Origin of the sequence: Coraliomargarita sinensis, assembly GCF_003185655.1 — a bacterium.
In the GTDB taxonomy this organism is placed as follows: Bacteria; Verrucomicrobiota; Verrucomicrobiia; order Opitutales; family Coraliomargaritaceae; genus Coraliomargarita_B; species Coraliomargarita_B sinensis.
On sequence record NZ_QHJQ01000013.1, the window covers coordinates 1 to 85005 of the forward strand.

The 85005-nt window shown below is 55.7% G+C and carries 74 protein-coding genes, 1 tRNA gene and 2 other RNA genes; 32 read left to right on the top strand and 45 right to left on the bottom strand.

What is annotated here, in order from left to right:
- Positions 1-216: 216 nt before the first annotated feature.
- From DDZ13_RS13845 to DDZ13_RS13885, 9 genes are all read right to left on the bottom strand, one after another.
- Positions 217-302: transfer RNA gene (locus DDZ13_RS13845), tRNA-Leu, on the bottom strand.
- A gap of 207 nt (positions 303-509) precedes the next feature.
- Positions 510-869: a 50S ribosomal protein L20 gene (gene rplT, locus DDZ13_RS13850; protein ID WP_110132059.1), complete on the bottom strand. Its 360-nt coding sequence runs from the start codon at positions 867-869 to the stop codon at positions 510-512.
- A 96-nt stretch (positions 870-965) separates the two neighbouring features.
- Positions 966-1157 (bottom strand): 50S ribosomal protein L35, encoded by a 192-nt coding sequence (rpmI, locus tag DDZ13_RS13855; protein WP_110132060.1) that lies wholly within the window; start codon positions 1155-1157, stop codon positions 966-968.
- A gap of 115 nt (positions 1158-1272) precedes the next feature.
- Entirely contained in the window at positions 1273-2190 is a 918-nt protein-coding gene (locus tag DDZ13_RS13860; RefSeq protein WP_110132061.1) for a cation diffusion facilitator family transporter, read from the bottom strand.
- A 6-nt stretch (positions 2191-2196) separates the two neighbouring features.
- Positions 2197-5361 carry an efflux RND transporter permease subunit gene (locus tag DDZ13_RS13865; RefSeq protein ID WP_110132062.1) on the bottom strand — a complete coding sequence of 1055 codons (3165 nt, stop codon included), beginning with the start codon at positions 5359-5361 and terminating at the stop codon, positions 2197-2199.
- Positions 5362-5378: 17 nt separating this feature from the next.
- On the bottom strand, positions 5379-6560 hold the full coding sequence (locus tag DDZ13_RS13870; protein ID WP_110132063.1) for an efflux RND transporter periplasmic adaptor subunit: 1182 nt from the start codon (positions 6558-6560) through the stop codon (positions 5379-5381).
- A 24-nt stretch (positions 6561-6584) separates the two neighbouring features.
- Positions 6585-7850: a TolC family protein gene (locus DDZ13_RS13875; protein ID WP_233246171.1), complete on the bottom strand. Its 1266-nt coding sequence runs from the start codon at positions 7848-7850 to the stop codon at positions 6585-6587.
- A 106-nt stretch (positions 7851-7956) separates the two neighbouring features.
- Complete coding sequence (locus DDZ13_RS13880) at positions 7957-8376, bottom strand: hypothetical protein (protein ID WP_110132065.1); 420 nt, start codon at positions 8374-8376, stop codon at positions 7957-7959.
- A gap of 107 nt (positions 8377-8483) precedes the next feature.
- The gene (locus DDZ13_RS13885) at positions 8484-10553 is read right to left on the bottom strand and encodes a heavy metal translocating P-type ATPase (RefSeq protein WP_110132066.1); all 2070 of its coding nucleotides are present in this window, start codon (positions 10551-10553) and stop codon (positions 8484-8486) included.
- A 220-nt stretch (positions 10554-10773) separates the two neighbouring features.
- On the opposite strand from DDZ13_RS13885, the gene DDZ13_RS13890 reads away from it, so the two are divergent.
- From DDZ13_RS13890 to DDZ13_RS13940, 10 genes are all read left to right on the top strand, one after another.
- Entirely contained in the window at positions 10774-11475 is a 702-nt protein-coding gene (locus DDZ13_RS13890) for a hypothetical protein (protein WP_146209379.1), read from the top strand.
- Between the two features lie 584 nt (positions 11476-12059).
- Positions 12060-13409 carry a TolC family protein gene (locus DDZ13_RS13900; protein ID WP_110132069.1) on the top strand — a complete coding sequence of 450 codons (1350 nt, stop codon included), beginning with the start codon at positions 12060-12062 and terminating at the stop codon, positions 13407-13409.
- A gap of 26 nt (positions 13410-13435) precedes the next feature.
- A complete protein-coding gene (locus tag DDZ13_RS13905) occupies positions 13436-15301 on the top strand; it encodes a heavy metal-binding domain-containing protein (RefSeq protein WP_110132070.1) in 1866 nt (621 codons plus the stop codon).
- A 136-nt stretch (positions 15302-15437) separates the two neighbouring features.
- Positions 15438-16181, top strand: coding sequence for a MauE/DoxX family redox-associated membrane protein (locus DDZ13_RS13910; RefSeq protein ID WP_199221137.1), 744 nt, complete (start codon positions 15438-15440; stop codon positions 16179-16181).
- Between the two features lie 181 nt (positions 16182-16362).
- Entirely contained in the window at positions 16363-16728 is a 366-nt protein-coding gene (locus tag DDZ13_RS13915; RefSeq protein ID WP_110132071.1) for a GxxExxY protein, read from the top strand.
- Between the two features lie 28 nt (positions 16729-16756).
- Entirely contained in the window at positions 16757-20407 is a 3651-nt protein-coding gene (locus tag DDZ13_RS13920; RefSeq protein WP_110132072.1) for an efflux RND transporter permease subunit, read from the top strand.
- A gap of 129 nt (positions 20408-20536) precedes the next feature.
- Positions 20537-21493: an aspartate carbamoyltransferase catalytic subunit gene (locus DDZ13_RS13925; RefSeq protein ID WP_110132073.1), complete on the top strand. Its 957-nt coding sequence runs from the start codon at positions 20537-20539 to the stop codon at positions 21491-21493.
- A gap of 58 nt (positions 21494-21551) precedes the next feature.
- A complete protein-coding gene (locus DDZ13_RS13930; protein WP_199221138.1) occupies positions 21552-22847 on the top strand; it encodes a dihydroorotase in 1296 nt (431 codons plus the stop codon).
- Between the two features lie 8 nt (positions 22848-22855).
- Positions 22856-23737 carry a CPBP family intramembrane glutamic endopeptidase gene (locus DDZ13_RS13935; protein ID WP_110132074.1) on the top strand — a complete coding sequence of 294 codons (882 nt, stop codon included), beginning with the start codon at positions 22856-22858 and terminating at the stop codon, positions 23735-23737.
- Between the two features lie 120 nt (positions 23738-23857).
- Positions 23858-24919: a 3-deoxy-7-phosphoheptulonate synthase gene (locus tag DDZ13_RS13940; RefSeq protein ID WP_110132075.1), complete on the top strand. Its 1062-nt coding sequence runs from the start codon at positions 23858-23860 to the stop codon at positions 24917-24919.
- Between the two features lie 31 nt (positions 24920-24950).
- On the opposite strand, the gene rlmN is transcribed toward DDZ13_RS13940, so the two are convergent.
- Positions 24951-26042 carry a dual-specificity RNA methyltransferase RlmN gene (gene rlmN / locus DDZ13_RS13945; protein WP_110132076.1) on the bottom strand — a complete coding sequence of 364 codons (1092 nt, stop codon included), beginning with the start codon at positions 26040-26042 and terminating at the stop codon, positions 24951-24953.
- 142 nt (positions 26043-26184) lie between these two features.
- On the opposite strand from rlmN, the gene DDZ13_RS15645 reads away from it, so the two are divergent.
- Complete coding sequence (locus DDZ13_RS15645) at positions 26185-26349, top strand: hypothetical protein (protein WP_199221139.1); 165 nt, start codon at positions 26185-26187, stop codon at positions 26347-26349.
- A gap of 168 nt (positions 26350-26517) precedes the next feature.
- On the opposite strand, the gene DDZ13_RS13950 is transcribed toward DDZ13_RS15645, so the two are convergent.
- Together DDZ13_RS13950 and DDZ13_RS13955 are read right to left on the bottom strand one after the other, a co-directional pair.
- Positions 26518-28188: a sensor histidine kinase gene (locus DDZ13_RS13950; RefSeq protein ID WP_110132077.1), complete on the bottom strand. Its 1671-nt coding sequence runs from the start codon at positions 28186-28188 to the stop codon at positions 26518-26520.
- An 11-nt stretch (positions 28189-28199) separates the two neighbouring features.
- Positions 28200-28751, bottom strand: coding sequence for a glycine zipper 2TM domain-containing protein (locus DDZ13_RS13955; RefSeq protein ID WP_110132078.1), 552 nt, complete (start codon positions 28749-28751; stop codon positions 28200-28202).
- An 87-nt stretch (positions 28752-28838) separates the two neighbouring features.
- Here DDZ13_RS13955 and DDZ13_RS13960 point away from each other — a divergent pair, with 87 nt between their 5' ends.
- From DDZ13_RS13960 to DDZ13_RS13975, 4 genes are all read left to right on the top strand, one after another.
- Positions 28839-29774 (top strand): MotA/TolQ/ExbB proton channel family protein, encoded by a 936-nt coding sequence (locus DDZ13_RS13960; protein ID WP_199221140.1) that lies wholly within the window; start codon positions 28839-28841, stop codon positions 29772-29774.
- Entirely contained in the window at positions 29771-30784 is a 1014-nt protein-coding gene (locus DDZ13_RS13965) for a vWA domain-containing protein (RefSeq protein WP_110132079.1), read from the top strand. The genes DDZ13_RS13960 and DDZ13_RS13965 overlap by 4 nt, the downstream gene beginning before the upstream one ends.
- A 38-nt stretch (positions 30785-30822) precedes the next feature.
- Entirely contained in the window at positions 30823-31815 is a 993-nt protein-coding gene (locus DDZ13_RS13970; protein WP_110132080.1) for a vWA domain-containing protein, read from the top strand.
- 141 nt (positions 31816-31956) lie between these two features.
- Positions 31957-32928 carry a M28 family peptidase gene (locus DDZ13_RS13975; protein WP_110132081.1) on the top strand — a complete coding sequence of 324 codons (972 nt, stop codon included), beginning with the start codon at positions 31957-31959 and terminating at the stop codon, positions 32926-32928.
- 46 nt (positions 32929-32974) lie between these two features.
- Here DDZ13_RS13975 and DDZ13_RS13980 read toward each other — a convergent pair whose 3' ends face one another.
- Positions 32975-33817, bottom strand: coding sequence for a ParB N-terminal domain-containing protein (locus tag DDZ13_RS13980; protein ID WP_110132082.1), 843 nt, complete (start codon positions 33815-33817; stop codon positions 32975-32977).
- Positions 33818-33963: 146 nt separating this feature from the next.
- Between DDZ13_RS13980 and DDZ13_RS13985 the strand changes: the two genes are divergently transcribed.
- Together DDZ13_RS13985 and DDZ13_RS13990 are read left to right on the top strand one after the other, a co-directional pair.
- The gene (locus tag DDZ13_RS13985; RefSeq protein WP_110132083.1) at positions 33964-36435 is read left to right on the top strand and encodes a DEAD/DEAH box helicase; all 2472 of its coding nucleotides are present in this window, start codon (positions 33964-33966) and stop codon (positions 36433-36435) included.
- 128 nt (positions 36436-36563) lie between these two features.
- Complete coding sequence (locus tag DDZ13_RS13990; RefSeq protein WP_110132084.1) at positions 36564-37523, top strand: type II secretion system F family protein; 960 nt, start codon at positions 36564-36566, stop codon at positions 37521-37523.
- 20 nt (positions 37524-37543) lie between these two features.
- Here DDZ13_RS13990 and DDZ13_RS13995 read toward each other — a convergent pair whose 3' ends face one another.
- Positions 37544-38134 carry a methyltransferase domain-containing protein gene (locus DDZ13_RS13995; RefSeq protein WP_110132085.1) on the bottom strand — a complete coding sequence of 197 codons (591 nt, stop codon included), beginning with the start codon at positions 38132-38134 and terminating at the stop codon, positions 37544-37546.
- Between the two features lie 21 nt (positions 38135-38155).
- An RNA gene (ffs, locus tag DDZ13_RS14000) (signal recognition particle sRNA small type) lies at positions 38156-38253 on the bottom strand.
- 256 nt (positions 38254-38509) lie between these two features.
- Here ffs and DDZ13_RS14005 point away from each other — a divergent pair.
- On the top strand, positions 38510-39571 hold the full coding sequence (locus DDZ13_RS14005) for a hypothetical protein (protein WP_110132086.1): 1062 nt from the start codon (positions 38510-38512) through the stop codon (positions 39569-39571).
- 18 nt (positions 39572-39589) lie between these two features.
- Here DDZ13_RS14005 and DDZ13_RS14010 read toward each other — a convergent pair whose 3' ends face one another.
- Complete coding sequence (locus DDZ13_RS14010) at positions 39590-40348, bottom strand: hypothetical protein (RefSeq protein ID WP_110132087.1); 759 nt, start codon at positions 40346-40348, stop codon at positions 39590-39592.
- 95 nt (positions 40349-40443) lie between these two features.
- A complete protein-coding gene (locus tag DDZ13_RS14015) occupies positions 40444-41691 on the bottom strand; it encodes a valine--pyruvate transaminase (RefSeq protein ID WP_110132127.1) in 1248 nt (415 codons plus the stop codon).
- A 112-nt stretch (positions 41692-41803) separates the two neighbouring features.
- On the opposite strand from DDZ13_RS14015, the gene DDZ13_RS14020 reads away from it, so the two are divergent.
- The 4 genes from DDZ13_RS14020 to DDZ13_RS14035 all read left to right on the top strand — a co-directional run bounded on the left by DDZ13_RS14020 (position 41804) and on the right by DDZ13_RS14035 (position 46732).
- Positions 41804-42541 carry a 3-keto-disaccharide hydrolase gene (locus DDZ13_RS14020; RefSeq protein ID WP_110132088.1) on the top strand — a complete coding sequence of 246 codons (738 nt, stop codon included), beginning with the start codon at positions 41804-41806 and terminating at the stop codon, positions 42539-42541.
- Between the two features lie 100 nt (positions 42542-42641).
- Positions 42642-44093 carry a sialate O-acetylesterase gene (locus DDZ13_RS14025; RefSeq protein WP_158279931.1) on the top strand — a complete coding sequence of 484 codons (1452 nt, stop codon included), beginning with the start codon at positions 42642-42644 and terminating at the stop codon, positions 44091-44093.
- A 45-nt stretch (positions 44094-44138) separates the two neighbouring features.
- Positions 44139-45143 carry a DUF6807 domain-containing protein gene (locus tag DDZ13_RS14030; RefSeq protein ID WP_199221141.1) on the top strand — a complete coding sequence of 335 codons (1005 nt, stop codon included), beginning with the start codon at positions 44139-44141 and terminating at the stop codon, positions 45141-45143.
- 173 nt (positions 45144-45316) lie between these two features.
- Complete coding sequence (locus DDZ13_RS14035) at positions 45317-46732, top strand: Gfo/Idh/MocA family oxidoreductase (RefSeq protein WP_110132129.1); 1416 nt, start codon at positions 45317-45319, stop codon at positions 46730-46732.
- A gap of 131 nt (positions 46733-46863) precedes the next feature.
- Here the strand turns inward: DDZ13_RS14035 and DDZ13_RS14040 are convergent, their stop codons facing one another.
- The 3 genes from DDZ13_RS14040 to DDZ13_RS14050 all read right to left on the bottom strand — a co-directional run bounded on the left by DDZ13_RS14040 (position 46864) and on the right by DDZ13_RS14050 (position 57368).
- A complete protein-coding gene (locus tag DDZ13_RS14040) occupies positions 46864-54840 on the bottom strand; it encodes an InlB B-repeat-containing protein (RefSeq protein WP_146209380.1) in 7977 nt (2658 codons plus the stop codon).
- 347 nt (positions 54841-55187) lie between these two features.
- Complete coding sequence (locus DDZ13_RS14045) at positions 55188-56378, bottom strand: pyridoxal phosphate-dependent aminotransferase (protein WP_110132091.1); 1191 nt, start codon at positions 56376-56378, stop codon at positions 55188-55190.
- Between the two features lie 33 nt (positions 56379-56411).
- Positions 56412-57368 (bottom strand): D-2-hydroxyacid dehydrogenase, encoded by a 957-nt coding sequence (locus tag DDZ13_RS14050; protein WP_110132130.1) that lies wholly within the window; start codon positions 57366-57368, stop codon positions 56412-56414.
- Positions 57369-57609: 241 nt separating this feature from the next.
- Here DDZ13_RS14050 and DDZ13_RS14055 point away from each other — a divergent pair, with 241 nt between their 5' ends.
- From DDZ13_RS14055 to DDZ13_RS14070, 4 genes are read left to right on the top strand one after another with little or no spacing between them, the layout of a single operon-like run.
- Entirely contained in the window at positions 57610-58713 is a 1104-nt protein-coding gene (locus DDZ13_RS14055; protein ID WP_146209381.1) for a hypothetical protein, read from the top strand.
- A gap of 56 nt (positions 58714-58769) precedes the next feature.
- Positions 58770-59891 carry an aldose epimerase family protein gene (locus DDZ13_RS14060; protein ID WP_110132093.1) on the top strand — a complete coding sequence of 374 codons (1122 nt, stop codon included), beginning with the start codon at positions 58770-58772 and terminating at the stop codon, positions 59889-59891.
- A 26-nt stretch (positions 59892-59917) separates the two neighbouring features.
- Positions 59918-61456, top strand: a complete 1539-nt coding sequence (locus tag DDZ13_RS14065; RefSeq protein ID WP_158279933.1) for a sialate O-acetylesterase — start codon at positions 59918-59920, stop codon at positions 61454-61456.
- Positions 61457-61490: 34 nt separating this feature from the next.
- On the top strand, positions 61491-62246 hold the full coding sequence (locus tag DDZ13_RS14070; protein WP_110132095.1) for a sialate O-acetylesterase: 756 nt from the start codon (positions 61491-61493) through the stop codon (positions 62244-62246).
- Between the two features lie 315 nt (positions 62247-62561).
- Here DDZ13_RS14070 and sufU read toward each other — a convergent pair whose 3' ends face one another.
- On the bottom strand, positions 62562-62993 hold the full coding sequence (gene sufU, locus DDZ13_RS14075) for a Fe-S cluster assembly sulfur transfer protein SufU (protein WP_110132096.1): 432 nt from the start codon (positions 62991-62993) through the stop codon (positions 62562-62564).
- Between the two features lie 23 nt (positions 62994-63016).
- Positions 63017-65038: a thioredoxin domain-containing protein gene (locus tag DDZ13_RS14080; protein ID WP_146209382.1), complete on the bottom strand. Its 2022-nt coding sequence runs from the start codon at positions 65036-65038 to the stop codon at positions 63017-63019.
- 101 nt (positions 65039-65139) lie between these two features.
- Here DDZ13_RS14080 and DDZ13_RS14085 point away from each other — a divergent pair, with 101 nt between their 5' ends.
- From DDZ13_RS14085 to DDZ13_RS14095, 3 genes are all read left to right on the top strand, one after another.
- Positions 65140-65601, top strand: coding sequence for a type II secretion system protein (locus DDZ13_RS14085; RefSeq protein WP_233246172.1), 462 nt, complete (start codon positions 65140-65142; stop codon positions 65599-65601).
- Between the two features lie 85 nt (positions 65602-65686).
- Positions 65687-67465 (top strand): DNA mismatch repair endonuclease MutL, encoded by a 1779-nt coding sequence (mutL, locus tag DDZ13_RS14090; protein WP_110132099.1) that lies wholly within the window; start codon positions 65687-65689, stop codon positions 67463-67465.
- A gap of 8 nt (positions 67466-67473) precedes the next feature.
- The gene (locus DDZ13_RS14095; protein ID WP_110132100.1) at positions 67474-68775 is read left to right on the top strand and encodes an amidase family protein; all 1302 of its coding nucleotides are present in this window, start codon (positions 67474-67476) and stop codon (positions 68773-68775) included.
- Here the strand turns inward: DDZ13_RS14095 and upp are convergent.
- Genes upp through DDZ13_RS14110 form a run of 3 tightly spaced genes read right to left on the bottom strand, consistent with a single transcriptional unit; the run spans position 68765 to position 71492 of the window.
- Positions 68765-69385 carry a uracil phosphoribosyltransferase gene (gene upp / locus DDZ13_RS14100; RefSeq protein ID WP_110132101.1) on the bottom strand — a complete coding sequence of 207 codons (621 nt, stop codon included), beginning with the start codon at positions 69383-69385 and terminating at the stop codon, positions 68765-68767. The two genes, DDZ13_RS14095 and upp, sit on opposite strands and share 11 nt — an antisense overlap.
- A 5-nt stretch (positions 69386-69390) precedes the next feature.
- On the bottom strand, positions 69391-70179 hold the full coding sequence (locus tag DDZ13_RS14105) for a purine-nucleoside phosphorylase (RefSeq protein WP_110132102.1): 789 nt from the start codon (positions 70177-70179) through the stop codon (positions 69391-69393).
- Positions 70176-71492 (bottom strand): thymidine phosphorylase, encoded by a 1317-nt coding sequence (locus tag DDZ13_RS14110; protein ID WP_110132103.1) that lies wholly within the window; start codon positions 71490-71492, stop codon positions 70176-70178. Before DDZ13_RS14110 ends, DDZ13_RS14105 begins: the two co-directional genes overlap by 4 nt.
- A gap of 232 nt (positions 71493-71724) precedes the next feature.
- Between DDZ13_RS14110 and DDZ13_RS14115 the strand changes: the two genes are divergently transcribed.
- A complete protein-coding gene (locus tag DDZ13_RS14115) occupies positions 71725-73659 on the top strand; it encodes a hypothetical protein (protein ID WP_110132104.1) in 1935 nt (644 codons plus the stop codon).
- 80 nt (positions 73660-73739) lie between these two features.
- Positions 73740-75167 carry an MFS transporter gene (locus tag DDZ13_RS14120; RefSeq protein ID WP_110132105.1) on the top strand — a complete coding sequence of 476 codons (1428 nt, stop codon included), beginning with the start codon at positions 73740-73742 and terminating at the stop codon, positions 75165-75167.
- A 269-nt stretch (positions 75168-75436) separates the two neighbouring features.
- On the opposite strand, the gene ssrS is transcribed toward DDZ13_RS14120, so the two are convergent.
- The 20 genes from ssrS to DDZ13_RS15650 form a co-directional block, all read right to left on the bottom strand.
- A non-coding RNA gene (gene ssrS / locus DDZ13_RS14125) (6S RNA) lies at positions 75437-75615 on the bottom strand.
- An 87-nt stretch (positions 75616-75702) separates the two neighbouring features.
- Positions 75703-76164 (bottom strand): c-type cytochrome, encoded by a 462-nt coding sequence (locus tag DDZ13_RS14130; protein WP_146209383.1) that lies wholly within the window; start codon positions 76162-76164, stop codon positions 75703-75705.
- Positions 76161-76529 carry a cupin domain-containing protein gene (locus DDZ13_RS14135; protein ID WP_110132107.1) on the bottom strand — a complete coding sequence of 123 codons (369 nt, stop codon included), beginning with the start codon at positions 76527-76529 and terminating at the stop codon, positions 76161-76163. The genes DDZ13_RS14130 and DDZ13_RS14135 overlap by 4 nt, the downstream gene beginning before the upstream one ends.
- Positions 76530-76579: 50 nt before the next feature.
- Positions 76580-76822 (bottom strand): PLD nuclease N-terminal domain-containing protein, encoded by a 243-nt coding sequence (locus DDZ13_RS16040; RefSeq protein ID WP_110132108.1) that lies wholly within the window; start codon positions 76820-76822, stop codon positions 76580-76582.
- 46 nt (positions 76823-76868) lie between these two features.
- Entirely contained in the window at positions 76869-77204 is a 336-nt protein-coding gene (locus DDZ13_RS14145; protein ID WP_110132109.1) for an SHOCT domain-containing protein, read from the bottom strand.
- Positions 77205-77510: 306 nt separating this feature from the next.
- Complete coding sequence (locus DDZ13_RS14150) at positions 77511-78311, bottom strand: carboxylesterase family protein (protein ID WP_110132110.1); 801 nt, start codon at positions 78309-78311, stop codon at positions 77511-77513.
- Positions 78312-78628: 317 nt separating this feature from the next.
- Positions 78629-78892: a hypothetical protein gene (locus tag DDZ13_RS14155; protein WP_146209384.1), complete on the bottom strand. Its 264-nt coding sequence runs from the start codon at positions 78890-78892 to the stop codon at positions 78629-78631.
- A gap of 58 nt (positions 78893-78950) precedes the next feature.
- Complete coding sequence (locus DDZ13_RS15870) at positions 78951-79073, bottom strand: hypothetical protein (RefSeq protein WP_269845186.1); 123 nt, start codon at positions 79071-79073, stop codon at positions 78951-78953.
- A 192-nt stretch (positions 79074-79265) separates the two neighbouring features.
- Positions 79266-79532, bottom strand: a complete 267-nt coding sequence (locus DDZ13_RS14160; protein ID WP_110132131.1) for a Txe/YoeB family addiction module toxin — start codon at positions 79530-79532, stop codon at positions 79266-79268.
- The gene (locus DDZ13_RS14165) at positions 79529-79771 is read right to left on the bottom strand and encodes a type II toxin-antitoxin system Phd/YefM family antitoxin (RefSeq protein WP_110132112.1); all 243 of its coding nucleotides are present in this window, start codon (positions 79769-79771) and stop codon (positions 79529-79531) included. Before DDZ13_RS14165 ends, DDZ13_RS14160 begins: the two co-directional genes overlap by 4 nt.
- A 117-nt stretch (positions 79772-79888) precedes the next feature.
- Entirely contained in the window at positions 79889-80194 is a 306-nt protein-coding gene (locus DDZ13_RS14170; protein ID WP_110132113.1) for a Txe/YoeB family addiction module toxin, read from the bottom strand.
- 243 nt (positions 80195-80437) lie between these two features.
- Entirely contained in the window at positions 80438-81271 is an 834-nt protein-coding gene (gene blaOXA, locus DDZ13_RS14180; protein ID WP_425486564.1) for a class D beta-lactamase, read from the bottom strand.
- Positions 81272-81293: 22 nt separating this feature from the next.
- Entirely contained in the window at positions 81294-81827 is a 534-nt protein-coding gene (locus tag DDZ13_RS14185; RefSeq protein ID WP_110132116.1) for a GNAT family N-acetyltransferase, read from the bottom strand.
- Between the two features lie 57 nt (positions 81828-81884).
- Positions 81885-82250, bottom strand: coding sequence for a type II toxin-antitoxin system PemK/MazF family toxin (locus DDZ13_RS16045; protein WP_110132117.1), 366 nt, complete (start codon positions 82248-82250; stop codon positions 81885-81887).
- The gene (locus DDZ13_RS14195) at positions 82247-82459 is read right to left on the bottom strand and encodes a DUF2281 domain-containing protein (protein WP_110132118.1); all 213 of its coding nucleotides are present in this window, start codon (positions 82457-82459) and stop codon (positions 82247-82249) included. The genes DDZ13_RS16045 and DDZ13_RS14195 overlap by 4 nt, the downstream gene beginning before the upstream one ends.
- A 145-nt stretch (positions 82460-82604) precedes the next feature.
- Entirely contained in the window at positions 82605-82934 is a 330-nt protein-coding gene (locus DDZ13_RS14200; protein WP_146209385.1) for a hypothetical protein, read from the bottom strand.
- 82 nt (positions 82935-83016) lie between these two features.
- Entirely contained in the window at positions 83017-83433 is a 417-nt protein-coding gene (locus DDZ13_RS14205) for a hypothetical protein (protein ID WP_110132120.1), read from the bottom strand.
- An 83-nt stretch (positions 83434-83516) separates the two neighbouring features.
- A complete protein-coding gene (locus tag DDZ13_RS14210) occupies positions 83517-83807 on the bottom strand; it encodes a hypothetical protein (RefSeq protein ID WP_146209386.1) in 291 nt (96 codons plus the stop codon).
- Positions 83808-83860: 53 nt separating this feature from the next.
- Complete coding sequence (locus tag DDZ13_RS14215) at positions 83861-84418, bottom strand: DUF2059 domain-containing protein (protein WP_110132122.1); 558 nt, start codon at positions 84416-84418, stop codon at positions 83861-83863.
- A gap of 70 nt (positions 84419-84488) precedes the next feature.
- Positions 84489-84884 (bottom strand): hypothetical protein, encoded by a 396-nt coding sequence (locus DDZ13_RS15650; RefSeq protein WP_199221142.1) that lies wholly within the window; start codon positions 84882-84884, stop codon positions 84489-84491.
- On the opposite strand from DDZ13_RS15650, the gene DDZ13_RS16050 reads away from it, so the two are divergent.
- A partial coding sequence (locus tag DDZ13_RS16050; protein WP_199221143.1) for a transposase occupies positions 84873-85005 on the top strand: 133 nt, incomplete at its 3' end. The genes DDZ13_RS15650 and DDZ13_RS16050 overlap by 12 nt on opposite strands.

Sequence of the window (85005 nt, forward strand, 5' to 3'; positions counted from 1 at the left end):
AAAGACGCGCATACGGCTTCAAAAACTTTGATAACTACCGACTCAGAGTCATCGCCCAGTGCGGTTAAATATGAACCAAGAAAATAGAAAGGAAATGCTCCGGTCCCCAAACTTTGGTGTAGACCCCCCAAACTTTGGTGTAGACCCTAGACCCCACGCTTCGCTGAACTTCAATCTTCACGTGGCCGTGCCACGCGTAGCTCGAAGAGCGAAGCGTGGTGCTCAGGGAGGGATTTGAACCCTCACGCCCGTAAGGGCACCACGACCTGAACGTGGCGTGTCTGCCGTTCCACCACCTGAGCAAAATCGAAGCCGAGAGAAAAAGTCGCGGAGGCCTCTCTGTCAAGTGCAGGCCCGAATAATAATCAACTTCGTCGAGGAGGTCCTGACTACTTGACAGTAATACGACCGAATTGTCCTGACTCCATTTTGGCTCAGTCGTGCGCATGGGACGTAAAAAAAGCCGACTCTTTCGAGCCGGCTTTTTGAAAATTCGAATACGCGTCCGTTTAAGCTGCGTTAGCTTCCTTGGCTTTTTCCACGAGGGCGCTGAAAGCGGCTTCGTCGTGAATCGCCAACTCGGAGAGCTGTTTGCGGTCCATTTCGATACCGGCTGCTTTCATGCCCCGCATGAAACGACTGTAGTTGATGCCTTGTTGGCGGCATGCGGCGTTGATACGTACGATCCAGAGTTGACGGAACTCGGACTTCTTTTTGCGGCGGTCGCGGTAAGCGTAAACTTCAGCGCGATCGACGGCGTCTTTCGCGTAGCGGAAGAGGCGGGATTTATTTCCGAAATAGCCTCTGGCTTTTTTCAGAACTTTTTTGCGACGTGCGAGGGTCGCGGGACCATTGGTGGCTCTAGGCATGTTGTGTGTCTCTCTCGTTTAGGTCGCTGCCGGGTCGCCCATTTTCATGTTACCCGACGAGCGTGAGTTAATGTGATCAAACGTTCGATGTAGTCGTTATGCGTAAGGCATAGCGCGCTTGAGGTCGGCGGCCTGCCCGTCAGCGACGAGCTTGCTACTACCGGCACGGCGGCGCTGCTTCACGCTTTTGTTGCGAAGGAGGTGGCGGTGGCCCGGCGTACGGCGCAGGAGCTTCCCGGTACCTGTCTTCTTGAAACGTTTGGCGATGGATTTGCGTGTTTTCTGCATGAGAAATGTGGAAAAGAGGAGGAAAACATAGCGAACGGCCCTGCTTGTAAAGGGGAAAAGCGAGAAATTTGAGCATGACTGGTGGCAAAAATCCCAAATAAAAAGCCCCAAGAATTTAATGAGAATGAAGCAAGCCCTGGTTGGAACAATGCTGGTTGCTGTCCGGCCCCTCGATTTCGAGCGTACTGTGCCCGATATCAAAGCGTTCCTTCAAGACCTTTTTTATTCGCTGCCGCAAGTCCGATTGGTCCGTAACCGCAACCGTCATGACAACATGCGCTTCCAACGCACGATGATGCTCGTCGAGTTCCCAGACATGCAGGTGATGCGCGTTCCCGACGCCTTCGATGGCTTCGATCGCGTCGGCGACTTCGCGCAGGGACAGCTCGGGCGGCGTGCCCTGCATCAGAATCCTGGAGGTTTTCCGAAGCATACCGAAAGACATATACAGGATGTAGCCGGCAATGATGAGCGTGAGAACGGGGTCCACCCAGCTCCAGCCCAGCCAGTAAATCGTGGCCCCGCCCACCAGCACGGCCAGCGAAGCCGCGGCATCGGTCAGGTTGTGGAGGAAGGCGGCTTTCACGTTCAGGCTTCCCTTCGACATGGCCCAGAGCAGCCAGGCTGTCACCATGTCGACCAACAGCGCGATCCCGGCCGCAGCCATAATCCACAAGCCCAGCAACGGTTCGGGGGAAACAAAACGGCCCGCCGCCTCATAAATCAAATACAGCCCCACCAGGATGAGCGCGGTGAGTTGGATCATGGCACCGATCAACTCCGCCCGCCGGTAACCGAAAGTGAAGGCCTCATCCGCTCCTTTTCGAGAAATTTTTCGGGCCACGTAAGCAATCAGCAAGGCCGCTGCGTCATTTGTATTGTGCAGGGCGTCTGCCATCAGGGCAACGCTGCCCGATACCGCACCGGCTATGAATTCGAATATGGATAATCCAAAGTTGATGATCACGCTCCACAGAAGCACCCCATCACTGACGTCTTCAGTGCCGTGCGAATGATGGTGATCGTGAGCCATGGTTAACTAGACATGTTCCAGTCGCTGAGGATTGATGGCAAACCACTTATAGAGGGCGGGCAGCACCAACAGGGTCAGGATGGTCGAGGAAACCAGCCCGCCGACCACCACCACAGCGAGGGGACGTTGCACTTCACTGCCGGTTCCGGTCGCCAGCAGCAGCGGCAAGAGACCGAGCAGGGTCGTGCCAGCCGTCATCAGAACCGGTCGCACGCGTAAACAGGCGCCTTCAACACTGGTTTCATTGATCGTTTTACCGCCGAGGTAGAGCTGGTTCAGGTAGGTGATCAGCACCATGCCGTTCCCCAAGGCGATCCCGAAGAGCGCGATAAACCCAATACTGGAGGGCACGGAAAGGTTTTCGCCCGCGAGCCAGAGGCCGACGACCCCACCCACCAGAGCCAGCGGAATGTTCAGGAGGATAAGGACGGTGTTTTTAATTGATCCGAAGCTCATATAGATCAGCAGCGCAATCAGCGCTAAAGTCACCGGTACAACGATGGCAAGACGGGCGTTGGCTTCCTGCTGAAGTTCGTATTGCCCACCCCATGAGATCAGGTAGCCGGGCGGCAGCGTAAGTTCCGCATCGATTGCGGCCTGGGCTTCTTCGACAAAGCCGCCGATGTCGCGCCCGACCACGTTGGCCTGGATCTCCAGATAACGCTGATTGTTTTCCCGGATGATCTGGCGCGGCCCGACGATCTCCTTGATTGTAGCCACTTCATCCAGGGGCAGGTACGCCCCCTCTTCGGTCTGGACAATCAGGTGGCGCAGATCGTCCACCGTATCACGGGCTTCTTCACGATAGCGGACATAAATATCATAGCGCTGCACGCCTTCGTAGATTTGACCGGCCCCAACGCCGCCGACAGCCGCCTCAATCAGTTCCTGCACTTCAGCCAAATTTAAGCCGTGCCGGGCGATTGCTTCGCGGTTTGGACGCACCACAATCTGGGGCGAACCGATGACCTGCCCGGTCTGCACGTCGGCCGCGCCTTCGATCTCACCGACGACGGCGGCGATGGCATCGCCCTGCGCTTTCAGCACATCAAGGTCATCGCCAAAGAGCTTGATCGCGAGTTGCGCTTTGGAGCCACCGATCAGTTCGTCGACACTGAGTTGAATGGGCTGAGTAATATTCACCTGCACGCCAGGCATGCCGGCCAGTGCCTCCCGCATCGCGTTTTCGATATCGACTTGGGTAAAATCCTTGCGCCATTCATTCTTCGGCTTGAGAACGACCATCATATGGACGCTGTTAATCGGGTCGGCATGGGCCCCGACTTCCCCACGACCGATGCGGGAGATGGCCTGCTCGATCTCCGGGATTTCCAAAAGGCGCTTTTCCGCGATCATGGAGTTGCGCTTGGTTTCCTCCAGCGAGACCGACGGTGCCATCGAGAGATTGGCGATGACATCACCCTCCATCAGGCGCGGGGTGAATTCCGAGCCGAGCTTGGGAAAAACCCAGGCACCGACAGCCAGCATAGCCACTGCAAGCACGATAGCCAGGAAACGGAAGCGGACAAAGAGAGAAACGAGCGGTCGATAGATCGCTACGAGACAACGAACGATCCAGATTTCACGATTCTTCTCCGTAGCGTGCCCGCTTGCGGGCGCATCGACCGCTGAGTCCGACGCAGATTGGACATTCAATGAGCGAACCGCCTTCGGTTTCCGCATAAAGAGCGCCGTATAAACCGGCGCGCCGATCAAGGCGTAGATCAACGACCCAAACATCGCCAAGGAAACCGTGAAGGCCAATGGTCGAAACATATTGCCCTCGACCCCTCGTAAGGTGAAGAGCGGAATAAAAACCAGCACCACAATCAGGATGGCAAAGGTGATCGGCTTGGCCACCTCCTCGCAGGCCCTCAGAATCACGTGGAGTTTCGACTCCCCCGGATCCGAGTTCCACAAGAGGCGGTCGGAGTTTTCCACCATTACGATGGTGCCGTCCACCATCATGCCGATGGCGATAGCCAAACCGCCCAGCGACATTAAGTTGGCCGAGATGCCGAAGTAGTACATGGCAGTAGTGGCAAAGAGCACGGAAAAGGGAATCGCCAGCGAAACCACCAGACTCGGCCGGAAGCCGCCGATGAAGATCAAAAGGATCAACACGACGAGTCCGATCCCCTGGAGCAGTGCCGTGGTCACGGTATTGACCGAAGATTCGACCAGTCGCTTTTGCTGATAGTAAGGGTCGATCACCACACCTTCGGGCAGCGCCTTCTCGATCTCAGCCAGCTTGGCTTCCACCGCCTCGATTACCGTCGAGGAATTGGTGCCGTAGAGTTTGATCACCATGCCCGAGACGACTTCTTCCTCTCCGTTCCGGGTCTGCAGCCCCTGACGTATTTCCCCGCCGATTTCCACCTGGGCGACATCCTCGAGGTAAACCGGAGTGCCGTCCTCGTGAGTGATGACGATGCGCTGGAGGTCGCGTATATCGCGGGCCAGTCCTTCCGAGCGAACGATATACATCTCACCGTTGCGTTCGATAAACTGACCACCGACATTCTGGTTATTGGCTTCAATGCGCTCGATCACTTCATGCAGCGGAATATTATAGCGCAACAAAGCATCCGGATCGATGTTGACCTGGAACTGTTTCACAAAGCCGCCGATTCCCAGCACCTCGGTCACACCGGGCACGGTCTGCAGGTTGTATTTCACAATCCAGTCCTGAAAGGTCCGCAGCTCCTCGAGGCTGTATTCGCCTGTCGTATCAATCAGGTTGTAGTAGAGGACCAAGCCCTGACCGGTGGAGATCGGCCCCATCTCGGGCTCGCCAAAGCCTTCGGGAATCGCCTCGCGGGCCTCGGACAGTCGCTCACCCACCACCTGCCGCGCAAAATAGATGTCGGTGCCTTCTTCGAAATAAACACTGACCACGGAGAGACCAAAATTGGAAACCGAACGAATCTCTTCGACCTTGGGCAGACCGCTCATGGCCGCCTCGACCGGAAAGGTGACGAACTTTTCCACCTCCTCCGGGCCGAGACCCGAGGTCACGGTAAACACCTGAACGAGTGCCGGCGAAACGTCGGGAAAGGCATCGACCGGAAGTTTTTTATAACTCCAGTAACCGCCCGCGATCACGGCGGCCGTCAAGAGCACGACCACCAGCTTGTTGCGCAGCGCAAGATCAATTATTTTTTCAAACATCGTTATCTCCTTTACGCTTAGTGGACGTGTCCGGCGTGCCCACCGAAGGAACCCTTATTCATTTCCGCCTTCAGTGAAATCGCGTTGCGTGAAACATAGGTCTGCCCCGGCTCTAGCCCGCTCAAGACTTCGTAGGACGTGGCATCACTTTTACCGAGCGCGACGGGGCGCGGCTCAAAGCCCTCCTCCGTGAGCACAAAAACGACGGTGCTGCCCTCATGCGTCAGCACGGCAGTTCGCGGGATGACGACCGGCGCGCGGTGCTCGTCTATGGAGATACTGCCCTTGACGAATTGCCCGGGCCGCCATTCCCCGCCCTCGTTGTCGACGACGATGCGGGCCAGGCCCGTCCGCGTATGCTTATCAATAGTCGGGGCAATGTAAGTGATCGTTCCGGTAAACCGGGGCCCCTCATGTCCGTTGACGATGACCACGCGCTGACCTTTCCGGACTTTCGACAGATCGCGCTGGTAAATACGAAGATCAGCCCAGACCGATGAGAGGTCGGCCAGCGCGAATAATGCGCTCCCCGCTTCCACGGTTTCACCGGGCGTGATGTCGTAAGCGACGATCGTCCCGTCAAAGGGTGCTTTCAATTCGAAGGGGCGAAGGGTTTCCGTACTTTCCAGAGTGGCAAGGACCTCTCCTTTCTTCACCTTATCTGCGAGACGTGCTTTAATTCCAGTCACCGTTCCGGCATAGCGCGGAGTGACATGAGCCAGTTGCTCGCGGTTGAACTCTATTTCACCCGGGAGGATGACTTCCTCGTGAAGAACACCCGACGCAGCTGCGGCGAGTATTATATTAAATTCCCGCAGAACATCAGCGCTTATCGAAACCACTCCTTCCTCATGCTCGTCATGCCCGTGGCCCTCGTGATCGTCGTGCCCTTCATGGTCCTCTTCTTCGTGCTCAGCGTGCTCGTCATGTTCGTCATGCTCCGCCTCTTGGGCATGATCATGCCCGTTCTGTTCAGAATGCTCTGCTGAGGTATGTGCCTCTCCCTCATGGTGGCCTTCGTGGTCTGCATGCGCACCGTCCTGTTCCGCTGCTTCAACATGGTTGCCGTGATCGGAATGATCATGCGCATCGTGGTCGTCCTGCCCGTAGGTAGCAGTCATCAAAGTGACTGCGACAAGTGCGACCAGCCATGGGCGGGGCCGCGTCAGCGTTTGAATTGAATGGGATGAATCGTTCATTTTATAAAGTTTTGTTTGGTTAAGTTAAAGTTTTGCCGGTCGGGTCAGTGCTTCGATTTCAGCCTGCGCTGCTGCATAACGACGCAAGGCTTCCAGATAAGCCTCGCGCACTTCGAAGAGTGCACTCCGACTGTCCAGAACGGCGAGTTGTTGAAATTGACCGCGCTCGTAGCCTTCTTCGGTATCACGGAGCGTGGCCTCAGCTGCCGCCAGCAGTTCGGACTGAATGGCGTCGGCTTCCGCCTGAGCACTGATCCGTTGTTGGTAGGCTCGATTGAGCGCCATCATCAGCTCGCGGTGGGTAGCCTGACGCTCGAGACCGACGGCGCGAAGTTTTGCGCGGGCCGTGTGGATGTTCCCCTGGTTTTTATCAAAGACCGGCCAGGGCACTTCCACCCCCACAAGGAAGGCGGCCTCCCCTTCTTCCTCGTTGAAATAACGTCCGCCGGCAAAGATTTCGACATCCGGAGTGGCACGCGCCCGCTCCAGGTCGAGCGCAGCCTTCCGGCTTTCCTCGACGGCAGAATAGCGGGCCACGGCAGCCGTGTTACTGAGCTTCGCAGCCAGTTGGGAAAATTCCGGCGTTGCTGAATCGAGCGCCACTTCGCCTGCGACTACAAAATCGCGGGGTGCCGAATCGGTCCAAAAGCTGGCCAACACGGACTTCGCAGCGGCATATTCGCGCTCGGCCTGTTGCTTGGCAAACGCTTGTCGGCGAACCGAAAGCTCCGCCCGGGTTTGCTCGACTTTGGGTGAGCGGGCCGCATCCACAAGCCGAGCGGTTTCGGCCGCGCTTCGTTTGGCCAGATCGAGTTGTTCCTCCCGGAGCCCTAGCATCTGCTGAGCGAGGAGCACGTCGATAAAAGCGGAGCGAACGGAAGTCTCGATACGAGCGACGAGCATTTCCCGCTCCCAGTCGACTAGTGACCTTTCGGCTGCAGCCAACTCGGTCCGCCGTCGGCGTTTTTCTGCCGTTTCGATCACCTGGCTGACGCCAAGGGTGACTTCCAGCCCCTGCACACCACGCAAAGGCCCGGTACCGAGAAAGTTTTCCACCTCGGTGCCAATGACCGGATTCGGTCGAAGCTTGGCCTGTTCGACTTGGCCGTCCGAGGCCTCGGCTAAGATCGTATTTAATTCGAGCCGCGGGTCGGCAGTCATCGCCCGCTGCAGCGCCTGGGTAAACGTAAGCGCATCATCACCGGTTTCGTTTGCGGCTTTGGCAGGGAGGCTTCCCAAAGGAAGTAATAGAATGAATAATACCTGTATGGATTTCTGAAAGTAATACATAAAAAGATCCTGAATAAGTGCGTCGATGGTCACCGGGCACATGCCCAGTGCATCCCAACAGCGCGTTTAGTATGAAAGCGCTGTTACGATTTACTTATCAGGATCTTCAAAGCCGCAGCACAACGACGCGGCGGATCAATTCAGAGGCAGGTTCCACATCCGGCGGTCCTCTGGTCGGATGTGCCAGTGCGTGACCCAAGCAGTCACGCAGCTTGGGCTCGGCACAGATATCCGATTCTGAGAACAGAGCCGAGATCTCAACAGGGATAGATTCAAACTCATTGGGACGAATCGATTCCAGATCAACCGATTCCAGGGTCAAATCCGTGCATGGCGGACAATCGATCGGGACAATTGAGATTTCTGAATGATCACAACACGTCTCATGCTCAGGCGCTTCCTTACCTGCAATCTCAACATGTGTCTCCCCGTCAGTATGCAGGCAGAGCACAAGCTCGCCCATGGCACCCAGAAGCGAATTCCAGACGAAAAGCAGAGCCAAAATGACTGCGAGAGATGCGCGCATGAACGGTTAGCGGTACTCAATAAGACAGTCGAAGCAAAGAAAAATTCCAATTTACTGATTCATAACTGTGCGGTGACGCTTACCCTCCCAACATGACCGCCCGGCACTTAGTTCGTCTTGAATCCAAGGAGACGCAGGCCATTCAGACAGACCAGGACAGTTGACCCCTCGTGCCCCACCACCCCAAGCGGCAGCGGCATATGCCCGAACAGTGCGACGCTGGCCAGCACCAGAATTACTCCGAGCGCGAAACTCAGATTCTGCGTCACCACTACGCGGCTTTTGCGCGCAAGCGCGAAAGCGTGCACCAGGTGCGACAAACGACTGCTCATCAGCACGACATCGGCGGTCTCCATCGCCACATCAGTGCCCGCCGCCCCCATGGCGATCCCGACATGGGCCCTGGCCAGGGCGGGTACATCGTTCACTCCGTCACCGACCATGGCAACAACACCCTGCTCTGACAACTCCTTGATCTTTTCAAGCTTTGCTTCGGGAAGCAACTCGGCCGCCACTTCGTCAATTCCGGCTTGCCGGGCCACCTGCTGGGCCACGCGCGTATTGTCACCGGTCAACATAACGATCCGGCGAATGCCGAGACGTCGCAATTGCCCGACCATCGCGGTCGCATCTTCCCTGATCTGGTCGGCGACAGCGATCCAACCGAGCAGGCGATGCAGCGGACCGTCCGGTGCGATTTCAGCCACAAGCACCACCGTCTTCCCCTCGGAAAGCAGTTCATCAATCGCCGCTCTCTGTTTGTCATTCAGCACACCACCCCGGTCCCGAAACAGGCTCGGGCTGCCGACCAGAATCCGCGCCCCTGCGACCGAGGCCTCCGCTCCTTTACCGGGATGGGATTGAAAGCCTTCGATAGGCTGCAAGTCACAGCCTTCATCCATAGCCGATTTTTCGATGGCACGGGCAATGGGGTGCTCGGAGTGCGCCTCAACCGATGCTGCCATTTGCAGGAGCTTCCAATTGGTCTGTTGCCGGCCTCTATCAGGACTTATGGATGTAGAGTTTAAAAAAACATTCGTCACCACGGGCTGACCCGTCGTCAGCGTGCCGGTTTTATCCAGAGCCACCGTATCGACCGAAGCAAGTTGCTCGAGGTGCACCCCACCCTTGAAAAGTACACCGCGCCGCGCCGCACCCGCGATCGCCGCCCAAAAGGCTGCCGGCGTACTGATGACCAGCGCACAGGGCGAGGCTACGACGAGAATCGTCATGGCGCGATAGAAACTGGACGAAAACTCAGCAGCCCAAAAAAGCGGCGGCACGAGAATCAGCCCGAGCGTGAATAAGATCACAAAGCCCGCATAGTAACCTTCGGCCCTTTCCAGAAAACGCTGGGTTTGTGCCTTCTCCTCCTGTGCCTCTTCCACCAGAGTAATGATCCGGTCGAGTGTGGACTGCCCGGCAGGTTTGGTCACACGGTAGCTCAAACTGCCATGTTGGTTGATGGTACCGGCAAAAATATCGTTACCTTCGGTCTTGAAAACGGGCATGGATTCCCCGCTAAGCGAAGATTCGTCAATAGAGCTCTCACCCTCCAGCACTTCACCATCCAGGGCCACCCGATCGCCGGGCCGGAGACGAACCACCGTGCCGACCGTGACGTCGTCCAGACCGATCATCCGCGTCTCGCCGTCCACTTCGCAACGTACTTCCGTCGGACGCAGCTTCATGAGTGAGCGAATCGCCGAACGCGAGCGACTCAATGCGTGGTTTTGCAAAACGTTGGAAAGGGAAAAGAGAAAGAGTAACATGCCCCCCTCAAAGGGCGCACCCACTACCGCCGCACCCAGGGCGGCCAAGACCATCAGCAAATCCACATCGAGCTTTCGCTCACGCAGGGACTGTAAGCCGTTGAGCGCACCATACCAGCCCCCCGAAAGATAGGTCAGTGTGTAAGCGACGATGGCAACGCCGTTCCACCCCAGCGAGTTCGCCAGTCCACCAGCAGCAAGTGTCACTGCAGCAACGACCATGAGAATCAATTCCTTCCGCTCGCTGCTCAGCGTCGACCATTGTAATACCCGCCGAACGCGCCCACTGGTCACCTCAATGGGACAGTTACGACAGCCACGCGCCTTGCGGCGGGGGCATTCTTCGTAGCGGGGACAATCTTCCTGTAAACAGAAAGGAGCATCCCTGTTCGTGATCTCACTCATGGTCTATTCCCGCCATCTTAAGACATTGTTTGCATCTTAGGGGCTCAGGGAAGCTAAATCCATTCTTAAAGCACGCATAGTTCTCAACTAAATGGCCATTTAAAGCCTCACTAATCTGAGCTTATAAACAGATTCGAAGATCTCCGGACTCACACTTTTCCCGGCATTGGCTCTTTTCATCATCGACGCTGCAACGGGGAGTTTTCTATTTATTCACTCGATGGCGCCCTCCCCTCAACATTCCGCTTCGACACCGAGCAGCCGCATTTCCGGATGCGTGGTGGGGCGCATTCGGAAACTCAAGGGTTTTCAGAAGCACCACACCGTGCCGGACAGCGTAAATGACGCAACCCGCTCGTTCGTGCGCCGCGCCGGACAGGAGGATGTCAAAACCCTGGCCGATGACCTATATCGCGACATCCGATCCACCTTTGGCTATAAACGGCGGGAGTTTGATTACACCTGCGAGGACGGCGAAGCCTGGATTAAGACCCCGGACTTTGATGCGCAGATTCGAATCGATCAGGATGAGAGCGAGGCGAAATATTACCAGCTTACCACTGAACTGTTAAAACTGCATAACGAGGCCATTGCCATGGACACCGGCTTGCATGCCTGCTTCAACGCGCATTGCGATTATCTGGTGGTGAACTTCCCTGCTCCCATCCAAGTCGAGGACAAGATTGATGCGATTGAGGCCAACGACGACCTGACCGACTGCCTGAGCTACGAACCCGATGCCAGCGCCTTTGAACTGAAGCTCAGGGACCTCGATCTCCAGATTGAGGTCGATGCCTGGTCGGTACGTTTTTCCCTTCTGACCCTGCGCAACCTCGGCAAGCTGATCGACCACAGCCAGCGGGCTTTTGAAATACTCACGGATTACAATTTCGACCTGCGCCTAAGTGCTCCATCAACCTGAGCGGTCGCTTTCCTCAAATCGGCAACCTCGTTTAAAAGTTGATTTTGCCAGTTCGTTTCGCTAGCTTTCTATTTGTGCTTCTTAAGCCCCTACAGTTGTTATTGATCGTTTCGATCATGAATCCCTTTTGCTGCTGTATCTCGGGCACTCTAAATATGTTCTCCGGGGACACGGGACATTTGACCCAAAATTGCTGTGAGTCCCCGAAGAATGAACCATCCGCTCCGGCACACAACTCGGACAAAGAGGATTGTCCGCACCAGTCCTACAAATCGCATCAGCAGGTGACTCAGAAGGACATTAATGCTGAGCAAACCAGCACTAATTACGCTCCAGTCCTTGTCGCGCTTATCCATCAATTCGGCTTCAAAACGGATCGCCCGACCAACAATTTGTCACCATTCGGTTCGCCTGAAGTGGCCCTTCTTACCAGCCCGCCCGGGCGGATGGAGTTATATTGCGTCTACCGGATCTGATTCATCAAGAGCCACCTTCTCCCGGCGAGTCCAGGGGAAGAATCGAAGTGCGGCTGTTCCGCACCTTTCAGGGAGGTTTCCCTCTTTGCACTCTTGAACTCATGATCCATGACACATTTTACCTTCACAAAGTTCCGATCCTCGTTTGCCGTGCTGGCGGTGGTCTTATTCCTATTGGTCGCCCCTACCACGACACACTCAAGTGAACCTGCGAAGCTTAAAAGCCTCGAAGATTTTCTCGAGCGGGCATTCGCGGAAAATCCGCAGCTGACCGCATTTGAACAGCGCTACCAGGCTGCGATGCAGCGCATCCCGCAGGCCGCCTCCTTACCTGATCCGAAGCTGCAAATCACCCATTTTGTTGAGTCGGTACAAACCCGTACCGGCCCGCAGGAAAACGTCATTACCCTCAGCCAGACGCTGCCCTGGTTCGGCAAGTTGAGCCGTCGAAAAGAAGCGGCCTCTCTGGAAGCGGAAGCGCTGTGGTTTGCCTACCAGGACCAGCAGCTCAAACTGGCCCGCGCGGTCTCGGTCGCCTATTACGAATACGGCTATCTTGAACAGGCCATCCGGCTGAGCCGGGAGAACCGCGATCTGTTGCAAAAGCTCGAGCCCATCGTCGAGGCCAAGGTTAAGGGCGGCGCGGATCTGAACGCACTGCTGCGGCTGAAAGTAGAGATTGGCAAAGTTGACGACCGCTTACAGACCTTGAAACAAAAGAAGGTCGCTCAATCCGCCAAACTCGGCGAACTGCTGGCGATGCCCGAAGCGGATTCTCTCCCCAGTCCGGATTGGGAGGCGCCCGACGGAAGCTTGCCGGACCGGGACTCCCTGGTCACCGACATCCGGACCAACAATCCGGAACTGCAAATGATCGAACGTCAGGTTGCCAGTGCTCAGGCCCGCCACGAAATCGCGCGCCTCGAAGCGTATCCCGATGTCACACTTGGCCTGAACTACATCCAGATCGATGATCCGTCTGTCAACCCGATGACACCCGATGCCGGACAGGACCCCTGGGGTGTCAGCATCGCAATCAATATCCCGATTTGGTATCCGAAATACAATGCCGCCAAGGCGGAAGCGCTTGCCGACAAACGGGCCGTTGAAAGTAAACTGGACCATCGCTGGAACGAACTGCGGGCGTTACTGAGCGCCAGCCTTGCTCGAATGCAGGACGCAACCCGCCGACTTGAACTTTACGGCAACGAACTGCTCGGACTGGCGGAACAAGCGGTCAAAAACAGTCGCACCAGCTATGAGGGCGGCCGTACCGGCATCCTTGAAGTCATCGACAGCGAGCGCTCCCTACTCGATCTGCAACTCCTCTACTGGCGCGCCGCGGCCGACGCCTGGCAACAGCGCATCACCATCCGGACCTTGGCGGGGCAAGGAGCCAGGGGCACGGGGCTTAGGGTAATTGGACGCGCAACAGAAGCAGTTCCACCCAAAGAATAAATTTACTTCCAATCAGAATTCAGACGATGAAAACGAAACTCATTTTATCCGCAGTCGGTATCGCCGCGCTCGCCTTCTTGGTCGGACGCATGACCACCTCCAGTCCCGCGCCCGGGGGCTCCGACTCCAGGCCCCAGGCGCCTAGCTCTTCGCCCCAGACCTGGACCTGCTCCATGCACCCGCAAATCCAACAGCCCGAACCCGGCGACTGTCCGATTTGCGGGATGGACCTGATCCCCCTCGAGGAAGAAGGCGACGAGTCGAGCGGCCCGAGAGAAATGAGCATGAGCGAAGCCTCGCGCGCTTTGGCCGACATTCAGACCACCGAAATCGTGCAGTCTTATCCCGAGGCGGAAATACGACTCGTCGGCAAGCTTGACTACGATGAGACCAAGGTAAAATCACTCTCTGCACGATTCCCTGCCCGGATCGACGAGCTTTTCGTTAACTTCACCGGCATACGTGTGAACAAAGGCGAACACCTCGCGAAAGTCTACAGCCCTGAGCTGCTCACTGCACAACGGGAACTCCTCAGCGCTCACCGCGCCGACCCCAACGGCTCAATCACTCGGGCCGCACGCGAGAAGCTTCGGCTTTGGGACCTTCTTCCCTCGCAAATCGAAGCGATCATCGAAAGCGGCGAAGCCAAGGATCACTTCGTACTAAAAGCCCCGATCGGGGGAGTCGTGGTAGAGAAGCACGTCAAAGAGGGCGACTACGTCAAAACGGGCGAACCGCTCTTTCGAATCGTCGACCTGAGCGTGCTCTGGGCCGAACTGGATGCCTACGAATCCGACCTGCCCTGGTTACGTTTCGGACAGGATGTGAGCTTTAACGTCGAATCCTTCCCGGGGGAGACCTTTCACGGGCAAATCGTCTTTATCGAACCCGAAGTCGACCGGAAGACCCGCACCGTTCCGATACGAGTGAATGTCCCGAACGGGGACCAGCGGCTCAAACCGGGCATGTTTGTCCGCGCCGTGGTGGCCTCGCGACTGGCCGAAGACGGCAAAGTTTATGCCCCCGAATTTGCCGGCAAGTGGATCAGCCCCATGCACCCGGAAGTGGTCAAGGATCATCCCGGCCAATGTGATGTCTGCGGGATGGATTTGGTCCCGGCCGAAGAATTGGGCTACGTTGACAACGAAAGTGAACCCGCCCCCTTGGTAGTGCCTGCATCCGCTGTTTTGCGCACCGGGAAGCGTGCGGTAGTCTATGTGCAAAAGCCCGATACGCAACGGCCTACCTATGAGGGTCGGGAAATCACGCTGGGACCACGGGCCGGAGATGTCTATCTCGTCGCTTCGGGCTTGGAGGCCGGAGAGCGCGTCGTCACCCAGGGAGCCTTCAAGATCGACAGCGCCCTGCAGATCCAGGCCAAACCGAGCATGATGAACCCGGAGGAAGCGGCGAACGGTCAATCGGATGCGGAGTCGGAAGATGCTCCCCCGCCCGCGGTCACTGTATCCAAGGAGGAACTACAGAAGCTATTGCCCGATTATCTAAAACTGCAAAAAGCCCTGGCAGCCGACGAGCTCGACACCTCAAAGCAGGCGCTGAAAGCAATGATGAAAGTCACCGGACATGAGGGTCCGGCGGCGGAACTCATTCATAAGATGATGAACGCCGGGGATCTGGAGAGCATTCGGCGCCCGCATTTCGAAAGCCTTTCCGATGCAATCATCGCCGTCTCACGCGAGAACCCCTCGCTGGTGCCCGAGAATCTCATGATCATGCATTGCCCGATGGTCTACGATGATCGCGGCGCCGATTGGCTCCAAACATCCGAGCCTCTCAACAATCCTTACTTCGGTGCATCCATGCTTAGGTGCGGAGAGATCAAGGAGCGCATCCACGAAAAGCCTGAAACCCACCAAGAGCACAATCACTGATCGACTTAAAAGGAAATCCCATGGCCACAAAACAGCACGAGAAGACACAAAAAGAAAAGCAAACCAGAACTCCGCTTCAGTCTTCTTTGGACCCCTTTGTGGCTGAATTAAAACAGGATAACGAAAGAGAAATGTTATGAAAAAAAAGAAAGCAACCATCTACCGCATGGTCACGCCCGACCACCTCTGCCCCTGGGGCATCAAGGGTAAGGACCTGCTGAAGCGTCACGGCTATGAGGTTGAGGACCATCACCTCAGCACCATGGACGAGGACAAGGCCTTCAAAGAGAAGCACAATGTCGATGAAACCCCGCAAATCTGGATCGAAGACGAACACATCGGCGGGATCGATGAACTGCGCGAGCATCTCGGCCTCGGGCCGGACCCCAAGGAAGGGGAAACCTACCAGCCCGTAATCGCGATCTTCGCCGTAACCTTGGGCATGGCGCTAACCACCACCTGGGCCAGCCTAGGCGCGCTCGAGCCGGTGCGGATCATCGAGCTCTTCATCGCCTTCACCATGTGCGCGCTCGGCATCCAAAAACTGCGCGACATCCAGTCCTATGAAAACGGTTTTGTGCAATACGACCTGCTGGCGCAGCGCTACGTGCCCTATGCAGCCGTCTATGCCTATATCGAAACGGTCGGCGGGATACTCATGATCGCCGGACTCCTGACCTGGGTCATCGCCCCCATCATACTGATCGCCACCACCATCGGCGCGGTCTCCATCATCAAAGCCGTTTATATTGAAAAGCGCGACTTGAAATGTGCCTGCGTGGGCGGCGGGAGCGATGTCCCGCTCGGCTTCATTTCCCTCTCCGAGAACCTCGGCATGATGGCCATGGCGATCTGGATGATGATCAAGGCAGCTACATGACTAATATGAATCTAACCACAGAAGGCACAAAAGGCCAGGCAACCGACTATAAGACAAAGTGCCGAATCAGTTTTTGTGCTTTTTGTGACTTCTGTGGTTAAAACAAATCTACATCCAACTTTCGGCACTGCCCATTTCATCAGCCCAAATACATAAAGCACCACATACGCATAAAACAAAAATGAATACCCAAAAACTCATCGATACCATCCGACAAACCGGATACGAAACTCATGTTTACTTTAAAAATGGTTACCTCGAAAAGGTATACGAGAATTCGTTGGCCAATCGCTTGAGAAAGAAGGGGCTAAAAGTTCGTCAGCAACACCCTCTCAACGTCATCGACGAAGACGGTAATGTAGTTGGAGAATATTTCGCAGATCTTTTTGTCGAGAACTCAGTCATCGTGGAACTGAAGGCACTCAAGAATTTGAATGAGAATCACTCGGCGCAGGTCCTCTCCTATTTGAAAACATCTCAAATCAAGCATGGCATGCTCATGAATTTTGGAGCAGCTAAGTTCGAAGTAAAAAAATATATTCTGTGACTTTTGTGCGTTCTGTGGTTCTCCACCCATGATCAATTCCCTCATACGCTTCTGCCTCGAGAACAAACTGGTCGTGATTTTATTCACGGTCGGGCTCATCATTTGGGGCTCCGCCGTCGCGCCCTTCGATTGGGAGTCCAGATGGCTTCCGCGCGATCCTGTTCCGGTCGATGCGATCCCGGACATCGGCGAAAATCAGCAGATTGTTTTCACCGAATGGACCGGACGCTCCCCCCAAGACATCGAGGACCAGATCACCTACCCCCTGACGACGGCCCTGCTCGGTTTGCCGCAAGTAAAGACGGTACGAAGCTACTCCATGTTCGGCTTCTCCTCGATTTATATTATTTTCAGGGAGGATGCCGAGTTCTATTGGACGCGCAGCCGCATCCTGGAGAAACTGAACAGCCTGCCCTCGGGCACCCTCCCCCAGGGCGTTTCCCCGCAACTCGGCCCAGACGCCACCGCGCTCGGGCAGGTTTTCTGGTATACGCTGGAAGGGATGGATTCCCGGGGAGAGCCCACCGGCGGTTGGGACCTCGACGAGCTGCGCAGCAGTCAAGACTGGTATGTGCGCTACGCCCTGCAGGGCGTCGAAGGCGTGGCTGAAGTCGCGTCAATCGGCGGATTTGTTAAGGAATACCAGGTCGACGTCGAACCGGATGCACTCCGCACGTACGACATCGCGCTGCACGAGGTCTTTGACGCGGTACGGGGTAGCAACCTTGATGTGGGCGCACGCACCATCGAGATCAACTCGGTGGAATATGTTATCCGCGGCCTTGGTTTCATCGAGGATCTCGATGATCTGCGAAAGAGCGTCATCACCCAGCGCGACAATGTGCCGATCACCCTCGAACAGGTCGCCTCCATCAATTTCGGTCCGGCGCTACGACGCGGCGCCCTGGACAAGGCCGGAGCTGAGGCAGTCGGAGGCGTAGTCGTTACCCGCTACGGGGAGAACCCCCTGGCCGTGATCCAGCGGGTGAAAGAAAAAATCAAGGAGATCTCCCCCGGCCTGCCCAAAAAGAAGCTGGAAGACGGTACGGTGAGCCAGGTTGAAATCGTGCCCTTTTACGACCGAACCGGTTTGATCTACGAAACTCTGGGCACGCTGGAAGATGCCGTCAGTCAGCAGATCCTCGTCTCGATCATCGTTGTGGTCCTCATGGTGCTGCACCTCCGCAGCGCGGCCCTGATCTCGGGAGTACTCCCGCTGGCCGTGCTCTTCTCCTTCATCGGAATGAAGCTCTTCGGCGTAGACGCCAATGTCGTCGCCCTCTCCGGCATCGCGATCGCCATCGGCACGATTGTGGATATGGGCGTGGTTCTGGTTGAAAATATCCTTAAACATTTGGATGAGGCACCGCCGGAGGAAAACCGGCTCGAGGTCGTCTATCGGGCCTGCTCGGAAGTGGGCGGTGCCGTGGTTACAGCCGTGCTGACCACGGTAATCAGCTTCCTGCCCGTCTTCACCATGCAGGGCGCCGAAGGAAAACTATTTACCCCGCTGGCCTACACCAAGACCTTCGCCCTGATCGGCTCCATCGTGGTAGCGCTGACCGTAATCCCGCCACTGGCGCACTGGCTTTTGGCCACAGAACGGCGCAAAAAAAGGCAAAACAAAACGAGTCCTGACAATAAATGGTGGCGCTTTTTTAGAAAATATTTTCGTGTCTTTTTGTGCCTCTTTGTGGCCCTCCTCACCGCCGTTTTCCTGGCCAAGGACTGGCGGCCCCTCGGTCCGGAATTCATCCTTAAAAACATCCTCTTTGTTGTTTTGACGATCGGTGGATTACTCGGCTTATTCTATCTCTTCATCCATTTCTACGCACGGATCCTCGGCTGGCTCTTGCGCTTCAAAACCATCTTTCTCGGCTTTTCCGCGATGATCCTGCTCTTCGGTTTTACCGTGTGGCTGGGCTGGAACACTCTCTTTGGCTGGCTGCCTGAATCGATCAAAAAGTCCGACACCTACAGCACGATGGCCCACACGGTGCCGGGGCTTGGCAAGGAATTCATGCCTGACCTCGACGAGGGTTCCTACCTGCTCATGCCCACCACCATGCCACACGCCTCGATTGGTGAAGCGATGGACGTCCTGAGCAAACAGGACATGGCGATCAATGCCATCCCCGAAATCGAAAGTGCTGTCGGGAAAATCGGCCGCGTCGAAAGTCCGCTGGATCCCGCGCCGATCTCGATGATTGAAACCATCATCACCTATAAGTCCGAATATAAGACGGACGAGGACGGCCACATTCTTACTTTCGCTTACAATAGCGCTACCGAACAATTCAAACGGGACGAGGCAGGCGAGCTTATTCCGGACGACGACGGCCGCCCCTACCGTCAGTGGCGCGACGAAATCGAAACCCCGGACGACATCTGGGAGGCCATCGTCGACGCGGCGACCATTCCGGGGACAACATCGGCGCCCAAGCTGCAGCCTATCGCCGCACGTATTGTCATGTTGCAGAGTGGCATGCGTGCGCCCATGGGCCTCAAGGTCTTCGGACCGGACTTGGAAACCCTGGAACAAGTCGCATTGGATATCGAAGCCTACCTCAAGCAAGTGCCCTCGATCAAAAGTGATGCAGTCCTGGCTGACCGGATCGTCGGTAAACCTTACCTGGAAATTGATATCGATCGGGATGCCATCGCCCGTTACGGGATCAAGATCAGGACGGTACAAGACGTGATCGAGGTGGCCGTCGGGGGCAAACCGATCACTCAAACCGTGGAGGGCCGCGAGCGCTACCCCGTCCGCGTACGGTACATGCGTGAGCTGCGCGATTCCATCGAATCAATTGAGAACATCCTTGTCGCCGCGCCCGACGGCACCCAGATCCCGATTCGTGAGCTTGCCACGATTCAATACGAGCGCGGCCCGCAGGTGATCAAAAGTGAGAACACCTTCCTCGTCGGCTACGTCATCTTCGACAAACGCGACGGCTTTGCCGAAGTCGAAGTGGTCGAGCAGGCCCAGAAATTCCTGCAGGAAAAAATCGACCGCGGCGAACTCGATATCCCGGGCGGCGTCAGCTATCAGTTTACCGGTAGCTACGAGAACCAGGTCCGCGCCGAAAAGCGCCTCCGCGTCGTCCTGCCTCTCGCACTCTTCCTGATCTGGCTGATTCTTTACTTCCAGTTCAAACGGGTCAGCGAGACCCTGATGGTCTTTTCCGGCATCGCCTTTGCCTGGTCCGGAGGCTTTATCCTGATCTGGCTTTACGCCCAGCCCTGGTTCATGGACGTCAGCCTGTCCGGCCACAACCTGCGGGAGCTCTTTCAAATGGGCACGATCAATCTCAGCGTTGCGGTTTGGGTTGGCTTCCTCGCTCTCTTCGGGATCGCCACCGACAACGGCGTGATCGTCTGCACCTACCTGCAACAGGTCTTTCGCGATCGTGAGCCCGAATCGATCGAGTCGATCCGGGCCGCAACGGTGGCCGCCGGCGAACGGCGCGTCAGACCGGCCATGATGACCAGCGCCACAACCATTCTCGCACTGCTGCCGGTTCTCACCTCCGCCGGGCGCGGCGCTGATATTATGGTTCCCATGGCCATCCCCTCATTCGGCGGGATGCTTCTGGCCGTTCTGACGGTTCTCGTGGTTCCCGTACTCTATTGTGGCTGGGCCGAAATCGTGCATCATCTAAGATCCCGGAAAAGCTAGCAATGGTACCGGAGACGGGACAGGCAGTTTTACCGCGAGCCCCAGCTTGCACAGAATTTCCCGCAAAATCTCGTTGCCCTTTCAGAGACACGCTTCAACTTCCGTCATCGGAGCACGTATTATTCCCTGATGAGCCAAAGCCTAGCCTGGAACCGGAAAGATCTGATCGACGTCGAGCACCTGTCGCGCGACGAGATTGAAACGATTTTCACTGCCGCCACCGCGTTTAAGCGCGCGATGGAGGCCGATGACAAGAAGCAGCCCTACCTCGAGGGGCGTACCGTCGTGAACCTTTTCCTCGAGCCCAGTACACGTACCCGCCTCGCCTTCGAAGTGGCGGCCAGCCGGCTCAGCGCCGATACGATCACGGTCACAGGCGGAGCCAGCAGCCTGACCAAGGGCGAAACCCTGCGCGATACGGCCCGCAACATGGAAGCGCTTAAGGCCGATATGATCATTATGCGCCACTCCGCTTCCGGCGCGCCCAATTATTTAAGTAAGGTCGTCGACATTCCGGTCATCAACGGCGGCGACGGCTCCCACGCCCATCCCACGCAGGCACTGCTGGACTCCTTTACGCTTCTGGAAAAGTTCGGCAGCCTGGAGGGTAAGAGAATCACCATACTCGGGGACATCCTTTTCAGCCGGGTGGCCCGCTCCAATATCTGGTGCCTGCAAAAACTCGGCGCCGAAGTCACGATCGCCGGTCCCAGCACCCTCGTGCCCAAAGAATTTGAAGCGCTCGGAGTCCACGTCTGCCACGATTTACAGGAAGCGCTGGAAGATGCCGACGCCGTCATGCTGCTGCGCATTCAGCACGAACGCCAGACTGCGACCCACTTCCCTTCCATCGGAGAATACACCAGCACCTTCGGGTTGAATAAACAACGTGCCAAGTGGCTGAAACTGGGTGCGATTATCATGCACCCCGGCCCGATCAACCGTGGCGTGGAGATCGACTCCGAACTGGCTGACTCCGAGCAGTCCGTGGTGCTCCAACAAGTCACAAACGGCATCGTCGTCCGCATGGCGGTGCTGCATCTCTGCTATTGCGCTCACAACGGGAAATCCATTGAGCTGCCGTAAGGACAGAGGGGTGATAACTGAATACTGAAGGACTGAAAAACCGGATTTACTATTTCTTATGAACGAAATTCTTTGGATTACAGGCGGCCGAATTATTGATCCCGCCAACAAACGCGACGAAACCGGGGACCTCTACTCCGTGGATGGCGTGCTGGTGGAGCAGCTCGATGACACCCAGAAAAAGGCCGCAACCAAAATCGATGCCAATGGACTGGTGGTCGCTCCCGGACTTGTCGATATCCATGTGCACTTCCGTGACCCCGGCCAGACGCACAAAGAGGATATCGCCAGTGGTTCACGATCCGCGGCCGCAGGCGGCTTCACCACCGTGGTCTGCATGCCGAACACCAGCCCCGTCTGTGACAATGCCGGCACCATCCAGCGAATCATGGACAAGGTCGCACGCGAATCGATCATCAATATCTACCCGACCGGTTGCCTGACGATTGGGATGGATGGCGAACAACTCGCCCCCACCGGACAGTTGAAAAAAGCGGGTGTTGTCGCGGTGACGGACGATGGCAAATGCGTGCAAAGCAATGAGATTATGCGCCGGGCAGTCGAATATGCCAAAATGCTGGATCTGCCGATCATGGACCACTGCCAGGATGCCAGCCTCACGCAGGGTGCGGTCATGAATGAGGGCGAGTGGTCTCTGCGACTAGGGCTGCGCGGATGGCCCAAAGCTGCTGAAGATATCATCGTCGCCCGAAATGTGATTCTGGCAGAACTCACGGGTGCCCATATCCACATGCAACACGTGAGCTCGGCCAACTCGGTCGATATCCTGCGACGCGCGATTGCGCGCGGGATCTCCGTGAGCGGCGAAGCAAGCCCACACCATATCGAGTTTACGGATGCCGATCTGAAAGACTACAACACGGTTTACAAGATGAACCCGCCCCTGCGGACCGATGCGGACAAGGAGGCCCTGATCGAAGGCCTTTGCGACGGTACCCTGGCCTGCATTGCCACGGATCACGCGCCCCATAGCCCCGACGAAAAGGACCGCGAATTCGATACCGCTCCGTTTGGCATCATCGGGTTGGAGAACTCCCTCGCGAGCAGCTTGGGCACGCTTTATCATAGCGGCCGGCTTTCCCTGAGCGAAGTGATTGCCCTGATGACGCACAAGGGCGCCGAACTCTGTAAGCTGGATGCCGGCACGCTCAGCGCCGGTGCGGATGCCGACATCTGCCTGTTCGATCCCGACGAGGAATGGACGGTCGATCCGAAGCAATTTTTCAGCAAGTCCCGCAATTGCCCCTGGGAAGGACAAACGCTCAAAGGAAAAGTGAAGTCGACCTTTGTCGCCGGCACACAGGTCTATGACGGGACTTCTATCTCGGCATAAGGAAAGACATGGACTCCCCGACACTCGATGCGCCCATCGTTATCGCATCACTTCTAATTCTCGCAGTACTCATCAGTAGTGCGGTGCTCTGGATTCGTCAGGTTCAACGGCCGCGGGATTTGGTTCGTCCGGACATAGGTGTCGCCTCCTGGTCGATTGGCTGGGTGAATTTCGGTATTTTCCTCATCGCAATGGTGTTTGCGGTCGTTCTCGCTCAAAATATCGGACTGGCCCTTTTACTGGAACCGGGCATGGGCGTGCCGGAATTGACCCCCTGGCTGGCCGTCGTATCAGTTTTTTTACTACAGGGGCCGATGTTTGCCGTCTTCTACCTCGCCAGGCGCTTTTACCCGGGGCGATACGCAGACCGCATCAGCAATGTGGAATACCCTCTGGTAGAATCTTTCAAGAAAGCACTGCCATTGTTTGTCATGTTCCTGCCGGTCATCTGGATCGCCACATTGATCTGGTCCAGTATTTTGGGCGCACTGGAACGAGCAGGGATGATCGATGAATTCGAGCCGCAGGAATTGGTCACACTTTTCCAGAGCGGTGGTGACTTGCTCGCCGTAGTCTTGCTCGTTTTCATGGCGGTTGTCGTCGCTCCGGTGGTCGAAGAAGTCATCTTCCGTGGTTGTATTTACCGCTTCCTGAAAAGTAAGACCACCATGCTCGGTGCTCAGGTGATGTCGGGGGCTATTTTTGCTCTGATGCATGGCAATCTGCTCTCGTTCGTCCCCCTGGTTATCGTCGGCGTTCTGCTTGCCCGGGTTTATGAAAAAACCGGAAGCTTGGCTGTCGCCATATGGTTCCACGCTTTTTTCAATGCATTCAGCCTGTGCATGCTCTTTATTACCGGAATGTCTGACAACATACCTCAAAGTTACTAGAAGATGTTTGAACTGTTTTGTTTCTGAAAACAGAGGGTTCAACCTGTGCGAACATGAGCTACATCTGTTAACCGGATTCCGGAAATGACCCACTCAGCGATAAATTAAAAACACTGCCGAATGACTGACTCACACGACAACCTCCGCATTGGCGACAGCCGCCCGCTGCTGCCCCCGGCCATCCTGATTGAAGAGCTCCCGCTCAGCGAAAAAGCCCGCGAGGTAACGGACCGTGGACGGGCTGAGAGCGCTGCCATTCTTTCAGGTAAGGATGATCGCCTCTGCGTCATCGTCGGCCCCTGCTCGATCCACGACCCCGGCGCCGCACAGGAATATGCCAGCCGGCTGCAGCCGCTGCATGAAAAATACAAAAACGATCTCCAAATCATCATGCGGGTCTACTTCGAAAAGCCACGCACGGTGGTCGGCTGGAAAGGACTGATCAACGACCCCTACCTGGACGGAAGTTTCGAGATCAACACGGGACTCCGCTACGGACGAAAACTGTTGCTGGATATTTGTGAGCTGGGCTTGCCCACGGGCGCCGAATTTCTCGACACCATCATCCCCCAATTCATTGCTGACGCCATTTCCTGGTCGGCCATTGGTGCCCGCACCACCGAGAGCCAGGTACACCGCGAACTGGCCTCCGGACTTTCCATGCCGGTCGGATTTAAAAACGGCACCGGCGGCAATGTGCAGATGGCGATCGATGCCGTGCGCTCGGCGCGCCAGCCTCACTGGTTCCCCTCGGTAACAAAACAAGGCGTGACCGCGATTTTTCAAACCACCGGAAATACGGACGCGCACGTCATCCTGCGCGGAGGCAGCCGGACCGGCCCGAACTATGAAGCCAAAGACATCGGACAGGTGATTGAACTGCTTCAAAACCACGACCTTCCGCCGCACCTGATCGTCGACTGCAGCCATGGCAACAGCAACAAAGACTACACCCGGCAAGGCGAAGTCGCCCGAAACCTGGCCGGACAAATTGCATCCGGCCAGCGCGGTATTGCCGGATTAATGCTGGAGAGTCACCTCGTGGCCGGCCGGCAGGACTACGACCCGAAGGGCAATAATACCTACGGGCAAAGCATCACCGACGGCTGTATCGATTTTGAAGCGACCGAGGTAATTCTCGGGGAGCTGGCGGAGGCCGTCCAGCAGCGGCGAAATGCCTAGTCCGACACGAACCGCCTAAACCAACTTCGCTCTACGAGCTACGATGCTTGGAGAGGCGGGACTCCAACACCGCACGCGGCTTTCGTACTGCTTTCAACTGACCGCAACCGGCGGCCACATCGATACCGCGTCGCTGACGCACGGTGCTGGGTAAGCCGGATTCCTGAATAATTTGTTGAAATGCACGAACGTCTGTTTCGTTGGGGGCCTGGCCTTCGAAGCCGTCCGTCGGATTAAGTGGGATCAAATTGACGTGCGCATCCATACCCTTGAGAAGACCGGCCAGCTTGTGCGCATGTTCGCGACTGTCATTGACCCCACCGATCAAGGTCCAGGCAAAGAAAACACGTGCCCGCTTAATCGCGGAATATTCCCGGCAGGCCTCCAACAAATCAGACAAAGGCCATTTTTTGTTTACGGGCACTAACTGTCCTCTCTCCTCGTCATCCGCTCCGTGCAAGCTCACCGCGAGTGAGTAACGCTTGGGATGACGCGCCAGTTTGAGGATACCGGGAATGTGCCCGACCGTACTGATCGCCACTCTCGCCGGACCGATATTGAGACCACGGGTATCGGTCAAAACATCCAAGGCATCCATGACGGCATCAAAGTTGGCCATCGGTTCACCCATGCCCATCATTACAATATTCCGGAGCCGTTCGCCATGCCTTTCCCTCAGGGCCCGCTCGACGTGGTGAGCCTGTGCCACGATTTCTCCCGCGCTCAAATTTCGGGAAAAACCCATTTGTCCTGTCGCACAAAAGACACAGCCCATGGCACATCCAACCTGACTGCTCAGGCAGGCCGTGTAACGTCCCGGAAAACCCATTCGTACCGACTCGACCTCGGTCTTGTCGCCCAGACGAAGCAGATACTTTTGAGTGAATCCGTCACTGCTGGGTGTGGCGTCGATTTCGTGGATATCACAGAATCCCGGGGCACGCTCGCCCTCCAACCAATTCCGCACTGGTGGCAAAATTCCCTCCAAAGACGTAATATCACTTCGAAGCAAGCGACGTTGAACTGCATTAAAAACGGGGCGCGCATGAACCGGATTGACCCCCGACTTCTCCAGGAGCTTCTCCAAATCCGCGTAGGTGCAGCCTTCTAATACGTCTTTCATCCTGTGTGGTTGCCGAAAATCGATAAAACGGTCAATACCGGGCAAGCTGAACCACTCAAATTTAGCTTTGCCATGGGGAGGCAGTTTCACCCATAGTAACGATGTCTTAATAATGACATATCACCCTAAATGAAGGATTATCATGAATACACTACTGAAACTGACACTCAGCACACTGCTCTTCTTCAGCCTTTGCTTCGCAACCGGCTGTGAAAAAAGCGCCAGCGACAAAGCTGAAGATGCTGTCGAAGATGCCGCGGATGCAGTCGAAGATGCTGCGGACAACATGCAAGACGCAGTCAACTAGACATATCGCTCTTATAACAAGAAGCGCTTCTCCTCGGGGAAGCGCTTTTTTATGCCCGGACTGAGTATACGAGAACTTTTCTGCCTCTCACAATTTTTCTCTGCCGTTCGCAGGGCTAGGCGCTTACCGGCAGCTAACCCCTAAATGCGCGCTCTGTTGAAGCCGTCATCACCCCTTCCGGTCATCCAACTCTCTGCTTTCGGCCAGCGGCACTTTGACCCAGAAGGTGGTACCTACGCTCTTTTCACTTTCGAATGCAATTGTTCCGTTCAGTATCTGCACCGAACGTTTTACTATGGCGAGCCCGACTCCCGCCCCCTCAAAATGACGACTTGGGCTCGTATCTTCCTGGGTAAACGTTTCAAAAAGCTGGGATTGAAACGCTTCATCAATGCCCACTCCGGTGTCCGTACATTGGAAGCAAAGCTCATGGTTTTTCCTGTATAACCTGAATGTTATGGTCCCTTCGTTCGTGAACTTCACCGCATTCAGAACAAGATGCCACAAAATCTGACGAAGGTACTGTTTACTGCTGTATATTTCCGCATCTTCACCGGGGATTTTTTCGACCCGCAGCTTGAGCTTCTTTTTTTCGATTTCCGGAACCATGGGTGCGATGACTTCATCCAGCAAATCGTTGGCATTAAATGATTCACTGGGAGGTGGCCCCTGATTAATCGCATCTTCGCTCAGAAACAATACATCGGAAATCAATTCGGTCAGCGCGTGTGCTGATTTCGAAATCGTGCTCACGCTTTCTTTGGTAAAGCTCTCTTCAGTTGTCTCACCTACCAGTTCCGAAAGGCCGAGGATTGCGTTCAACGGTGTGCGGATTTCGTGGCTCATATTCGAGTAAAAGCGCTCTTTCACCAGTTGGACGGACTGCTCGATTTCACGTGCTTCATTGGCCCGTTTCAAATAAAGGCACAGCGATATCAGTAGCAGCACGGTAAGCAGACATAACACAGCACAAACCACGTAGATGAGCCCACGGGACGGTGCGTGTTGCGGCCAACCATCCTTGGGCGCAATCGCCATTTCCCACGAGCCATGAAAGAAAGGGACGGGATAAAGAACCGCTCCGGAATAAAAGAGATCCCTATCCCCCAGAAAAACCGCCCCATTCGCCCCCAAACCATCTTTGCCGCGCAGAGCGATTTCCAGATTTGAACTATCCAGCGGCAGATCCGCCTGTTCATAAATTGATTCCACCCGAATCGGAGTTGAGATAATCCCCCAAAAATCCTCGGCTTCAAACCTCCCGTTCGTGGTAAACACCGGAAAACGTCCGATGATCGCCTCCCCACCCTGAACCAACTCAACCGGTCCGGCGATGATGGGCTGCTTCGTCTTTTCTATTTGTCGGATAGCATCGATCTGCTCCGGTAAATCTTCATAGCTCATATTCAGTACGGCTTCGTTCCCCTCCAATGGATAAACGAATCGATTCACTAAATCGGGAGCTGCGGCGATGTTCACCAGCCCGGGAATCGCATCAAACATGCGCGCACAGATTTCTGCATATTCCTCCTGAGTGATATCGTCCTCGAATCCGATATAACTGGCCAAGCCGGAAACTAGAAAAAAAGACGAGTTGACCTCGGCTTCCAACCGGGAAGCAATCAGGGCCGCCTCTTGAAAAACGACGGCGCGCACCTCCTGTAAATAGTGCCTGTAAGTGGTCCGCTCCGTCGTATGCGCAAAGAGACCGAAAATCAGACAAATCACCAGCGCAACCGCAGCAATCGATCCGCAACTGGGATTAAGTAGACGGCTGCGATCAATAATGGGATCAAGCTGTCCCTCAAGGCCTTTGTTTTGTGTGCTCTTGAGAGACATATGACAGGACTTTAGTACTGACCGTTCTCGCGCGCCTCTAGTTCTTCCAGTTCACGCTGCGCTTCGGCAATACGGGCCTGTGCCTCTTGAATACGGCGTGCACGCTCTTGGGATTCTTCAAAAGCCTTCTTTTTCGCAGCCAACTCGGCTTCAACCCGTGCCGCCTCACGCTCGGCTGCGGCGACATCCGAGTCGGTCGCAGTACTGGCAATCGCATCCTGGGCGCGCTGTTTCTCCAAGGTCTCAATTTCTTTCTCCAATTTTTGCTGCTCCAGGACTTCCTGTTCGTATTCATACTGGCGTTGTGCCTCAGCTGCCTCCAGCGCCTCCTTGCGCTTATCATACTGGCTACCAGCCATGCCGCCTAGTATACCGCCAATAATGGCACCGGCCACGACGTTGGTATCACTTCCATCGCCCATGTTATTGCCCGCGACCCCGCCGGCGATCGCGCCCAGCACCGCCCCGGTATTTCGGCCGGTATTCCCCGAGCTGGTAGTCGTCTGACAGCCACTGAAAAACAAGATACAGGAGAGAATCGCAAAGGGTAGTAATTTTTGCATAATAGTATCAATAAGTGGCCTTGCAGAAATTGCAATGCGTAGAATAATCAGATCTCCGCCAGATTTATTGAGTTCCAAAATTTTCCTATGAGCTTACGAAACCCCGAACGCGGCCTACTTTCAGTCAAAGGCCTGATCTTTTCCATGGGCCTGATCGCCTCATTTATCTTCGTCGGTACGATTTACGGGCTGGTCATTCGCCCGGAAGCGAACAAGGCGGCCCTGGCGACCAGCTACGGGGTCGATGCCGGCACCTCCTTATCCAGTTTCTTCGTTATCCTGAAGGACTACGAGCAGCAGATCTGCCTCTCTCTCTTTCTCTGGGGGATCATGATCCTGGTTTATAAATTTATCCTGTTGCAAGGTGAAATCAAGGTGGTCAACGAATACGAACCGGACATACTCGAGGAAGCCGAAACCGAAAGCTCACCGGGTGGCCGCAGCATCACCCGCGAGGAGGCAAAGGCCATTGCCTCCAAAGTCGACGACGACAGCCGCAAGCCGGAGTTTCACAACAAATTACTCCCCTATGTGGTGGCACGTGGACTGGAGCGCTACCACATCACCGGAAGTGTCCCGGAAGCCACCGAAACCATGATGGGCCGTATTGAAGTCGCTTCCGAACAGCAGGAAAGTGAACTCTCCATGCTGCGCTATCTGGTTTGGGCCATTCCCTCCATCGGCTTCATCGGCACCGTACGGGGAATTGGCGTCGCCCTGCGCCGGGCGGACGAAGCGCTGCAGGGTGATATCTCGGGTGTGACTTCGGCTCTGGGGGTGGCTTTCAACTCCACTCTCGTCGCGCTCATCATCAGTATCATGCTCATGCTCCTCATCCATCTGCTACAAAGCAGTCAGGAGGGGCTTATCCTGCGCTTGCAGACCTTCTGCCGCGAACAGATTCTCGATAAATTGTTCGAGCAGAGCTCGGAAGACAGGAGGCAGAAGTCAGAAGACAGAGGTCAGAGGACTGGGATCAAGCCCGCTGAACTGACTGCGCCACCGGAAGAAGAGGGATCATGAAAAAGCGCCGCGAGGCACAAAGTTCCGCACTTTCCTTCATGGACTGCATTTGCTGCGGTTTCGGTGCCGTGCTCCTGCTTTTTATTCTGACGACCAAAAAGCAAATCATTCTGAGTAGCGAGGAAGCCAGCCAGTCGCAGGAGGCCGCGGAAACCCTCCAGGCCGCCATCAAAGAAACCGAGGCGCAGCAGAAGGCCCTGGAAAAGGAAATCGAAGCACTCGATCCACAACCGGATACCAACGCCACCAGCCTTTCCGAACTTGCCGCCGAACAGGAACGCCTGGCCAAAGCGGTCGAAAATCAGGCTCAGGAACTCAAAGCCCTGGAAGCGCAAGTCGAGCCGAAACAAGCTCCGGCCTCACTGGACCGTCCGTCCGCCGACCAAAGCTACCTTTCCGGCCTGCGATTGCGCGGTCCGCGCGCAGTTATCCTTCTGGAAAGTTCCGGCAGCATGCTCGCGGAGACAGCCGCCGAAGCAGTCACTATCATGCAGCAGGGCGGCTGGCAAAAGGCGGACAAATGGCTGCGTGCCAAAGAATCTCTCAAGGCGGTCCTGGCCGCCATTCCCAAAGGCACCCAAGTCGCCGTTTTTCAAATGGCCGAAAGCACCGGCCCGCTCAGCGGCAGTCCGGGCAACCCCTACATCGACCCCTACGACAACGCCGCCCTGGTCAGCCTGCTGGACCGTCTCGAAAACCTTGAAGCCCGCGGTGGGGCCGACCTCGCTCAGGGCATGCGTACCGTGGCCAACCTCAAAGAACGTGCCAGCAGCCTGCTGCTGATCGGTGACGGCCTCCCTACCGCTCCCGCACCTCCCGGGCGGGGACTGTCAGAGGCCGAACGGGTCAACCTCTTCAACCGGGCCATGGCCACGCGACCCAACTACCCCTTCAACGCCATTCTCTTTCCCTTCGAAGGCGACCCCTCCGCCGCCGGCCTCTTCTGGCAACTCAGCGGCCGCACCAATGGGATCACCCTCATCCCCGACAACGATTGGCCGACAATTTGAACTGAAAACCGGACAACTGGTCACTGGATAACTGTTGTATGATAAAAAGACGCCCCATCGAGGTCTTCAGCCTCTCGTTTCTCGACTGTCTCTGCTGTGGATTCGGGGCGATTCTGCTGCTTTTCATTCTAACGATCGGTTCGGGCCCACACGGTGTCGAAAGTGAAATTGACGTACCCACCCTGCAAGCCATGCGGGAAAAGCTGGCCATGCTGGAGGCCGACATTGCCAAAAAGTCCGCCATCCTCGAAGCGGCCATCAACAGCGAGGACAAGAGTGAGGAACGTGCGCGCATCCTCTCCCTCATACAGGAACTCGAATCGCAACTGGCCGACCTGCGACAGGAATATGAAAGCCGGAAAGCCAACCTGAGCACCGCACAACAGGCTGCGGCTGAGGCGAACCGTTTGCTGCAAAGTTTCAAACACGAGGACCTGCCACCGATCGGCCTGCCTGCGGATGCCACTCACGTCGCCTTCGTCATCGACACCTCAGGCAGCATGCGCAACCAGATGACGAAGCAACTCCACTACGGCGTAACCGAGCAGATACGCGAGTTACTCGACAGCCTCCCGGAAGTGCGTAGTATTCAATTCCTTGATACAAGCGGAAACTACATGCTCGGCGGACGCAGTGGCTTCTGGCTCCCCGACACGCCGGGCCTGCGCCAGCAGGCGCTTCGACAAATCCTCCGGTACCCGGTCCTGAGTGTCAGCGACCCCGAGTCCGGGGTACGGCGTTCCATTCAGGATCTTAAGCCACAAGTCGGCCCGGACGGGAAAATGAGCATCTACGTGGTCGGCGATGACTTCCGTGGTTCCACGCAGAGCTTTTTATTGAAACTCGACCGACTCAACCCGCGCAATCCGAACACCGGCAAGCGTCCGGTTTCCATCAGTGCCATCGGTTTCCCCACCCTGATCAACCCCTTCCAAATCGGCGCCCCGCAGGGCAACGCCCGTTTTGCCAATATTATGCGCGAGATTGCCGAGGCCCATGACGGTGTCCTCATTCTCAAGCCGAGTATTTGAGAAGTCCCCACCCCCAAAGGGGCTTCGTTCACCTTAGACCGAGAGCTCAGGCCGAACGGCGGATAGCGACATCGACGCTCGGGCAATGCCGATGAACACTTCAAGCCCTCCCAAATCTTAACACTTGAAATACTGACGATAATGATCCGAAAAATCCTCAAATTTGCGCGCAACGTTATGCTGGGAGTAGGCTTTGTGATAGGCGCGGTTTGGATCTACATCGCTCAACCCTCACTTTGGAAAAATGATCCCATAAAATTGGAGGTCAATGAGGCGCGACTCACGGAGGTGGTTCAAAAACTGTCGATCGACTTTCATCCAAGAAACTTCAGCAGCTACGACAATCTAACGCAGACCGCTGCTTACATCGAAGAACACTTCCGAAAGGCCGGAGGCACCGTGGAGATGCAGGAGTTTATCGCCAACGGCAGCAGCTACCGGAACGTGCGCGGTTTTTTCGGCGATAAGACCAGACCCCGACTGGTCATCGGGGCCCATTACGACACCCACAGCCAGACACCCGGCGCGGACGATAATGCCAGTGGCGTAGCCGGTCTCATCGAACTGGCCTATCTTCTGGGTAAGACCACCCCGAGCAATTGTATCGAGTTGGTCGCTTATCCGCTTGAAGAACCACCCTTTTTTGCCACCGAAAATATGGGCAGCTACATTCATGCGGAATCTCTCAGCCGGGAGAATGTCCCGGTCAGCGGTATGATTGCCCTGGAGATGATCGGCTACTTCTCGAACGAATCCGGCTCTCAAAGCTATCCTTCGCGTCTTTTGTATCTTTTCTACCCCCACAAAGGAAATTTCATCGCCGTGGCGGGGAACTTGAAACAGCGCAATTACATCGCCAAAGTGAAAGCTGGCATGAAAGGAGTCACTGACCTAAAGGTGTATTCGATCGCCGCACCCCAGCAGCTCTCCGGGATCGATTTCTCCGACCACCGGAACTATTGGACCTTCGATTATGATGCCGTCATGGTGACGGATACAGCCTTTTACCGAAACGAAGCCTATCATACCGCAAACGACACCTCGAACCGCCTGAACTATGCGAAAATGGCTGATGTGGTACGGGCGGTGTATCACTACGCGACCATGGAATAACCTGATACCAGCGCGTGACTTTTTCCGATAGAAACGCAGCGAGTCCTCAGGCAAGTTCCGCGCCCGCCTTCTCTTTCGCCAACCAACGTTCTATGCGGCCGACCGCTTCCGTCCGGCGGGGATCGTCCGGCTTCATCCGATTGAGGATATTCAAAGCCGTTTCAGCATAGTCTATCGCGGTTGCGCTTTGCAGCTTATCAAGTTCAGCATGCTTGATCTCGCCGTCCCGGATCATTTTACGGGCATCGGCCTCGATTTCCATGCTGGCACCGCCAGGGGCGCGGCTGTCGCCCTTGGCTTTGCCACCGGAACCGGAGCTTGAGCCTTGGCCGGCGCCACTGGAGGAGCCATCGTTCTCCACCTTCTGGCTGCCCCCGCGAGGCTGACGTTCGATCCCGGCAGGATATTGCTTCCCGTCCTTACCAGTCACCTCTCTCGGACTTTCAATACGATTGAGTTTTTCCATCTCCAGGCGACAACGTCGGACAAGGTCGGGCGAAACTTTGCACATCTCGGCGATCACCGCATTCGACATATTCGGCCACTCCTCCAGAGCGACCTCGCAGGCATTCCGTTTGTCGGCATTGGAACGGTAGATCCCGTTGGTGGCATTCGCCCCTAGAGCGTGCCGCAGCGCATCGGTACGAGAGCCTTCGTAGACCACCGCCGCGATCGTCTCAAATTCGTTGCGCTGCGCCGCAAGAAAGCGGTGAAACCCATCGGCTAGCCAGAAGTTGGATCCATCGTAATAGGTGACGACCGGCGGGAATTGAGCCCCTTCCAGCATGGCTTCGGCATAGCTGGAGATGGCTTCGTCGTTTGTCGCGACACGTGCCTGCGTGCCTCCGTAAATATCAATTTTTTCGAGTGCTAAGTCTTGGTTTTGCATAAAGCGCGCAGTTCTGAGTCACTTCCCGAACAATGACAACCTGTGATTGCGAATTTTCTGCAAGCGTTCGTCTCGGCAGCAACCGACACGTGGAAAGTTTACAGCTATGACTTTACAGCCGGGCATTTCAGGGCGACTTTGCTCCTGTGGCTTCTTTGGAGACCCAGATCCTTGTGCCGGACCTCTGGCAGCAGCGTGCCGTCAATCTGCTAGATGCGGGGCACGATGTGATTGTGGACGCTCCGACCGGCAGCGGGAAAACTTATATATTTGAGCTCTTGATCGAACAGCATGCCTTTCGGCGTTGCATCTACACCGTGCCGACGCGGGCGCTGGCCAATGACAAGTTCCGCGAATGGGAGGCCAAGGGCTGGCGGGTCGGCATTGAAACCGGTGACCTCTGCTTGAACCCGGATGCGCCCGTGATCGTGGCCACACTGGAGACGCAAAAGCGGCGGCTCATGCTGGGCAAGGGACCCGACCTGCTTGTCGTGGATGAATATCAGATGCTGGGGGATCCCGCCCGCGGAATGAATTATGAGTTGGCCCTGGCCTTGGCTCCGCCTGAGACGAGGCTACTTCTTTTAAGTGGCAGCGTCGCGAACCCGGCCGACGTGCAAAACTGGCTCAGCCGCAGTGAGCGCTCCGTGCAACTGGTTCGGCATCCCGAGCGTCCGGTACCGCTGGAAGAAATTTCCCTCGACGGTCTCCCCCAGCTCCCGGCCCGCAGCAGCATTCAGGGCCGGTGGCCGCGCTACATCACCCGTGCCCTGCAAGCCGGACTGGGGCCCATTTTGATCTTTGCCCCGCGCCGGAAGGCCGCCGAAACACTGGCTCTGCAATTGAGCCGACAACTGGAGGAGCCGGATGCGATTGCCCTCACCGCCGAGCAAAAGGCTGTCGCCGGTCCGCAACTGACGGCCTGTTTGAAACAACGGATTGCCTTTCACCACAGTGGCATGAGTTACAGCCAACGCGCCGCACTGGTTGAGCCTCTGGCCAAGGCCTGCCAGTTGAAAGTGATCGTAGCCACTACCGGGCTGGCCGCCGGGATTAATTTCGCCATGCGTTCGGTTTTGATCTCCGACAATGAATACCGGGTGGCGGAAGCGCATCGCTACCTTCGACCGGATGAACTCCTGCAAATGTTCGGCCGGGCCGGCCGCCGCGGGCTGGACAAGCGTGGCTTCGCGCTGCAAACCACCGGCACGCCGCGACTGAGTGAGGCCCGCCCCACTCCCCTCCGGCGTGAGGACAAGGTGGACTGGCCCTCCCTGCTCACCGTCCTGCAAATTGCTTCCGAATCGAAGCAATCTCCCCTCGACGCGACCAGAGATTTAACACGCCGTCTTTTCACCAAGCGTCCAATTGTGCTCGGTCTGGAAAATTTCCTCAAACGACGGACATCTCTTAGTCCGGAGACGAAGGCCAATAAGCCCGCGGATCAGGTGCTCTCGGGCGGTACGGTGCGCGAGTTTCTAAACAGCGAGGGCATTTGGGAACGCAAACGGGCCGCGTCTCTGGCACCACTTAAAGACTGCCTGATGCGGCGGGGTGACGATTGGGTTCCTGCGCTTTCCGGCCCGAAAATCCCCGCGAGCTTGAAACTGGGCACGCTCTGGAAACAAGGCCGTGGCAAAGATAAACGCTACGGCCTGAAAGTCATTCTGGCACGTTTCCCGACCAAAACCGATAATGATAAACTACAACTTGCCAAATGGCTGAGACGTTCGCTGCGGGAGGAGGCCCGTGCCGGGGGCAAGCGCCCCAACGTGGCCAAATTTTGGACTCTGGAGACAATCGAGAAGAAGCTTGTGCCCCGAATCGGCTGGCACACAAACGGCGGACGCCTCGTAAAACTCGAAGCCAGCGGCGACGACCTGACCGCCTACCTCGATTACAGCGAAGCGCAAATGCACGCCTATAAGGACTTGCAAGGCAAAGCCCTGCTCAACCCGAAGGAACGCGACCGGGAAATACCCGGCAGCCGCGATGCCCCGGGCAAGCAGACCGATCAGCCCGGCAGTACGAATTCGGTCGCCGAGCAATGGTTCCAGCTCGGCTTGATTGACCGTCAGGCCCGGCCCAACCGTCGGGGTATTCTCTTTTCTTTCTTCAACCATGCCGAGGGCTTGGCGATCTCCGCCGGACTGGAGGATGAGGCCTACCCCATCGAAGAACTACTCTACGATCTGGCCAACATACGTGCGGGACATCGATTCAACGCACTGGCACTGGGCGGCCGCCCCTTGACTCACCTTTGCCAGAAGAACTACGGGGCCGTCAACATTCCCGGTTATCTCCGCCGTGGCTTGCCGGAAGACTACGGCGAAGGCGCCAGCGAGATCCTCTACAACATCGACACCGGCAGCAGCCATGCCTCCGCCTATCTCGACGACGAACTGAGCCGGGGCGATATTGAACGGGCCCAACTGGAATGGCGCAGCCTGCGTGCGCACATTGCCCATGCCCCCGATTACGACTGGGACCGATGGATGGCCTTGAAAGAGGCTTGCCTGAAATCGATCCATCGAGAGCAGCGCGCACTGCCCTTTGAGAATCTACCGCCACTCACGCCGCAACAACGCTCGACACAGGCCTGGCAGAAATTAATTTGAATAAAACATGATTCAGCCAGGTTTATTCCCGCCCGTAAGTTCTGCGGAACAAGTCGTAGTGGCTCCGTTTGCGGCGGCCCTACGAAATAACACCAGTCGCCCCGGCCTACCGTTTCACCACGGCTAACATGATTTCCCACAAACAGCTCGCCAACTGGTATGCCCAACTCGGACAACACCTGGAGGCAGGTGTTCTTCTTGCGGATGCCCTGCGGCTGTGTGAGGGGCCGCCGCCCAAAGGCCGCAACAAAATGGCTGACCGTATCCAGAACGGGGATACGGTTGAGGAAGTGTTGCGTGATGCCCCGAAATGGCTGCCGAGGGCGGACCGCTACTTTCTGGCGGCCGCGATGGAAACCGGCAGCCTGCCCCGCACCCTGCAGAACCTTTCCGACCGCCATGACCGTGTCGGCGCAACAAAACTCAAGGTTATCCTCGGCCTGCTCTATCCTCTCGGCGTCTTTCACATAGCGGCCCTGCTCCTTCCGATCATCCGCATGATCGATTACGAAGTCGGCTTCAAATGGGACGCTGCGATCTACGCGGTGCAAGTCCTGACATTGCTTATCCCGGTATGGGGCCTGCTTGCCTTGATTTACTACCTTGCCCATAGCGATCACCCGCTGCTGCCGCGCCTCCTGCGATGCCTCCCACTTCTCAAAAAATACAGTGAGATGCAGGCCATGGCCGACTTCTCTTATTCCCTCGGCACATTCATCGCCGCCGGTGTCCCCGCTCCCAGCGCCTGGCGCTTGTCCGGCAAGGTCGTTAATGACGCCCGCTTTCATGCCGTTCTGAAAAGACTGGAACCGGTCTTTGCCAGCGGCAATGATCCGGCGCACGAGCTCAAGCAATTCAAGTGCTTCCCACCGGAATTTTGCGCTTTTTATAAGACCGGAGCAGACAGCGGCAATCTCGATCAAAACCTCATCCATGCCGGACGCCAATTCCAGGACAAGGCCAACACCGCCACGACCGTTGCCGCACTGGTCTATCCCTCGTTAATCTTCGCCGTCATCGCCGGATTCATCATCATAACAATCTTTCAGGTCTACGGAAACTACCTGAATATCTTCGACCAATTCTGAACGGGATCCCGCATCCCGGATCACGCACCCCGCTTTCTCATCCAACAGACTTCTTCACAGCCCACCGGCCGGCTCGGATACGTCTCGCGGGGGGTATAGGACTCGACAAGCTCAAAGTCATCGTGGAACAAAGCGTGAATTTCTTCACCCGAGATCGGATGCGGCGGGCCATCTCCATCATAATTTGAGACTTCCCGGAAGAACACGGCGAGAAACTGCCCCCCGCGCTTGAGTACTTTGTTGAGGGAGGACAGGTAGGCCTCGCGTTGCGAAGGCTCGATCGCACAGAGGCAGGTGTGCTCGACCACCCAATCAAACGAACCAGACAACCCTGCTTCAGGATTGAGAAAATCCCCCAGGACATAGGATTCTCCGCCAACCGGAGCAAACGCAGCCGCTTTTCTCAGTGCTCCAGGGGCAATATCCAGGCCGGTGACTTGCACGCCGTGCTTCGCCAGAAGACGGACGTCGTGGCCCGTGCCACAACCGGGCACCAGGGCTCTGCCTTGCAGCGAATGCTCCTTCAGAAATTTCATCAACGGCGGGGCTGCGTAGCCTTTATCCCAGGGCGTCTCGTCAACCTCGTAGGCTTTGTCCCAGTCGCGTGCCATCCCGTTTCGTGTAGATACAAAAGTGGCCAGGCACCCTACGGCACACGTGGATCCAACTGCCGCTGCTCCCTTCCGGGCCTGACGGGGTTTGCTGGTCCGACGTTGCATAGGACCCGGCCATCAATGAAGAGACGCGCAAACTCCCCGTTCTTCAACCTTAAAATCATCTTTTCATTTAAAGTCGCTACTCGTTTCCGTAGGGGGTGAACACGCGAATGTTGTGGAATATTCCAAAACCCTCGCGGGCATCGCCTGAACGGCGCTCCGGGCATGCGCACGCACAGCCCTGCTGACATCGCAAATCCCAGGTCGCCGAGCCCTTTCAAAGAGAATTCGGTCTTGGACGTTCGATGTTCCGCGTTCAATGTTGTTACCATGCAGCCCGTCACCACTCAAAAACGTAAGCAGTTCTTCCCGATCAACGGCCTCTTTCGGGAATATTTGGAGACCTACCAGCGTAGTGTCGACCTACCGGTGACTTACGAGGACATGCTCAAATATGAAGACGCTTTTCCCCTATTGAACCGGGATGGCGAAGACACGCTCTGGCAAACCCTGATCTTTGAAGCGGTTTACGGGCGTGAACTTTATGAGGGGCTGAAAAAGATTTACGTCCTCCTGCGTTCGGGTGGCGACGAGTCCATCATGCGCAACCTCTACATCGACCGGGTGGATTTTTGCACCTTCGGCAACACCAAGCCGATGCGCGTGCGCGTGGTCAACCAGCACAACGACAACCACGACTATTTCTACGTCAAGAAGGCCGACGCCTCCCGGGTCTATGGGCTGGAACTGGAAGAACTGCTTTCCCCCAACCATATCAACTTTCTGGTCTACGAGGACACGTTGATCGAAGAGCATATCATCGGCGTGCCCGGCGATGATTTCATCCGGGACTACATGCCCCGTCCCGATTTGCACGAGGTGCGCCTGGCCAAAGAATTCATTAAATTCAACGAGCGTTGCTTTGTGCGCCTGCTTGGTGACATGCGTGCCTACAACTACGTTGTGGAAGTCACACCCGACTTCGAGGAAAACCAGTACCGGGTGCGTGCGATTGATTTCGATCAGCAATGCTACGAAGGCCGGCGCACTCTCTACCTCCCGCAATTTTTCAAGAATAACCTACCGGTGGTCAACCTCTGCACGGAGCTGATCAACGTGGAAACCAGTCTGCAATACCAACGGGAGGAGCGGGCCCTGATCAAGCGTCGCCTCAACTTCGCTCTCGAACGCGTCCAGCAGCTCCGCGAGTGCATGTGTGCCGATAAAATCTCCAGCACCGAAAAAACCCATCAGCTACGCAAGGAACTCGCCACCATGCACGACGACTTCCGCTTCATGCTTTGCCAGTCCATGGGCGAGATTACGTTCCTAAACATCACCATCACGCTGGGGCTCAAAGGCAAGGCAGCCTACTTTCCGGAAGGAGACTGAGGCACCTACCATGGAGAATCAAGGCAGGCCGAAGGTCGTGTAAAGATCGTAATCACTGGTGAATTTGGAATTGTAACCCGTTCTCGCCTTGGCTTTTAAAATCAGTTCGGGCGATCGCTCCCATGCCGTTTTGGAAGACTTCACTTTGACGATCTTACCACTCCGGTCGCGAAGCACGACAAGATAGCCGCCATACTCAAAACCGCCGTAGTCAGGGTCATACCTGCAGGCAAAATTCTTACCCACCCAACGTGCTTTTTCTCCGGGTGGTACTTTTATAGTAAAGTCCTGTTTACTCAAAATTGCGTAGAGCCTGCCGCTCATGATCTCCCTGCCCACGACAACGGCCGTCCCTTTAATGTCTGTGTAAGTTTTATAGACTTCATCGCTGGTCAGAACCACCTCCGGCTCAAATCTAACCACACGGTCATCAATGTCACCGTAGTTATTCTCGTCGTCATCACGCCCCCTTAAAAATGCGATCGACAACTTGGAGTCGGCCTGAATTTCGGCCTTGTCGATCAGTGTCTGCTGTTTTTTCACCCATGCGCGTATGTCCTTACGGTCATTCATAGAAAACATACTGAGGTCCACGTCCTTGAAGACGCGACCATCCCGGCGCTCGATCGTTACTTTCTCCAAGGTCGCTTCGACTATTTTGGCCTCAATCTTGGAACCGTCCTGGCTGGTAAAGGTGCGGTATTCGTCGTCCGCGTACCCTGTTAAGCTGGATACAGCGAGCAATGCAGACAGGAATACTTTTCCGAAATTTTTCATTTCTAACTACAGTTTGCAAAAAGGCTGCCTGCATACAATTAAATTCAAGCTGTATGTGTCGTTTCGATAAAAACTTATCAGGAAAAATGTGAATATTACTTCACGCCATAGGCCTTCCGCACTTCTTCGCCGATGATTGCAAGCCCGCGCTCGACCGTATCATCGGACATGGCATAGCTGATGCGCAGGCATTCGCGCTGGTGCGCCCAGTCCGGCTCGTCGAGACCCGGAAAGAAATCCTCCCCTGGAATCACAAGAACCCCTCTGGCTTTCAACCGTTCGTAGAGTTGGCGCGAGGTAATGGGCAGGTCGGGACACCAGAGCCAGAGAAAGAGCGCTCCCTCCGGTTCGTGAATGCGGCAGGGCAACCCTTCCAGATTGGCCTCCAAACGCTCCGAGGCATGCCCCACCTTGCGTTGGTAGTAAGGGCGGATCACTTCGTCACTCAGGAGGAATAGTTGCTGCTTCTGCAGCAACCTCAAGCCGATCTCCGGTCCCATCGAAGGCGTCGCCAGGCATTGAATCGTATTGGCCCGGCCGAGTGCCTTCACAATTTCCGGCTTGGCAATCACAATACCGGTGCGGGTGGCCGGCAAACCGAACTTTGAAAGACTCATGCAGAGAATGACATGTTCTTCCCAAAAGGGCTTGGCATCATTGAACACGATACGGGGGAAAGGCAGCCCGTAGGCATTATCGAGGATAAGGGGGATGCCCGCTTTTTTCGTCAGTGCCGAGAGCTGTGACACCTCGTTGTCCGTGAGCACATTCCCGGTCGGGTTCGTCGGACGACTGAGACAAACTGCCGCCACGTCATCCTTCAGCTCGTAAGCCTCGGGATGCACCCGATATTTAAAGCGGAACTGCCCATGCAGCTCAATCTCGGGTCGGTGCGAGCGAAAGAGGCCGGGCCCCACGCCGATATCCCCGTACCCGATGTACTCCGGAACCAGGGGCAGGTGAATTTTGCGCCCCCTCCCCGCCAAAGCGTTGAAGAGCGTAAAGAACGAGGCCTGGGAGCCCGGGGAGAGAAAGATGTTCTCCGCAGTAATGGGCCAGCCGAAGCGGGCGTTCAATTCTGTGGCAAGCGCCTCCCGAAAGGCCGGGTGCCCGGCCGGCGGATCGTAATCGCCCAACATCCGGGAGCATAATACCGGATCGTCCACGATCTCGCTCAACGTCTTTTGAATAATATCCTTAACCTCGGGGATATGGGCCGGGTTGCCGCCCCCCAGCATCAATGTGTTGGCATCCCGTTTGGCGAGAGCCTCGCCCAGGTCCTCCATCAGGTTGGAGATTCCGCTTTCACCGCAATACGCCTGTCCGAATTCACTTTTAATCACAGGTGATGTATTAACGCCTTCCCCCCGCTCTTTGCAGTCAAAAAGCGTGCAGTCCTTCAAAAATATCGCTTTCTTAGTTGATTCATCATCTCAGCCATCAAATTTGATCTCTATGAAAAATATAATCATTGCTCTATTGCTCCCCACCCTCGCCCTTGCCGGCGAGACGATTTCACTTTTCAACGGCAAGGACCTGAGTGGCTGGACCATGGACATTCCCGCTCATGACAAAGCCGGCCCGGAAGACACGGCGACAATCGAGAACGGAGTGATCACCATCGACACCCACAAGGCAAAATGGTGGCTGTCCGTGCCTAGCTTTATTGTTCGCGACGGACTGCTGGTCAGTTTGGGCAAGCAAGGCGGCCATCTCATCACGGAGAAAGCATACTCTGACTACGAACTGGTCGTCGAATACCGCTTCAGTAAAACGCCCGGAAATTGCGGCGTGCTCGTACATGCTTCGACGCCACGTTGCCTGTACAAAATGTTTCCCAAATCCATCGAGGTGCAAATGATGCATGAGAATGCCGGCGACTTTTGGGTGATCTGTGAAGATATCGAAGTGCCTAACATGGAGGAACGTCGACCACGCAAAGAAGACCAGAAATTTGGCGGTAAAGCGGGCGATGCGCGCCAGATCCTGAAGCTCACCGACGCGGAAAATCCACTGGGCGAATGGAACACCATGAAGATCGTCTGCAAAGGCGATGAGATCATTGTCCACGTCAATGATGTACTGGTAAACCACGGCTTCAACAGCACCGCCACCTCCGGCAAGATCGCCCTGCAGGCCGAAGGCTCGGAAGTGGAGTTCCGCAAAGTGGAACTGACCCCGCTATCGAAGTGACTCATAACGAGTCACCCTCGTCTGAAGGACTCGGCCGCTTCCCTGGCTGGCCTTACCCTAAACCGGGACAACTTACCTCATGATCGCTATGCTTTTCCCCATGAATCGACTTCGCCTGCTGCTCATTGTACTCCTGTTTTCGTTCTCATGTCAGGTCGGTCAGGCCAATGTAGGAACACCCGCAGCCAAGCTGTGTGCCCCGATCTTCAACGATCATGCGGTCTTCCAACAGGGAGAGGCCATCCCCGTCTGGGGCTCGGCCCCGGCTGGCGCTTTGATCTCGGTTGAATTCAATGATGCCACGGTCACGACCCGTGCGGCTCCGGATGGCAGCTGGCAGCTCGAGCTCCCGCCCATGCCAGCGGACAAACTCGACCACTTGGACCAGTTTCCGGAAGGCAGAACCCTGACGGTGACCTCCGACAAAGGACCGGCACGCAAGCAGATCTTTCACAACATTCTGATCGGCGAGGTTTGGCTGTGCTCCGGCCAGTCGAATATGGCTGGCAAAGTGCGTAATAACCGCAAAAAGCAAAATCCCGATGACGACCTGACACAGCTGCAAATGCCTGCCCTTCGCCAATATCGCAGTGACACGGGATGGATCTCCGCCACCCCAGAAGAGGTCCGGGAATTCAGCCGCGTGGGTGTGACCTTTGGGCGTAAACTCCAGCAGGAACTGAACGTCCCGGTCGGCCTGCTGTTTGGCGCCGTTGGCGGCACGAAAATCGAGACCTGGATCCGGCCGGACGCCGGCGTGGATACCAGCGCCAAACATGCCCCCGGAAGCAACTACCGCAAACACATCGATCCAATCGCCGGCTATGGCTTGAAAGGAATTCTCTGGTATCAGGGTGAGGGCAATGCGAGCGACGGCTTCGCTTATTTCGATAAGCTGAAAAGCCTGATCGATGGCTGGCGCACCGTCTGGAGCAATCAGGCTCTCCCCTTTCTCATCGTGCAACTGGCCGGGATCGGTCAGTCCGATGCCGAACAGCCCGCCATGGGCGATGGCCGCGCCGCAATCCGTGAAGCCCAGTTTCAAGCCATGAAGCAGTTTCAAAATGTCGGACTGGCCACCGCGATCGACATCGGCGGCCCCGGCGAGCATCCACCCAACAAGACGGATATTGGCATCCGTCTGGCACACTGGGCCCTGCACCATAACTATGCCAGGGAAACCATTGCCGCCAGCGGCCCGATCTTCAAGGGCTTTGAACGCAAGGATTCCGCCATGGTGATTCACTTCGAAAACGCCGAAGGTCTTATGCTCGGCCGCAAAGATACTTACGACCCGGTCCAAGCGGTCCCGGAAGGCACTCCGCTGCCCTGGCTCTCGATTCAGGACCAAAAGGGCAATTGGCACTGGGCGGAATCGCGAATCCTAGGAGAAACCCTCGTCGTGCAGCATCCCGACGTTTCGAATCCTAAGGCGGTGCGTTACGCCTGGACCAACAACCCGAATCATCCCGTCGGCCCTTACCTCTACAACCAGTACGGCCTACCGGCTTTCCCATTCACTACTGAATCTTGGTCTTCCCTTCTGGATTAGGCGTCTGCAGCAAACCCGCATATCTGATACCTCCAACTTCTTAACATGATGAAGTGCGTTATCAGCAAAAGCTTCCGGGCTACCATCGCTCTGTTTTTAGCCCATGCACTCGAGGCTGAGATTGCCGTCCTCCAAAACGGCCAGCAGCTTCGTGTCGAAATCGATGGTGAGCTTTTTACCGAATATCGCACCGAGCGCCATGTCCCTTGCCTCTACCCCTTGCTGAGTCCGGACGGCACCCACCTCACCCGGCGATATCCGTTTGCGGAAAATATCGTAGGAGAGGCCTCCGACCATCCGCATCACATTGGCTTCTGGTTCGCACATGGTGATGTCAACGGCTACGATTTCTGGCATGGAAGGAACGGAGAAAGGATCACGACTTCCAGAGTTCAACATGGGAGCGTCGACAAGGGTCCTGAAGGCTCACGTGTTCGTTTTTCCGCAGACTTGGATTGGATCGCAGGCCGTAAGAAGTTACTCACCGAGAGGCGTGTTTACACGATTATCGAAAAGGGTAGCGATCGGATCATCGATGTCACCTGTCACTTGAAAGCGACGGAAACCGAGCTTGTCTTTGGCGATACCAAGGAAGGCAGCTTCGCCCTTCGATTAACGCCGACTTTGCGCCTCAAGGGGGAAGTCGCACGAGGAGCCATCACCAACAGCGAGGGCGCCCAGGGCCGCGACGCCTGGGGGCAGCGCGCCCGATGGGTCGCCTACCACGGCCCCGATTCGGCCGGCACGGCGACTGTCGTAGCCATTTTTGACCATCCAGAAAACCTGCGGCACCCTACCTGGTGGCACGCCCGCGACTACGGACTCTTAACCGCAAACCCCTTCGGCCCGAAGGCCTTTGGCGACGACACATTTACAAACAAGGGAGACTTTATCCTGAAAGAATCCGAGACGCTGACGCTCCGATACCGGTTGGTCCTGCATCAAGGCAATCTTCATTCAGCAGAGCTGAATGAGCGCTGGAACGAATTCACCAGAAACCGCCCGGGCCAATCCGATCAAGTTCAAGTTGAAAACAATTCAGCCCCCTGAAGAAATCTATCTCAGAAAATGCCGGCGGTAGCGCCTTTTTCCAGCTTCCTCCTTGCATCGGAAAAAAACCTCCGAAAAATGCCCGTTTTTAACAGGGAGTACTGAACAAATCGCCCCCACCGCTTTCATAAAAACACGTCCAACCTGAATTTTAACTGTCAGATCAAGCAATTATGAACCCCATATCACGTCGTCAATTCGTCAAAGGCCTCACCGCTGCCGGTGCCGCCTCCACACTAAGCTTTCCGAGCATCATTCGTGCTCAGGGCCTGAATGAAAAACTTCAAGTCGGCTTCGTCGCGGTTGGCGGCCGCGCCCACGCCCACACCCAGGCCTGTCATCAGCATGGGCTTCATTGTGTGGCCTTCGCCGAAGTTGACAAACGGCGCTGGGGTGGCGTGCTCGAGAAAGAAGGTTGGGAAAAAGCCACCGGCTACACCGATTGGCGGGAAATGTTCAAGAACCACGGCGATGAGCTCGACGTGGTCTTCGTCACAACGCCGGACCACACACACTTTGCGCCGTCGATGACAGCGGTTTCCATGGGCATTCACTGTTACACGGAAAAACCGCTGACCTGGTCGGTTAAGGAGGCCCAACTCCTCACCGCAGCCTATAAAGCCAACCCGAAGGTGGTCACCCAAATGGGTAATCAAGGCCACTCCATGCAGGGCTGGCGCCTCGCTTACGAATACATCAAGGCTGATGCCATCGGCGACGTCACCGAGTTCCACACCTGGACCAACCGGCCGGTCTGGCCGCAGGGCGGTGACCGCAAATCAGGTTCCGATCCGGTGCCGGATCATCTCGACTGGGATGCGTGGGTCGGCCCCGCTCCGATGCGTCCCTACCTGGCACCCGACCGTTGGGTCGACACGGAGGGTGAGACGCGCAGGCGATCTTACTATCATCCATTTGCCTGGCGTGGGATCGTCGATTTCGGATCCGGCGCGTTGGGCGACATGGCCTGCCACACTACGGACGGTATTTACGCCATCATGAATCCCGGTTACGCCGCAACCGCGGAACCGCTGGAAATGACCGGCCCGGTCACCGACCAATATCCGGCGGGCATGAAGGTCAAGGCCACGTACCGGGCAACCAAGGACCGTCCCGGATTTGCCACTTACTGGTATGAAGGCAAAAAGGCCGACGGCACCCGCTTCAAACCGGATACCCCGGAGGAACTTCTCTCCGAAGGGCGCGAGCTTCCCTTTACCGGCAACCTCGTCGTTGGCACCAAAGGCAAGATGCTTGTCACCGGTGACTACTGGAACGGCCCACAACTGATCCCGTCGTCGCGCCGTGCTGAATTCGGCAGACCCCCGCAGTTACTCGAGCGCTCTCCGGGTCACCACAAGGAGTTCATCATGGCTTGCAAGGGCGAGAAGCCGCGTGAATTCAGCCAGTCGAACTTTAGCTATTCCGGCCCGATGACGGCCAACATCCAACTTGGCAACCTCTGTGCCCGCGCCGGCAAAAAGCTCGAACTGAATGAAGAAGGCGTCATCACCAACGACCCGAGCATCAACGAACTCGCCTGGAGAGAACCGCGCGAGGGCTGGGGCCCGCTGGTGCAGAAGATTTAATCAAGATCCCATCTACTCCGGCGCAGCGCCGGATACGTGCATCGCCCCCGGCTCCTGTCCGGGGGCGATTTGTTTGGGGCCAATACAATGCCGGGGCACTGCACTGAATCCGCCAATCGGCCAATTCCGGTTCAGGGAGCGACCACGACGACCAGTCGCATAAACATTCTGGCGTCGCTGGCCAAATCGCGGTGCACCTTCACCTCAACCTGGTCAACATTGTCACCGTAGTGATCATCTCTTTCGGTAATGATCACATTCGAACCATCGTGCACAGCAGTCGTCCAGGAGTTCAAATTGCTCCCGTATTTCGCTTCAATCGTTGTATTCGTATCTTCGTGAGCCGCATCTGCCCGGCGATAGATGTAAATGAAGTAATTCGTTTCGCTCACGTTATCGCTGGTCGGAAGCAAGGCCGTCACATCTTCAGACGGATCGCCTGCGCCCAGCACCCAGGCGATGCTGTCTTCGGTGCCGTCACCATTACTGTCGTTATCGGGCTGACTGCCCTCACCTGCCCAGCTTTCAAAAGGGCTTAAAACAAGAATGGATACCGTTGCCGTATTTGAACCGGCAGTTCCATCGTTGGCCGTGAAAGTGAAACTGTCGCTGCCGGTAAAATCCGGAGCCGGCGTGTAAATCAGGTTTGGCGCGGTTCCGCTAAGCGTGCCGTTGCCGGGTGGAGTCTCGATCGTGTAGCTTAGCGAATCGTCATTCGCATCACTGGCTGAGAGCGTGATTTCAAGTGCCACGTTCTCGATCGTGCTTACGGATTGATCGTTGGCCACCGGAACGTTGTTGACCTCCCATTGTGCATAAAGCGTCACATCATCCGTTATATTGAAGGAATCCTCGGCAATATAACCCGTGCCACTACCGTCACTGGCCGTGTTCCAGCCTCCGAAAGTAAAACCCTCGCGCTCAAGTGAACCGGTATTACCCAGCACCGTAACGGAATCATTCAGCGCGTAGGCATTACCATCCACAGGTACCGAACCTGAGTCGCTGCCATTGCCATCGTAGGTCACGCTGTAGCTACTACTGACCACTTGACCCACCACACTTTCGTAAGTTGCACCAAAGCGAATTTCATCAATGAAGTGATTTGGGTCGGCCGCCTTGGTCCCCACTGAGATCGTATCAAACAGCGACTGATCGATATTATCCACCGTCGTGTAACTGGAAACCGGAGATCCCAAGTTCAGGTCCGTCGGTACCTTGTAAATTTCGATCGTATCTGAAGCGGCGCCCCAGGTGATCTTACCGACGACCAGATAAAGTGTTTCCGGAGCCGCACTGTTCTCTGCATTGTCACTACTACGAGTCAGGCTGGGGGCCCAGTGGCAAGCCCGCAGTTGATTATTCTTGAAGGTAAAGCCAAGCGCGCCACCGGAGTTTTGGATGGGTATATTGTTGCCGCTGTTAAGACTTTCCGAACCGAATGCGAATCCGAAGTCGCCGTTGGTCGCGATGTCACTTCCGGTCTGAACAAGGACACTGAACCAGAGACTCACACCGTCTTCGAGTAGCCCTGCGTCGCTGAGCGATGTGCCGGTGGCAACGCCCCCATTCTGGTTGCTGAAGGAAACCTTGTTGCCGGTGGCCGTTGGGAGGTCGCCGTAATCAAGAGAACCTGCGACGACGGAGGCACTGCCACTCCAGGTTCCGCTCAAGCCGAAACCGGACGTATTCCCGTTAAGGGTGCTGTCTGAATCAGTAAACGGTTCGTAGATGACGGTAGGACCGGAAGCCCACTGCGCATACAATGTAATATTTTCTTCAACGCTGTAGGTTGCTCCGCCCGCATAGGGGGTACCGGAACCGTCAGAGGCCGTATTCCAACCGTCGAAATCATAGCCGGTGCGGGTTAAACTACCCTGATCGGAAAGGGTTAAGTCCGTATTGAAAATCTTGGTCTGCTCGGCCGGGGCGCTGCCCCCGTCGTTGCCGTTGCCGTCATAAGACACAATCGATTCGTTGTCGGCGTTACTTAAGCTGACATCCGCCGGATCGATACCGTCGTAGTCACTATCCGTGCTGGAGGCTACCGCCGTTACGACATCATAGTTTTGCTCGCCATCGGCTTCCGCATCGTCGGTGCCGGTAACTGTGACGGTTTGCGGGCTATCCCAGTCCGTTGTTCCGAAAGTCAGGCTGGACGGACTGACGGTACCCTCCCCGGCATCCGAAGAGGAAAGCCCAATGGTGACGTCGGCAGTCGGCTGTGTCCCCAGAGCCACCGAGAAAGTCGCCGTAGTGCCATGTTCAGAGGTATCTCCGCTGATCGCTCCCACGATAATTCCGGGAATATCGTCGTTGGAGCAAGTCACGGCGACGGTCTGCTCGCTGAGGGTATCGTAGGCATCCTCGCTCTGTGCGTCATCGACCGTGACACTTACAGTCGCGGCATCTTCCGTGGTCAGGGAATCGTCCACACCGGTGATCGTGACAGTTTGCGGTACATCCCAATTGGAACTGGTAAAGCTCAAACTGGCTGGCGAAACAGTCACTTCCCCTTCGTCCGATGAAGAGACATCAAAGACCACATCGGACGCCGGCTGCGAATCCAGAACCACCGTAAAGCTGTCGGTCCCGCCATCTTCATTCACGATCGCAGTGGATTGGCTTAAGGTAAAGCCGGCCACGTTGGCGGACCATTGTGCATAGAGCGTTGTATCGCCACTGATCGTGAACGATGCGCCGGGCGAATAAGCAGCGCCGGTCCCGTCATCAGCTGTGTTCCAATCGTTGAAAGTATACCCGGTCCGGACCAGCGAACCGCTGTTACCGAGAACAACCACGGTGGCACCACCACTGTAAGGACTGAGGGAATCGACAGGGGCCGTACCGCCGGTGTTGCCGTTACCATCATAATCGACCGGGTAACTGACCGGGGCGATCACGCCTTCACCGGATACGGTAAAAGTGTAGGCATCTTCGTCGGAATCATCATTCGCAATCGTGACCACAGCCGTGCGTATCCCGGCAGAACCGGGAGTAAAGGTCACCTCGAAAGTCGTGGAATCCCCCGGAATTACCGTGGAGGCCGGCTCGCTGGTGATGGAGAAATCTTCGGCATGGGCACCGGAAAGATCCACTGCAGGGCTGCCGCTTAAATTCAGGTTGGCGGCACCAAGGTTCTGAACCGTAAAAGTGTGCGCCACAGCAGCACCTCCGGTAAAAGCGGTGCCAAAGTCGGTGCCGTCCGCAGTTGATGGTGTTGTATCGCCGGAAACTATGCTGAGCGCATTCCCCTGAAGATTGATTTCCGGAGTGGCGGCCCCTCCGGATTCGTACGTGATGGTCAGTTTCGGACGATCCTCGGGGGTCGCGTATTCACGTGTTCTGATGCGGGAAATATCATTGGGCCCGGTCAGATCGGATGTCATGGTGAAGCCATAATTGGTTGCTCCATTGATCCAACTTTGCACTGCAGTAATCCCCTCCTGGTTCAAAGCCAGAGTGATTGTACTGTTGGCCGTACCAGGGGCCGAGGCGCTGCCGAAAGTCGTCCCTCCCAGCTGGGCGCTGCTGGTATTGTAGGTGGCACCATCTTCGGCCCACTCACCCGAGCTGCCAGTAGCGCCATTGATTTGGAAGGTGCCGGCAATTCCGCCGTCATCGGTAAGCTCCAAGCTCACTCCGGTCACGATGGTACCGGAAGGAATCGAGCTAAGGTCGAAATAGAGAAGCCCGTGCTTGTCCTGCTGTTGGGTACTTGGGCTGGTGCGGTTGTTCAACAGCATGGTCGTGTTGGTCCCCGTCCCGAAATTACTGTTCGGGCTGTCATAATCGATATAAGTGTCACGGGTACCTGAATAGCCTCCGACTCCGTCCTGGAATGACGCGCTCCCGACATCGAGTGCCCGCATCGTCACACCATTGCTGTCGCTTAGGGGACTATCACCTGTGCTGTCGTTATACTCGTCCGTGGTGCAGGTAACGGTGAGGTTCGCTATATCCGTGCCGCCATAGGAGCCCGTACTATTGCCGGAAAGGGCCACTGTAACGACATCATCGTCGACTCTGGTGACGGTGCCCTTGCTCACTCCTGCGGGAAGGTTTTCCAGGGCCCAGTTTTCAGCATTCAGGGAACCGGAGAAGGTTCCTCCGTTAAGAATGACCGTAATCAGTTCGCCATCCTCGGCCCCTTCCTGAATCCAGCCATCATCGGTAATCTCAATGAATTCGGCATCATCCGTCGCGGTGAAGGTGACACCTGTATTAGCGGATAAAGCGGATACGGCAGAAACGACTTCAGCAGCGGTGCAGCTAACCGTCATGCCTGTGATATCAGTGTCGTAATCGACGGTGCGATTGCCGCCAAGAATGATACGTACCGTCGTGTCATCAATGCGGGTCACGCTACTGATAACCACACCCGCCGGCTGATCGATCAGGCTCCAGTTCTCCGCCGTGATCGGGTCGGTAAAAATCCCGTCGGCCAAACTCACCACGATCGTCTCGCCATCCTCGTCCGCTTCCATGATCGAACCGTCATCCGTGAGCGATATCGAGGCGGTCTTGACGAAGTTCGCGACCAGCGTCATGTCCGCCGTCACATTGATCACAGTCAGCGGATTGTCGAAACTGTAAAAGCTGCCGAGTTGCGTCCATTCGGCGAAGTGATACCCGGACGGCGCGTTGGCTGAAACCGGCGAGCTATTGCTACCTTCCCCGACCACCTGACTGGTCTCGCCGCTCAAGCTGGCACCCGCGGTGCCATCAGTCTGAAAATCGACGGTGTAAGTGACCGCACTTTCTTCAAAAACCTCCACCGTAAAGTCCTGCCAGGCAGGTTCGTAACCATCGTCAGCGGTCAGCCGTATGGTGTAGTTGCCGGCTGCAGTAAACCTCACGGTGGTGTCGACTGCATCCGGGTCCCCGAAAGTAACGGGGGCCGGCCCACTCTCCAAGGTCCAGGTAGTGATCAGGGGGTCATCGTCGCCGTCGCTCACGATACCATCCAGACTGATCGTGGCACTCGCCCCCACAGCGACAGACTCAAAGTTCTGCAGGACACCGGCATCGTCCAGGATTTGGTTGTGATACGAACGAAAGATCGCGATCTTCCCGTCAAAGCTCTCCGTGCTGGAATCGCCGCTTCCGGCACCACCGACGTTGTTTTCGCCCCGTTCTCCGAGTCCGGAATTGTCACCGCCGCACATATCGCTATCCGACCTGCTGCTGGTTACCTTCAACTCGCCGTTCACATAAAGCTTGTAGTTGTCCGTGCTTATACTCGGGTCGTAGGTCACCACAACCTGGATGAATTCTCCGGTCAGTGAACTCACATCCCAGGACATTTGCCCGTCGTTGCTGTCATGCGCCGTCTCGATGACACCATTGTTGTAGAAGATGCCGAGGCCAGTGCCTCCACCGGTTTCCCAGAGGACCTGGCCATTGCTGGGATAACTGGCAGACGCATCCGGCTTGAACCACAGCTCCAGTGTAATTGGCTGGGTGTCGGCCCCCATGTCCTGCAAGCCCGGACCTTCACATCCTCCAGTACCAAGTTGCCCTCCCGGAAAATCGTAAGCCGACACAATGCCGGGATATCCGCTACCCGCGTCCTGCACATAACTGACGGCGGCATCAATACTCAGGTCCCACTTGGCAAGGCTGTCTTCCCAAGTGACGTCGGCCCCATCGTCCAGACCTGCATCGAGAAAGATATCCGCACCCGCTACCGGATCCGGCGACACCACCCCAACCAGATAAACCGTCTGGTTGCCGGCAACAGCGACACTCGGCACCTGGTTGTCATCTTCGATGATATTCAGATTTACGGGGTTGGTTCCGAGAACACTGCCGCCAACCGGATTGGACAATGTGATGGTGACCGTTTCAACAGGATCTTCGTGATCACTGTCGTCCGTAATCGGAATGGTGAACGTTCTGGGATCGCTGTCGCCCGCCGGCCAGTTAAACGTCCCGCTGGTCCCCGTGTAGTCAATCCCATCCGTCGCTGTGCCATCGGATGTGGCGTAATCCACAGAAATATCGCCACTGGCACTGCCTATTCGATTCACCGTGATCGTCGCGCTACCACCATTTTCAGTTATGCTGTATTCCGATGCACTGAAGCCTACTGTTTCGAAAATGCTGAAGAAGCCGCTATCCAGTGTGACATCACCATCGGTTGGATGCGTGAGCGTGACGCGGATGAAATAGTCGTCTCCGGGTGCCTGATTGGCGGGGATCACCCAACTGGTATTGCGATCGGTTGCGGGGTTGATGTCCGTGGCGATATTGGTGTCGATGGCCGCGCCCTTGTAAAGTGTGATACTGGCGGTGTAAGTATGATCGCCTCCGGTGAAAAAGATATCCATTGTTTGACCCGGCAAATACTCATCGTTCGCCTGGGGCTGCTCGACATTGACTGCCGTCCGGGTCGATCGAGCGGCAGCATATTCTGCCCCGTACCTCGAATTGCCCTGCCCGGTTAAAATGGTCAGATAGTTGAGCGCGCCCAGCGAGGGGTTGGTACCATCAAAACCGGAGAGGTTTTCATTCGAACCATTATAGCCCAAACCGCCCGTGACATAACGTTGGTCCGCGTAAATATCCCCGGTGGCATCGTAGCCGAGTTCGGCGCCGGTGGGCGCGCTGCCGTAGAGTACATTCGGATTCGCGTAGTAAGGCGCACGAATCCCCTGTCCCCAGCCCCAGTCATAGGCCATGATGGTACGAAGACGGTCCGCGTTCGTGCCGGAATCACCATCTCCGTCGAAGCGCCAGCCATAATCCCCTTTGTACGATTGGCTGGAGTCGCCCCAACTGTGGTCGCAACCGAGGTTGTGACCGAGTTCGTGGGCGAAGGTCAAGCGTGTGGACGTAATATAATTCCGCGCGGTGATGCTGGAATTTCCGGGCCTGTAGGCGATGCCGGCACTGCCATCCGCCTGCTTGACGACGAAGGCTTTGAAGTCGGCCCCCAGCAGATTGGCATAATCCGAAACGGCATCCAGAATGCCGTCACTTTCATTACTCAGGTCCCCCAGTTCATCACCCGAGCTCATTGACCCGTCAGTCGCACCGGGAAACACATAATCCGGATCTTCGATCGTGCCCAACAGCATCATTTCCGTATTGCTTATCTCACTATTGTCAAAGGCCTGATTCATCCGGTCGATCGCGTCGAGCAGGCGGGCTTCAATCTGCGAAACTCCATTATCCGCAATGCGCGCTTCGCGGCCATAGCCGATCACGACATCGACCGTGACCCAGCCGGTCGTCTCGGCTGCCACGGTTCCCTCTTCCGAACTGACCGTCTGTAGTGCCACACCGGAGTCATCCAGTTCTTCCTGAATCAACTCCGCCGCGGTAAGATCTTCATGATGCTGATGACCGCAATTGCCCCCCTCGCCGCAGACCTCGTCGGGCTTGCCGCAGGTGGCGGTCATGGCAGCGTGATCCAACTCACGTACCATCAGGTAACCATCGCTCAAAATTCGATACTCGTAGTGCAAGGCCTGCATCGGATGAGTCACGTTACCATGGACGATACCATCATGATAAACGAACTGGACCTGACTCAAAGGCTCTCCGACGATCTTGCCTTGTAAGGTGTGCGTTCGCGCTGAGCGCGTCTTGATCGTCTCGAAGTGAATTTCGATCAAGTCTTCTCCAGTGGTGGGCACCCGAAGCCGCGCGGTCGTTCCGGTCAGGATCTGATCGAAGGCATCCGCATTGAATGCCATCCGCCGAGCCGCTTTGGTGTAAGTATCGATCTCATCCACCATCAGTTCAGTGCGACCGTCCGCGGGAAGCTTGGCCATCATGGCGGGTGCACTTAATCCGGATTGATCAGAAATTTCTCTGGTGACCGGCTTGGCGTAGCGCCTCTTCTGATTGACACCGCGTGGAAATGGCAAGGCGGGTGTTGCATTGCCGTAAAGTTCATCGTCAAAATTTTCCTTCGAAGGAAGAGACGCAGAACCCGGAAGCCGGGGGCTGGCCCCATTCGCCGCGCTCTCTTCATGAACCTCTGTGCGATTCGCTCTCTCTTGCTTGTCCGAAACGTTTCCGGAATGGAAATCCACGTAGATGAAGACAGACAGCACGGCCAACAAAAGCAGCAAAGTAAGATTTCGTCTGTTTTTCACTCGTATCCTTTCACATGCGCCTTACAGGAGACAATAAGGCGTCAGCGACAAATTCACAAAATTGAGGCAACACTCCTTAATAGCAACTTGTTCAGGATTAAAGTGCTCTCAAGTAAGTTGTAGCAGATAGTTGTAAGTAAATTGTAAATTTATGCTGCGACTCCGCATTTAACCGGCAGGCGCTGGGCGATTCGGCACTCGGTAGCCATTTTCGCATTCGCACACGAGAGGGCCCTTTAAAAAGCAAGAAAGGCACTCGCCATCAATCGCTTGCGCTAAATACAACGGCCGCCTTGACGGACTTTCACAGGGCAAGCCCGGTGATCGCAAGGGATCCCTTCTGCAAACTATTCCGCCCAGGCTTTAAATTTGCCCAGTCCCTCTTCAATTTGATCCAGATCGATTCCCGAGTAGGCAAAGCGAATGTAAAATTGTTTTTCACCCGGGATCGGGGAACCGAAGTGCTTCCGAGTGCAGAAGGACACGCCGGTCTCCTGTAGCACCGCTTTGCGGAATAGCTCGTAGTCGGTCAAGCCCTTGGCCTGCATCAACTCCGTCACATTGGGAAAGAGATAGAAGGTGGCATCCGGCCGGTAGCACTTCACTCCGGAAATGCTGTTCAAAATAGCCACGGTCATGTCACGCCTTTCCTTCAAAACGGTCAGGATTTCCTCGTGGCCGGATTGATCGCCGGTCAGCGCTTCGATGCCCCCGTACTGGATGAAGTGATTCGAGCAGGACTCGTCGTTCACGTTCAGTTTGGCGATCATGTCGATCACCTCCTTCGGCCCGATGGAAGCCCCGAGGCGCCAACCAGTCATGGCATACTTCTTGGAAAAAGTGTAGAGAATGACAGTCCGCTCCTCCATGCCCTCGAACGAGGCCAGAGAAGTGGACTTCCCGGCATAACGCATGTCGAAATAAGCTTCGTCACTAAGCACGAAGAGGTCGTGCTTGATGGCTAGTTTCGCGATGGCTTCCAGTTGCTCGGGGCTAGACTCGGCACCCGTCGGGTTTTGCAGGTCATTCACGATGAGCAGGCGGGTCTTCGGAGTGATCAGCGCTTCGATCGCGTCGAGATCCAGTTCGAAGTTGTCTTCGCCCTCGTGGTAAGTGTAGGGCACGGCCACCCCGCCGTTGAATTCAATTTGCGACTCGTAGATCGGATATCCCGGATTCGGGTAGAGCGCCTCATCGCCGGGGTTCATCAGGGCCAGCACAAACTTGCCGATCGAGGGTTTTCCCCCGGGCTGTACAGCCACGTTGTCCATGGTGTAGCTTGTGCCGTGACTCTTGTTGATATCCTCGGCCAGCGCTTCACGGAGGGGAGGAATTCCGTAGTTCGGGCAATAACCGGTCTTACCATCCTTCATCGCCTGATAGGTCGCTTCGATAATGTTTCGAGGCGTGGTGATGTTCATATCACCAAGATGAAAGGGATACACCTTGTTACCCGCAGCCACGTGAGCGGCGGCTTCGCCGGAGACCGCGAACGCGGTTTCGGTGCCTAGTCGTGAGAGCCGATCTGCCAGTTTCATTGTTATCTCCTGAATTGTACTCTGTTGTTGTGGTTAATTCACCACGTTAATCGGGCTGCCGTCGATGAAGCCCGCCACATTATCGACCGTCGTCTGCATCAATCGCTGGCGTGCTTCCAACGTAGCCCAGGCAATATGTGGGGTGATCAGGCAATTTTTCGCCTTCAACAATGGGTTGTCTGCCTTGATCGGTTCGACCGAAGCGACATCCAAGCCGGCTCCCGCCAAAATCCCGGTATCCAAGGCTTCGGCCAGATCTTCCTCCACGATGAGCGGCCCGCGTGAGGTGTTGATCAGAAAGCTGCTCGGTTTCATCTTCTTGAGGAGGGCCGCGTTGACGAAGCCGACGTTGTCGGCCGTCTGCGGGCAGTGGAGGGAAACCACATCCGATTTTTCAAAGAGTTCCTCCAGCTCGACCCATTCAAAACCGTCGAGATCGGGGGCGTCTTTTCTTGTCCGGGTGCAAGCGATCACCTTCATCCCAAAGGCAGAGGCCAGTGCTACCGTCCGGCGACCGATTCGGCCGAGGCCGACAATCCCCATGGTTTTTCCGGATAATTCCACCAGTGGAGTTTTCCAGAAGCAAAAATCCGGATTGGAACTCCAGGCCCCCTCTTTCACCAGATTACCGTGAAGGGCTGCATTGTGACACAGCTCCAGCAGGAGCGCAAAAACGAATTGCCCCACGGAATCTGTGCCGTAGATCGGCACGTTGGCGACCGGGATGTCTTGCTTACGTGCGGCGGCCACGTCGATCACATTGAATCCGGTCGCCAGTACCGAGATAAACTTCAAGTCCGGCAACTGGGCCAGAGTCTCGGCTGTGAGCGGTGTCTTGTTGGTTAAGACGATATCCGCCCCGGCACAGCGTTCAACAATTTTATCCGCCGGGGTGCGGTCGTACACCGAAAATTCACCCAATTTTTCTACCCCGTCCCAGGGGTTGTCGCCGGGGTTAAGTGTAAATCCATCTAATACTACAATTTTCATAACTTTAAAGATTCTAATAACAGATTCAGTGCCGGTTGTATAGACTTTTTGACATTTGAGAAAAATCGCCTTCCGGAATTGTAGCTTGGAAGCATGCGATACCCGGAGCGCCGGATGATACTTCATTCCGTACTCATTTGCGAAACCATCCTATCCAAATACGGACATGTGACTGTTCACTTTTCGGATTCTCCAGGCAATCCAATCCCCTATGTTCGGTGCCCGGCACGTATCCGATAATATGAAAAATTTCTTTGGCAAAAAATCACACAGCGCACTGACACTGGTTTTCATCGTCAGCCTTGTTCTCCACGTCGTCGCGGTGTTGATCTTTGGCACCATCAAGTTCGTGGAGTCTGTCCTGCGCGAAGAAACAGTCTTTGAGGCGGCGCCGGTTGAGACACCGCAACAAAAAGAACCCGAGTACCAGGTGAACATCCAGCAGAGGAATCAATCGACTCCCCCGCCCCGTCCACCGGCGATTGTGGTCAATAATCCTTCCGAACTGAACATCCCCGCCCTGGACATCGATGTCAACGTGGACAGCAGCTCCGTCTACGGGCGCGGTGGCGGCGGTTTTGGCGGCGGTCTTTCCGGGGTTCGGGAGATGGCACTCGACATCAAGCTGACCGACTTCGGCTACACCGGCCAGGTCGAGGGCACGCTCAAGGGATCGTTTTTCGACACCAAAGTGGACCCTCGCGGCAAAGCACTGCTCACCCCGGAGGAAATTTCCAATGGCGGCTTTCTTATGAATCGCATGGGGCAAATCTCAAAAGAGTTCACGGGCGGGAACTGGCGCTTGCGGGACCTTGAGCGCGATTATTTCAAAGCGGACAAGGAACTGTATGCCTCGTATTGGATGATTCAGAAGGGCCCTGCCGAAAAAGCGCCCAGGGATTTCGGCGTCGCCGATCAAGTGGAGCCCAAGTCGATTCTGGCCCTTTACGAGGGCACCTTCACACCGGAAGAAAGCGGTGAATTCCGCTTCTACGCGAAGGCCGATGACATTCTGATCGTTCGCGTCAACTCGGACATCGTTGTGGATGGCAGCTATTACTTCAATCGCTTCTCCAACTGGAAAGTGGAAGAAAAAGGCACGAAGAACCTGATCGGTATCGGCGGGATGCCCCCGGCCTACGGAGACTGGATGCGCTGGGAAGCCGGGAAACCAATGGAACTGAAAGTCCTGGTCGGTGAAGCACCTGGCGGAGTCTTCGGATGTTGCCTGCTTTACCAAAAGAAAGGCGAAGACCGGCTCAGGGTCTTCTCCACCAAACCACTGACTTCAAAAGAAAAACGTATTCTCAAAGGCATCCACCCTGACGTCGAGGAGTGGCTATGATGGCAGAGGCTCTGTTGAAGGGGCAGGCAACTACTCCTTAATTTAAGAACGGACCAATGCTTACGCGACTTTGCCTGCTCGCAGGTTGCCATCCACCCAAAACCTCTACTCAATCCCCAACCGTGGAAAATTTCGGCAAACTATCCGACGGTCGCGAGGCCAAGCTCTACACCCTGGGCAATCAGAAAAAGATGACGGCAAAGGTGACCGACTTTGGGGCCACCCTTGTTGCGCTGTCAGCGCCCGACAGGGAAGGCAAGACCGCTGACCTGACACTTGGCTTCGATACGGTCGAAGGCTACGCCAGTGAGGCAAACCCCTGCTTCGGCGCGACCGCGGGCCGCTTCGGCAATCGCATCGCCGGCGGACGTTTCACGCTGGACGACAAGACATACGAGTTGGCCACCAACAATGCCCCCGGGGGAATTCCCTGCCACCTTCACGGCGGCAATGTCGGCTTCAACAAGCGTATGTGGTCCGTGGTTCAGGCCACGAGCTCATCCGTGACATTTGAGTATATTTCCGCAGACGGGGAAGAAGGCTATCCGGGCACACTGACCACCCGGGTTACCTACACGGTGACGGAGGACAACGAACTCATTTGGGATGTGACTGCGACCACTGACGCGCCGACGGTCGTCAATATCATCCACCACAGCTACTGGAACTTATCCAACCAGCCCGGCAGCTCGGCCAAGGACCACATTCTGGAGCTCCATGCCGATCGTTATCTACCGACCGACGCCGGACTCATTCCTACCGGTGAGCCTGCTCCGGTTGCCGGCACGCCCATGGATTTCACCCAACCCGCCAGAGTCGGCGAACGCATCACGGACGACTTTGACGCCCTCAAGCTTGCCGGAGGCTACGACCACTGCTGGCTCCTGAATCAGCCCGACTGCCAGGGGCTTGCCCCCGTCGCACGCTTACGTGAACCGGGAAGCGGCCGAGTGATGGAACTCTTTTCCAACCAGCCGGCCGTACAGTTTTATGCGGGCAACTTTCTCGATGAAAACGTGTCAGGTAAGAACGGGGTCCGTTACGGGCCGCAGAGCGGGCTATGCCTGGAAACCGAAAACTTCCCCGATGCCCCCAACCAGCCCGCTTCGCCCTCGCCCATTCTCCGCCCCGGAGAGACCTACAGGCACAGGATGGTGCATCGCTTCTCCGCCGAATAATTCAGTATCACATCCCTACAATCCGCATGAAAAATACACTACTCTGTCTTAGCCTGTTCTTTGCAGCCTTCAGCATCCCCTTCGCCGAACTATCCATGCCGAACTTCTTCGGCGATCACATGGTACTGCAAGCGGGGAAACCGGTAAAACTCTGGGGCACGGCCGAGCCCGAGGCCACCGTGGCAGTTCAATTTGCCGGAAAGACCTTTTCGACCGAAAGCAACGTCGAGGGCAAGTGGTCCCTGCATCTGCCTGCCATGCTAGTGGATGCCGAAGGTCAGCCGCTCCAGGTCGTGTCCGGTAAAGACCGGTTGAATTTTCAAGACGTGCTGCTGGGTGAGGTTTGGCTGGCTTCGGGCCAATCCAACATGGAGTGGCCCCTCGAACGGGTGGACCCGGAGCGCGAGGCGATTATGGCGGCCGATTTACCCGAAGTACGTTTCTTCCAGGCCCAGCGCACCACCGCGGCCTCCCCTCAGTCGGATGTGCCCGGCACCTGGACCGTGAGCCATCCGGAGACCGCAGCCAAGTATTCGGCGGTGGCTTATTTCTTTGCCCGCAAGTTGAATGCTGAACTGGGCGTGCCCGTCGGTATTCTGCAGTGCGCCTGGGGCGGCAAGCCGGTGGAAACCTTCACCAGCCGGGATGCCCTGATCACCACTCCATCCGGGGCCTCTCAGATCATGAACCACGATAAACAGGTCGCGGCCTACGACGAAGCGGAAGCCAGGGCAAATTACGAGAAAGCGCTGGCCGCCCACGAAACTGCCAAGAAGCAATGGGAGGCCACGCCCAAAGAGGAACGCAAAAGTCGCGCTCCCCGCCCGCCGCGGATGCAACGGGATCCGGCGCTGATCGCAGGCCGACCCGCCACCATCTGGAATGGCATGGTGCATCCGTTTGTCGGCTACGCCGTGCGCGGCGCAATCTGGTATCAGGGCGAGTCCAATCGGCGCCAGCCAAACGATTATGAAGAGCTTTTCTCCGTCATGATCAACGACTGGCGCGCGCAATGGGGCGACGATTTCCGCTTTCTCTGGGCACAACTGGCCAACTTCCAGCAACCCGTAACGGAGCCGGGGACCAACGACGGCTGGGCCGTCATTCAGGACCACCAGCGCCGCTGCCTCAAGCTACCCAAGACCGGTATGGCCGTGATCAACGATATCGGCGACGCCAACGACATTCACCCGAAAAACAAAAAGGATGTGGGCGAGCGCCTGGCCCGCTGGGCTCTGGCTGATGATTACGGCCAGGACGTCATTCAATCCGGACCGCTCTACAAAAGTCACACAATTGAGGGGGATGAGGTCATCGTGAGCTTCGACTATCCGGCGGAAGGCCTGAAAGTCCGCGACGGTAGCGCGTTAAAGCATTTTGAAATTAAAGACGCGGAAGGAACCTGGCACTGGGCCGACGCGGAAATCGACGGGAGCCGGGTTGTCATCTCCAATCGCAAGGTCTCCCAGCCAACCGCCGCCCGTTATGCTTGGGCCGCAAATCCGGAAGGAGCCAATCTGATCAACTCGGAGGGCCTGCCCGCCTCCCTTTTCACCACCGAATAAAGCCTGGCAGCCAAACCTGCGCCCTTCCAAACTTATGCGAAAACTCATATTATCATTATCACTGCTGTCGGGTCTGCTTGGCTTCGCCTCCGCGGACCAGGAATCCGCACGCCACAAGGAAGCGTTTCATGTGTATCTCCTGATCGGTCAGTCCAACATGGCGGGACGGGCGGCCTTCAGCGAGGAGGAAGCCAAACCCCTGGAAAAAGTTTACCTCCTGAATGCCGGGGACAACTGGGAGCCGGCCCGCAACCCGCTGAACCGCTACTCGACCATACGCAAGGGCCTCGGCATGCAGAAGCTGAACCCGGGCTACAGCTTTTCGCAAGCAATCGCGGCAAAGAACCAGAGCAATCGCATCGGCCTGGTGGTAAATGCCAAAGGTGGCACCAAAATCGAGCAATGGGCCAAGGGCACTCGCTTTTACAAGGAAGCGGTGCGACGTGCCCTTATCGCAACAGAAACGGGCACCCTCAAAGGGATCCTCTGGCATCAGGGCGAAAGCAATCACGGAAAGCCGCATGGTTACGCGGAAAAATTGGCCCAGTTGGTCGAGGATCTGCGCGAGGATCTGGGTAATGACGAGCTCCCCTTTGTCGCGGGCCAGATTATCGGGCCCAGCCCCATCAACCAGGAGATCGCCCGGCTACCGGAGCTGTGCCCGCATACCGCCGTCGCTTCGTCCGAGAGCCTGGAGACTTACGACCGCTGGCACTTTGACACGGAAAGCGTTAAGGAACTCGGCCGACGCTACGCCGAGGCGATGCAAACGCTGACTGAAAAACCGTAACTCACTTTCGGTATAGCTGCCGGGACAAATACATCCGAACACCGTAAAGCTCTGCTTATACGGACACGAAGGTGGCAGAGGACTGCCATAGCTACAAAAAGATCAGCATTCTTCGATGCGGTATAATACCGATTTGAAGAAGTTTTGATCTCTTTGAAAACAGGGTTCGTAGCGAACTTGCGCGAGCAAGGTCGATAGTCGTTTCCAAATGCCAATCGACGGCACTCTCGTGCCATCGCTACAATTGATCGATAAAGATCAAGTCTTTTTAAATCGGCTCTAAGCCAAAGCGCATGGCATCCGCGAGCGGAGCCTCTACGGTTTGCATGTTGACCCGACCGCGTCCTCAAAAGTGTGCCAGGGCAGCGTCGCGCATTTGATGCGTGCCGGGAACTTCCGGACCCCCTGCAGCGAAACAAGATCGCCGTCGGAATCGGAAGCTACCGTCTCCTCGCTCAAAAGGAGCTGCACGCGTTTCCCGCGCTGGGCGGCTTCTTCCAAAGTCTTGCCCTGTAATTCCTGGGCCATCATCGATGCACTGGCCTTGCAGATCGCGCAGGAGGCTGCCTCAAACCGAAGGTCCTCGATCCGGTTGTCATGGATTTTCAAATACACCTGCACCTTGTCCCCGCAGAGTGGATTGTAGCCTTCCGCCTGATGTGTGGCATCCGTCAACGCACCGTAATGCCTCGGCCTTTTATTGTGGTCGAGGATGATGGACTGATAAAGCTCGTCGAGTTCGGACATGGTGCACTCAGTGATGGAAAGAGTTAGAAACTCTCCGTCATTTCATCCAGATCATTTGTCGGTGGTTGGCATTGGGTACCGACACAAAGTTGGTAATCGGCGGGCAAATCGCCCTCAGCGACCTGCCGGATAAAACAACGCCGCCAGGGCTTCCCGGCAATCGCACGACGCAGGGCCGTCAGGTCCGCTGAGGGACGCACCTTGATCACGGCCACGCCAATCGCATCGCTCGCCACCGCCTCCAGCGCATGAGCCACCCCGGCGGCCACCTTGGCCGCGTAGTCGGCATAGGCCGGCAGAGTGGACTGGAATTCGCCGGCGTATTTCCCGTCGCCGGTCAGGGCGTAGAGTCCGCTCAGGGCGTGCATGAGCACGGAGTTGCCGGCCGGGGTGGCGTTATCAAACCATTCCTTGCGACGGGTCACCGGTGTTTCGACACCCTCCGCCGTAAAAAAGCAGCCGGCCATGTGCGGGTCACGGAATTTGTCGAGGGCGGCGTCCACGCACTGACGGGCGCGTTCCTGCCAGAGTCGGGATTGTCCGGGTTGCAGCCAGTCGATCTTCGAAGCGATCACGAGGAAGGCGTCGGCCACCGTACCGTAGTCGTGAAGGAAGCCATCCACCTGAGCCCCCTTCCCTTCGTAGTAAACTGCGTGCAGATTCAGGCCCCCACCGGTCTCCTCAATCACTTCCTTCCAAAGAAACTCGGCCGCCTTGACTGCGCGCTCCAGCCATTCCGGACGGTCGAAGTAGAAACCGGCATCGGCCAGCGCCCGAATCATCAAGGCGTTCCAGAAGGTGCTGATCTTGGTATCCTTGCCCGGCGGCACGCGCTCGGCTTCGCGATGGGCCAGAAGCTGGGATCGCGCCGTCTTCAATTTTTCGCGCACGGCAAAGTCGGCTTCCACCAGCGCGGGGTTGGTGGTGGCGTTTTCGAAGTTGCCTTTGTTTGTGATGTTGTAGGCCGTCCGTACTTCGCGGGCCAGCGACGGACCAAGCACGGCGTCGACCTCCTCCGGCGTCCAGACGTAATACTTTCCCTCTTCGCCTTCGCTGTCGGCATCGAGCGCGGCGTAGAAACCTCCCTCTTTCGCGCTCATCTCCCGGTCCAGCCAGCCGACGGTTTCCTCCACCACGGCCGCATAGAGCGGGGATTGATTGTCGAGCCAGGCACGGGTAAAGGCCTCGATCAGCAGCGCATTATCGTAAAGCATCTTCTCGAAATGCGGGATCAGCCAGTGCGCGTCCACGCTGTAGCGGGCAAAACCTCCGCCAATTTGATCGTAGATGCCACCGTGTGCCAGCGCGCGCAGGGTCGTGTGCGTCACTTCGTCGATTCGGTCGGCCAGCGCTCCAGCCGATTCGACCGCCGCCGAACGGCGCAGCGCACGAAGAAAATTCAGGGCCATCGACGGGGGAAACTTCGGGGCATCGCCAAAGCCCCCGTAACGGTCATCGTGGTTGCCGCATATCCCGTGCGCAGCCGCCACCAGCACCTGCGGCTCCCATTCCGAGGACGCGCCGCCGGTCGCCGCCGCCTGGGTGTTGGCCATGATGTTCTTTTGGATGGAATCGGCATTTTCGATCAACTCACCCTTGGAACGCTTGTAATAATCCACGATGCGCATGAGCAGCTGCGGCCAGGGAATGAGCCCGTTCCCCCGGTCCTCGGGCGGGAAATAGGTGCCGCCAAAAAAGGGTCGGCCATCCGGCAAACAGAAGACGTTGAGCGGCCAACCACCCTGTTGCTGGATCATCTGCACCGCTTCCATGTAAACCTGATCCACGTCCGGGCGTTCTTCACGGTCCACTTTCACGCAAATGAAGTGCTTGTTCATCAGTCCGGCAATGTAGTTGTCCTCAAAACACTCGTGCGCCATCACGTGGCACCAGTGGCAGGCGGAATACCCGATTGAGACGAGTAAGGGCTTACCGCTGGCCTCCGCCGCCTCTAAAGCGGCCTCGCCCCAAGGATACCACTCAACTGGATTAGTGGCATGCTGTTGTAAATATAGGCTATTCTCCCTAGAAAGTTGGTTTTGCATCTTGTTTTCTTTAAAGAATTTATGAAACGCACCCGTCAAGTCCGTTCACGCTCGCAGGATGGACGAATTGGATTAAGGTATGCACCATCGAGGATTCTATTGTGCAAGCAAATCACAAATCAGGATTTACCCTAGTCGAGATCATGGTGGTCGTTGTGATTATCGGTTTGCTGGCAGCTCTGGCAATACCAGCCTTTGAACGTGCAAGGAAGAGCAGCCAAAATTCCAATCTTGCCAGCGATCTTCGCGTTTACGCCGGGGCCGTTGAGACCTTCACCCTGGAAAACGGGATCTATCCCGAGGATTCCAGCTCGGGTGCCATCCCCGAAGGCTTAGAACCGTACATCCACAGCAACCAGTGGAATGATGGTCCGTCCATCGGCGGGGTCTGGGATGTGGAAAAAGACTCTTTCGGAATCATCTCTGCCATCGGTGTTCATAGATTTACCGTCGATGTTGATCAGCTCACGGACTTTGACGAAAAGTTTGATGATGGTGACTTGAGCAGCGGAAATTACCGCCAACTGGCCGCCGACCGCTACTACTACATCGTCGCGGAATAATACCACTTAGTGGTATTATTCCGGTTGCGCTTTTGTTTTGCAGCCAAGCCTCCCTGCTCCACAAGATAATGCTTTATCGATAAGCATGTCTTCCATCCGCATACTACCCGACCGTGTTGCCAATCAAATCGCCGCAGGCGAGGTCATTGAGCGCCCAGCGGCCGTGGTCAAGGAACTCGTCGAAAACAGCATCGACTCCGGGGCGACCCGTATCGAAATCGAATTCCGCAAAGGCGGTAAATCGTACATTCGGGTCGAAGACAACGGCCGCGGCATGAGCCCAGACGAGGCCCTGCTCGCCTTGGAGCGTCATGCCACCAGCAAGATACAGGATGCGGAGGATCTGAATTTGATTTCGAGCTTCGGCTTTCGTGGCGAAGCCCTGCCCTCGATTGCCTCGGTCTCGCGTTTTACCATGCGGACCCGCACGGAGGATTTTCAGCACGGCACAGAAGTCGTGATCAACGGCGGCAAGCTACTCGATAAAAAGGACTGCGGTATGCCGGTGGGCACCGTCATCGAAGTCTCCCAACTCTTTAACTCCGTGCCGGCCCGCCGAAAATTCCTCAAGACAGACGCCACCGAAACCGCGCACATCACCTATCTTTGCCGCCTCTTCGCCATCGCCAATCCGGGGGTCGCCTTCCGCTTGCTCGAAAACCGGCGCACGGTCTTTCAATCGCCCGCCTGCGAAAAGCTGGAAGACCGCATTTCCGAAATCTGGGGCCGCTCCTTGGCGCGCGATCTGATTCCCGTCTCGGTCGACGGGCCGGATGGCAAATATCGACTGACCGGACTGACAGCCAAGCCCGGCGTGGGGCGCTCGACGCGACGCGAATTGGTCACCCTCGTCAACCGCCGCCCGGTGGATAGCCGAACCCTGGGCTTTGCCGTGCTCGACGCCTATCACGGCCGCATTCAGAAGGGCCGCTACCCGCCCGCATTTCTCTTTCTGGAAATTCAACCACAGGAAGTTGACGTCAACGTCCATCCGGCCAAACGGGAAGTGCGTTTCCGAAACGACGGTGATGTGCGGCGCTTCGTCCTCGGTGCGATCAGCGAAACGCTCGCCGAACTTCGGGAGCCCCCGCCGGCACCAGCGGAAGCATCTGATCCGACTCCGGCAAAACAGGCCCCCTCACCTTCCGCTCAGCCCGCGGATCAGGCGAAGCCTCGGCCGGCGATTCGGCCGGCGGCGACCACCGCTACGGAGAAAGTTAAAGCCGGCAGCACGACTGTGGCCGACCACCGGCCCAAACCGGAAAGCGCCCCCGCGACGCCAACACGGCGCTCGGACTGGCAGTTGATTCGTTTGCTGAAAAACCGCTACGCACTTTTTAACGGGCCGAAGGGCCTGGTGCTCCTCCACCTCCGGCACGCCGACCAGCGTGTACGCTTCGAACGGATCCAGAAAACTTTCAAACAGAACAATCCCCCGAGCCAGGGCCTGCTCATCCCCGAACCATTGGAGCTCGAACCGATGGCCACCGCCACATTGCAGCAACACCTCGAACTGCTCAACAAACAGGGCTTCAACATTGAAGCCTTCGGACGTAATTTCTACCGCATCGAGGCAGTCCCCACCTGGCTGGATCCGTCGGAAGCTGTCGCTTTCATTCGCGACACCATTGATGAGCTGCGCCAGCGCGGAAGCAGCCGGAATAACGACGAGTTAATCTGGCAAACAGTGGCCACGCTTGCCGCGGAAGGAAGCTACCGGAAAAACGACGCCATCAACGAGTACGCGGCCCAGCAGCTCGCGGACGAGCTCTTCCAATGTGACATCCCCCACACCTCCCCGGCAGGCAAACCCACCTTCCGGGAAATGACTTGGGCGGATTTTGAACGACACTTTGAGCATTAAGGACCCGCATGATAGAACAAAGGCTCAACTTTAAAGCATGGCAGTCGCTTGCCCGTGAAGATCATAGGCAGATTGCGGAAAAATTTTTCAGCCGTCTCGAGCAGCTCACGCCGGAAAGCCGCAAAGCCTTGATCGCAGCACATCCTGAACGTGCCATCCTGGAGCAAAAGCTCAAGGCCGGCTGCGTCATGGAAAAAGCCCCTCTGGCCGGCGTGCCTTATTTGCTTCAGGACATGTTCGACGTGCAGGACCTCCCCACGCGTTGCGGCGCTCCGTTTGGAGAACCCTTTGAGGCCTTACTGGACGACTCCTGCCTTCTGGCCCAAACCCTGGGCAACCACGGTGCGAGCCTGCTGGCCAAGAGTGTGCCCTCCGAATTCGGCTGGGACATCCGCGGGCATAATCAAAGTTTCGGTGACTGCCCCCACGCCAATGGCCTGCGCTACATCTGCGGAGGCGGTGCCGGCAGCTGCGCACACGCGGTCGCCGATGGCTGGGCTCCGATCGCCTTCGGTCTGGATACCTGTGGCGGCATACGCATCCCGGCGGCTTTTCACGGATTATTCGGTTTCCGCATGGAGAACAACAATTACGCGCGTGATGGGGTCTTCCCACTCGTGCCTTCCCTGGATGCCGTTGGCTGGGTCACCGCCAATCTCGACGACCTGCTGTCCAGCCTGGAGATTTTCTATCGTCTGCAGAGTGACTCAGTGGACCGGGAACCACGCGGTTACCTACTCAAGGACAGCTTGCATGGCATCAGTCCGGAATCCACCGCCGGTCTCATGCAACTGACCCGCCCGCTCGACATCGACGACGAACCAGCCGTCAGTAAAATGCTGGCGAAACGTTTTCAACCCGGCGCCCGAGCTTTCCAAACCATTCAAAACCGCGAACTCTATTCCATTCATCAGCACTGGATTGAAGAGTATGGCGACTACTACGACCCGCACCTGCTGAAACGCATTGAAGCCGGCCGTTCCTACAGCCCGGCCGAGTCGGAAGAAGCCTCGATCACCCAGCAAAACATTCGCGCGAGTCTGATCAGTTTCTTCCGGGATTATGATTATCTGATTATGCCGGTGAGCCCGCTGCCCAGTCCGGAAAAACCCGAATGGGACAGCGCGCTGGAAGAGGAACTCCTGCAACTCAACGCCCCCTTGAGCCTGGCCTTCCTGCCGGCCTTGATCCTTCCCTATCAATGCGGCGAGGAGAAATTCAATGCCGCACAAATCATCGTCAATCCGCGCAAGCTGTACCTGGTCCCGAAAATCCTCGAACAGGTCCGCGAGGGATACGCTAAGTATTAAAGAGGCGGTCGCCGAAGTCGCCCAGACCGGGGAGAATGTATTTCTGTTCGTTGAGTTGCCGGTCGACCTTGCCTGCCAGGATTTTCACATCCGGATGCGCGGCTTCCAGGCAGGCGATTCCCTCCGGCGCGGCGATGATGCATATCATACAGAGTTTCTTGGCCCCACGCTGTTTCAGTTGATCGACACACTGCACCGCTGAACCCCCCGTCGCCAGCATCGGGTCGAGCACATAGACCTGCGAGGCCTCATCGAGTACCGGCATTTTGGCGTAATAACAACTGGCGACCGCCGTGGCTTCGTCGCGTTCCAGACCGATGTAACCCACGCTTGATCCCGGTATCGTCGCCATGGCGTGGTCGAGCATACCGAGACCGGCGCGGAGGATGGGCACAAACACCACAGAACCGGCGATGCGAGCGCCCTCGGTTTCTTCCAGCGGGGTTTGAACGCGGACTGAGTCCACCTCCAATAATTTCGCCGCCTCCGCCACCAGTACTTGCGTCATCCCGGAGCAGGCACGGCGAAAGGCAGGTGCTTCGGTCGCCACATCACGAATGGTGGTCAAGTAATGCTGCACCAGCGGATGATGGGAGAGCTCGGTCGTCATGTTTCTCAGCAAAAGGAGACTGCGGCAGCGAGCAAGTCTGCAAACTGCGGGCGGACCTGTTCGGCCGTCACGGAGACTTCCTCGTGCGTCAATGGCCCCTGGGAAATGCCTGCGGCCGCATTGGTGATACAGGAAATCCCGAGCACCCGGAGACCGAGTTTTCGCGCGACAATCGCCTCGGGTACCGTGGACATGCCGACGGCATCGGCTCCCAAGGTGGCAAAGGCCCGGATCTCCGCCGGCGTTTCAAAACTCGGCCCCGTGGTCGCCAGATACACGCCCTCCTTCAAGTCGACTGACTGGCCGGCCGCCCAATCCTTCAGCTTTGTCCGGAGTCCGGGGTCATACACGGCCGACATATCGGGAAAGCGCGGGCCGTCTTCACTGCGGTCCCCGATTAAAGGGTTGGTCCCGAGAAAGTTAATGTGATCTCGAAGCAGCATAAAGTCGCCGGGATTCAAGTCGGGATCGATGCCCCCGGCGGCATTTGTCAGAACAAGGTTTTTTATACCCACCTGGTGCATCAGCCGGACCGGCAGGGTCACCTGCTCCATGGAATAGCCTTCGTAGTAGTGAAAGCGCCCCTGCATGCAAAGCACCCGTTTCCCGTTCAGGCGGCCATAGACAAACTGTCCGGCGTGCCCCGGAACCGTCGAAACGGGAAATCCTTCGATCCCGGCATAGGGTAGACGCCCTTCCACCTCGATCCGGTCGTCCGCAAAGAAGCCCAGTCCCGAACCGAGAACGAGTCCGACTTCCGGTTGAAATGCTAAAATGTCTTCAGGTACCTTCATACGCCACTCAATCGGTCGATAATTAATCCGGGCTGTTCCGGTTTGTCAGGCGAATATTCCAGGGCCGTCTGCAGGCGCGCCTCGGCTGCTTCTAGTTTATCGGCGTCATTGTAGTGGATGATTGCCATCACCTCACCGGGTTGAAGCCTGTCGCCCGGCTTCTTCCTGAAGACAAAACCAACCGCCAAATCGATTTCCGATTCGGCATGGGCTCTTCCGGCACCGAGCAAGCGGGCCGCCTCTCCCACGGCAAGGGCATCCAGCTTGCTCAAGTAGGCAGGCGCGTCTCCCGGATAGCAGAGCTCGAACCGTTCCCGGGCCCGGGGGAATCGACCGTAATCTTCAATCACGGCGGGATCACCGCCCTGGGCACACACAAGTTCGCGAAAGGCATCCAGGGCACGGCCATCGGTGATCGCCGCTTCCATTCGTTCTTCGGCTTCGTCCGGTCTTTGACAAATGCCTCCGAGCAGGAGCATCTCTGCCACCAGGGCATAGCTCACCTCCATCAGGTCGGGCGGACCCTTGCCTTTCAAGCAGTCAATCGCCTCCACCACTTCCAGACTGTTGCCCACAGCCTTTCCGAGGGGTTGATCCATGCGGGTGATCAGCGCAGAAGTCGGTTTCCCCACTCCACGGCTTATTTTGACCAGTGCTTCGGCCAGCTCGCGCGCCTCTGGTTCGGTCTTCATGAAGGCGCCGCGTCCGCACTTCACATCGAGCACCAGGGCGTCGATCCCCTCGGCGAGCTTCTTGCTGAGAATGCTGGCACAAATCAGGGGGATGCTCTCCACCGTCGCGGTCACATCGCGCAGGGCGTAGAGCTTGCGGTCGGCTGGTACCATGTCGGCGGATTGCCCGATCAGGGCGAGGTGCGCCTCACTCAGTTGTCGCCGATAAGCGGCATCGTCGAGATCGACGCGAAAACCGGGAATGGCATCGAGCTTATCCAGGGTGCCCCCGGTGTGCCCGAGACCGCGCCCGCTCATCATCGGCACACAGAGCCCGCAGGCCGCAGCCAGGGGGGCAAGAATCAGAGAGACCTTGTCGCCCACTCCGCCGGTCGAGTGTTTGTCCACTTTCGGGCGACTGATTTCCGACAGGTCCGCCACCCGACCCGAATGCATCATGGCTTCCGTTAACCAGGCGGTTTCCGCCTCGCTCATCCCGCGGAGGACGATCGCCATCAAAAGCGCCGAAGACTGGTAGTCGGTAAACGCCCCCGAAACCACTCCGTCCACGAATTGCCCGATCTCGTCTCTGGAGAGAGCGAAGCCGTCTCGTTTCCTGGCGATGATCTCCTGTGCGAACATGCTAAAAAGTTAGGCGACCGCCTGCCCCCAGGCCATCCAGAATTCAAATTTCTTTTCATTTATGGACACGTCTGGAAACCGGGAGTGCGGGGCGTCTCGCACCGCACAGTTTTGCAGTGCGAGACGCACTGCTTTCCCGAAAAGAAGCTTCCAGCAGTGCCCTTGACTGTTCTTCTAGGTCAGCCTGATTTTTTCTGCGTTACTTTGTCCCGGGAACGGCTATACAGAAAACATGCGTCAGTTAAGTTTCTTTCTCGTCTTTGTTTTCTCGATCGTTGCGGGCTTCCTCATCGCCCGCCTTCTCCCCTCCGGGCCGGAAACCCCCGCCACAGAAACGGCACCAGCCACAGGCAGTCCGACGACAAGCACAGTCGTCGCGCCCGGCCTGAGCTCCGGCGACGACACTGCAGAGGTCCAGGCCGCCGCGACCACCCCGGTCGAAAACCTCTCGCTGGAGGAAAAAATGAACCGCATCGAGAAGCTGAAGCTGACCGCTTCGATTGAGAACTCGATTCAAACTCTCGAGCTCATTGCCAGCATGTCGGAATCAGAACTCAAGGGCATGCTTCAGGAAATGGGCCAGCGCGGGATGGGCAGTATGAGCGATTGGATGATGCCCTACCATGTCTTTACCGCCTGGGTGGAAAAGAATCCGCAAAACGCCTACAGTTTTCTCGAGGAGGAGGCAAATCCGATGCAACAGCAGATGTATACCAGCTCCCTCTTCTCCGCCTGGGCGGCGACCGATCCTGACGCCGCTTTGGCTGCCGTGGAAAAGATCGAGGACAAGCAAAAGCGCCAGCAGGCTTACAATGCCATCACCATGGCGATAGCCGGCAAAGACCCGAACCGTGCCTACAACATGCTGTCCTCCCGCGATGACACCAATTCATGGCAGTATCAAATGGTCTTCATGCTCTGGGCGGGACAGGACATGGACGCTGCCATGGCCAAAGTGGATGCCATGGAATCCGGCGAGGAAAGAACCTATGCGCTTTCCGGCATCATCAGCGGCATGGCCAGCAAGAACATCAACCGGGCCGCCGATTACGCGGTCTCTCTCGACAACGACCAGGAACGGGAGCGTGCCCTGCAAACCGTCATGAGTACCTGGATCAATCAGGACATCGAAGGCGCGATGGCATTCCTCAGCCAGATGGAAGAAGGCGAGACCAAGAACCAGGTGATTCAAAACTCCATCTGGTCGCTTGCGCGCAGCGACCCCGAACGTGCCATGGAACTGGCCCAAACCCAAATGACCGGTCGCGCTCAGGACAATGCCATCTCGAATGTCATCCGGCAAATCGCCCGACAGGAACCGGAAAAAGCGGCCGAAATGATCGCCAACCTCCCCTACGGACGGGTGTATTCCAGCTCGATTCGTTCGATCGCCCGGGAATGGGGCGGCGAGGATCCCATGGCCGCTCTCTCCTGGGTGGAAACCCTTGGTGATGGCGAAGAAAAGGACCGGGCCTACAGTAGTATTCTCAGCAGCTTTGCCCGCAACAAACCGGACGAAGCCAAAGTTTATCTCCAGCAAATGCCGGAGGGGGACAACCGTGTCGATCTGGCGGAAAACATTGCCCAGAAGATGGCCGACAACGATCCGCAGGAAGCTCTCTTCTGGGCCCAGTCGTTGCAGGATGAGGCCGCCGTCGAACGCGCCTCGCATGCCGCCATCTCGAAGTGGGCCTCCCAGGATCCGCAGGCCGTGGTCAATTACTTGCAAACCTCCGGTGGCGAAAGCCAGTTGGAAGAGCATGCCGGGACTATCGCCGACAACTGGGCCCGCACGGACGTCGAAAGCGCTGCGGACTGGGCTCTCGGACTGGAGGGCGCGGCCCAGGAACGAGCGGTCGAGCAGGTGTCCCGCGAGTGGTTGGAACACAATACCGAAGAGGCCTCGATCTGGATCGCCGACCTGGAATCCGGCCCGGCCCGCGATAGTGCGGTGCGCAATCTCGTCAACCAAGTCTACCGGTCCGACCCCGAGTCCGCCTTTGCCTGGGCCACCACCATCGGCGATGCGCGCAACCGGGAATACAACTCCGAGCGCGTGATCCGCGAAATGAAGCAGGAGGGCAAATCCAACGAAGCCCGCCAGGCCATTCAAAGGAGCGATCTCAGCGATAAGGAAAAAGAGAATCTACTCAAGAAACTGGACTGATTCGGCGGCAGTTTCAATTCTGCCGGATTAAGTCAGTATTCTTCTTGTTGTGGTCTCTTTTCTGCTAATGCTCGGCATTAATGAATTTACTTGCTTCCAAACCCGGCCGCCTGGTGGCCTTCGGCGGACTTTATCTTAGCGAAGGGATACCCGGCGGTTTCCTCATGATGGCGATCGCCACGGAAATACAACGCCGCGGCATGGAAGGCGCCTCCATCTATAGCGCCTTCATCGCACTATTGGCCCTGCCCTGGGTTTTTAAATTCATGATGGGGCCCTTCGTGGACAACATCCGGCTCAAGCGTTTTGGCGCCCGTAAACAATGGATTGTGTTGTCACAGTCGATCATGGTGCTGGCGCTCGGGATGGCCATGTTCTTCCTGCCGGAAACAATCGACGTTCCGGAAAACGAGGTGAAAGGCATCCTGGCGACCATTGAAGGCCTTTACTTGTCGGGCATCGTCCTCTTCGGCGGACTCTTGTTTCTGCACAATTTCTTTGCCGCCACACAGGACGCGGCCATTGACGCCATGGCCTGTCAGGTGCTGCGGGAAGAGGAACGCGGCCTCGCCAATGGTGTGATGTTCAGTTGCACCCATGCCGGCTACCTGCTCGGCGGCTCGGGTGCCCTCTGGCTCAAGGGGAGCTTCGGAAGCTTTGAAGCGTCCAGCATGGTCGTTCTGGCCTTCATGGGCTGTATCCTCACCGGAGTGATTTTTCTGATTAAGGAAAAATCGGCGGCTCAGGAGATCGCCGACGGAGAGCTTCCCGCGCCGGAACCGGGACACAGCGGCTGGCAAGCGGCCAAGGAACAGATCATCGACTACTTCAAAACCATCTGGAAAGATATCTTCCTCTCCAAGAACGGCATCCTCTCCGTTATGCTGGCCCTGACCCCGATCGGCGCGCTGGCGCTGAGCATGCTTTTGTCGACTTTAATGGCCCCGCGCCTGGGGATGACGGACAATGAAATTGCGGCGCTCAATACCGCCAGCACCTTTGTGTTTATCCCCTTCTGCCTGTTGGGCGGCTGGCTCTCCGACCGATTCGACCGTCGCGTTGTTCTGGGAATCACCGCCTCCATGACCGTCATCCCGAGCCTCTGGATCGGCTGGCAATTCAAGCAGGCCGGCTGGGACCACCCGCCGGAAGCCATTGATGGCACCTGGCCGCGGGAAGAAGCCCTCATCGTCTCCTGGTGGATCGCCACCCTCGCCTTCTCCGTCTTCAACGGTCTCAAATACGCGGTGAAGAATGCCCTCTACATGGACATCGTCACCCCCAAGATCGCGGCAACGCAGTTCACCGCCCTGATGGCATTTACCAACCTGACCAATATCTACAGTAAGCTCTGGCAGGGGCAGGCCCTCGATACCATCAATGGCTGGAACTGGACGGTGTGGAATCTGATCTACGTCGATGCCGGCATCGGCCTGCTCTTCCTCATCGTCCTCTACTTCATCAAACCGACGCCAAGGGAAAAAAGAGCCCCGGATATCGCCGCCTGATAACCGGACACGGACGAGACGCCTGTGCTACAGCAGCAGCTTTATACGAAATCGAATTAAAATTGATAGTATCCAACAGTTTATTTTGTAGCGATGGCAGCATGCCTCGGCGTAATCCGATGAAGACGGGCCCTCTGCCATCTTCATGCATAGCTATCGGGATAGAGCCAGAGACTGGCTCTGCTACATCAATCCGATTGAACATAATTAAATCGTACGTATCTTTCCCCTTCACTTTCACTTTTGTCTCCGCTGACCAGCGGATACAAAAAGGCCCCGCATGTGCCGTATGTGGGGAGTCCTTGGCCTTTTGCGTCTAAGGTGGGTGCTTTCCCGACGTGTTTTTGTCTTCCGGTTTACGGCTGGACAGCCACCGCCGGGGGCTAGCTCCCGTTTGCTAAAGAGTAAAGGACAGAACTCCGTTAATTCTCGAACACTGCAGGGTAAGTTAGACAGTAGATGGACTTTCTTCTGAATCAACCGGAAAGCACCCTATTTGCGTCGATTTTATAGCGCCTTGCTCGCGCCAACCCGTTCACCAATTCGCCTCGCAACTCGCATGCCGCTTGCGATATTCACGCGACCAGGACGGGCGCTCCACTCTCCCGGCATAGATCGCCCATGAAACCGAACGGATTTCGGCCTCGCTGAGCGAGACCGGAGCCTTGAGCCCATACCGTGCCACCTCAAACAGCAGAAGACTGCTTTCCATTCGCGGTTTCTGGACGAAGGCGGTCATCGCATCGACGAAGTCCTCCGGATCGGAGTGTCTGGCCAGATAGTGCGCACGCACGCCCCAGAGCGGCGGCGCCAGCATCGCATCCATCCTCGACTCCCCCACGCCATGGCATGTGTGGCAATGCGTGCCCATCAGCGCGACACCCTGCTCAATCGCACCTTCGGGGGCTACGCTCAGATCGAGCTCCGCCTTGCGCTCACATGCCACAAAAGACATCGGCAACAAAAGACAGAGGATGCGTGCCCGCCTAGGCTTCATGGCTCCAAATCAAGGTAACACTCGGGCCGGAAACGCGGCGTGCAAATGGCCAGAAAGATCAAATCCTCATTCCCGCGGCTCATAATCCGTTGCCGTACTCCGGGCGGGATGCGCACCACATCCCCGGGGCCGACTTCAGTCGGAGGCAACTCCCCGACCTCCACTCGCCCGCGGCCGGATTGTATCACATAACGCTCGGCCGTCCCCTCCAGCCGATGCCAGGCTGTCGTCACACCTGCGGCCACCCGCGCCCGGGCAATCGAGACATCCGGATCGCTGCCATCATTGGACAGCTCCAAAATCGCACAACGCTCGGAAGTGTCGTATTCCTGCGAGGCCCCGTGCTTTATGATTTCCGGTTTCATGGAGTGGCTGAACTTGCTGCGTTGTTGGCCCTTGGGATGTCTTTTTCGATTCAGGCCCGCCGCTTGCAAGTCTGACCCTGACGACCAGCCAAGAGATACGCGGTCGGTCCAAAAACCGGAATCAGAAAGACCACGAGGAGCCAGACACCTTTCATCGTGCCATTCATCTTCGTGTTCATCGCACAATGCACCAGATAACATATCGACAATCCGTAGCCCAGGACGGCAAAAAGGACTAGAATCTCGGCACCTGAAATATTCTGCAGGAATCCAGATATAACATGGGGCCTCATACGCTGGGTTCAGATGTGACAGTCAAGCCAGTCGTTGACGCGAGTACTAGCGTAAACCGGGGGAGACATTCAATTTGGGTTGAGAGTCGAACGGAGAATTGGAGCTGCTGCACATCATGGGCGCAAAAAACAGCAGAAAGACCAAAATACCGATTACCGCCATAATAATCTGTAACGTGACGTATCGATTGGCCGCTTTGCCGACAGAATCGTCACTCCGGTCTTCAAACTGATAGTTCTTTGTGGGGTAATTTGCGCGCTTTTGCGGGGCGCTACTGTCCCCGGAAAGGATTTTCTTTTTAGCCGCTTCAAACTCTTCTGAGCTAAGAGCGCCCTGCTCTTTGAGATCGGCCAGCTTGGATAGTTCGTCAGATATACTCATTTATTACCCGTATTCTAAATGTCACCCTAGCCCTAAAGCTTTCGGCTTCAAGGTAATCTTATTTCTTATTTAAAGGGGGCTGGCCCGATTGCTTGACCGTAGCGATGGCACGCGAGTGCCGTCGATTGCCGTACGTAGTTAAGAGTACTTACCGTAGTCGCTCTGCTTATAGCCGTGCGACCCGAATCGGCTAAAAGGCAGCACATGCCAGCTGGGGTGACCGCCTGAAGCGGGTTACTTACCTCCAGCAGCAGAAAACACGCGTCTACCGATTATCTAAGTGGTATTATAGCTTATCAAAAACAGCTAGTTCGTCTCAGCTTTACCCGACTGTCCGCTCCTTGTCTGCCCGAACAACCAGCTTAGGGCTTCGTCGTCGCGGTATGCCCGATCCCATGAATTGTGCCCCACGCCTTCATACTCGGTGTACCGCACCTTGCCCCCGACCCGCTCCAGCGCGGCTACCATGTCCCTGGATCGCTGCGCCTTGACCACGGTGTCGGCCCCGCCGTGGAAGACCCAGATGGGAATGTTCCTGATCGTTTCTGCCAAAGCGGTGTCGCCCCCGCCGCAGACAGGCATGGCCGCGGCAAATGTCTCCGGCATGCGTTGGATGATATCCCAGGTGGCGTAACCTCCCATCGACAAACCGGTTACGTAGATCCGCGAGGCATCGACCGGGTAGGTTTTCCGGACCTCCCGCAAGAGCTCGACGACCAGTCGCATGGATGCGGAGGGCTTGTCCGGCATGATGTGGGAATCCGCGCCCCAGGGCGTATTCACCCACTTCTCGCCGGCAGGACATTGCGGGGCGACAATGATCGCGGGTTCGTCATTTTCCTTCAGGTAACCAAGGATGTCTTTGGCTCCATGCACGAGCTGTTTCAGGTTATCGCTCCCTCTCTCCCCCGCGCCGTGAAAAAACAGGACCAGGGGATAGGACTTCGAGTTGTCCATTTTCCCGGGCAGGTGAATTCTGTAGTTTAACGAAGCCTCTCCCGAAGACGCGTAAACCTTTGCCTCAAAATGTTCCTCTGCCCCCATTGCTGTGTTTAACATGACCATGCAGGCCAGCGGGGCGACACGAATTAAATAATTGGGCTTCATTCTCTACTCCTCTCATTCCTCGATATGGCATAGTTCTAAGAGTTTTCCACCCTCGCTCAAACTCTATTCGCACATTCGTATTGGAACACTGCCGCATTTCACGCAGATCCGAGCTTCCAGGTGCTTCGGTCCGCTTCGCTGGAGGGCCCTCGCGGGCGAGTTGGAGAGGATTTATTAGATGACTTCTCTTACTCCCTTCCTCGCTGTCTCTAGCCCCGCGGTTGTAAAATTAAATTTCTTTTCTATTCCCTGGAGAGATCACATGGCATGAAGCCGGAGGCGGTATGACATTGTGACCATCGTCTGGTTGGCCATGGTTAGCGCTTGATATCTGATATGCACTTTAATGCTCCTTGAAATACCTTAGGGTTCTGAAGTCTTTCTAATCCTGTTATGATGCTATTATCTTCTGCAATTCCTGAAAGTTCCCTGATGAACTCTTGGATGCTCCTCAACCTCACGTTTTCGGGGTAATCAGCAATCTTCAGTATCCACTCCCTGCATTTCGCGTTCTCGCAGATTGCTTGAATCAACGCTATATCATCTTCTGAAAAACCGCTTTTTTGAGTCGGTGCTGTCATGTTGTTTTCTTTCACCCAACCGTAGGGCACTGGCAACCCAGCCTGTGAGTTTTGGATTTTAGGTGGTTGTCGAAAGCCGGGCGGCGAACATGGGGTTGACCAGCTCCGACTGGATGTAGTCCAGACTGGTCGAATGGTGTCCCATGGTCGAGTGCTTTCCCTCGTAGACGCATGGGTTCATTTTAAACGTTAATTAACGTCAATTAACGGTTCCTCCCCCAGCACTCTGGCTTCTCTTTTTCGTGTCTTTCGCGCCTTTCGTCGTCAAAATGATTCATGCCTGGCTTTTATTCATTCTTTCTACATCGGTAAGCACGATCACTCCTGTAGCGCGGAACACGAAAGATGTTGATAGCTGCGTCTGGATCGCACCTCAATCGCCATAGTGTGTCCACATTCGCAAAACCTTCACGACTTTCTCTTCTTCGTAAACCTGATAGACCAACCTGTGTTGTATGTTGATCCGTCTGGAGTAAGTGCCTGATAAGTCGCCAACCAATGCTTCGTATTCTGGTGGTTTCATGAAGGGGTCCTCCTCCAGTAGATTGATCAGTTCAAGTGCGTTCTCTTTTAGATGACTCCGCGCAATTTTCTTGGCATCTTTTTGTGCCTGCTTGGCGTATACGATCTGATAATTCACCACTCAACCGTCTCACTGCAGTCCTCGATCGTTTCCTTCATTCCCTTTTTGATTGAATCCACCATTCCAGGAATCGCGCTCAAATGGATGGTTTCAGAAATAGCCCTCCAATCATCCTCGGAAACAAGCACCGCATTGCCCCGCTTGCCAGTGATTTGAATGGGGATGTGTGAATCGTTCGCTTCGTCAATAAGCTTGTAGAGCTTGTTCCGAGCGCTGGTTGCGGTAATCGTAGTCATATCCGAAACGTGCGCTATAGCGTGCGTTTGTCAACTCCATTTTCTGCCATCGGTAAGGACGATCACTCCTGTAGTGCGGAACACGAAAGATGTTGATAGCTGCGACTGGATCGCACCTCAATCGCCATAGTGTGTCCACATTCGCAAAACCTTCACGGCTTTCTCTTCTTCGTAAACCTGATAGACCAATCTGTGTTGTATGTTGGTCCGTCTGGAGTAAGTGCCTGATAAGTCGCCAACCAATGCTTCGTAATCTGGTGGTTGCCTGAAGGGGTCCCTGCCAGACGGCTCAGTCGTCCAGTTGATTTTTAGACGGAGTGCAACGGAGATGGTGTAATAATTTTCGGGCGGGTTAACCGGGTTGTCCACGTCGACTGGATGGCTCTTCTTGAAGTCAGTTCGGAATAGATTGTTCGTCGACATTCAGATTAATCTTTCTCTTTTCCCTCTTCGTCTGCATCGCGCTTTCTGGTATTCGATTCGATTCGTTCAAGACTTTCAGAAATGTGCTTCAAGACCTTGAGGATTTCTGTGATCCCACGAGAAACAAAGAATTCAAGTCTATAGATGCAGTAGCATGCTAGCACGATTGCTCCAAAAAATACGATGCTTAAGATTATTTCCATTTTCTCTGTTTAGTTTGCCATCGTCGAGCAGTGGCGCGGCCTAGCCGTTGCCACCTGCGCTTGGTTCTACATTTAGGTTTAGTGCGCCAATCGAGTTTAGAATAGTCTTGGTGATGATTTCTCTCTTGGGGATGTCATCCGTTCCATTGGGTGTGTCTATGTTCAATGCGAAAAACACTGGTCCGGTAGCATGCTCAATCCAGCCGACCCACCAGCAAACCTTGCCATCCCATCCTGCCTTTCCTCGTAAAATCCAATCATGGCCAGCCTCTAATATCATCAGATCCTTCACGAGTCGTTGGTTGGCAACGGTGAAAGGTAGCTCATTCCTGTAAAGTCTTTTTAGGAATTTGATTTGTTCGTGTGCAGAGATCTCCAAATTTCCACTAATCCAAAAAGGTTCTTTTCCGGATGGGTCTTGGTTCCCATATTGAATCCGCTTTAAATAGTCGCGTTCTTTCGTCGCGCCTATCTCTTTTGCGAACTGTTGGTAGACCCAAACAACAGAGTAGCGCATTGCTGACCGAAGGTCCTGATCACGGTCCCATTCAGGATTAGCTCTTTTCTTACCATCCCAGCGGACGGTCTCGAATTCATCTCGAATGACTTCTGAATCCAAAGCGAAGAGAGTATGCGGAATCTTAAATGTTGATGCGGGTGAAAACCGCTTTTCAGCACGAACGCTGTTGAACGTCATAAGCCCTTCCGTCCCAGGTCGCTCGTCGTAGATAACTATTGTTCCTTCGACTTTGAGTTGCTCGAAGAAAGGCGCCCAGTCCGCTCGCTCGCTGGATGCATCGACTGATGCCAGACATGTTAACATGCTTATAATGCAGGCATAAAAGCACTTAAGGTTACCACGGATTTGATTCATCTTATCTTGAAGAACCTCGAATTCAGGTGCGGCGTAGAACGCCGTATTCTCTATCGGCTGGTTCTACTTGATCCGAGTGAAGAGCCATGATGATAAAGTCGCACTCGATTCCATCCAACTCCCTTGCTTTGAGCTTTCTTCCTTCAACTTGGAATCCAAGCTTCTTGTAGAGTTCAATTGCTGGTGTGTTGGTCGAGAAGACTTCCATTTCTATTCTTTTGATGCCTTTCGATTGAGCATCGGCAATCGCCTTAGAGAGAAGCTTCTCTCCGATTCCTTTTCTTCTATGATTGGCAACGACGCCCATTCCCATGCGTGCTACATGCTTAGAACCTTCATATGGATAAGGTATGATGTCGCACCAACCAACAACTTCGCCTGCCTCGATCGCGAAGACCTGAGTCCATTCATTTTCTTGAATTTCTTTTAGGAAGGTGTGTGTGGATTCAATTTCAGGGGCTTTAACGAAGTGGAGAAACTTTCTTTCCCTAGCGACTGAGTCTACCGCTTTCCAAAAGCTCTCTAGATACGCTAGTGACGCTGTTTCGATTTTCATTTCTTTTGTCGAACGTCGAGCGTAGTAACGGAGGTGAGCGGAGAGAACCGGAGTTGACTACCGCGCCTGGATGGACCCTTCACTTCGAATCCACTCGGACAGTCGGGTTCGAATGTCGCCTAAAGCCTCTTTGGGTAAAGTTCCAAGCTTGCCGGCAAAAATGGATGGGTGAACCACTGCAAGCCGACTGGTCCGAATCAGACTTTCCTTCTTTAAGCCGGTCTTATCGAAACCGGGCATCGTCTCAGGTAACACGATCTCTAGGTCTGGGATCTGATGTCGTGTTTGGGTGCTGATCATGCACACGAGACAATCGTCAAAATCTCCATGGATTCTTTTGATCAACAATGCGGGTCTTAGCTTGCCAACACCCAAATCTGACTGAGGGAAACGGAACAGGAGGATATCACCTTCGGAAATCATCCGATCTTCTCGATCACATCAGATTCTGTGTAGAGGCTTTCCTCGTCCTCCATCCCTCGCAGTGCTGCAGCGAGGGAGGCTTCTCTAAGGGCATTCTCTTCGTTTCTTTTCTCTTTTTCTTTTAGAAACTCTACGAATTCAAGCACTTCAGACTGCTTCTCCGGCCGTAGAGAGGCAATCTCTTGGATGATTTGTTCCGCAGTGCTCATGTCTTTTAATACTGCTGATCAGAGGCCGAATCTCAAGTTCATTTTTTGTCCATCGTCAAGGCCAAGCACCCAGCCTGACGGTTTATTGGTTCAAGTGATTCTCGGATTTTCGGGCGGGTTACATGGGTTGGCCTGTGCCTACTCGTTAGATCTTCTTTTCGAAGACTTTTTTGCCTCCTTTTTCGTCAATAATAGTCAAGGTGTTTCCTTTGAGCTCAAATTTTGCCTTCACTAGCATTGACGCATCAAAATCAGGTATCCCAATTTCTAGACCTCCGGATTCGCCTAATCTCCACATTCCTTTTAGACTGTTAGTGTCGTTGAATTGATAGATATAAGCTCCATCTGAAGTCAGTGTGATTTCTTTTCCATCCCCTTCTCTAACCCACGTTCCGACGAGTTCATTCTTTTCGACTTTCGCGCAACCGGCAAAGAACAACAACAGTAGTAGGGTCCAAATTGGTAGTGTTTTCATTTTCTTTTCTCTAATGTAGAGCACTATCGCGCCTGTAGCGCGGAGCGCGAAAGGCGTTGATAGCTGCGACTGGATCTATGCTTCATTTGTTTCGATGGTCAATCGTTAGCTCGATTGGGCCACTCTCAATCTCTTCAATTTCGGTAATCTTGACTAATTCTGATCCGAGTTTCTCCACTCCGATCAGCACTAAGTCCCGGGAGGCATTTCCCTTCAATTCAACGACTCCGCCGGTTGTGGTCATCACGACTCCACCTCGATCGTGAGTGCCTACTTTCATTCCGTCGAAGTAGAGGTCAATCGGCCCATACTCTTCGTCGGCAAATACTCCAAAGTGTCCGACTTCTTTTCCTTTTCCGATTACCATCCCCACGCTCAGTTCTGTGTGTGCGGGATCGCTCCACATACCAAAGAAGATCTGCCTTGTATTTGCTTCGTTTGATTCCGAGCACCCAAAAAGTAGGACTGTGCAGAAGATGAGTAACGCCAGAAATTTCATTCTTTCATAGATCGTAGCGGTGCCTCAAGACTGTAGCGCGGAGCGCGAAAGGAATTGAGACCACCGGCTGGTTCTCATTTTGTCTAGATGTTTTGGATGACAAGGATGCATAAAAATCCAATCATTGGGACCAAGAGCAGCGAAAAAGCTGTGGTCAGGGCAGCAAACTTTTTTATTTCTCCTTCTTTTTTGACCGCACCGTCAACGACTGGGTCGATTCCCTTCAAAAACCAAGAAATGAGCAGTCCGATCAGAATGACTCCTGCTCCGCTAGAATAGCCTGCATCGAAAATTCCGATCAAGATCAACAGAGCGACAAAGGCAAAACTCAGGAATATTGCCAAACGAAAAGCTCTGAATGTAGTTCCTTTCATTATTGTTAAGAACGTCGAGACCAGACAACAAGCCTGTGAGATTAGTCGTCCTGTTAATTTTTAGAATTTAAGGGCGGGTTACCTGGGTTGTCTGCGTCGACTGGTTCTAGCCTTTCCAATATTGATTGGTTTTTAGCTACCCATCCGTCAAATATTCTCTGCATTTCTGATCGTGCATGTTTCATATTCTCGGTAGCTATAGGTCTAATTTTCTCTTCAATTTCATTCATTTGAATGTAGAATTTTTGGCCTGCTGAAGTCTTCAGGAAATCTCTCAGTATCGTGATTTCTTCCGGTGTGTATTCCTGCCGAAAATATTCGATGTAGATTTCTTCATATGCTTCCCAAGACGCTTTTTCTTTAAAGTAAGCCATGAGTTCGTCTACTAGCTTTAGGTATTCTTTATTCCCTTTTAGTTGTAATCCGAGGTCAGATTTTAGGTAGTTGTTTTTTACCTCGTAGTATTTTACCAGATAAGCGAGCTCGTATCCTTGTTCAAAGCTTAACAACTCAATGACTTCTTTGATCTCTTCGTGATTTCCTGACTGCTCCGACCAAGCAATTCCATATAGCCAGAGAATTGTGAATGCGATAGTGAGTGCTTTCTTCATCTCTAGAACCGTCAAAGTGTATCGCGGAGTGAAGCGCGGAGCGCGTAACGGAATTGATACCACTGACTGGTTATCCTTCCCCTTCCTTGAGGTAAAGTAAATCTGGATTCACTACAGACCAAATCCTATCGTGGAACAATCCCTCATTTGAATCGAGCCACTGATCCAACTTTTCAATTTCTTTTTCATTTTGCAACTGCTTCTCGCCAAACTGATACCACTGTTCAAGTTCTTGAGATGCGTATTCAGCCAGAAGCCTTCTAATTTTCTCAGATTCTTTTTCGCTGATACCCTCATGCCACTGCCAGACGCCCGAACGCGTGGAAGAACACCATTCAAGCAGACGCGCGCCCAACCAGAGTCGGTCTGTCGATGTTCCCTCTTTTTCTTTTACCGAGATTGATGTGTCCTGAGAAAACTGGACATGGGATTCTCTTAAAAAGAGGATCCAACCATGAAGAGACAACGCTATACTGCCGAGTTCAAACAGGAGGCAGTCAAACTGATATTAATCGACGGGACCCCGGTGAAGGAGGTTTCGCAGCAATTGGGAGTGCCTGAAGGGGTTCTTTACAGCTGGAAGCAGA

Bases quoted from the DNA above. Each gene is read 5' to 3' on its own strand.
- rplT (WP_110132059.1), bottom strand. From the start codon at position 869: ATGCCTAGAGCCACCAATGGTCCCGCGACCCTCGCACGTCGCAAAAAA.
- rpmI (WP_110132060.1), bottom strand. From the start codon at position 1,157: ATGCAGAAAACACGCAAATCCATCGCCAAACGTTTCAAGAAGACAGGT.
- DDZ13_RS13860 (WP_110132061.1), bottom strand. From the start codon at position 2,190: ATGGCTCACGATCACCATCATTCGCACGGCACTGAAGACGTCAGTGAT.
- DDZ13_RS13865 (WP_110132062.1), bottom strand. From the start codon at position 5,361: ATGTTTGAAAAAATAATTGATCTTGCGCTGCGCAACAAGCTGGTGGTC.
- DDZ13_RS13870 (WP_110132063.1), bottom strand. From the start codon at position 6,560: ATGAACGATTCATCCCATTCAATTCAAACGCTGACGCGGCCCCGCCCA.
- DDZ13_RS13875 (WP_233246171.1), bottom strand. From the start codon at position 7,850: ATGTATTACTTTCAGAAATCCATACAGGTATTATTCATTCTATTACTT.
- DDZ13_RS13880 (WP_110132065.1), bottom strand. From the start codon at position 8,376: ATGCGCGCATCTCTCGCAGTCATTTTGGCTCTGCTTTTCGTCTGGAAT.
- DDZ13_RS13885 (WP_110132066.1), bottom strand. From the start codon at position 10,553: ATGAGTGAGATCACGAACAGGGATGCTCCTTTCTGTTTACAGGAAGAT.
- DDZ13_RS13890 (WP_146209379.1), top strand. From the start codon at position 10,774: ATGGCGCCCTCCCCTCAACATTCCGCTTCGACACCGAGCAGCCGCATT.
- DDZ13_RS13900 (WP_110132069.1), top strand. From the start codon at position 12,060: ATGACACATTTTACCTTCACAAAGTTCCGATCCTCGTTTGCCGTGCTG.
- DDZ13_RS13905 (WP_110132070.1), top strand. From the start codon at position 13,436: ATGAAAACGAAACTCATTTTATCCGCAGTCGGTATCGCCGCGCTCGCC.
- DDZ13_RS13910 (WP_199221137.1), top strand. From the start codon at position 15,438: ATGAAAAAAAAGAAAGCAACCATCTACCGCATGGTCACGCCCGACCAC.
- DDZ13_RS13915 (WP_110132071.1), top strand. From the start codon at position 16,363: ATGAATACCCAAAAACTCATCGATACCATCCGACAAACCGGATACGAA.
- DDZ13_RS13920 (WP_110132072.1), top strand. From the start codon at position 16,757: ATGATCAATTCCCTCATACGCTTCTGCCTCGAGAACAAACTGGTCGTG.
- DDZ13_RS13925 (WP_110132073.1), top strand. From the start codon at position 20,537: ATGAGCCAAAGCCTAGCCTGGAACCGGAAAGATCTGATCGACGTCGAG.
- DDZ13_RS13930 (WP_199221138.1), top strand. From the start codon at position 21,552: ATGAACGAAATTCTTTGGATTACAGGCGGCCGAATTATTGATCCCGCC.
- DDZ13_RS13935 (WP_110132074.1), top strand. From the start codon at position 22,856: ATGGACTCCCCGACACTCGATGCGCCCATCGTTATCGCATCACTTCTA.
- DDZ13_RS13940 (WP_110132075.1), top strand. From the start codon at position 23,858: ATGACTGACTCACACGACAACCTCCGCATTGGCGACAGCCGCCCGCTG.
- rlmN (WP_110132076.1), bottom strand. From the start codon at position 26,042: ATGAAAGACGTATTAGAAGGCTGCACCTACGCGGATTTGGAGAAGCTC.
- DDZ13_RS15645 (WP_199221139.1), top strand. From the start codon at position 26,185: ATGAATACACTACTGAAACTGACACTCAGCACACTGCTCTTCTTCAGC.
- DDZ13_RS13950 (WP_110132077.1), bottom strand. From the start codon at position 28,188: ATGTCTCTCAAGAGCACACAAAACAAAGGCCTTGAGGGACAGCTTGAT.
- DDZ13_RS13955 (WP_110132078.1), bottom strand. From the start codon at position 28,751: ATGCAAAAATTACTACCCTTTGCGATTCTCTCCTGTATCTTGTTTTTC.
- DDZ13_RS13960 (WP_199221140.1), top strand. From the start codon at position 28,839: ATGAGCTTACGAAACCCCGAACGCGGCCTACTTTCAGTCAAAGGCCTG.
- DDZ13_RS13965 (WP_110132079.1), top strand. From the start codon at position 29,771: ATGAAAAAGCGCCGCGAGGCACAAAGTTCCGCACTTTCCTTCATGGAC.
- DDZ13_RS13970 (WP_110132080.1), top strand. From the start codon at position 30,823: ATGATAAAAAGACGCCCCATCGAGGTCTTCAGCCTCTCGTTTCTCGAC.
- DDZ13_RS13975 (WP_110132081.1), top strand. From the start codon at position 31,957: ATGATCCGAAAAATCCTCAAATTTGCGCGCAACGTTATGCTGGGAGTA.
- DDZ13_RS13980 (WP_110132082.1), bottom strand. From the start codon at position 33,817: ATGCAAAACCAAGACTTAGCACTCGAAAAAATTGATATTTACGGAGGC.
- DDZ13_RS13990 (WP_110132084.1), top strand. From the start codon at position 36,564: ATGATTTCCCACAAACAGCTCGCCAACTGGTATGCCCAACTCGGACAA.
- DDZ13_RS13995 (WP_110132085.1), bottom strand. From the start codon at position 38,134: ATGGCACGCGACTGGGACAAAGCCTACGAGGTTGACGAGACGCCCTGG.
- DDZ13_RS14005 (WP_110132086.1), top strand. From the start codon at position 38,510: ATGCAGCCCGTCACCACTCAAAAACGTAAGCAGTTCTTCCCGATCAAC.
- DDZ13_RS14010 (WP_110132087.1), bottom strand. From the start codon at position 40,348: ATGAAAAATTTCGGAAAAGTATTCCTGTCTGCATTGCTCGCTGTATCC.
- DDZ13_RS14020 (WP_110132088.1), top strand. From the start codon at position 41,804: ATGAAAAATATAATCATTGCTCTATTGCTCCCCACCCTCGCCCTTGCC.
- DDZ13_RS14025 (WP_158279931.1), top strand. From the start codon at position 42,642: ATGAATCGACTTCGCCTGCTGCTCATTGTACTCCTGTTTTCGTTCTCA.
- DDZ13_RS14030 (WP_199221141.1), top strand. From the start codon at position 44,139: ATGATGAAGTGCGTTATCAGCAAAAGCTTCCGGGCTACCATCGCTCTG.
- DDZ13_RS14035 (WP_110132129.1), top strand. From the start codon at position 45,317: ATGAACCCCATATCACGTCGTCAATTCGTCAAAGGCCTCACCGCTGCC.
- DDZ13_RS14045 (WP_110132091.1), bottom strand. From the start codon at position 56,378: ATGAAACTGGCAGATCGGCTCTCACGACTAGGCACCGAAACCGCGTTC.
- DDZ13_RS14050 (WP_110132130.1), bottom strand. From the start codon at position 57,368: ATGAAAATTGTAGTATTAGATGGATTTACACTTAACCCCGGCGACAAC.
- DDZ13_RS14055 (WP_146209381.1), top strand. From the start codon at position 57,610: ATGAAAAATTTCTTTGGCAAAAAATCACACAGCGCACTGACACTGGTT.
- DDZ13_RS14060 (WP_110132093.1), top strand. From the start codon at position 58,770: ATGCTTACGCGACTTTGCCTGCTCGCAGGTTGCCATCCACCCAAAACC.
- DDZ13_RS14065 (WP_158279933.1), top strand. From the start codon at position 59,918: ATGAAAAATACACTACTCTGTCTTAGCCTGTTCTTTGCAGCCTTCAGC.
- DDZ13_RS14070 (WP_110132095.1), top strand. From the start codon at position 61,491: ATGCGAAAACTCATATTATCATTATCACTGCTGTCGGGTCTGCTTGGC.
- sufU (WP_110132096.1), bottom strand. From the start codon at position 62,993: ATGTCCGAACTCGACGAGCTTTATCAGTCCATCATCCTCGACCACAAT.
- DDZ13_RS14080 (WP_146209382.1), bottom strand. From the start codon at position 65,038: ATGCAAAACCAACTTTCTAGGGAGAATAGCCTATATTTACAACAGCAT.
- mutL (WP_110132099.1), top strand. From the start codon at position 65,687: ATGTCTTCCATCCGCATACTACCCGACCGTGTTGCCAATCAAATCGCC.
- DDZ13_RS14095 (WP_110132100.1), top strand. From the start codon at position 67,474: ATGATAGAACAAAGGCTCAACTTTAAAGCATGGCAGTCGCTTGCCCGT.
- upp (WP_110132101.1), bottom strand. From the start codon at position 69,385: ATGACGACCGAGCTCTCCCATCATCCGCTGGTGCAGCATTACTTGACC.
- DDZ13_RS14105 (WP_110132102.1), bottom strand. From the start codon at position 70,179: ATGAAGGTACCTGAAGACATTTTAGCATTTCAACCGGAAGTCGGACTC.
- DDZ13_RS14110 (WP_110132103.1), bottom strand. From the start codon at position 71,492: ATGTTCGCACAGGAGATCATCGCCAGGAAACGAGACGGCTTCGCTCTC.
- DDZ13_RS14115 (WP_110132104.1), top strand. From the start codon at position 71,725: ATGCGTCAGTTAAGTTTCTTTCTCGTCTTTGTTTTCTCGATCGTTGCG.
- DDZ13_RS14120 (WP_110132105.1), top strand. From the start codon at position 73,740: ATGAATTTACTTGCTTCCAAACCCGGCCGCCTGGTGGCCTTCGGCGGA.
- DDZ13_RS14130 (WP_146209383.1), bottom strand. From the start codon at position 76,164: ATGAAGCCTAGGCGGGCACGCATCCTCTGTCTTTTGTTGCCGATGTCT.
- DDZ13_RS14135 (WP_110132107.1), bottom strand. From the start codon at position 76,529: ATGAAACCGGAAATCATAAAGCACGGGGCCTCGCAGGAATACGACACT.
- DDZ13_RS16040 (WP_110132108.1), bottom strand. From the start codon at position 76,822: ATGAGGCCCCATGTTATATCTGGATTCCTGCAGAATATTTCAGGTGCC.
- DDZ13_RS14145 (WP_110132109.1), bottom strand. From the start codon at position 77,204: ATGAGTATATCTGACGAACTATCCAAGCTGGCCGATCTCAAAGAGCAG.
- DDZ13_RS14150 (WP_110132110.1), bottom strand. From the start codon at position 78,311: ATGAAGCCCAATTATTTAATTCGTGTCGCCCCGCTGGCCTGCATGGTC.
- DDZ13_RS14155 (WP_146209384.1), bottom strand. From the start codon at position 78,892: ATGACAGCACCGACTCAAAAAAGCGGTTTTTCAGAAGATGATATAGCG.
- DDZ13_RS15870 (WP_269845186.1), bottom strand. From the start codon at position 79,073: ATGAACCCATGCGTCTACGAGGGAAAGCACTCGACCATGGGACACCAT.
- DDZ13_RS14165 (WP_110132112.1), bottom strand. From the start codon at position 79,771: ATGACTACGATTACCGCAACCAGCGCTCGGAACAAGCTCTACAAGCTT.
- DDZ13_RS14170 (WP_110132113.1), bottom strand. From the start codon at position 80,194: ATGTCGACGAACAATCTATTCCGAACTGACTTCAAGAAGAGCCATCCA.
- blaOXA (WP_425486564.1), bottom strand. From the start codon at position 81,271: ATGAATCAAATCCGTGGTAACCTTAAGTGCTTTTATGCCTGCATTATA.
- DDZ13_RS14185 (WP_110132116.1), bottom strand. From the start codon at position 81,827: ATGAAAATCGAAACAGCGTCACTAGCGTATCTAGAGAGCTTTTGGAAA.
- DDZ13_RS16045 (WP_110132117.1), bottom strand. From the start codon at position 82,250: ATGATTTCCGAAGGTGATATCCTCCTGTTCCGTTTCCCTCAGTCAGAT.
- DDZ13_RS14195 (WP_110132118.1), bottom strand. From the start codon at position 82,459: ATGAGCACTGCGGAACAAATCATCCAAGAGATTGCCTCTCTACGGCCG.
- DDZ13_RS14200 (WP_146209385.1), bottom strand. From the start codon at position 82,934: ATGAAAACACTACCAATTTGGACCCTACTACTGTTGTTGTTCTTTGCC.
- DDZ13_RS14205 (WP_110132120.1), bottom strand. From the start codon at position 83,433: ATGAAATTTCTGGCGTTACTCATCTTCTGCACAGTCCTACTTTTTGGG.
- DDZ13_RS14210 (WP_146209386.1), bottom strand. From the start codon at position 83,807: ATGAAAGGAACTACATTCAGAGCTTTTCGTTTGGCAATATTCCTGAGT.
- DDZ13_RS14215 (WP_110132122.1), bottom strand. From the start codon at position 84,418: ATGAAGAAAGCACTCACTATCGCATTCACAATTCTCTGGCTATATGGA.